This is a genomic window from Pseudomonas sp. NFACC14 (genome assembly GCF_900106885.1).
Lineage (GTDB): Bacteria > Pseudomonadota > Gammaproteobacteria > Pseudomonadales > Pseudomonadaceae > Aquipseudomonas > Aquipseudomonas fluorescens_AA.
Window position 1 is genome coordinate 1 of sequence record NZ_FNOA01000024.1, and the last position, 92,527, is coordinate 92,527.

Genomic DNA, 92,527 nt, shown 5'->3' on the forward strand with positions numbered 1-92,527 from the left:
CCGTGAGCACATCCTGCTGTCCCGTCAGGTAGGCGTTCCGTACATCGTTGTCTTCCTGAACAAGGCTGACATGGTTGACGACGCTGAGCTGCTGGAACTGGTTGAGATGGAAGTGCGCGACCTGCTGAGCACTTACGACTTCCCAGGTGATGACACTCCAATCATCATCGGTTCGGCTCTGATGGCTCTGAACGGCCAAGACGACAACGAAATGGGCACCACTGCCGTCAAGAAGCTGGTGGAAACTCTGGATAGCTACATCCCAGAGCCAGAGCGTGCTATCGATAAGCCGTTCCTGATGCCAATCGAAGACGTATTCTCGATCTCCGGTCGCGGTACTGTTGTGACTGGTCGTGTTGAGCGTGGCATCGTCCGTATCCAGGAAGAAGTTGAGATCGTCGGTTTGCGCGACACTCAGAAAACTACCTGCACCGGCGTTGAAATGTTCCGCAAGCTGCTCGACGAAGGTCGTGCTGGCGAGAACTGCGGCGTACTGCTGCGCGGCACCAAGCGTGACGACGTTGAGCGTGGCCAGGTTCTGGTCAAGCCAGGCACCGTCAAGCCGCACACCAAGTTCACTGCGGAAGTTTACGTTCTGAGCAAGGAAGAAGGCGGCCGTCACACTCCGTTCTTCAAAGGCTACCGTCCACAGTTCTACTTCCGTACAACTGACGTGACTGGTAACTGCGAGCTGCCAGAAGGCGTTGAAATGGTAATGCCAGGTGACAACATTCAGATGACTGTTACCCTGATCAAGACCATCGCGATGGAAGACGGCCTGCGTTTCGCTATCCGTGAAGGCGGTCGTACCGTCGGCGCCGGCGTCGTAGCCAAAGTCATCGAGTAAGTCTCTTTTAGAGTCGGCTTGATGAGTTGAAAAGCCCCCGCTTAGCGGGGGCTTTTTTATTGGGTTGACACCTACCAGGGGCGTCTATAGAATTGCGCCTCCTTTTAACGGGCGTATTGCGCCCGGTGGGAATAGCAGCCGGAGTCTGAAATCCAATGCAAAATCAGCAAATCCGTATCAGGTTGAAGGCTTTTGACCATCGCCTGATCGACCAATCCACCCAGGAAATCGTGGAAACCGCGAAACGTACTGGTGCTCAAGTGCGTGGTCCAATTCCACTGCCTACCCGTAAAGAGCGGTTCACCGTTCTGGTCTCCCCGCACGTCAACAAAGACGCGCGTGACCAGTACGAGATCCGTACTCATAAGCGCGTTCTGGACATCGTCCAGCCAACGGATAAAACCGTTGATGCTCTTATGAAGCTCGATCTTGCGGCCGGTGTGGAAGTGCAGATCAGCCTCGGCTAAGACTCGGTCTTAGTCGTGTAACGCTCTGAAATGGGCGGCCATAGCGGGTGAAAGCCCCGTACACTCATGAGGTTTACAACATGACTATTGGTGTAGTCGGTCGTAAATGCGGTATGACCCGTATTTTCACCGAAGAAGGTGTCTCCATTCCGGTCACGGTCATTGAGATCGAGCCGAATCGCGTCACCCAGTTCAAAACTGAAGAGACCGATGGCTATCGTGCAGTGCAAGTCACTGTCGGCGAGCGTCGTGCTTCGCGTGTAACAGCAGCTCAGGCTGGCCACTTCGCCAAGGCGAACGTTGCCGCTGGTCGTACCGTAATGGAATTCCGCCTTGAAGAAGGCGAGTACCAGGCCGGCGATCTGATCAACGCTGAAATCTTCGCCGCTGGCCAACTGGTTGATGTAACCGGTCAGTCCAAGGGTAAAGGCTTCCAGGGTACGATCAAGCGTTGGAACTTCCGCGGGCAAGATAACACCCACGGTAACTCCGTATCCCACCGCGTTCCAGGCTCTATCGGCCAGTGCCAGACTCCTGGTCGTGTATTCAAGGGCAAAAAAATGTCCGGTCATATGGGCGCTGAGCGCGTGACCGTGCAGTCCCTCGAAGTAGTGCGCGTGGACGCTGAACGCAATCTGTTGTTGGTCAAGGGCGCTGTTCCTGGCGCTACTGGCGGCAACTTGGTTGTACGTCCAGCAGCCAAGGCTCGCGGTTAAGGGGAAGCTGACATGCAATTAAATGTAAATGACGCTCAAGCGATCGAAGTTTCCGAACTGACATTTGGCGGCGAATTCAACGAGACGCTGGTTCACCAAGCAGTCGTGGCCTACATGGCCGGCGGCCGTCAAGGTAGCAAGCAGCAAAAGACCCGTTCCGACGTTTCCGGTGGCGGCAAGCGCCCATGGCGTCAGAAAGGTACTGGCCGTGCTCGTGCCGGTACTATCCGTAGCCCAATCTGGCGTGGCGGCGGTACCACTTTCGCAGCTCGTCCTCAGGATCACTCCCAGAAGCTGAACAAGAAGATGTATCGCGCAGCAATGCGTTCCATCCTTGCTGAGCTGGTGCGTACTGATCGTCTGGTCGTGGTTCAGGACTTCGCTGTTGAAGCACCGAAAACCAAAGATCTGCTGAACAAGCTGAACGGCATGGGCCTGACTGACGTCCTGATCGTGTCTGACGCTGTTGATCAGAACCTGTACCTGGCTGCTCGCAACCTGCCACACGTCGACGTTCGTGACGTGCAGGGTTCCGATCCGGTCAGTCTGATCGCATACGACAAGGTGTTGATCACCGTGTCGGCCGTGAAGAAATTCGAGGAGCTGCTGGGATGAACCAGGAACGCGTATTTAAAGTTCTGCTTGGCCCGCACGTTTCCGAGAAGGCTACGGTTCTGGCAGACAAGAAAGGCCAGTTCGTTTTCAAGGTTGCTACCGACGCAACCAAGCTGGAAATCAAGAAGGCCGTCGAAAGCCTGTTCAGCGTGAAAGTAGAGCGCGTGACTACCCTGAACGTTCTGGGTAAAAGCAAGCGCACTGCTCGCGGTCTGGGCAAGCGTAATGACTGGAAGAAGGCAGTTATCTCCCTTCAGCCAGGCCAAGATCTCGATTTCAGCAGCAGTGCTGAGTAAGGAAGGGGTGCATCATGGCAATCGTTAAATGCAAACCGACTTCCCCTGGCCGCCGTTTTGTGGTCAAGGTGGTCAACCAGGAGCTGCATAAAGGCGCTCCTCACGCACCGCTGCTCGAGAAAAAATCGAAGTCTGGTGGTCGTAACAACAATGGCCGTATTACCACTCGTCACATCGGTGGTGGTCATAAGCAGCATTATCGTCTGGTCGACTTCCGTCGCAACGACAAGGATGGCATCGCTGCCACCGTCGAGCGTATCGAATACGATCCAAACCGTACTGCTCACATCGCTCTGCTGCTGTACGCAGATGGCGAGCGTCGCTACATCATCGCCCCTAAAGGCGTGAGTGCTGGCGACCAGCTGATCGCAGGTGCCCTGGCACCGATCAAGCCGGGCAACGCTCTGCAACTGCGTAACATTCCAGTTGGTAGCACCGTACACGGCATCGAATTGAAGCCAGGTAAAGGCGCACAGATCGCTCGTTCCGCTGGTGCTTCGGCTCAGCTGATCGCTCGTGAAGGTGTCTACGTGACCCTGCGTCTGCGTTCTGGTGAGATGCGTAAAGTACTGGCTGAATGCCGTGCGACCCTGGGCGAAGTCTCGAACTCCGAGCACAGCCTGCGTTCGTTGGGTAAAGCTGGTGCCAAGCGCTGGCGTGGCGTTCGCCCAACCGTTCGTGGTGTTGCCATGAACCCGGTTGACCACCCACATGGTGGTGGTGAAGGTCGTACCTCTGGTGGTCGTCATCCGGTATCGCCATGGGGCTTCCCGACTAAGGGCGCGAAGACTCGTGGTAATAAGCGTACCGACAAAATGATCGTCCGTCGTCGCAAGTAAATAGAGGGATACGACAGTGCCACGTTCTCTGAAAAAAGGTCCTTTTATTGATCTTCACCTACTGAAGAAGATCGAAGTGGCGGCGGAAAAGAACGATCGCAAACCAGTTAAGACCTGGTCGCGTCGTTCGATGATCCTGCCACAAATGGTCGGTCTGACCATCGCAGTACACAACGGTCGCCAACACGTCCCAGTTCTCGTGAACGAAGACATGGTCGGCCACAAACTGGGCGAGTTCGCCGGTACCCGCACATACCGTGGGCACGTGGCTGACAAGAAAGCCAAGCGTTAAGGGGTAAGGAAATGGAAGTAGCCGCTAAGTTGTCGGGCGCTCGAATCTCCGCCCAGAAAGCCCGCTTGGTCGCCGACCAGATCCGCGGGAAGAAGGTGGGCGAAGCGCTCAACCTGTTGGCTTTCAGCAGTAAGAAAGCCGCCGAGATCATGAAGAAAGTGCTGGAGTCGGCCGTAGCCAACGCCGAGCATAACGAAGGCGCAGACGTTGATGACCTGAAGGTCAGCACCGTTTTCGTCAACGAAGGGCGTTCGCTGAAGCGCATCATGCCACGTGCCAAAGGCCGTGCTGATCGCATCGTCAAGCGGTCTTGCCATATCACTGTCAAGGTTGCTGACAAGTAACGGAGTCGAAGAGATGGGTCAGAAAGTACATCCCATTGGCATTCGCCTGGGAATCGTCAAGGAGCACACCTCCGTCTGGTACGCAGACGGTCGGACTTATGCGGACTACTTGTTCGCTGATCTGAAGGTGCGTGAGTATCTCCAAGACAAACTAAAAAGCGCGTCCGTAAGCCGTATCGATATCCATCGTCCGGCGCAGACTGCACGTATCACCATCCACACCGCTCGTCCAGGTATCGTTATCGGGAAGAAAGGTGAAGATGTTGAGAAACTGCGTCAGGACCTGACCAAGCAAATGGGTGTGCCTGTGCACATCAATATCGAAGAGATCCGCAAGCCGGAGCTCGACGGTATGCTGGTTGCGCAGAGCGTAGCTCAGCAGCTGGAGCGTCGCGTAATGTTCCGTCGCGCTATGAAGCGCGCTGTACAGAACGCCATGCGCATTGGTGCCAAAGGCATCAAAATCCAAGTGAGCGGTCGTCTCGGCGGTGCTGAAATCGCACGTACTGAATGGTATCGCGAAGGTCGTGTGCCACTGCACACCCTGCGTGCCGACATCGACTATGCCAACTACGAAGCTCACACCACCTACGGTGTGATCGGTGTAAAGGTTTGGATCTTCAAAGGCGAAGTAATTGGTGGTCGCCAAGAAGAACTGAAGCCACAAGCACCAGCGCCTCGTAAAAAAGCTGCTAAGTAAGGGGTACGCCAAATGTTGCAACCAAAGCGTACGAAGTTCCGCAAGCAAATGACCGGTCACAACCGTGGCCTGGCATTGCGCGGTAGCAAAGTCAGCTTCGGCGAGTTCGCGCTGAAGTCTGTTGCTCGTGGTCGTCTCACCGCTCGTCAGATCGAGTCAGCGCGTCGTGCTCTGACCCGTCACGTAAAACGTGGTGGCAAGATCTGGATCCGTGTATTCCCGGACAAGCCTATTTCCAAGAAGCCACTCGAAGTTCGGATGGGTAAAGGTAAGGGTAACGTCGAATACTGGGTTGCCCAGATTCAGCCAGGCAAAGTCCTGTATGAAATCGAGGGTGTAACTGAAGAGCTGGCGCGTGAGGCTTTTGCCCTGGCTGCTGCAAAGCTGCCGCTCGCCACCGCCTTTGTTAAACGGACGGTGATGTGATGAAAGCGAATGAACTTCGTGAAAAATCAGCACAGCAGCTGAACGAGCAACTGCTCGGCCTGCTGCGCGACCAGTTCAATCTGCGTATGCAGAAAGCAACTGGCCAGTTGGGGCAGTCTCATCTGCTCTCGCAAGTTAAGCGTGATATCGCTCGCGTGAAAACTGTGCTCAACCAGCAGGCAGGTAAGTAATCATGGCTGAAGCCGAAAAAACTGTCCGTACGCTGACTGGCCGTGTTGTCAGCGACAAGATGGACAAAACCATCACCGTTCTGATCGAGCGTCGCGTTAAGCACCCGATCTACGGTAAATACGTTAAGCGTTCGACTAAGCTGCACGCGCACGACGAAACCAATCAGTGCCACATCGGCGACAAAGTCACTATTCGTGAAACTCGTCCGATGGCCAAGACCAAGTCTTGGGCGCTGGTTGATGTTCTCGAACGCGCTGTGGAAGTCTAAGGGCTAGGGGTCGGAGAAATTATATGATTCAGACTCAATCCATGCTCGATGTGGCCGATAACAGCGGCGCTCGCCGTGTTATGTGCATCAAGGTGCTGGGTGGCTCCCATCGTCGTTACGCTGGTATCGGTGACATCATCAAGGTTACCGTCAAGGAAGCAATTCCTCGCGGTAAGGTGAAAAAAGGCCAAGTGATGACTGCTGTCGTAGTCCGCACTCGCCATGGCGTTCGTCGTGCTGACGGCTCCATCATCCGCTTTGATGGCAACGCTGCTGTTCTGTTGAACAACAAGCAAGAGCCGATCGGCACCCGTATCTTTGGGCCAGTGACCCGTGAACTTCGTACTGAGAAGTTCATGAAGATCGTCTCGCTCGCCCCAGAAGTGCTGTAAGGAGATCCGACATGCAAAAGATTCGTCGTGACGACGAGATCATCGTGATCGCCGGCAAAGACAAAGGTAAGCGCGGTAAGGTGCTGAAGGTTCTTGCTGACAACCGTCTGGTTGTTGGTGGTCTGAACCTGGTCAAGCGTCATACCAAGCCTAACCCGATGTCGGGCGTACAGGGCGGTATCGTCGAGAAAGAAGCGCCACTGCACGCTTCCAACGTCGCCATCTTCAACGGCGAAACCAACAAGGCTGACCGCGTTGGTTTCAAAGTAGAAGACGGTAAGAAAATTCGTGTCTTCAAGTCGACCCAAAAAGCGGTTGATGCTTGAACACTGCTAGGTAGAAGACCATGGCACGACTAAAAGAGATTTACCGGAAGGAAATCGCACCGAAACTTAAGGAAGAACTTAAGCTTTCGAACGTGATGGAAGTTCCGCGCGTTACCAAAATCACCCTGAACATGGGTCTGGGCGAAGCGATCGGCGACAAAAAAGTCATCGAGCACGCTGTTGCTGACCTGGAAAAGATCACCGGTCAGAAAGTCGTCGTGACTTACGCTCGGAAATCCATCGCTGGCTTTAAAGTCCGTGAAGGTTGGCCGATCGGCGTCAAAGTGACCCTGCGCCGTGAGCGTATGTACGAGTTCCTGGATCGTCTGCTGTCGATCTCCCTGCCTCGGGTTCGCGACTTCCGCGGCCTGAATGCCAAGTCCTTCGATGGTCGTGGCAACTACAGCATGGGCGTTAAAGAGCAGATCATTTTCCCGGAAATCGATTACGACAAGATCGACGCTCTCCGCGGTCTGGACATTACCCTGACCACCACTGCTCGGACGGATGACGAAGGTCGCGCACTGCTGCGCGCTTTCAAATTCCCGTTCCGCAACTGATTGGAGTAGGAAAATGGCCAAGAAGAGCATGAAGAACCGTGAGCTGAAGCGTCAGCTCACCGTTGCCAAGTACGCCACCAAGCGTGCAGCGCTGAAAGCTATCATCGTTGATCTGAACGCAAGTCCAGAAGCGCGTTGGGAAGCTACCGTAGCCCTGCAGAAGCAGCCACGTGACGCAAGCGCCTCGCGCATGCGTAACCGCTGCCGCCTGACTGGTCGTCCGCACGGCGTGTACCGCAAGTTCGGCCTCGGTCGTAACATGCTGCGTCAAGCTGCAATGCGTGGTGACGTTCCAGGTCTGGTTAAAGCCAGCTGGTAAGCACTGTCAAAGTCTCGGCGTTCGGGGTCGCAAGATCCTGACCGTCGGTGACCTTGAACTTGAATCAAGCCCCTATTGGGGCTTGATTCATTTGTGGGGTGTGTCTAGAATACCCGGCTCGCCTGAGCCCGTGTTTTTATTGCGCGGATGCGCTCGGCGACACGTACTAGCCGAAAGGCTAATTTTTTGTGTATTAGGAGCGTCTAGCCCATGAGTATGCAGGACCCGTTAGCGGACATGCTAACTCGTATCCGTAATGCCCAGATGGCTGAAAAGTCCGTCGTAAGCATGCCATCTTCTACGTTGAAGGTAGCTGTTGCCAAAGTCCTGAAGGACGAAGGTTACATTGCGGGTTATCAGATCAGCAGCGAAATCAAGCCTCTGCTGTCCATCGAGCTGAAGTACTTCGAAGGCCGTCCGGTCATCGAGGAAGTGAAGCGCGTTAGCCGTCCTGGCCTGCGTCAGTACAAGTCCGTCGAGGATCTGCCAAAAGTTCGTGGCGGCCTGGGCGTGTCTATCGTCTCCACCAACAAAGGTGTGATGACGGATCGTGCTGCGCGCGCTGCCGGTGTCGGCGGCGAAGTTCTTTGCACTGTGTTCTAAGGGGGGATAAGCATGTCACGCGTCGCTAAGAACCCCGTTAAGCTGCCAGCCGGTGTCGAAGTCAAATTCGCAGGCCAACAGCTTTCGGTGAAGGGTGCCAAGGGCACTCTGCAACTGAACATCCATTCGTCCGTTGAGATCGTTGAAGAAGCTGGTGAGCTGCGTTTCGCTGCTCGCAATGGCGATCAACAGACTCGCGCAATGGCTGGTACCACTCGTGCGTTGGTAAACAACATGGTCCAAGGCGTAAGCCAAGGCTTCGAGCGCAAGCTCCAGCTGGTCGGTGTTGGTTACAAGGCGCAAGCAAAAGGCACAGTGCTGAACCTGGCTCTTGGCTTCTCGCACCCAGTGGATTATGAACTGCCGGAAGGCATCACCGCTGAGACTCCTAGCCAGACCGATATCCTGATCAAGGGCATCGACAAGCAGCTGGTAGGTCAAGTGGCCGCCGAGATCCGCGACTTCCGTCCACCAGAGCCGTACAAAGGCAAAGGTGTGCGCTACGCGGACGAAGTCGTCCGTCGTAAAGAAGCCAAGAAGAAGTAGGGCATAGCAAATGACCGACAAAAAAGTTACTCGACTGCGTCGCGCTCGCAAAGCACGCCTGAAAATGCACGAACTCGAAGTCGTGCGTCTCTGCGTGTTCCGCTCGTCGCAGCACATCTACGCCCAGGTCATTTCGGCCGACGGCAACAAAGTCCTGGCAAGTGCCTCGACTTTGGATAAAGAACTGCGTGATGGCGCCACTGGCAACATCGACGCGGCCACTAAGGTTGGCCAGCTGGTCGCTACGCGTGCTAAAGCCGCTGGCGTCTCGCAGGTGGCTTTCGACCGCTCTGGCTTCAAGTACCACGGCCGCGTCAAGGCGCTGGCTGATGCTGCTCGTGAAGCTGGGCTGGAGTTCTAAGTTATGTCAAATAACGACCAAAAGCGCGACGAAGGCTACATCGAGAAGCTGGTTCAAGTTAACCGCGTAGCCAAAACCGTTAAAGGCGGCCGTATCTTCACTTTCACTGCGTTGACCGTAGTGGGTGATGGTAAGGGCCGTGTTGGCTTCGGCCGTGGCAAGTCGCGTGAAGTGCCTGCTGCGATCCAGAAGGCCATGGAAGCTGCTCGCCGCAACATGATCCAGGTTGATCTGAACGGCACCACTCTGCAGTACGCAATGAAGTCCGCCCATGGCGCTTCGAAGGTGTACATGCAGCCTGCTTCTGAAGGTACCGGTATCATCGCTGGCGGCGCTATGCGTGCTGTCCTCGAAGTTGCTGGCGTTCAGAACGTTCTGGCCAAGTGCTACGGCTCGACTAACCCGGTAAACGTGGTTCACGCCACTTTCAAGGGTTTGAAAGCAATGCAGTCTCCTGAATCCATTGCCGCCAAGCGTGGCAAAAGCGTCAAGGAGATCTTCTGATCATGGCTACCGTAAAAGTAACGCTGATCAAAAGCATGACCGGCCGCATCCCTAACCACAAACTGTGCGTTAAGGGTCTGGGTCTGCGTCGCATCGGTCACACTGTAGAAGTCCAGGATACTCCCGAGAATCGCGGGATGATCAACAAGGCTTACTACATGCTGCGTGTCGAGGGTTAATCGATGAAACTCAATGATCTGAGTCCAGCGCCGGGTTCCCGTCGCGAAAAGCATCGTCCGGGCCGTGGTATCGGTAGTGGTTTGGGCAAGACCGGTGGCCGTGGCCACAAAGGTCAGACCTCCCGCTCCGGTGGCACCATTGCTCCAGGCTTTGAAGGCGGTCAACAGCCGCTGCATCGTCGCCTGCCGAAGTTCGGTTTCGTTTCCCTGAAAGCCATGGACCGCGCAGAAGTGCGTCTGTCCGAGCTGGCCAAAGTGGACGGCGACATCGTCACCGTGCAGTCCCTGAAGGATGCCAACGTGATCAACCAGAACGTACAGCGTGTGAAAATCATGCTGTCGGGCGAAGTTGCTCGTGCTGTCACCATCGGAAAGGGAATCGGCGCCACCAAAGGTGCGCGTGCGGCTATCGAAGCAGCTGGCGGCAAGTTCGAGGAATAAATGGCTAAGCAAGGTGCTCTCTCTGCGCTCGGCAAAGGCGGTATGTCTGAACTCTGGGCTCGTCTGCGTTTTCTGTTCCTGGCGATTATCGTCTACCGAATAGGCGCACACATCCCGGTTCCAGGTATCAACCCGGACCGACTCGCGGACCTGTTTCGACAGAATGAGGGGACCATTCTTAGCTTGTTCAACATGTTTTCCGGCGGCGCGCTGGAGCGGATGAGCATCTTTGCACTGGGGATCATGCCGTACATTTCGGCATCGATCATCATGCAGCTGATGAGCGCCGTCAGCCCGCAGCTGGAGCAGTTGAAGAAGGAAGGTGAAGCTGGCCGTCGCAAGATCAGCCAGTACACCCGCTACGGCACTGTCGTCCTCGCTCTCGTTCAGGCCATTGGCATGTCCATTGGCCTGGCGGGGCAGGGCGTTTCGTTCACTGCTGACTTCAGCTTTCATTTCGTTGCGGTAACCACGTTTGTGGCGGGCGCGATGTTCATGATGTGGCTGGGTGAGCAGATTACTGAGCGTGGTGTTGGCAACGGTATCTCGATGTTGATCTTCGCAGGTATCGTCGCCGGTCTTCCGAGAGCGATCGGGCAGTCTTTCGAGTCTGCGCGTCAGGGTGATATCAACATTTTCGCCCTGGTTGCCATCGGTCTGCTGGCAGTAGCGATTATCGGTTTCGTGGTGTTCATCGAGCGTGGTCAGCGGCGTATTGCCGTTCACTACGCCAAGCGTCAGCAGGGCCGCAAGGTGTTTGCTGCGCAGACCAGCCACTTGCCGTTGAAGGTGAACATGGCCGGCGTCATTCCGGCTATTTTCGCGAGCAGCATCCTGCTGTTCCCGGCTTCGTTGGGTGCCTGGTTCGGCCAGTCTGAAGGTATGGGCTGGTTGCAGGACATCTCGCAGTCGATCGCTCCTGGTCAGCCGTTGAATATTCTGCTGTTTAGTGCAGGGATTATTTTCTTCTGCTTCTTCTATACGGCGTTGATGTTCAATCCGAAAGACGTAGCGGAAAACCTGAAGAAGTCCGGTGCCTTTATTCCGGGCATCCGTCCAGGTGAGCAGTCTGCGCGCTACATTGATGGCGTTCTGACTCGCTTGACCATGTTCGGTGCTCTTTACATGACGGCCGTCTGTCTGTTGCCCCAGTTCCTGGTGGTTGCGGCAAACGTACCGTTCTACCTTGGCGGGACCTCGTTGCTGATCGTGGTCGTGGTTGTGATGGACTTCATGTCCCAAGTACAATCGCACCTCGTTTCGCACCAGTACGAATCCCTGATGAAGAAAGCCAACCTGAAGGGCTACGGCAGCGGCATGTTGCGCTGAGTAGCGTCCATAAGGTTCGAGGAGTTGGTGATGAAAGTTCGTGCATCGGTGAAAAAGCTGTGCCGCAACTGCAAGATTATTCGCCGCGAAGGTGTTGTTCGGGTAATTTGCAGCGCGGAACCGCGTCACAAACAGCGCCAAGGCTGAGTGTGATTGTGCTTTAAGCCCGGCAGCTAGTGCGCTGCCGGGTTGATTATTTGTTATTACAGCGATATTATCTCGCGCCCTATTTCTTGGCTTCCGGGGCGTAGGTAGCTGTCAATTGGAGTCCCACTGAATGGCCCGTATTGCAGGCGTCAACATTCCAGATAACAAGCATACTGTTATCTCGCTGACCTACATCTATGGTGTTGGTCGCACTACTGCACAGAAAATTTGTGCAGTGACTGGGGTCAACCCAGCGGCAAAGATCAAAGATCTGAGCGACGAGCAGATTGAACAGCTGCGTGGCGAAGTGGCGAAGTTCACCACTGAAGGTGACCTGCGTCGCGAAATCAACATGAAAATCAAGCGCTTGATGGACCTCGGTTGCTATCGCGGTCTGCGTCATCGTCGTGGTCTGCCAGTACGCGGTCAGCGTACCAAGACCAACGCGCGTACCCGTAAAGGTCCGCGTAAGCCGATCCGCAAGTAATCGCCCCAGCGAATCGACAGGAATTTAATCATGGCAAAACCTGCTGCTCGTCCTCGTAAAAAAGTTAAAAAGACAGTGGTTGATGGCATCGCCCACATCCATGCTTCTTTTAACAACACCATCGTGACCATTACCGACCGTCAAGGTAACGCTCTTTCCTGGGCTACCTCCGGTGGTTCGGGTTTCCGCGGTTCCCGCAAGTCCACGCCGTTCGCTGCTCAAGTAGCTGCTGAGCGTGCTGGTCAAGCTGCGCTGGAGTACGGCCTGAAAAACCTCGACGTCAACGTCAAGGGTCCAGGTCCAGGTCGTGAATCCGCAGTCCGCGCTTTGAACGGCTGTGGCTACAAGATCGCCAGCATCACCGACGTGACGCCAATCCCGCACAACGGGTGCCGTCCGCCGAAGAAGCGCCGCGTGTAATCCAGGAGATTGTAAAGAATGGCTCGTTACATTGGTCCAAAATGCAAACTCGCTCGTCGCGAAGGCACCGATCTTTTTCTGAAGAGCGGCGTGCGCGCGATCGAATCGAAGTGCAACATTGAAGCAGCACCTGGTATCCACGGCCAACGCCGCGGTCGCCAGTCCGATTACGGCACCCAACTGCGTGAAAAGCAGAAGGTCCGTCGTATCTACGGCGTTCTCGAGCGTCAATTCAGCGGCTACTACAAAGAAGCAGCTGGCAAGAAAGGCGCAACCGGCGAAAACCTGTTGCAACTGCTCGAATGCCGTCTGGACAACGTTGTATACCGTATGGGTTTCGGTTCTACTCGTGCCGAATCCCGTCAGCTGGTATCGCACAAGTCGATCAGCGTTAACGGTCAGACCGTAAACGTTCCGTCCTACCAGGTTCGTGCTGGTGACGTGGTTGCTGTTCGCGAGAAAGCAAAGAACCAACTTCGCATTGTCCAAGCTCTCGATCTGTGTGCCCAACGTGGCCGCGTAGAATGGGTAGAAGTAGACACTGAGAAGAAGTCGGGCGTTTTCAAGAACGTTCCTGCTCGCAGTGATCTGTCCGCCGACATCAACGAAAGCCTGATTGTCGAGCTCTACTCCAAGTAAGGGCTAGAAAATAGGTGCATCCATGCAGATTTCGGTAAATGAGTTCCTGACACCCCGCCATATTGATGTGCAGGTTGTCAGTCCAACCCGCGCCAAGATCACACTCGAGCCTCTCGAGCGTGGTTTCGGCCACACCCTGGGCAACGCGCTGCGCCGCATCCTGTTGTCCTCAATGCCCGGCTGTGCAGTAGTCGAGGCCGAGATTGACGGTGTGCTCCACGAGTACAGCGCCATCGAAGGTGTACAGGAAGACGTAATTGAAATCCTGTTGAACCTGAAAGGTCTGGCTATCAAGCTGCACGGTCGTGACGAAGTTACGCTGACCTTGTCGAAGAAGGGTTCGGGGGTGGTTACCGCTGCCGATATTCAGCTGGATCATGATGTCGAGATCGTTAACCCCGATCACGTAATCGCTAACCTGGCGTCTAACGGCGCCCTGAACATGAAGCTCACCGTAGCTCGTGGTCGTGGTTATGAACCGGCAGACTCGCGTCAGAGCGATGAAGACGAAAGCCGCAGCATCGGTCGCTTGCAGCTTGACTCTTCGTTCAGCCCAGTTCGCCGTATCGCATACGTGGTGGAAAACGCCCGTGTCGAACAGCGTACCAACCTGGACAAGCTGGTTATTGATCTGGAAACCAACGGTACCCTGGATCCTGAAGAGGCTATCCGCCGTGCTGCAACCATCCTGCAACAGCAGTTGGCTGCGTTCGTCGACCTCAAGGGTGACAGTGAGCCAGTGGTTGTCGAGCAGGAAGACGAGATCGATCCGATCCTGCTTCGCCCGGTTGACGATCTGGAACTGACTGTACGTTCGGCTAACTGCCTTAAGGCGGAAAACATCTACTACATCGGCGACCTGATTCAGCGTACCGAAGTAGAGCTGTTGAAGACTCCGAACCTTGGCAAGAAATCCTTGACTGAAATCAAGGACGTTCTGGCCTCCCGCGGTCTGTCCCTCGGCATGCGCCTCGACAACTGGCCGCCTGCAAGTCTTAAGAAGGACGACAAGGCGACTGCCTGATCGTCGTAATCACCGAACGTTGTGTTTGGTAAGGAATGAACCATGCGTCATCGTAAAAGTGGTCGTCACCTGAGCCGCACCAGCTCGCACCGCAAGGCCATGTTCCAAAACATGGCGGTGTCGCTGTTCGAGCACGAGCTGATCAAAACTACACTGCCGAAAGCCAAAGAACTGCGTCGCGTTGCTGAGCCGCTGATCACTCTGGCCAAGACAGATAGCCTGGCTAACCGCCGTCTGGCTTTCGACCGTACTCGTTCGAAAGCTATCGTTGGTAAGCTCTTCAACGACCTGGGCAAGCGTTACGCTACCCGTGAGGGTGGCTACCTGCGCATCCTCAAGTGCGGTTTCCGCGCTGGCGACAACGCGCCTATGGCGTACGTCGAGTTGGTTGATCGTGCTACCAGCGGTGAAGCTGTATCCGCTGAGTAAGTCGGCAACAAACGAAAAACCGGGCCTTGTGCCCGGTTTTTTGTTGCCCGCTGAAAAGTGCCAGGACCCTTCCGCCTGGTTTGGCTATCGGCAAGTCTTCAGCATTAGATAATGACTATCGATGTCCATGATTTAATGAATTTGGATACTGTCACTAACATGATCAATACTCCTTTCCAGCCGATTAGCCGGCAGTTTGAAGACCGACCTAGGAAGATTGAGCATGAGCCAGATCAAAACGCTTACGACCGCCAGCGGCGCTCCTGTCGCCGATAACCAGAACTCTCGTTCCGCCGGCCCGCGCGGCCCGCTGCTGCTCGACGATTTTCACCTGATCGAAAAGCTTGCTCACTTCAACCGCGAGAACATTCCCGAGCGTCGCGTGCACGCCAAAGGGTCGGGGGCCTACGGCACCTTTACCGTCACCCAGGACATCACCCAGTACACCAGCGCCAAGTTGTTCGAGTCGATCGGCAAGCAGACCCCCACCTTCCTGCGGTTCTCCACCGTGGGTGGCGAGCGTGGTTCGGCCGACACTGAACGCGATCCACGGGGTTTTGCCCTGAAGTTCTACACCGAGGAAGGCAACTGGGACATCGTTGGCAACAACACGCCGGTCTTCTTCATCCGTGATCCGTTGAAGTTTCCGGATTTTATCCACACCCAGAAGCGTCTACCGCAAAGCAACCTGAAAAGTGCCCAGGCAATGTGGGATTTCTGGTCGCATTCGCCTGAGGCGCTGCACCAGGTCACCATCCTGTTTTCCGACCGCGGCATTCCGGATGGCTACCGCCACATGCACGGCTTCGGCAGCCACACCTACAGCCTGATCAACGCGCAGGGTGAGCGGCACTGGGTGAAGTGGCACTACAAGACCCTGCAAGGCATCAAGAACCTCGCGCCGGCAGAAGCGGCACGCCTGGCGGGTACCGACCCGGATTATGCCCAGCGCGACCTGTTCGAGGCCATTGAGCGCGGTGACTTCCCGAAATGGCGTGTCTGCATCCAGATCATGAGCGAGGCCCAGGCCGCGGCCCATTACGAGAATCCGTTCGACGTGACCAAGACCTGGTCGCAGAAAGAGTTTCCGTTGATCGAAGTGGGTGTGCTCGAGCTCAACCGCAACCCGCTGAATTACTTCGCTGAAGTCGAGCAGGCGGCGTTTGGCCCGAGCAACATGGTGCCAGGGGTTGGTCTCTCGCCGGATCGCATGCTGCAGGGTCGTGTCTTCGCCTACGCCGATGCGCACCGCTACCGTGTGGGCACCAATCACCAGCAATTGCCGGTGAATGCGCCACGTAGCCCGGTCAACACTTACCAGCGCGACGGTGCCATGGCATTTGGCAGCAATGGCGGGGCGGCACCGAACTACGAGCCTAACAGCTATGTGGAGGCACCGAAGCAGGCGCCGCGTTATGCGGAGCCGGCCCTGGCCCTCAGTGGCGCGGCGGATCGTTACGATCATCGCGAAGACACGGACTACTACAGCCACGCCGGTGCGTTGTTCCGTTTGATGAGCGATGAGCAGAAAGCGTTGCTGATCAACAATATCGCCGGCGCGATGGCCAGTGTATCGGCGGATGTCGTTGACCGTCAGCTCCAGCATTTCTTCAGGGCGGACGCCGCTTATGGAGAAGGTATCGCAAAGGCGTTGGGCGTACAGCTTAACTAAGTCTAAACGAGAAGCAGAACCGCCCTCATTTGGGCGGTTTTTGCGTTATTTAGCCCGGTTTTCTCGGATTTTCTTCGCTTTTATTGCGATGAACGAGTGACCTCTCGGTCAGGTTGGTTCAAACTAGAGCCTTCAAAGCTTGTGGAGATGTAGGGCGATGCAAGGTCACCCAGATGTAATCGATTACCTCAACACGTTGCTGACAGGCGAACTGGCAGCCCGTGATCAATATTTCATCCACTCGCGGATGTACGAGGACTGGGGTTTCACCGAGCTCTACGAACGTATCAACCATGAGATGGAAGAAGAAGCCCAGCACGCCGATGCACTGATGCGCCGGATCCTGATGCTCGAAGGCACGCCACGGATGCGTCCGGATGACTTGGATGTCGGGACCACCGTGCCCGATATGTTGGCCGCTGACCTGCGCCTGGAATACAAAGTCCGCGCCGCGCTGTGCAAAGGCATCGAGCTCTGCGAGCAGCACAACGACTATGTGACCCGCGAGATCCTGCGTATCCAACTCAACGACACTGAAGAAGACCATACCTACTGGCTCGAGAAGCAGTTGGGTCTGATCAAGTTGATTGGCCTGGAAAACTACCTGCAATCACAGTTCTGATCGCTCCCACAGAAGAAAAGCAAAAAGCCCCTGCCATCGATGAGATGACAGGGGCTTTTTCGTGCCCGGGGTAAAATCAGTCCCGATCACGCTCCAGCAACGGCTTGAGGTAATAACCGGTGTAGGACTGCTTCATTTCGGCCACTTGTTCAGGCGTGCCCACGGCAATGATCTGGCCGCCCTTGGAACCGCCTTCCGGCCCCAGGTCCACCAGCCAGTCAGCCGTCTTGATCACGTCCAGGTTGTGTTCGATCACCACCACGGTGTTGCCGTGATCGCGAAGGCGATGCAGCACGTCGAGCAATTGCTGGATATCGGCGAAGTGCAGGCCGGTGGTCGGCTCGTCGAGGATATACAGGGTCTTGCCGGTGTCGCGCTTGGACAGTTCGCGGGACAACTTGACCCGCTGGGCCTCACCGCCGGACAGGGTCGTGGCCGATTGCCCGAGCTTGATGTACGACAGGCCCACATCCATCAGCGTCTGGAGCTTGCGCGCCAGGGCCGGCACCGCATCGAAGAACGCCCGGGCTTCCTCGATGGTCATCTCGAGGGTTTCGTGGATGTTCTTGCCCTTGTACTTGATCTCCAGGGTTTCGCGGTTGTAGCGCTTGCTCTTGCACACATCGCACGGCACGTAGATGTCGGGCAGGAAGTGCATTTCCACCTTGATCAGGCCATCGCCCTGGCAGGCCTCGCAGCGCCCGCCCTTGACGTTGAACGAGAAGCGCCCCGGGCCGTAGCCTCGGGAGCGGGACTCCGGCACGCCGGCGAACAGCTCGCGGATCGGCGTGAACAACCCGGTGTAGGTCGCCGGGTTGGAACGCGGCGTGCGGCCGATCGGGCTCTGGTCGATGTCGACCACCTTGTCCAGGTGCTCCAGGCCCTTGATGCTGTCGTGGGCGGCCGCTTCCAGGGTGGTGGCGCCGTTCAGGGCCGTGGCGCTGAGGGGGAACAGGGTGTTGTTGATCAGCGTCGACTTGCCGGAGCCGGATACGCCGGTCACGCAGGTCAGCAGGCCGATCGGGATTTCCAGGTCGACGTTGCGCAGGTTGTTGCCACGGGCACCCTTGAGGGTCAGCGACAGCTTCTTGTTGCGCGGCGTGCGTTTGGCCGGAACCTTGATCTTCACCCGGCCCGACAGGTATTTGCCCGTCAGCGAGTCAGGATGCGCCATGACTTCGGCGGCGGTGCCCTGGGCAACGATATGCCCGCCGTGGACCCCCGCGCCCGGGCCGATGTCCACCACGTAGTCCGCCAGGCGGATGGCGTCCTCGTCGTGCTCGACCACGATCACTGTGTTGCCGATGTCCCGCAGGTGCTTCAGGGTCCCGAGCAACCGGTCGTTGTCCCGCTGGTGCAGGCCGATGGACGGTTCGTCGAGGATGTACATCACCCCCACCAGGCCGGCACCGATCTGGCTGGCGAGACGGATACGCTGGGCTTCGCCGCCGGACAAGGTGTCTGCGCTACGATCGAGGGTCAGGTAGTCCAGGCCGACGTTCACCAGGAACTGCAGGCGCTCGCGGATTTCCTTGAGGATCTTGTCGGCGATCTCGCCACGACGACCGGTGAGCTTCAGGCCGCCGAAGTAATCGGTGGCGTCGCCGATCGGCAGGTTGGTCACCGCCGGCAGCGTCTTCTCGCCGACCCACACATGCCGCGCTTCCCGACGCAGACGGGTGCCACGGCAATCGGGGCAGGGCTGGGTGCTGAGGAACTTGGCCAGTTCTTCGCGCACGCTGGCCGATTCGGTCTCGCGGTAGCGTCGCTCCAGGTTCGGCACGATGCCTTCGAACGGGTGGGAGCGCTTGACGATGTCGCCGCGGTCGTTGAGGTATTTGAAGTCGACATTCTGCGAGCCGCTGCCGTGCAGGATAAATTTCTGCTGGTCGGCGGGCAACTCGTTGAACGGCTTGTCCAGGCTGAACTTGTAGTGGGCCGCCAGCGACCCGAGCATCTGGAAATAATAGACGTTGCGCCTGTCCCAGCCGCGAATCGCCCCTTCGGCCAGGGTCAGCTCGCCGTTGACCAGGCGCTTGGTGTCGAAGAACTGCTTGACCCCCAGGCCGTCGCACGTCGGGCAGGCGCCAGCCGGGTTGTTGAAAGAGAACAGCTTGGGTTCCAGCTCGCTGATGGCATGGCCGCAGATCGGGCAGGCGAAACGTGCGGAGAAAATGATCTCTTCGCCAGGCTCGTCGTCCATCGGCGCCACCAGGGCAATGCCGTCGGCCAGCTTCAGCGCGGTCTCGAAGGACTCGGCCAACCGCTGCTGCAAGTCGGCACGGACCTTGAAGCGGTCGACCACCACATCGATCGAGTGCTTCTTCTGTTTATCCAGCTTCGGCAGTTCGTCCAGCTCGCACAGCTTGCCGTTGACCCGGGCTCGCACGAAGCCCTGGGCGCGCAATTCTTCGAACACCATCAGGTGTTCGCCCTTGCGCTCGCGAACCACCGGGGCCAGCAGCATCAGCTTGCTGCCTTCGGGCTGGGCCAGCACCAGGTCGACCATCTGGCTGACGGTCTGGGCTTCCAGGGGAATGTCGTGGTCGGGGCAGCGGGGGATACCGACACGCGCATACAGCAGGCGCAGGTAGTCGTAGATCTCGGTGATGGTGCCGACAGTCGACCGGGGGTTATGGGAGGTCGACTTCTGTTCGATGGAAATGGCCGGCGACAGGCCTTCGATGGTGTCGACGTCGGGTTTTTCCATCATCGACAGGAACTGCCGGGCGTAGGCCGACAGCGATTCGACATAGCGTCGCTGGCCTTCGGCGTACAACGTGTCGAAGGCCAGGGATGATTTGCCGGATCCGGACAGGCCGGTGATGACGATCAGCTTGTCCCGTGGCAGGGTCAGGTCGATATTCTTCAGGTTGTGGGTACGGGCCCCACGAATCAGGATCTTGTCCAAAGTGGCCTCGCTCGGCGGGCGTCGAAAACGTAGGAGTATACGGGCAAATACTGGATGGATGCACACTATTGAAGGCGCGATTGCAGCCATACATGAAGACTGCGCGGCAAACGGTCGCCATATACCCTCTCAATCGATGGGACTGGTAGAATCGCCGCCGGTTCACATGAGGTTTTTCCATGCAAGATCCCCACAGCGAACGCATGAGTCGTGGCGAGACACGCGCAGCAGGCGGTCTGGCCCTGGTGTTCGCCTTCCGTATGCTGGGCATGTTCATGGTGTTGCCGGTGCTGGCGACCTATGGCATGGACCTGGCAGGCGCCACCCCGGCCCTCATCGGCCTGGCGATTGGTGCTTATGGCCTGACCCAGGCGATCTTCCAGATCCCGTTCGGGATCATTTCCGACCGCATCGGCCGGCGTCCGGTCATCTACCTGGGGCTGATCGTCTTCGCCCTCGGCAGCGTGCTGGCGGCCAATGCCGACTCGATCTGGGGCGTGATCGCCGGACGCATCCTGCAGGGTGCCGGGGCCATTTCCGCGGCCGTCATGGCGCTGCTGTCGGACTTGACCCGCGAACAGCACCGGACCAAGGCCATGGCCATGATCGGCATGACCATCGGTCTGTCATTCGCCGTGGCCATGGTGGTCGGTCCCCTGCTGACCCGGGCCTTTGGCTTGTCGGGCCTGTTCCTGGCGACCGGTGCCATGGCGCTGGTGGGGATCCTGATCGTGGCGTTCATGGTGCCGCGCGCCACCGGGCCGTTGCAGCACCGGGAATCCGGGGTGGCGCGCCAGGCATTGATCCCGACGCTCAAGCACCCGGACCTGTTGCGCCTGGACCTGGGCATTTTCGTGCTCCACGCCATGCTGATGTCCAGCTTCGTGGCCTTGCCGCTGGCGCTGGTCGAGAAAGCCGGCCTGCCCAAGGAACAGCACTGGTGGGTCTACCTGACCGCGTTGCTGATCTCGTTCTTCGCCATGATCCCGTTCATCATCTATGGCGAAAAACGACGCAAAATGAAACGAGTTTTGCTCGGCGCCGTCGTGACGCTGATGCTCACTGAGCTATTCTTCTGGCAGTTCGGCGATAGCTTGCGGGCCCTGGTGATCGGCACGGTGGTGTTCTTCACCGCGTTCAATCTGCTGGAAGCCTCGCTACCGTCGCTGATCAGCAAGGTTTCGCCGGCGGGCGGCAAGGGCACGGCGATGGGGGTCTACTCCACCAGCCAGTTCCTGGGTTCGGCGTTGGGCGGGATCCTCGGCGGCTGGCTGTTCCAGCATGGCGGTTTGTCGGTTGTGTTCCTGGGATGCGCCGCGCTGGCTGCACTTTGGTTAGCCTTTGCTGTTACCATGCGCGAACCTCCCTATGTGACGAGCCTGCGCTTGCCCTTATCGCCCGAGGCGATTCGTGAGGCTGGCCTGACCGAGCGTCTGAAGGCCGTCGTTGGAGTAACCGATGCAGTGGTGGTCGCCGACGAGGCGGCCGTGTATATCAAACTCGACACCGAATTATTGGATCGCGCGACGCTCGAGCGCCTGGTGAACAACCCGGCCCCGACCACGTGCGAAGCCTAGGAGAACGTTATGGCCCGTGGGGTTAACAAAGTCATATTGGTCGGTACTTGCGGCCAGGATCCCGAAGTTCGCTACCTGCCGAACGGCAACGCCGTGACCAACCTGAGTCTGGCGACCAGCGAACAGTGGACCGACAAGCAAACCGGCCAGAAGGTCGAGAAGACCGAATGGCACCGCGTGTCGATGTTCGGCAAGGTGGCCGAGATCGCCGGCGAATACCTGCGCAAGGGTTCGCAGGTGTACATCGAAGGCAAGCTGCAGACTCGCGAGTGGGAAAAAGACGGCATCAAGCGCTACACCACCGAAATCGTGGTCGACATGCAAGGCACCATGCAATTGCTGGGTGGCCGTCCACAGGGCGACCAGCAACAAGGTGGCAACAACTACCAGCAGTCGGCCCCACGTCAGCAGGCACCTCGTCCACAGCAGTCGGCTCCACAGCCACAACGTGAGCGCCCGTCGGCTCCGCAACAGGCCGCGCCGCAACCGGCTCCGGATTTCGACAGCTTCGATGACGATATCCCGTTCTGATCCTTGCCTGAGAGCGTTACGCAGGTAGGTCACGAAAGCCCCAAGCGCTCGGCACTTGGGGCTTTTTATTTGTCTGGCGCAAACCGATTTGTCACTTTGGAGACACTGGCAAGCCCGACCTCGCTCACAGATCCAGATCCAATACCTCCTGCATCCTCTCGCCAATTGACTGCCTCAACCACTCGGCATGGAACGCCATGTCCCGCACCGTTACATCCGAAAACCGAAGTTCGATCGGTTTGCCATTGGCCCCGGCGAAGCACACCACAAAGTGACAAAAGTGGGCGGAAGCGGTCGTTATGTAGGGCCTGATGGAGTGGATATCTCTGTACGGCACGCATTCTTCGGTGGTCTGCCGGGCAGGGCGGCGCTGGGTGAAGGTGAGGCGTTGCTGGCGTTCGTCGAAGCAGAAGCCAAGTACCGTAGGCCCGGAGGCGAGCCAGTTGATCACGCAGACGGCCGCGAATGCGCTGATGAACATGAGCGCTAGAATCAGCGGATCTTCGATCATTCTCATGTGAATGGACGACAGGCCTTCGACCTTGAACAGCATCATGGTAAACACTGCCAGCCCGTAGACGGGCAGGGCCAGCAACATCCCCGCAACGTAAATCATGGTGCCCAGGTAACCCGGCCTGGATACGTCGCTTGAGCAATCCCAAGTAGGCGGGTGCCGTGGCGTTGATGTAGCGATCGGGAACGGGGATTCGACCAGGCGCGGCGGGCGTTTGCGTTTCATACGTCTGGCTCTTGGGAAAAATGCCCGGCCATTCTTATCGTTATTCCTCAAGTACACCTAGTAAAAACGGTTCGCCCGAGGTTGGGTTCTTCCTGGCCCCCGCCAATCCAGGTTTTTCTGTCTGACTTGCCGTGCTATCACCCCTCACGGCCGATAGTCCGCCGGTAATTCATGCCGCGTCGGCGCTTTTTCTTCGTGATAGTGCGGTTTGCCCTGGGGAGAGCTCATCAAGGTCGAGTTGGCCAGGATTGTCTCCGTCAGCAAACAGTCCTCACCTTCTCCGAACCAGCAGGCCAGCGCCGAGTTTCGATTGCCATGCAGGTCCACGACGGTCGGCCAGTTTTCGACGCCGTGGGTGTCACTGGGGGCGATGTCGGGGTAGTGCTTGGGTGGCAGGACCAGCGCATCGCCGGGCCGCAGCCACAGGTCGGCCAAATGGATTTCCCTCGACGCAGGCCGCCAGCGGGCGACGCTGATCACCAGCGGCAGGCGGCCATAACGGGAAAAGAACGCATGGGGGAAGTTGTGGTATTCGAGGTCGGTCGGGTTGTAGGTCAGCAGCTCGCGCTGGCGCGCCGGGCCCAGGTAGGGCGACTGGTGGCCGGCCCATTTGCCGTAGGTGTATTGGCCCAGGATCAGTTGGTCGTATTCGAAACGCAGGCATTCGCCGTTGCCGAGCAGGGTCATGCCAAAGGCCTGCGCCGTTTCCTTGGTTGCCCAGATCGGTGCGTAGTGCACTTCGCTGGCATGGAAGTCGAACGTCTTGATCCAGTAGGAACCGCTGTTCGTTGCAACCTCACGGTCCCGCCAACTGATGCCCGAGTAGCGAGTGCCCAGGGACAGGGCCGGGTTCTCGGGGCTGAGCTGGATCAGGTGGCCGCGCTCCTGGACACTCGGTCGGGCCAGGCCATGGTCGTTGAACAGGTAGGGGAACCGGCGGGGATCGAGGGCTGTTTCCACGCCATCGCCGATAAAGGGAACACTGTTGAAGACTTGCATCGTATGGGGACCACGCACGCAAGAAGGCTAGAGGAAGGGCGCTCAATCGCCCAATGAACCTGTGGGAGCGAGCTTGCTCGCGATAGCGGCGGCACATTCAACATTGAAGCAAGCTGAACCAGCGTCATCGCGAGCAAGCTCGCTCCCACAGGGGGGACTATCGGGTGTCAACTGTACGGACGATGCTGCTCACGCAACCAGTCCATGCCGTGAGGCAGGCGCCAAGGCCGGACGGCGGCGCGTTTTTCAATCTGGGTCAGGCACAAGGCGTCCCTCCAGTTGTAGACCATCAACAGGTGAAACACCTCATCGCCGCGCCGGTCCCAGATGACGTCGTCCTGCTGGCGACCCGGTTCGATGGGCTTGAGCCGGCAGTCGCCCTGGTCGTGCATGCCCTGCAGGCAGGTTCCCGTCTCGTAGTTGATCAGCAGCACCGGGTGGTTGATTTCCGGATAAGGTTTTTCCAGCTCGGGCATGTACCAGTACTGCCCCGGGTTGTGCCTGTCCGGCGTCTGCATGGCGATACGGGTCCGGTTCTGCGGATCGACCGCCAGGGCCGGTTTGGCGTCGGTATTGTTGCGCACGATGTACAGCGCGGTGCGAGGGTCTTCCTCGGTCGTTGCGGTTTTGACCAACTTGACCTTGCCGAACGAGTCGTGGGAAAACCGAGCCTTGACCTTCACTGTTGGGTTGAGGTCCTTGCCTGCCTGGCCAAAACCGGCAATGAGTCCATCGACACCGGGCACCTCGAAGTCATTTCCCGCCAGCACATAGGTCAGGCCGGACAACGGGTTGGGCTGCATGTGCTTGGTCAGCGTGTCCCAGCGCATCAGCGACACTTCGCTGGCGCCGTTGGACAGCAGGGCCTCGCGCATGGCATACGTCGGGTAGTAGCGTGCGTCGCGCGGCCAGCGCTCAGTGGCCATCAGCAATTTTTGCCCGCTTTTTTGTCTCAGCAGCAGGGCCAGCGCATCCCAGAACTGTTCGAATTCCGTGGCCGATGCATTCGCGGCGGGTGGGTAGTGGAAACTTTCGCTGGTTTCCTTGCTTTTGTTGTCGACGAACACCATTCGCACGGCCGGGCGGGTCGCTTCGGCCTTGGAGGTGGTTTGCCGCCCGGAGCGGCCGAGGACAACCACCGACTCTTGCCAATTGGCTTCGATTTCCGCCTTGTAGCTGGTGTACCACTGGTAGGCCTGCTCCAGTGCCGTACGGGTCTCGCCTTCCTTGACGAAGCGATAGACCGGCGCGATTGCCAACTCCACGACGGTCGGGTCGTCGGGCAGCGATTCGCGCCATTTGCCGAACTCCGCATTGCAATTGCTCGGTTCCACTGGGTTGAAAGCGATGGCGTGCGTGCCGCCCCGGGTGGTCAGGTTGGCGTTGCGATGGGCGATGTTTTTCTTGACCGTTTCCGAGACCGAGGTGGTCGCGCTGCCGCTGACAAAGGCGCCGTATTCGGCCTTGACCATGGCATCGAGGGTGTTGGTCTGGCTGAGGAAACTCTTGAGTGCGGTCATCGCATAGTTCAGCGAACCACCGACAGTCACTTCGCTGACGATATCGGCACCAAAGTCGACCAGGAAATTGAAGAACGGCGCCGGATTGCTCGGGTCGAAGGCCTTGGGCAACTCATCGACGCGCTTTTTGAACACTTCCGTCGCATTGGCGGGGGTGACGTCGAAGGTCAGTTTCCATAACCGCACCGTATGACTGTAGAGCGCGGCTTCGCGCTCTACGAGCGTCTTGATTTCACTGCCGAAGGTGGCTTTGAAACCGGCGGAAAAGGCGCCGTATTTGCCGGAGGCTTCGACACTCGTCTGGGTATGTCTTTCGAATTCGTCGCGGGAAGCAAACGTCTCGGTCGAGAAATTGTCGTTGGCCACGACCGTGGACAGGGTGACGTTTTTCCCTACGTTGTAAGACGTTTTCCGGTACGGCATCGCACGTTTGCCCGATTCGGTATCGCCGACCTTCAGGCACTCCTTGCTGTCGCCGGCCCAATCGAGCCGGTTCAGTCCGCGCCCCAGTAATTGCGAGCCGCCGATATCCCGCACGTCATCGCCTGCGTTGCCCTTCAGTCCATCGCTCATCGCCTTTCTCCCATCGCTCAGGTTGTATCAACTGGGTGCCAATTGATGGGAGTGAGTATCGGGAGGGCGGTGATACGCGGACAGTCCAGAGCGGTGTCAGTCCGGTATCAGTTTGGTATCAGGCCAAATGCCATCTTTTCGTTAACCCGGGCGAGGCGCAGGAGTACACTCGATCGGCTGCCGTTGTCCCAGGGTAGAAGGGCTATCGACATGGACTCCCGACCAAACACCTTTGCTGCCCTGCCCAGGCGTGATGCCTCCATATCCGATGGCCGTGTGCTGCTGGACGCCGTGTCGTTGAAAGGCCTGCGCAAACAGCATGGCCTGAGCCAGGAAACCCTGGCCGAGGCCTGCCTGAACCAGCATCTGTGCGTCTCGATCGCCTCCATCAAGCGGGCCGAAACCGGCAAGCCGGTGCTTTACCGCACGGCTCGGCACTTGGCGACGGCCTTCGGGGTCGATGTGAGTGAGCTGCTGAGCACTCCCGCCTCGGCGGCTTTGGCGCACATCCAACAGACGATGAGCGCGGTGCACCAGACGGCCTTTGCGCAACAGGCGCTGCAACAGGTCGATGACAGCGTCATCCGCTACGTGCTGGAGCTGTCCTTTCGGATCGATGGGCTGCCCGCGACGACGTTCATGGAAGAAATCGAGCGTCTGGTGCGTCAGTTCGGTGGCGTTCCACTGGGAATGAAGCAGGATGTGGTGATCGCCCAGTTCGGTTCGCCACAGGCCTATCGCAGCGATAGCGAGCGGGGCCTGCTCTGCGCGCTGGCGCTGAGTCGGGAGCAATTCGTCACGGCCGGGCATGCCTTGTTGCTGCGGCTAGTGCGCCTGAGTGCCGACACCACTGAGCCTGTGATCGAACCTGTCCTGCTCGCGCAAAAGCCGCTGTCGGAGCGTCATGGCCACGCCCCGGTATATGTTGCGCAAAACCTGCTGGAGCAGCTCGCTGCACGGTTTGAGTTTTCGTCCAGCGACGATGAGTTCCAGGCCTATCGCAAATGCCTGCGCCCGCGCAGCCTCGACGAAAACGCGCCGCGTCCGTTGGTGGGACGGGCCATCGAGCTCTTGCAGTTCAAGGCGGTGATCGAGGCCACCCAGGAATGCCAGGACGGGCACATCGTCTATGTGCGCGGCGTGGCGGGCATTGGCAAGACCCGCCTGGTCAGCGAATTTTTCGAAATGGCCCGGCAGCGTGGCTTTGCCTGCCATCGCGGCGATGTGCTGGATTTCGGCATGGACAACAGCCTTTGGCCCCTGGGGCGACTGCTGGCCAGCCTGCTCGACCTGGGTGGCGCGGCGTCCGTCAGCGCCCCGCTGTTGGACGCCGCTTTGTCTCGCCTGAACGTGGCCGCCGACCATCGCCTGTTCTTGCAAGTGCTGATGGGTGTGTCGTCTGCCGAGTCTCTGACCCTGTATGGCGCGATGAGCAACCAGGCCCGTACCCAGGGGCTGTTTCAGGCCTTGCTCGACGTGTTGCTGCGCATCGCAGTGCAACAGCCTTTGCTGATCTGCGTCGAGGACCTGCACTGGGGCGATGCCACGCTGTTTATGCTGCTGGGCAGGCTGCTCGATGCCACTGACGAAGCGCCCGTGGTCTGGCTGCTGACGTCCCGTCCCGAAGGCGATCCGCTGGAAAGCGAAATCCGTACGCATTCCTCCAGTCCCATGAGTGTGCTCGATATCGCGCCGATCCGGGCGCGGGAGGCCACGGTCCTGGCGGAGCAATTCACTGAGGTCGATCCGCGCTACCGGGCCGAATGTGTCGCCCGTGCCCAAGGCAACCCGCTGTACCTGACGCAACTGCTGTCGAGCCAGCAAGGGGTTTTCCCTGACAGCCTGCGGCATCTGGTCCAGACCCGCTTTGACAAATTGGCTCCCGAGCAACGTCGCGCCCTGCATTACGCCGCGGTGCTGGGCAATCGCTTCGAGCTGACGCTGTGGCGCGAAGCGCTGGGGCAGCCCGGTTATCTGCCGACCGCGGACATGCGCCAGGGGTTGTTGCGGGAGGTCGAGCCAGGCAGCTATCTGTTTGTCCACGACCTGGTCATGCACTGCCTCTACGATTCAATGCCCACGTTGCTGCGCGAGCAACTGCACGGTGAGGTGGCGAATCTCTATCGCGCGCGCGACCGGGTGCTTTATGCCCAGCATTTGCTCCGGGCCAACGATCCGGCGGCATTCGACGCGCTGTTGGTGACCATGGGCGAAAAACGGCTGGCCTGCCAGTACGACAGTGTCCTTGCACTGGCACGGCAATGCTCGGCGTTTGCCGAACGCGCGCAGGGCAATTTTCCCTTCGCGTTGTTGTGCGGCCAGGCGTGCTCGGGCCTGGGCCAGACCGTGGAGGCCCGGGCGCATTTCCAGCGAGCCTTGGCATTGGCCGAGCAGCCGCAGGATCGGATCGAGGCCGCGTTGGGGCTGGCGGCAGTCCTCAATACCCTCGATTGCCTGGATGACGAGGAGCGCCTGATCGAGGACATGCTGCCCATCGCCCGGTCCATGCAGGCCCATGTGGCGCTTGCCCGGTTGAATCACTTGCGCGGGAATATCTATTTCCCACGGGGTGATTACGCCGAGTGTCGCCGTCTTCATGAAGAAGCGTTGTCCTCTGCGCGCATCGGCCGGGACTTGGAAACCGAGGCCAAGGCCTTGAGTGGCATTGGCGACTCCTACTACGCACAAGGGCGCATGCAGACTGCCTACGAGGTCTTCGATCAATGCGTACGCCTGTGCGAGCGCAATGGTTGGACACACATGGAGGCGGCCAATCGCAGTGCTCGTGGATCGGCGCAATTGTACCTGGGCCAGCCAGAGCCCGCCTTGCGTGACGCCATGGAAGCCATCGAATGCAGCACCCGGCTGGGCAATCATCGAGCGCAGGTTTTCTCGCGACTCACTGCGGCCTGGGTGCTGGTGGCGGGCGGCCAGAATGCCTTGGCGGAACAAGAGCTGAACAGTGCCCTGACGTTGGCGCGCAGCCTTGGCGCCAGCCGTTTCGAAGCGATCCTGCTGGAAGGGTTGGCGCGGGTGGCGTTGCGCCAGGGCGAGCGCGGGCTGGCGCAGACCTTGATCATGGAGGCGGCGAGCCTGGTGGAACGCTTCGAGTTGCAGCGCTACATCGGGCCTTGGGTCTACGGCAGCCTGGCGATGATCAGCGATGACGGACCATTCAGCCAGCAGGCCTTGGCGAAGGGCGAAGCCCAGCTCACCCAAGCCTGCCTGGCCCACAACGCCTTGCGCTTTCGCGTGGCGGCCGCTGAAACCTGCCTGTTGGCGGGCAATACCGAAAAGGCTATCTGGCATGGGCAACAGATGGCGACATTGCCCGAGTCGGCGTCGTGCGCCTGGATCAACCATCATGTGCGGCTGATCGATGTGGCGGGGCAGTGGTTGCGCAACGCCGATCAAGCCAGTGGCGAGAAGCTGAAGGGGATGGCGCGCGAAGCGCAGCAGATGGGGTTCGTGGCGACGATGCCGCGGTTGTTGCTCGTGCTGGAGGCTTGATCGCCTCCAGACACGCCGTGGATGCCTGAGACAAAACCGCACTTGGGTGATGAAGTGCTTTTTTTTGCTGTGTCGTGGGCTTATTGACGGTCAGCCAGGAATTGCTCGGTACTCACCACGCTCGCATAGGCAAACCCCAGCGCTGCCATGAACGCCGCATGCACCTGGGCAGCCGGCACGACGACGCCGTTGAATTCCAGGTCGAGGGTGGCACAGGCATCGTGGATCACCGTGACGCCGTAGCCCAGGTCCGCCGCTGCCCGCACCACGCCATCGACGCACATGTGGCTCATGCTGCCGACCACCACCAGTTGTTCGATGCCGTGCTGGTCGAGAAGGGCTTGCAGTTCGGTTTCGCGAAACGCATTGACGAAGTGCTTGAGGACCACCGGTTCGTCGGCGCGGTTGAGTACCTTGGGGTGCAACTGTGCGCCTTCGGAGCCAGGGGTGAAGAACGGCGCGTCGTCGGAGGTGAATTCATGGCGGATATGCACCACGTTGTCGCCGGCCTGGCGAAAGGCTTCGATCAACCGTGCGGCGTTATCGGCGGCGGCTTGGGCACCGACCAACGGCCATTTTCCCTGGGGGAAGTAGTCGTTCTGGATATCGACTACGATGAGCGCTTGCTTGGACATGAGGGCTTCCTTGATCAGGTGGGGTAGGGCGCCAGTATTGGCCTTTACCACCGGTTCGAGGATTGGCCGCAACGACAATAAGCGAGGGAAAACTGACAATGGCGCAGCAAAGGGCAGTCGCCGAGCTTGGCGTGCTCATCTACCCCGGCGCGCAAATGGCGGCGGTGCATGGCTTGACCGATCTGTTCGCCGTGGCCCAGCGGATCGCGGCCGAGCACGCCAGTGCACAATTGCCACGGTTGCGGATCAGTCACTGGCAGACCGACGACGGCGAGGCGCCGCAGCGGGTGTTCGACAGCGAAACCGGCCCGGCGGGCCATTTGGTGGCGTTGCTGATCCCGCCGTCTCTCGCCGGCTTCGATGACGACCTGGCCTCGCCAACGCTGATGGATTGGCTGCGGGCGCAGCATGCGGGCGGCACCGTGTTGGGCGGTGTGTGTGTCGGCTCGATCCTGTTGGCCGAAAGCGGCCTGCTCGATGGGCGCAGCGCCACCACCCATTGGAGCTCGGCCAAGGATTTCGCCGCCCGTTACCCGAAGATCAAGCTCAACGCCGACAAACCGATTGTCGACGACGGCGACCTAATCACCACCGCCGGGCTGATGGCCTGGTCGGAACTGGGACTGCGCCTGGTGGACCGCCTGCTCGGGCCCAGCATCGCCACGCGCACCGCGCAATTTCTGGTGATCGAACACAGCGACAGCGCGAGTCAGTGCGGCAGTAACTTCGCGCCCATCCTCGGCCATGGCGATGCGGCGATTCTCAAGGTCCAGCATTGGTTGCAAAGCAACGGCGCGGTGGAGGTTTCCCTCGGTGCGATGGCCGAACGGGCCGGGCTGGAAGAGCGCACCTTCCTGCGCCGGTTCCGTGCCGCCACCGGGCTCAAGCCCACCGAATACTGCCAGCACCTGCGGGTCGGCAAGGCCCGGGAAATGCTGGAGTTCACCAATGGCACCATCGATCACATTGCCTGGACCGTCGGCTACCAGGACCCCAGTGCCTTTCGCGCGACGTTCAGGAAAATCACCGGGTTGGCGCCGAGCGATTATCGGGCGAGGTTCGGGGTGAGCCCGCTGGGCATTCCCAAAGGCTGACACTGGACCCTTTGTGGCGAGGGAGCTTGCTCCCGCTGGGTGTAGGAGCTGGCGAAGCCTGCGATCTTTTGATCTTTCGCTTGAGACTCAATGGGTGATGGAAAGATCGCAGCCTCGTTGCACTCGACAGCTCCTACAGGCGCACCCCAGCGGGAGCAAGCTCCCTCGCCACAGGGTGGCATTTGACTTGAGGCATCGTGCAATTTGCGGGATGCCAAGCGCATGTCGTGCAGAATGAAACAGGCCCGGTGCTATCAAGTGCTTGCGATGCGCCCGCTTGGCTGACCCCTCATCATCCGTCACTCCGTTGGCCTGATCTCTGCAACTTTCCTGATTTGCAGGCATATCTAAAGCCATCGAGCGCAGGAGGAAGGGCACCGCATGACATCAGTCAATCGCAACAAACGAGTCGTGGCCTATTCGGTCAATCCACAAGCGCCGCGCCATGAGGTCGAGACCAACCGTGCACTGGCCCAGTGGCTGGCGCAGATCCTGGGTTGGGAGTACGGCGACAGCCATGACCTCAGTGCCGGTCAGGATCTTTATCTGTTGCCCACGCAAACCCTGATCGGCGCCGAAGCCTTGATGCGCCTGGGGGTGAAGGGGCCGGAGGATGTGTGGGGTGGGTATGTCGAGCATGATTTTATCTGCACCAAGGCGATTACCCACGGTCTGTTGAATAAGGACGCGGTGGCGCCCCAAGGCTGGTCGCCGCTGTTTGCCAAGCTCACCCGAGGCGCGGTGCTCGACGGCGTGACGGTCTTTTCACTCAAGGACGCCCGCCCGGCCGCCGAACATTTGCTCTACACCGGGCCGATCCGCATCAAGCCGATCCATGCCTGTGCCGGACGTGGTCAACGGTTGATCAAGAGCCTGGCGCAGTTCGATGAAGTCGCCGCCGGGCCCGACGCCCAGGCGCTGTTTCGCGATGGCGTGGTGCTGGAACAGCACCTCAATGAGGTCAAGACCCAGAGCGTCGGCCAGAGCTTCATCAACGGCCAGGTCCTGAGCTATTGCGGCGTGCAACACCTGACCCATGACAGCGAAGGGCTGGAGGTGTACGGCGGCTCGGACCTGCTGGTGGTGCAGGGCGGCTACATCGAGTTGCTCAGGCTCGAACTGCCCGACGACGTGCGCGAGGCGGTGCGGCTGGCGCAAGTGTTCGATGACGCCGCCAACCAGGCCTACCCGGGCTTTTTTGCGTCGCGGCGCAATTACGACATTGCCCAGGGCCTGGATGCCGCCGGCCAGCCCCGTGGCGGCGTGTTGGAACAGTCGTGGCGCATGGGCGGGGCCAGCAGCGCCGAACTGGCGGCGTTGCAGGTGTTCGTCGAAACGCCTGAGACCAGCGCGGTGCGGGTGTCTTCGGTGGAAACCTACCTCGACCAACCGCTGCCAGCCGGGGCCAGGGAGGTTTATCGCGGCGAGGCCCACAACAGCGACTTTCTTCTCAAATACGTAACGGTTGAATCTTATGACGGCTAGAAGTGAAACCATCCAAATCGAAATCGACGATGAACGCATGGACGGGACGTTCCTGAGTCCCAAATCGAAAGTCCCAGGCGTGTTGTTCGTACACGGCTGGGGTGGCAGCCAGGAGCGCGACCTGGAACGGGCCAAAGGCATCGCCGGCCTCGGTTGCGTGTGCCTGACCTTCGACTTGCGGGGGCACACCGGCGGGGCGGGCATCCCGTTGTCCCGAGTGACCCGCGAGGACAACCTGCGGGATGTGTTGGCGGCATACGACCGCTTGCTCGCCCACCCCGCCTTGGATACTTCGGCGATTGCCGTGGTGGGCACCAGCTATGGCGGTTACCTGGCCTCGATCCTGACGTCGCTGCGCCCGGTGCGCTGGCTGGCCCTGCGGGTGCCGGCGTTGTACCGCGACGAGCAATGGCACACGCCCAAGCGCGACCTGGACAAGACTGACCTGCTGGATTATCGCAGCACCCTGGTGCACGCCAGCACCAATCGCGCCTTGCACGCGTGCTCGCAGTTCACCGGCGATGTGTTGCTGGTGGAGTCCGAGACCGATGCCTACGTGCCCCATGCCACGATCATGAGCTACCGGGCGGCGTGCCAGCAGACCCATTCGCTGACCCACCGCATCATCGACGGCGCCGACCATGCCTTGAGCGACCCCGTGTCACAACAGGCCTACACCTCGATCCTGGTGGACTGGATCACGGAAATGGTGGTGGGAGAGAGGTTGAGCATCATCCAGGAACGCTGATCCGGATTTTGTGTGGTCTGCGCGGGCCTCTTCGCGAGCAAGCTCGCTCCCACAGAGGGTCTGTAGCGATCGAGATAAGCGTATTCACAACAGATCCAATGTGGGAGCGAGCTTGCTCGCGATGGGGCCAGCCCAGGCAACTTATCAATCTGAGACTCAGCGCTTGACCCCAGGCTTGACCCTCAACGCCTTGGCCTTCGCCTCGATCACCAGGTACATCACCACAGTAATCAGCAACGGCAGGATGAAATAGATCGCCCGGTAAGCGATCAACCCCGCCAGCAGGCTGCCTCGCGACACCTCATGTTGCAGCAGGGCAACGAACACCGCCTCCAGCACCCCAAGCCCCGCCGGAATGTGCGTGATGACCCCGGCAATGCTGCTGATCAGCAACACCCCGAGCACCATCGGGTAATCCAGTTTGCTGGGCAGCAAAGTGAAAATCACCGCCGCCATCAACGACCAGTTCAGCGCGCCCAGCGCCAGTTGCAGCACCGCCATGCGCAGCGACGGCAGGTTGATTTCCATGCCACGGACGGTCCAGGCCCGACGCTTGGAAAACCGGCAGGCCGCCAGGTATCCGGCACTCGCCAGCAACAACAGCACGCCCACGCCTTGCAACGCATCGCTGCTGAGTTTCCAGCCCGGCGGCATGGTCACCAGGCCGCTGCTGAACACCACCCCGGCCAGGGTCATGTAGCCGAACCAGTTGGTGGCCAGGCTCAGCCCGAGGATCTTGGCAATGTTCCCGCTGCTGACGCCCAGCCGCGAATACAGTCGATAGCGCATGGCGATACCGCCTACCCAGGCGCTGAGATTGAGATTGAAGGCATAACTGATCACCCCCACCGGCAAAATCTGCCGCCAACCGAGTTTCTGGCGGATGTAGGTGCGTCCGATCAGATCGAAGCAGGCATAGGTGATGAAGCTGGTGATGGTCAGCGCAGCGGCGATGATCAAGGTGCGCACTTTGAAATCAGCCAGGGTGGCGAACACCTCGGACCAATCGATGCGCCGGGCCAGGGCGGTGAAGAGCACGATCAACAGCAGGAAAAACGCCAGGGTTAGCGGTCTTTTCCAACGGCTCCAGCGGGATTTGGGCTTGGCCTGTTCCGGCGCATGGGCATCTCTCGGCGCGGTGTGCGCTTCAGAGTGGTTCATGGGGTTCGCTCCGGACCGCCGTCGGCGGTGAAAAAGGTTTCAGACGCGGTTTATGGGCCGGCAGCCAGCCGGCCCAGGCCGGGAAGTGGCGCAAGAAGTGGAACACCATGAAGCCGATGGTCATGCGCCACAGCAGGCCCCGCGGCGCATGGTTTTCGGGCATGACCGTGCAATGGTTGCGGATCAGGTAGTCGAGGCGCTCGAACAGCTCGCGGTTGAACGTCCGGTCGCGGATCAGCACGTTGGCTTCCAGGTTCAGCGACAGGCTCAGCGGGTCGAGGTTGCTTGACCCCACCGTGCTCCAGTCCTCATCCACCAAGGCGACTTTGCCGTGCAGCGGCCGCTCGCAGTATTCGTAGATCACCACGCCGGCCTTGAGCAGGTAGTCATAGAGCATCCGGGCCGCGAGCTTGGCGATCATCATGTCCGGTTGCCCTTGCAGGATCAGCCGCACCTCCACGCCGCGCCGCGCCGCGTTGCGGATCTCGCGCAGCAACCGGTAACCGGGGAAGAAGTAGGCATTGGCGATCACCACCCGCCGCTGGGCGCTGCGCAGCACTTGCAGGTAGACCTCTTCGATGTCGGTCTGATGTTCGTGGTTATCCCGGTAGACCAGGCGCACCTGGCCGTCATGGTCGCTGAAGGCCAGTTCGTTGCGACGGCTGCGGCGGCGTTGCCACCAATACTTGGCCCGGGACGGACGGCCGCTTTGCAGCAGGGCGAAGTGATGGATGTCCACCACCGCCGGCCCCTTGATCTCCACGGAATAGTCCTGCTTGGCCTCGGGGCCGAAGTCACCCAAGTGGTCGGCGGAAAAGTTGATCCCGCCGATGAAGGCAATCACCCCGTCCACCACCACGATCTTGCGGTGCAGGCGGCGGAACCAGTTGGTGCGGATCCCCAGGTGCCGGGGCGCCGGGTCGAACATCTGCAAGCGCACCCCGGCGTCGCTCAACGAGGCCAGGAAAGCGGTGGTCAACTCACCGCAGCCGAAGCCATCGAGGCTGACGGTGATGCGCACGCCACGCTGGGCGGTTTCCACCAGCAGGTCCCGCAGTTCGTAGCCGACCTTGTCCTCGAACAGAATGAAGGTCTCAAGCAGGATTTCTGTTTCGGCCCGGCGAATGGCCTCGAAGACCCTGGGGAAATATTCCTCGCCGTTTTCCAGCAGTGTGACGCGATTGTTGCCGTGCCAGCCGTATTCGATATCGGCCAGCGCCGGGTTGCGTTCGGTGGGCGTCGTGTCGACCTGTTCCACCGTCGCCTTGTCCATCGTCGCGCTCATAATTCGATCTCCACCGACAGCGGTGCATGGTCGGAAAGGTGCGACCAGGGGCGTACGTTCAACACCTTGGGATGATGGGCCTTGAGGTTGCGCACGTAGATGCGGTCCAGGCGCAGGATCGGCAGGCGCGCCGGAAAGCTGCGGGCCGGCTTGCCCCACTGTTCGGCGAACACTTCCCGCAGGCCGCAGGGTTCGAGCAGTTCACTGGCTTTGCCGCGCCAATCGTTGAAGTCGCCGGCAACGATCACCGGTGCCTCGGGCGGCAGTTCGCTCAAGCGTTGGCAAAGCAGCTTGAGTTGCTCGACACGATGCCCTTCGCGCAGCCCCAGGTGGACGCAGATGGCATGCACATCCTGCCCATCGCCCGGCAGGCGCAGCACGCTGTGGAGCATGCCGCGGTTTTCATGGCCGCTGATGGACACGTCCAGATTGTCGTGGCGGATGATCTGGAATTTCGACAACAACGCATTGCCATGGTCGCCCGCCGGGTACACCGCGTTGCGCCCATAGGCGAATTGAGGCCAGAGGGTATCGGCGAGGAATTCGTATTGCGGCATGCTCGGCCAGTTGCTGTAGCGCTGGGGATGGTGTTCGTGGGTGCCGTGGACTTCCTGCAGGAACACCACGTCGGCGGACACACTGCGCACCGCTTCGCGCAGTTCCGGCAGGATGAAGCGCCGGTTCAGGGCGGTGAAGCCCTTGTGGGTGTTGACGGTCAGCACGGTGAAACGGCTGACCCGGTCGAGATCCTGAGCCCCTTGTCGGGTCGGCTCGCAGGTCGCTTCGCTGGTTTGCGGACGGTTCATGGCAACACCCCTTCGGCCGGTCGCTGGCCGGGCGCGGTGGCGAGGTCCTTGTCCAGATGGAAACGTTCCAGCAAATGGCGTGCGTCGTAGGGCGCGCGGACTTTGATGTCGTTGTCGAAATAGCAGAACACTTCCCGGCTCTTGCGTGCCCGGGGTTTCTTGTCCGGGTCGATCAGGTGCGCGTCGCTCGGCTGCTTGCCGTGGCTCCAGGCCTCGATCCGGTCGCCCCAGCGCTTCAACGCCTCGTCGGTGTAGCCGCTGGCGTACAACTCCTCGGCGCCGTGCAGGCGCAGGTAGACGAAATCGCTGGTGACGTCTTCGCGATAGGGCCATTTGCCGGCCGTGTCGGCGATCACCAGGGCCACGTCGTAGCGCTTGAGCAACGTGATGAAGTGGGGGTCGATAAAACTCTCATGACGGATTTCCACGGCGTGGCGCAGCGGCCGCTTTTTATCGGTCTCGGTGCTGGCATGGCCGTCCAGGCGCGGCTCATGCTCCCGGGCCAGGGCGGCGGCGCCTTCGGTGTCGTGGGGCAATTGCTTGAGGAAGTCTTCGAACAGCTCGGGGTCGAACTTGAAGCTGGGTGGAAACTGCCAGAGGATCGCCCCCAGTTTTTCCTTGAGTTCCAGCACGCCGGAGGCGAAGAAGTTGGCCAAAGGCTTGCGGATGTCCCGCAGGCGCTTGATGTGGGTGATGAAGCGCGGGGCCTTGACGCTGAACACGAAGCCGGGCGGCGTCTCGGCATACCACTGGGCATACCGTTCGGGGCGTTGCAGGGCGTAGAACGATCCATTGATTTCGATACTGTTGACCGCTCGCGAGGCAAATTGCAGTTCCCGTTTCTGGGTCAACCCCTTCGGGTAGAAATCCCCCCGCCAAGGCGTGTAGCGCCAGCCGGAAATGCCAATGTGGATCGCCGTCATGTATCCCTCCCGTGCCAATGACCTCGTACCGCCTGTGTCTTTTGATGACTGTCGCGCGGCCTGGAAAGTTTCGATGGGATGCCCGGTGGCAGTGAATACTGTCGGGGCGAGGGGCTCCCTGCTGGGCTACGCCTGTAGGAGCTGCCGAGTGCAACGAGGCTGCGATCTTGTCCCAGGCAATTGAATCGCGAGTGAAAGCTCAAGATCAAAAGATCGCAGCCTTCGGCAGCTCCTACAGAGATTTATTGGCTCTCGATGCTCACATCCTGCCAAAACCGAACTTGCCGGCCCAATATTGATCAGTTCCTTACCGATCCCGTGTGAAGGAGCCTCGCGTTTTGTCTCGATTGAGCACTGTATTGCTGCTGTTCTTGTTGGCGCTGACCGGCACCAGCGCCTACGGGACCGCCGCTGTCCCTGGCACCACCAAGCCCGATGAACCGCCCGCCGAAGCTGCGCCGCTGGTACAGGGCGGTTTATTGGGGGCCATCAGTTCGAGCATCGACGACGTCCAGGACAAACTCGACCTCAACCAAAGCCTGGTGGATGCCTGGCGCCTGCGGGCAGACCGGGCGGCGGACGAGGTGGACCGGCTGGTGGACCAGACGTCCCGTTCGTCCTGGCGCGTGGCAGGGGATTTCCTGTTGTTGTCCAGTGTCTGGATCGGCGCGTTTGCGGTTATCTGGTCCGCGGCGCGGTTGTTGTTGCGACATCTGGGCCACCGGCGCTGGCTGCGCACCCGCCGGCGCTTGCGCGACCTGCTCGGTTATCTGCTGCCGTACACCGCTGCGGCATTGATCTGCCTGCCGTTGACCCTCTATGTCAGTCACTTTCTGCAAGTCTCGGTCGGTCGCGCCCTGGCGTTGTGCTTCGCCTACGCCACCAGCAGCGGTATTTTTTCTACCTCGGTGTTGCTGTGCGTGATCGTGATGTTCAACGCCGGCCACAAACGCCGAGCGGTGGCGATGATCCGGCGTTTCAGCCCCCGACCGTTGTTCCTGATCGGCTTTCTCGCCGCCCTCAGCGATGCCCTGACCAGTCCGCAGATCGCCCGGCAACTGGGCGGCAACATCACCAGCAGCGTCGCGGTGTTCACCGGGTTGTCGGCGTCGATCATCTTTGGCTGGCTGGTGATCCGCATGCGCCGCCCGGTGGCGCACCTGATCCGCAACCGCCCCCTGGCCCAGCGCTTGAAACAACCGGCCTTGCAGGAGTCGTTGCGGATTTTCTCCGGGCTCTGGTATTGGCCGATCCTGTTGATGGTGCTGGTGTCGGCGGTGAGCCTGATCGGTGTCGGCGAGGACAACCAGAAAGCCCTGCGTTGCGCGTTGTTCACCACGATCCTGCTGATTGCGATGGTGTTCCTCAGCACGGTGTTCCAGCACATCTTCAAGTCGCCCAAGGCCGAGGCCATCCAACGCAACAGCGCCTACAAGGGCCGGCTGTTGAGCTTGCTGCATGCGTTGTTGCGGATCGTCATGGCGGTGGCATTCATTGAAATCCTCGGGCGGATCTGGGGCATTTCCCTGTTCGAGTTCGCCTCGCGCAATGCCGTGGGCCGGGCGATCAGTGATTCCTTGAGCCGTATCGGCCTGATTTTCCTGATGACCTGGCTCACGTGGGTGGTGCTCGACACGGCAATCCAGGAAGCCTTGAAGCCGCCACTGAACAAACGCGGCGCCCGCCAGCCCAGCACCCGGGTCAAGACCATCCTGCCGCTGTTGCGCAACGCGGCGAAAATCATCCTGGTGGTGATTTGCGCGATCACCACCATGGCCAACCTGGGTATCAACGTCGCGCCGTTGCTGGCCGGTGCCGGGGTGGTGGGCTTGGCGATCGGTTTCGGTTCGCAGCAACTGGTGCAGGACGTGATCACCGGGCTGTTCATCATCATTGAAGACACGCTATCCATCGGCGACTGGGTGGTGCTCGACTCCGGCCACGCCGGCACCGTCGAAGGCCTGACCATCCGCACCCTGCGCCTGCGCGACGGCAAGGGTTTCGTGCACTCGGTGCCGTTCGGCCAGATCAAGGCGGTGACCAATCAGTCCCGGCAATTCGCCTTTGCGTTTTTCTCCGTGCAATTCACTTACGACACCGATGTCGACCAGGCCATCGAGCTGATCCGCGAGGCCGGGCGTTCGATCGCCGAAGACCCGTTTCTCAAGTTCAACCTGCAAGGGCCGCTGGATGTGTTCGGCGTGGACAAGATGGACCTCAACGGCGTGGTGCTCACGGCGCAGTTCCGCACCGTGTCGGGTGGGCAATATGCGGTGAGCCGGGCGTTCAACCAGCAGTTGAAGAAGCTTGTGGATAACCACCCGGCGGTGCACTTTGCGCAGACTTATCCACAGCAGGTGATGTTGCCCAAGCGGTTGGTTGAGGAGAACAAAGAGGGGGAGGAGGTGCCTGATCAACCTCGGTAGTGGGTGAGGTGTTTGGTGGGGCTGCCGGCCCCATCGCGAGCAAGCTCGCTCCCACAGGGGTTGTACATTCACCACAAACCTACTGTGGGAGCGAGCTTGCTCGCGATAGGGCCCGCCCAGACACCCTCAACCTTTCTGAACAAGCTTGTTCCGGACCTCAGCCATCCCTTGAGCATCCAACTCGATCCAAAGATGCTGCTTGCCGGCAATCTGCGCCGCCACCGGCAACCCGTCCCGATACACCAGCCGATTGCTCGCCAGCGCCGGCACTTTCGCCCCCGGCAGCAAGGTGCCGGCCAGGTTCAGCGGGTCGACCCCGCACACCACCACCAAGCTGCCGTCGGTGGGGCGGCGGCGGGTTTCGCGCAGCAACGCAATCGCTTCGGGCAGGGCGAACTGTTCCCCCGCCAGGCCGCTGACGAACCGCCCACCACGAATCTCGCCCCGCGCCTCCAAACGATGGAAAGTGCGCAATAGCTCGCGCCAACTCGGCAGCCACTCGGCCTCCCGCTCCAGCAAGCGCCAGAACACCACGCCATAGCGCCGGAGCAAGGTCATGGCGATGTGTTCCAGAGTCTCCGGCGCAGTGGGCGTCGGGCGGTTGCCTTCCACGGGGGCGGGTTGGTTGCGGCGCAACAAGGCCCAGCGCCCGGCGTCGTCCATGCCGCCGACAAACGCGCCGCGCCCGCGCCGGCTGCTGCGGGCCTGGCGTTTGCTGGCCGGGGTGATCAGCGCGCGCAAGCCGGCAAAGCTGTCGGCATTCACCAACCCGGCGCCCACCAGTTCCTGCAAGGCGATTTCCAGTTCGCTGCGCAGCAGGTGGGCTTCATGGGCCAGCTCATCGAAAAACAGCGCGCCATGCTCGCTCAGGGCCTGATGGACTTTCTGCGTCTTGGGCGACAACTCCTCAAGGGCCGTTTGCCCGGCCAGGCTGCTCCACAACGCTACCTGGCTGCGCGGCAGCAACACCACCGGCGTACTGCGCAGGGCACTGGCGGACGGCTTCTGGCGTGCGCTCAGGCGCGTCCATACCCACTTGCCACTGCGGCACAACTCATCGAGCCAACTGGGCGAATAGTCCTTGATCCGCCCGGGCAACAGGTCGCTGTCCCAGGCTGAGGCGGCGGCCGGGTAGCCTTCGAACTGGCCTAGGATCGACGGCAGCACGGCATTGCCCCGGCCCTGGGTGGACGACGACAGGTGCTGCCAGTCGAACAGGAAGCGCATGAAGTCCTGCAACATCACCGGCTCGATTTCCCGGCGCAGGCGCTTGACCGTGTAGCGATGGATCCGCGCCAGCAAATGCCGCTCGCACCATTCCTCCTGGCCGGTGCCCGGCGTGAAGCGCCCACGCAGCACGTAGCCTTGCTGCTCGAGCTGCGCCAGGGCCTGGGTGACCTGCGGGGTCGACAACCCCAGCGGGTAGGCGATGGCCTTCAACGGCAGCGGACCGAAGGCACTGAGCCGGGCGCGGAGCACTTCCACCAGGGCTTCGTCGACGCTCCAGGCTTCATCGAAATCGGCCAGCGGGGTCAGCGCCGGTTCCCAGCGAGCCTGTGGATAAAGGGCTTGCAAGCAGCTCAGGCGTTCCAGCGGCACCCACAGTCCCCGCTCGGCGCTGATCTGTATGTGGCTGGCGCGACCACTCGCGGCCAGTGCCCGCAGCCAATCCCGCCACGATGGGTGGGCGTCGGCTTCGCTGTCGGCGATGCAGGCCAGGCTCATCAAGGCTTCGTGCATCTCATCGAGATTGGCCGGCGTCGGCCAGGCTTCATCCCGCACCGACTGGATGGCTTCGGCGTCCAGCGCGCCAAGGTCGTCGGTGGATTGTGGATCGCTCCAGCGCCGGTTGATCACCGCCTGGGTCCGCCGTTCTTCCAGCGGCGCGTCGTCGAGAAAGGTGTAGGGACGGGCGCTGAGGATTTCTGCCGCCAGCGGCGAGGGCGCCGGCAGGTCGCGGCTGATCAGGCGAATCTGGCCCGCTTCCATGCGCCGCAACAGCGCCAGCCAACCGTCGCTGTCCATGGCTTCGTGCAGGCAATCGTCGAGGGTCTGTTCCACCAGCGGGTGATCGGGGATCTCCCGCTCGCCGGCCAGGTTTTCCAGGCAGGCGATCTGGTCCGGAAACACGCTGGCGATCAGGTCTTCGCTTTTCATCCGCTGGATCTGCGGGGCGACTTTGCGCCCGCCGGTGTAGCGCGGCAGGGCCAGGGCCACGCCAGCGTTCCAGCGCCAGCGCACGCCGAACAGCGGTGCATCCAGCACCGCCTGGACCAGGATCTGTTCGGCGCTGTGGCTGTTCAGGTAGCGCCAGACTTCGTCCAGTTCGAAGCTGTGGCTGGTGGAGAGCGAGAGCACGATGGCGTCTTCACTGGCGGCGGCCTGCAATTCGAAGTTGAAGGTGCGGCAGAAGCGCTTGCGCAAGGCCAGGCCCCAGGCGCGGTTGATGCGGCTGCCGAAGGGCGTGTGGATGATCAGTTGGGTGCCGCCGGATTCGTCGAAAAACCGCTCCATCAGCAGCGTATCCTGGGACGGCAGGGCGCCGAAGGCCAGGCGCGCCGGGGCCAGGTAATCGATCAATTGTTCGGCGCTGGCGAGGTTCAGGCGCAAGGTGCCGGTCAGCCAGTCGAGGGCCGGTTGCAGGTTGCCCGGCGTGGCGCCGAGCAGGTGATCAAGCTGGGCTTGCAGGCGGGCCACGGCCAAAGACAATTCGTCGCTGCGCCCCGGGGCTTCGCCGAGCCAGAACGGAATGGTCGGCGGTTGGCCCTGGGCGTCCTCGACCCGCACACGACCGGCCTCGACGCGGATGATGCGATAGGACGTATTGCCCAGTTGGAACACATCGCCGGCAATGCTCTCCACCGCGAAGTCTTCGTTGACGCTGCCGATGTTCAAGCCCTGGGGTTCGAGCAGCACGCTGTAGTCGGCGTTGTCCGGAATAGTGCCGCCGCTGGTCACCGCCGTCAGTTTGCTGCCCCGGCGCCCGCGCAGGGTCCGGGTCACGGCGTCGCGGTGCAGGTAGGCGCTGCGCACGCCCTGGCGGCCATTGAGGCCTTCGGCGAGCATCTGCAACAGCGCCTGGTAATGCCCTTCGTCCAGCTCGGCGTAGGGCGCGGCGCGGCGGAAGGTTTCCAACAGCGCCTGTTCCGGCCATTCCTGGCAACTGACTTCGGCGACGATCTGCTGGGCCAGCACATCCAGCGGCGCCTTGGGGATGTGCAGGATGTCGAGTTCGCCACGGCGCACGCAATCAAGCAGGGCGGCGCATTCGATCAAGTCGTCGCGGGTGGTGGCGAACAGGCGGCCCTTGGGCGTGCCGCCGACCTGGTGGCCCGAGCGCCCGACTCTTTGCAGGAACGCCGAGATCGAGCGGGGCGAGGCAATCTGGCAGACCAGATCGACATCGCCGATATCGATGCCCAGTTCCAGGGAGGCGGTGGCGATCAGTACCTGCAGTTCGCCGCGCTTGAGGCGTTGTTCGGCGTCGAGGCGAAACTCCTTCGCCAGGCTGCCGTGGTGGGCGGCCACGGCGTCCTTGCCCAGGCGTTCGCTCAGATGGCGACTGAGGCGTTCGGCCAAGCGCCGCGTGTTGACGAACACCAGGGTGGTGCGATGCTCTCGGGCCAGCTCGGCGAGGCGGTTGTAGACCAGCTCCCACACGTCATTGGCCATCACCGCCGACAGCGGCACCGGTGGCACCTCGATGTCCAGGTCCCGGGGACGGGCGTGGCCGATGTCGACGATTTCACAGGCGCGGCCTTCACCGACGAGAAAGCGTGACACCGCTTCGATGGGCTTTTGCGTGGCCGACAGGCCGATGCGCATCAGGGGTTCGGCGCACAGGGCTTGCAGGCGCTCCAGGCTCAAGGCCAGGTGGCTGCCGCGCTTGCTGGCGGCGATGGCGTGGATTTCATCGACGATCACCGTGCGGGTGCTGGCGAGCATCTGCCGGCCGGAGTCGGAACCGAGCAGCACGTAGAGCGATTCGGGCGTGGTCACCAGGATGTGCGGCGCGGTCTTGCGCATCGCCGAGCGGTCTTTTTGCGGCGTGTCGCCGGTGCGTACGGCGGTGGTGATCGGCAAGGGTGGCAAGCCCATTCGCTGCAACTGCTCGGTGATGCCGGCCAGGGGATTCTGCAGGTTGATCTGGATATCGTTGCTCAGGGCCTTGAGCGGCGAGACATACACCACCAGGGTCTGGTCCGGCAGGCCTCCTTGTTCCAGGCCGCGGTGCACCAGGTCATCGAGCACCGCGAGAAACGCGGTCAAGGTCTTGCCCGAGCCGGTGGGCGCCGCGACCAGCACCGAGCGCCGCTGGCCGATCAACGGCCACGCCCGGGCCTGGGCGGCCGTGACCGCCGGGAAGGTCTGGCTGAACCAGGCGCGAACGGCGGGGTGAAAGCCTGCCATGGCGTGGTCGGCTGCAAGGGGCAGATTCATAGGGCAGTTTATGCGGGCGGAGCGGGGGAGATGCAAGTACCGGCTGAGATCTGCATCGCCTGTCAGGGCCTCATCGCGAGCAAGCTCGCTCCCACAGGAGATATCAGTGCCTATGCGATCCCTGTGGGAGCCGAGCTTGCTCGCGATAGCGGCCTCAAGGCGCACACAAATGCTGGATCCACACTTTACGGGTGACGGTTGCGCACTAAACCCGCAAAATGCAACGATTCCGGCAACGCCTGCGGGCGTTGTCGACCCAATTTTTGTGCCAATAGAGTGGGCCTGCTGACTTTATGCGAATGCGCCTTATGTTACTGGGCGGCGGAAATGCCCTTGGGCAGGCGCTGATTCGCCTCGGTGCAGAAGAAGACATCGGTTTTCTTGCCCCCCGCCCGCCCGAAGACGGCTGGGATGCCGCGAGCCTGACGCAGCTGCTCGACGACACCCGGCCGGACGCCTTGATCAACCTGGCGTACTACTTCGACTGGTTCCAGGCCGAGGCCGTCAGCGAGCAGCGCCTGGCCGGCCAGGAGCGCGCTGTCGAGCGTCTGGCCGGGCTGTGCCAGCATCACAACATCATCTTGCTGCAACCGTCGAGCTATCGGGTGTTCGACGGTTCCCGTGCCACGGCCTACAGCGAGAAGGACGAGCCCGTGCCCCTGGGCGTGCGCGGCCAGGCGCTGTGGCGGATCGAGCAAAGCGTGCGCGCCACCTGCCCGCAGCATGTGTTGCTGCGTTTTGGCTGGCTGCTAGACGACAGCGCCGATGGCACCCTCGGCCGTTTCCTGGCCCGGGCCGAGCAACCCGAAGAGCTGTTGCTGGCTGACGACCGCCGGGGCAATCCGACGCCCGTGGACGATGCCGCGCGGGTGATCATTTCGGTGCTCAAGCAACTCGATTGCGCGGCGCCGCTGTGGGGCACCTATCATTACGCCGGGCATGAGGCGACCACGCCACTGGCGCTGGGCCAGGCGATCCTCACCGAAGCCCGCGCCCTGCATCCGCTGGCCATCGAGTCGCCCACGCCCCAGGCCCATGCCGCACGGCCGGACGCCGCGGAAGAACCGCAGCACGCGGTGCTGGCCTGCAAGAAAATTCTGCACACTTTCGGGATCAAGCCCCGCGCCTGGCGCGCAGCACTCCCGGGCTTACTGGATAGGTTTTATCGCCATGGCTGAAGGCCCTGTTTTAATCACCGGCGGCGCGGGTTTCATTGGTTCGCACCTGACCGACGCCTTGCTCGCCAAGGGGCATGCGGTGCGTATCCTCGATGATCTGTCCACCGGCAAGCGCAGCAACCTGCCGCTGGACAACCCGGCGGTCGAACTGATCGAAGGCGACGTCGCCGATGCCGCCCTGGTGGCCCGGGCCATGGCCGGTTGCAGCGCCGTGGCGCACCTGGCTGCGGTGGCCTCGGTGCAAGCCTCGGTGGATGACCCGGTGCGTACGCACCAGAGCAATTTCATCGGCACCCTGAATGTCTGCGAAGCCATGCGCCAGAGCGGGGTGAAGCGGGTGCTGTTCGCTTCCAGCGCAGCGGTCTACGGCAACAACGGCGAAGGCGAGTCCATCGACGAGGAAACCCCCAAGGCCCCGCTCACGCCCTATGCCTCGGACAAGCTCGCCAGCGAGTTCTACTTCGATTTCTATCGTCGCCAGCACAACCTGGAGCCGGTGGTGTTCCGCTTCTTCAACATCTACGGCCCGCGCCAGGATCCGTCCTCGCCGTATTCCGGGGTCATCAGCATCTTCAGCGAACGGGCACAGAAGGGCCTGCCGATCACCGTATTCGGCGACGGCGAGCAGACCCGGGACTTTGTCTATGTCGAAGACTTGGTGGATTTGCTGGTGCAGGCCATCGAGAAGCCCGAGGTGGAAGTGGGCGCGGTGAACGTCGGCTGGAACCAGGCCACGACCCTGAAGCAGATGCTCCAGGCCCTGGCCGCCGTGGTGGGCGACCTGCCACCGATCAGCTATGGCCCGGCGCGTTCCGGCGACATTCGCCATTCCCGGGCCGACAACCACCGGTTGGTGCAGCGCTTCAGCTTCCCACAGCAAACGCCGCTGAGTGTGGGGTTGGCGCGGTTGCTGGGGCGCTAAAACTGTGGGAGCGAGCTTGCTCGCGATAGCGCTGGGTCAGTCAACATCATTGCTGGCTGATCCACCGTCATCGCGAGCAAGCTCGCTCCCACAGGGATGTTCGTACCTTTAAGTTCGGCTTAGAACTTGTAGCCCAACCCCACCATGTAGATGAACGGATCCACATCGACATTCACCTTGGCCCGGGTACCACCGGCCACGGCGTTGTTGTCCACATAGGCGGTAGTGTCGATGTCGATGTAGCGGATCTGGCCGTTGATCATGATGTTGTCGGTCAGCATGTAGTCGGCACCGACCTGCCAGGCCATGCCCCAGCTGTTTTTCGCCCGGAAGTTGCTGAAGCCATTGGCGCTGGCTTCGCTGCCGACGTGTTCGTCGTAGATCCAGGTGTAGTTGATACCGGCACCGACATAGGGCTGGAACGCCGACTTGGCGTCGAGCGGGTAGTAGACCAGGCTCAGTGTGGGCGGCAGGTGCTTGAGGGTGCCGAGCTTGCCATTGGCCGCGCCGAGGGCGGTGCCTTTGATTTTCACGTCGTGCTCGAACGGCGAGGCCGCCAGCAGTTCGATACCCCAATTGTTGGTCAGCATGTAGGCGAAGTTCAGGCCCAGTTGCGTATCGCTGCTCATGGTCGCCTTGCCGCCCAGGTCGGCGCCGGCCAGCGGACCACGTTCGACCTTGACGCTGGAGCTGTCGGCCTCTGGATTGACGGTGATAGCGCCGGCGCGAACGATGATGTCACCGGCCGTATGGGCCTGGGCGAGCGGGGCTGCGAGCGCGAGGGCGACGAGGGAAGCGCTGAGCAAGGACTTGTGCATGGGGGCTCCAGAGGACATTTCAAAATTGATGTCCCATGGTACGGAGCCGCCTGGGCCGGTCTTTTGACTCAGCTCAATGAGTCTTGGTCGATTAATTGACCCAGCTCAATGAAATGATGATGAGCAAGCTTTGACGGCCCCATCGCGAGCAAGCTCGCTCCCACACAGGTCGCATAGGCACTGAGATCTCCTGTGGGAGCGAGCTTGCTCGCGATAGCTATCTGACGGACTGCCCATCACCACCCGATTCACTCCGGCAACTCATACACATAAATCTTCTGCGCCTCCATCTGATATCCCGCATCGGCCAGTTCGCTGGTGGACGGCTTGACCTGCATCGGCCCTTCGACCCAGTACGGCTGGTACAGCTCGTCGAGCTTCACGCCGACCTCGCTTTTCACATGCACGATCTGGTTCGACGGCGGTGGCGGCACGTGGATGCAGGCGCCGAAATACGGCACCAGCAGGAAGTCCGTGGTGCGACCTTCCTCGCTGACTTCCAGCGGCACGATGTAGCCTGGCAAGCGAATCTGCTGGCCATCGAGGGCCTTGACCACCGGCGCGTTGGGCAAATCCTGCTTGGCGGCTGGAGCGGACTCGGCGGCCAGGGCGTCGCTCATCTTCGACAGGTCGTGCAGGGGCGTCATGTTCGGCACTTCCGGCGGTGCATCCGGCGGGATCATTTCCGACCAGGCCAGGTCCCTCGGCTCGGCCGCCCACAGCGGCAGGGCGACCATCATCAACAGTGCAAGCAGGGCGCGGGGCATCTTCAAGGTCCTCATAGACGGATCGACAGGCCGTCGGCCAACGATTGGCGATAGGCGCGCCAGGCCGGCACGCTGCCCATCAGCAGGGCGGCGACCAGGATGCCCGCCAGCAGCGTCCATTCATATTCGCTCGGCCAGCCCAGGGGCAAGTACAAACCGTAGGCCGACTGCACGTAGCCCTGGGCGGCGGCGATGCCGATGTACAGCAACGCCAGCCCGGCGATGACCCCGGCCAGCGCCAGGGCAAAGGCTTCGAACACCAGCAGCGTCGCGATGTGCCACGGCCTCGCGCCCACCGAACGCAGGATCGCCATTTCCCGGCGGCGCTCGTTGAGGCTGGTGAGGATCGCCGTGAGCATGCCGATCAACCCGGTCAGGACCACGAACAGCGAAATCACGAACAAGGCCTTTTCCGCCGTGCCCATCAGGCTCCACAACTCCTGCAGTGCTACGCCGGGGAGGATGGCCAGCAGCGGTTCGCCACGGAACTCATTGATCTCGCGCTGCAAGGCGAAGGTCGAAATCTTGCTGTTGAGGCCGAGCATGAACGCGGTGATCGCTTGGGGCGTGAGGTCCATGTTGCGGGCCTGGTCGGCGCTGATGCGCCCATTGCCCTGGGCCGGCACGCCGTTCTTCCAGTCGATGTGGATCGCCTCCATGCCGCCGAGGCTGATGTGCAGCGTACGATCCACCGGGGTGCCGGTGCGCTTGAGAATCCCGACCACGGTGAAGGGCTTGTCGTCATGCTTGACCAGGCTGATCGCCGCCACGCCATGGGCCAGCACCAGTTTGTCACCAAGCTTATAGTGCAGCGCCTCGGCCACTTCGGCACCGAGCACCACTTCGAACGGATCGCTGGCGAAGGCCCGGCCATCGGCCAGTTCCAGGTGTTGCTGGCGGCCGTACTGGTAATGCTCGAAGTAGGCTTCGGTGGTGCCCATCACCCGGTAGCCGCGATGGGAATCGCCCAGGGACATGGGGATCGCCCACTTCACTTTCGGGTTCTTGGCGAACTGTTCGAAGCTATCCCAGCGGATGTTGTTGGTGGCGTTGCCGATGCGAAACACCGAATACAGCAGCAGGTTCACCGATCCGGAGCGGGCACCGACGATCAGGTCGGTGCCGCTGATGGTGCTGGCGAAACTGGCTCGCGCCTCGGTGCGCACTCGCTCCACCGCCAGTAACAGACAGACCGAGAGGGCGATGGCAAACGCGGTGAGGATCGCGGTGAAGCGGCGGTTCGCCAGGCTGGCCATGGCTAGACGGAACAAATACATCTCAGACCTCGAGTGGCGTGGCGGCGCGATTGAGATCGGCCAGCGAGAGGTGGCGGTCGAACAGCGACGCCAGGCTCTGGTCATGGCTGACGAACAACAGGCTCGACCCGGCCTCGCGGCATTCGGCGAACAACAGCCGAAGGAAGTTTTCCCGGGCGTCGTAGTCCAGGGCTGAAGTCGGTTCGTCGGCGATCACCAGTTCCGGTTGACCGATCAAGGCCCGGGCGGCGGCGACCCGTTGTTGCTGGCCGATGGACAACGAGTCGGCGCGACGCTCCAACAGGTTCGGATCGGTCAAGCCCAGGTGGGCCAGCAGCGTGGCGGCCGCTTGATCGACACTGCCATGGCGCTGGCTGGCCCGTTGCGCGCGCAGTTTCGAGAAGTGGCAGGGCAGTTCGACGTTCTCCCGTACCGAGAGAAACGGCAGCAGGTTGAACTGCTGGAAAATATAACCGGTATGGTCCACGCGAAAGCGGTCGCGGCGGCCGGCGGCCAGTTCGCTGAGTTCCTGGCCGAGCAGGCGGATGCTGCCGCGATCCGGCGTTTGCACCCCGCCCAACAGCCCCAGCAGCGTGGTCTTGCCGCTGCCACTCGGACCCTTGAGGAACAAGGTTTCACCCGCTTCCAGGCGAAACGCCGGAATATCCAGCAAGGGCGGATGCCCGGGCCAACTGAAGCCCAGGTCGGACAGTTCGATGAGTGCTTGGGTCATATGAAACCGGTCAGATCAAGGTGAACCCCTGTGGGAGCGAGCTTGCTCGCGATAGCGCTGGGTCAGGCTACATCTGTATTGGATGTGCCGGCCTCATCGCGAGCAAGCTCGCTCCCACATCGGGTTTTGCGGTGAATCAAAATTTCAGGGTTGGCGCCTTGGCCGTCACTTCCACGCCTTGTTGGCCACTCGGGCTGATCAGTTGTACCTGAATTTTCTGGGTGGCCGGGAAGGTTTTGAACAGTGTCGCCAGGTCCAGGTCCTTCAATGCACCAGCGGCGGCGCAGGTGAACTGATAGTGGGCATGGATCTCACTGTGCTCGTGGTGTTCGTCGCCATCGGCGTCTTCGTCATGGTCTTCGTGGTCCGGTTCATCGCCGAACAACGGGCTTTCCAGTTCCTGTTGGGCCACGCTGCACTTGGCGGCGACCGGCAGGTTGAACAACGCCAGCGGCTTGTCCAACAGCGCCCGTACCGCGGCGACCTTGGCCTTGTCGGCATCGCTGGTGGCGGCATGTTCGAAGCCCACCAGGTTCATCGCCGGGCTTTCCAGCTCCAGCTCCAGGGTCTGGCCATCCAGGGCAGCGTTCAGTCGAGCAACGCCGTGTTCATGGGCGCCGAGGCTGCCATGTTCGTGATCATGGTCGTGGTCATGCTCCACCGCCGCATGAGCGACAGCCAATGGCAGCAGGGCGAACGGCAAAGCGAGAAGCAGACGACGCATGACGAGTCTCCGAAAAGGTTATGTAATCTTATAACGAAAGTGCGGAGAGTTTGACCGTCTGCTTGGCGTCGCGCAAGGGCCATGGGAGCATGCGTACATGAAATATTCAGGAGCACGGTGATGTTGCGGATACGCGGAACCGTCGGCGAATGGCCGGTGGACTTGACGATCGAAATGGATGAGGGCGACTGGGCGCAGCTCGGCGCGCAGTTGCAAGTGGCCAAATCCGAAGGCGCGGCTGCACCGGCGGCCAAACCGACGAACCAGGACGATGCCCAATGGCAGATCGCCAAGGAACTGCTGCGCAAGGCCGGCCAACTGAGCGGTCCGGACCTGCTGGAGCAGCTCGAAGGCCTGACCGGCAGCGCCTCGGCAGGCAAGCGCCTGTTGGTGCGCCTGCGCCATAGCCCGGATGTAAAAGTCATCAGTGGCGGCGACACACCACTCTATAGCTGGCACGAAACCGCGTAGGAGCTGACGAGCGAAGCGAGGCTGCGAGCTTTCCCCAGACGCTTGAGTCTCAAGCGAAAGATCAAAAGATCGCAGCCTTCGGCAGCTCCTACAGGGGAGTCAATACAACGCCGCGAACAGTTTGCGGCGATAGGTCGTCACCAGCGGATGATCGTTGCCCAGCAGTTCGAATACCTGCAACAAGGTCTTGTGGGGCAAGCCTTCGCTGTAGCCGCGGTTACGCACGAACAGCTTGAGCAGCGCATCGAGGGCCGCTTCGTACTGTTGGCGCGCCAGTTGCTGGATCGCCAGTTGGTACACCGCTTCATCGTCTTGCGGGTCTTTCGCCAGGCGCGCCTTGAGGTCGGCGGCGTCCGGCAGGTGCTTGGCCAGGCCGAGGAACTGGATCTGCGCCTTGGCACCGGCGAGGGCGGCCTTGTGCTCATCGCTTTTCACCGCGTCGAGCACGGTCTGCGCTTCGTCCATCTCGCCGCGCTCGGTCAGGCAGCGGGCATACAGGATCAGCGCCTTGGCGTTGGTGTTGTCTTCACCCAGCAACACGGTGAGCACGGCTTCGGCGTCGGCGAAACGACCGTCGTCGAACAGCGCCTGGGCCTGTTCGAACGGGTCGGCGGCGGCCGGCGGTGGCATCTGCACATGGGGTTCGAGCATCGTGCGTACCGCCGATTCCGGCTGGGCACCGGCAAAGCCGTCGACGGGCTGACCGTCCTTGAACAACACCACCGTCGGCAGGCTGCGAATGCCGAAGCGGGCCACAATGTCCTGCTCGATGTCGCAGTTGACCTTGGCCAGCAGCAATTCGCCTTGATAGCTCTCGGCAATGGTTTGCAGCATTGGCATCAGAGCCTTGCACGGCGCACACCACTCGGCCCAGAAATCCACCAGTACCGGTTTGTGGAAAGAATTCGCGATCACCGATTGGTCGAAATCGGCGGTGGTGGCGTCGAAGATGTAGGGCGTTTCCTGAGTCATGGGCAATCTCGTAGAGCGCTTGAATGGGGCAACTATACGGCGTGGTGGGGGGTGGCTGAAAGCGGGGTGGCGGTGAGAGGTGTGTAGATTGGCAGGGCCCCATCGCGAGCAAGCTCGCTCCCACAAGGGATCTCGAGTGTTCATGCGTCCCCTGTGGGAGCGAGCCTGCTCGCGATGCTTTTTAGGGTCAGCGCCGCGCGTGGTACAGGCTCACATGGCGAAACTCTTCCGGCTCGGCCAGGTCCGGCAGGGTCATGGCCTGGAGCATTTCGATGCGCCGGTACAGCGGATGCTGGAAATCCCGCACCCGGGAATCGGCCACCAACGCCTCGCGACCACGACTGAGGAACTGGTCGAGCAGCGGCAGGTTGGCCCGGTCGTAGAGTACGTCGGCGACCAGGATCAGGTCGAAACGATCGGCCTCGGCGAAAAAGTCCGTCGAATAACCCAGCTCCACGCCATTGAGCGCGGCATTGGCCTGGCAGGCGGCAATCGCCAGTGGGTCGAGGTCGCAGGCCACCACTTCCAGGGCTCCGGCCTTGACCGCCGCGATGCCCGCCACGCCGGAACCGGCACCAAAATCCAGCACCCGCTTGCCTTCCACCCACTGCGGCTGCTCGGCGAGGTAGCGGGCCATCGCCAGGCCGCTGGCCCAGCAGAAACTCCAATAGGGCGGCTCGTGGAGAATGCGCCGGGTTTCTTCCGGGCTGAAGGCGCGGTCCATGTTGTCGCCGTCGATCAGCCACAACGTCAAGTCAGCGCCGGGGAGCGGACAAGCCACCAGACGCGCGTCGCCAAGCAATTCACTCAACGCCCGTTGCAGGTCTTGCGGTGCACTCATGGCGCTTTGACGAATTGCAGGGTGCCCAATGCCTGGGTGGTCGGTTGGCTGATGCGTTGTTCCGGCAAGTGCAGGATCAACTGGCCGGACTGGCTGGCGCGGCCACGCAGTTCCACGCGGGCGCCCACCGGGAAGGCTTCCGGGTTGAAGCGCAAACGGAAGGGCAGGGCCTGGTTGGTGCCGATCAGGCTGGAACTGGCGAGCAATTGTTGTGGACGGTCCTTGTCGTCGATCACCAGCAGCGCCAGTTCCACTTCGGCTCCGGCCGGCACGCCTTGCAGGGTGCCGCTGATTTCACGCTGGTACGCCGGTAATGGCCCCAGCTCGGCCGCCTGGCGGGCTTTTTCCTGGGCCTGTTTCGGCGCGGGGGCCGGAGCGGGAGCGGCGGGCTTGGGGGCATCGCTGCTGCACGCCATCAGCAGGCTGAAAAAACTGAGCAAAACGAGCGATCGTAGCGGCATGTGTGGCTCCAGCAAGGTGAATTCCATGGATCTGACGGTAAGCCCGTCTGTATACCGTAAACCCTATGGCTTGTCTTGCCAGTGGGATGCGCTACCATGGCCCTCCCTTTTTTTGTTGCCTGCCACCATGCACTGTCCCTTCTGCGGTGCCAACGACACCAAGGTCATCGACTCGCGACTGGTCGCCGAGGGCGAACAAGTCCGCCGCCGCCGCGAATGCCTGGCTTGCGGCGAGCGTTTCACGACGTTCGAGACTGCTGAACTGGTGTTGCCGCGCCTGATCAAAACCGACGGCAGCCGCCAGCCGTTCGACGAAGAAAAACTGCGCGCCGGCATGCAGCGCGCCTTGGAAAAGCGCCCGGTGAGCGTCGAGCGCCTGGAAGCGGCGCTGGTGCACATCAAGCACAAGCTGCGGGCCACCGGCGAGCGCGAGGTCAAGTCCCTGGTGGTCGGAGAGTTGGTGATGGCCGAGCTGCAGAAGCTCGACGAAGTCGCCTACATCCGTTTCGCCTCGGTATACCGGCGCTTCCAGGACCTGAACGAGTTCCGTGAAGAAATCGACCGCCTGGCCCGCGAACCGGTGAAAGAATGACCGGCCCGGCGCAGCAGGCTGTCCTCGACGCCCACTACATGGCCCGTGCCCTGGAGTTGGCGCGACGTGGTCACTACACCACCGACCCCAACCCCCGGGTCGGTTGCGTGATCGTGCGTGACGGGCAGATTGTCGGCGAAGGCTGGCACATCCGCGCTGGCGAGCCCCATGCCGAAGTCCATGCCCTGCGGGCCGCCGGTGACAACGCCCGGGGCGCCACGGCCTACGTGACCCTCGAGCCTTGCAGTCATCACGGGCGTACCCCGCCTTGTGCCGATGCGCTGGTCAACGCCGGCGTGGCGCGGGTGGTGGCAGCGATGCAGGACCCTAACCCGGCAGTCGCCGGGCGCGGCCTGCAACGCCTGGCCCAGGCCGGCATCGCCACTGAAAGCGGCGTGCTGGAAGGTGAGGCGCGCAAGCTCAATGAAGGTTTTCTCAAGCGCATGGAACAGGGCCTGCCGTTCGTGCGGGTCAAGCTCGCCATGAGCCTGGATGGCCGCACCGCCATGGAAAGCGGCGAAAGCCAGTGGATCACCGGCCCGGCCGCACGTTCGGCGGTCCAACGCTTGCGCGCCCAGGCCAGTGTGGTGCTGACCGGTGCCGATACGGTGCTGGCGGACAACGCCCGGCTGACCGTACGCGCCGATGAACTTGGGCTGGATGCCGAGCAGACTGCGTTGGTCATGAGCCGTCCGCCGTTGCGGGTACTGGTGGACGGGCGCCTGCGGGTGCCCCTGGATGCGGCGTTTTTCAAGGCCGGCCCGGCGCTGGTCGCTACCTGCATGGCGGTGGAAGAACAGTACGCCAACGGTCCTGAATGCATGATCGTGGCGGGCGATGACGGCCAGGTCGATCTGCGTCGGCTGCTGGTGGCGCTGGCTGCCCGGGATGTCAATGAAGTGCTGGTGGAGGCCGGTCCGCGCCTGGCGGGGGCTTTCGCCCGACTGGGGCTGGTGGACGAGTTCCAGATCTTCATCGCCGGCAAATTCCTCGGTTCTTCGGCGCGGCCACTGCTGGACTGGCCGCTGGCGCAGATGAAGGACGCTCCCCAGCTGAAAATCACCGAAATCCGCGCCGTGGGCGATGACTGGCGAGTCATCGCCATTCCCGTTCCACCGGCCAGCGTATAATTCCTGGCTTTCGCTCACGCGGCGGCCCGTTCTCGAGGAGGACTCCATGTTTACCGGCATCATCGAATCCATCGGCAGCATCCGTGCACTCACCCCCAAGGGCGGCGATGTGCGGGTCCATGTCGAAACCGGCAAGCTCGACCTGAGCGACGTCAAGCTGGGCGACAGCATCGCGGTAAACGGCGTCTGCCTGACCGCCGTTGAACTGCCAGGCAACGGCTTCCTGGCGGACGTCAGCCGCGAAACCCTCGACTGCACGGCCATGAACGACCTCAAGAGCGGCAGCCCGGTCAACCTGGAAAAAGCCCTGACCCCCACCACTCGCCTGGGCGGGCACCTGGTCAGCGGCCACGTGGACGGCGTCGGCGAAGTGGTCTCGCGCACGGATAACGCCCGGGCCGTGGAGTTTCGCATCCGCGCCCCGAAGGAACTGGCCAAGTACATTGCCCATAAAGGCTCGATCACCGTCGACGGCACCAGCCTGACGGTCAACGCGGTGGATGGCGCCGAATTCCTGCTGACGATCATTCCCCACACGCTGAGCGAAACCATCATGGCTTCGTACCGGCCAGGTCGCCGGGTCAACCTGGAAGTCGACTTGTTGGCCCGTTACCTGGAGCGCCTGCTGTTGGGTGACAAGGCCGCAGAGCCTGCTGCGGGTAACATCACCGAAAGTTTTCTGGCCGCCAACGGCTACCTCAAATCCTGACCCAAGGGGGTGCCGCGTGGCGCTCAATAGCATCGAAGAACTGGTTGAAGACATCCGCCAAGGCAAGATGGTCATCCTCATGGATGACGAAGACCGCGAGAACGAAGGCGACCTGATCATGGCCGCCGAGTGCTGCAAGGCCGAACACATCAACTTCATGGCCAAGCACGCCCGTGGCCTGATCTGCATGCCGATGACCCGCGAGCGCTGCGAACTGCTCAAGCTGCCGCTGATGGCGCCACGCAACGGCTCGGGCTTCGGCACCAAGTTCACCGTGTCCATCGAGGCCGCCGAAGGCGTGACCACCGGGATCTCCGCCGCTGATCGCGCGCGCACCGTACAGGCTGCCGCCGCCCGGGACGCCAAGGCCGAAGACATCGTCAGCCCCGGCCACATCTTCCCGCTGATGGCCCAGGCCGGTGGCACCCTGGCCCGCGCCGGCCACACCGAAGCGGCGTGCGACCTGGCGCGCATGGCCGGCTTCGAACCCAGCGGCGTGATCTGCGAAGTGATGAACGACGACGGCACCATGTCCCGTCGCGCGGAGCTGGAAACCTTCGCCGCCGAACACAACATCAAGATCGGCACCATCGCCGACCTGATCCACTACCGGATGATCCACGAACGTACCGTTCAGCGGATTGCCGAGCAGCCGCTGGACAGCGAACTGGGCCAGTTCAACCTGGTGACCTACCGCGACTCGGTGGAAGGCGACGTGCACATGGCGCTGACCCTGGGCACCGTATGCGCCGAAGAGCCGACCCTGGTGCGCGTGCACAACATGGACCCGCTGCGCGATTTGCTGATGGTCAAGCAACCCGGTCGCTGGAGCCTGCGGGCCGCCATGGCCGCAGTGGCCGAGGCCGGCAGCGGCGTGGTGTTGCTGCTCGGCCACCCGCTCGATGGCGACGTGCTACTGGCGCACATTCGCGAAACCGCGGATCAAACCGCAGTGAAAAAACCGACCACCTACAGCATCGTCGGTGCCGGTTCGCAGATCCTTCGTGACCTGGGCGTGCGTAAAATGCGCCTGATGAGCGCACCGATGAAATTTAATGCGATATCCGGTTTCGATCTGGAAGTTGTAGAATACGTGCCCTCCGAATAATGGCCTGCGGATTCCGGCATTATTGTTCAGGCTTGTTAGATTATTGTGGCGAGGGGATTTATCCCCGCTGGACTGCACAGCAGTCCCAAAAAAGGGGCCGCTTCGCAGCCCAGCGGGGATAAATCCCCTCGCCACAAAGGTACGCAAGTGAGCGGCAATGCGGGATCCGCGAGTGCTGTAATTCGTGGCTAATATCACTGAAGGAGCGCGTATAGAACGCGCTCTGGCTCTTTAAGAGATCTGACGAATGACCCTGAAGACCATCGAAGGTACCTTCATCGCCCCTAAAGGCCGCTACGCTCTGGTAGTGGGCCGTTTCAACAGTTTCGTGGTCGAGAGCCTGGTTGGCGGTGCGGTCGATGCCCTGGTTCGCCATGGCGTGAGCGAAAGCGACATCACCATCATCCGTGCCCCTGGCGCCTTCGAAATTCCGCTGGTTGCGCAGAAAGTCGCTCAAAAGGGCGAATATGCGGCGATCATCGCCTTGGGCGCGGTCATTCGTGGCGGTACTCCGCACTTCGAATACGTGGCTGGCGAATGCACCAAGGGCCTGGCCCAGGTGTCCATGGAGTTCGGCGTGCCGGTCGCTTTTGGCGTGCTGACCGTTGATTCCATCGAACAAGCCATCGAACGTTCCGGCACCAAGGCCGGTAACAAAGGTGCCGAAGCTGCCCTGTCCGCCCTGGAAATGGTCAGCCTGCTGGCGCAGTTGGAGGCCAAGTGATTAGCGACGAAAGCGATCGTTTCAACCCGCGCGATCCAAAGCCTGCGGACGCCGGCAAGCCCTCGAAAAGCGTCAAGCGTCGCGAAGCCCGTCAGCTCGCGACCCAGGCGCTGTATCAATGGCACATGGCCAAGCAGTCGCTGAACGAGATCGAAGCGCAGTTTCGGGTCGATAACGATTTCAGTGATGTCGACGGTGCTTATTTCCGCGAGATCCTGCACGGGGTCCCGCAGTTCAAGACCGAAATCGACACCGCCCTCACGCCTTGCCTGGACTTGACCATCGAAGAGCTGGATCCGGTTGAGCTGGCGGTTCTGCGCCTGTCCACCTGGGAACTGCTCAAGCGCGTCGACGTACCGTACCGCGTGGTGATCAACGAAGGGATCGAACTGGCGAAAGTCTTCGGTTCCACCGATGGCCACAAGTTCGTCAACGGTGTGCTCGACAAGCTCGCCCCGCGCCTGCGTGAAGCTGAAGTGAAGGCGTTCAAGCGCTGATTGGCGCTTGTTATCCCAATGGGTGAGTTTGAGCTGATCCGTAACTACTTCGCCGCCGCGCCTTGTGCGCAGGGCGGCGAGGGCGTTGCGCTGGGGATCGGCGACGACTGCGCCTTGCTGGCAGCTCCTTCCGGGGAACAGCTGGCGGTCTCCACCGACACGCTTGTGGTCGGTGTGCATTTTCCAGACCCTTGCGACCCATTCCTGCTCGGCCAGCGCTCGCTGGCCGTGGCGGTCAGCGACCTGGCTGCCATGGGCGCCAAGCCCTTGGCCTTTACCCTGGCCCTGACCTTGCCGACGGTGACCGCCGATTGGCTGCAAGCCTATGCCCGCGGTTTGAACCAGATGGCCCAGGCCTGTGGCGTGGCGCTGGTGGGAGGGGACACCACGCGTGGGCCGTTGAGCCTGACCATGACCGTGTTCGGCCACGTGCCGTCCGACCAGGCCCTGACCCGCAGCGGCGCGCAGCCCGGCGACCTGCTGTGTGTTGGCGGTGAACTGGGCAATGCCGCCGGCGCCTTGCCGTTGGTGCTCGGCCAGCGTCGCGCCGAGCCTGGGATTGCCGAGCCACTGTTGGCACATTATTGGTCGCCCCGGCCGCAGATCGACTTGGGCCTGGCGTTGCGGGGAAAGGCCAGCGCGGCGATGGATATTTCCGATGGCCTGCTGGCCGATTGTGGGCATATCGCCCTGGCGTCCGGGGTAGCCTTGCAGGTTGAACGGGACCGACTGCCGCTGTCCAGCGCTCTGGTCGCGTTTCTTGGTGGGGCCGATGCCGCGCAGGCCGCCCTGAGTGGCGGTGACGATTACGTGCTGCTGTTCGCCCTGCCGCCGAGCCGGTTGTCGGCGTTGCAGGCCGAAGGCTGGCCGATCCATGTGATCGGCAGCGTGCTGGCCGGGCAAGGCGTCACGCTGGTCGACAGCGACGGGCACGACATCACCCCGCACGTACGGGGCTATCAACATTTTCGGGAGACACCGTGACAGATCATCCCAACCAGGTCCCGGCAGAGTTCGTTCCGCCTTCGGTCTGGCGCAATCCCTGGCATTTCCTGGCATTTGGCTTTGGTTCGGGCACTTTACCTAAAGCGCCGGGCACCTGGGGCTCGCTGGTTGCGCTACCCTTCATTCCGTTGTGGCAGATGTTGCCGGACTGGGGCTACTGGTTGATGCTCGGCATCACCATGCTGTTTGGCTTCTGGCTGTGTGGCAAAGTGGCGGACGACCTGCGGGTGCACGATCATGAAGGCATCGTCTGGGACGAAATGGTCGGCATGTGGATCACCTTGTGGTTGGTGCCGGAAGGCTGGTATTGGTTGCTGACGGGATTTCTGGTGTTCCGTTTCTTCGATATCCTCAAGCCGTGGCCGATCCGCTGGATCGACCGACATGTGCACGGAGGTGTCGGGATCATGCTCGACGATGTATTGGCCGGGGTTTTCGCCTGGCTGGCAATGCAAGGATTGGTGTGGTGTTTCACCTGAAGGAGCCAGGCATGGGCGTAAGCCGCGCACTATTGCTGTTGCTGTGTCTAGGAGCCTGTGCGGGTGTGAGGGTGGCCGAGTCGGCGCCGCTGCCTGACAAGGTCCGCGCGGCCAGCGAGGAGTGGGCCGATTACACCCAGGCCGATGGCCAGGGCATGGGCTGGGACATCTTGCGCGCGGTGTTCGAGCCTGAAGGCGTCAAGCTGGAAATCCGCAGCGTGCCCTACACCCGTTCGATCGGGCTGGTGCAGCGCGGCGAGGTCGACGTGCAGGTCGGCGCCTATCGGGATGAATCCGAAGGCGTGCTTTACCCGAAGTGGCACTACGACGTCGATCACATCTATGCCTTGGGGTTGGCCTCCAAGCCGACGCCCACCCTGGCGACGATTGGCAACTATCGGCTGGTATGGATGCGCGGGTACGAATACAACAACTACCTGCCCAATGTCCGGCGTTTCAATGAGATCCACCGGGCGGTGGGTATCTTGCCGATGCTGATCCATGAGCGAGCGGATTTTTACATCGATGCGTCGATGGAAATCGAAGAAGTGCTCGCCAAGGCCGATAACCCGAAGCAATTCAAACTCTCGCCCCTGATCAACTTGCCCCTCTACCTGGGCTTTGCCAACACCGCCAACGGACGGGCACTGAGCGAACTGTTCGACCGGCGGATGGAAGTGCTGGTGAAAACCGGCCAGCTCAAGCCGATTTTCGAACATTGGAAGCAACCCTATCCTTTCGACGAGAATGGCAAGCCACCGAAGCCGTAATCAAACTTTTCGATGGTTATGGCCGACAATTCAGCCTAAGCGTCGGTCGGGACGTGCTGTTACAATGCCCGCCTCTGCGAAACTCCAGTACTAGATCAGGAGCACACCGGTGCCTGTCGTTTTTGTTGCCGCTTCCAAGCTGCCAACGCCCTTTGCGCAATTCACCATGCATGGTTTTCTCGATGAAGCCACCGGCCGCGAGCATGTCGTGCTCAGCCTGGGTGATTTCGCCGACGGTTCGGCGGTGCTGGGCCGCCTGCATTCCGAATGCCTGACTGGCGATGCCTTGTTCAGCCAGCGCTGCGATTGCGGTTCGCAACTCGAGGCCGCGCTGCAGGCCATCGCCCGCGAAGGTCGTGGCGTGTTGCTGTACCTGCGCCAGGAAGGCCGTGGCATCGGCTTGTTGAACAAGATCCGCGCCTATGAACTGCAAGATGGCGGTGCCGATACCGTGGAAGCCAACGAGCGCCTTGGCTTTGCCGCCGACCTGCGCGACTACAGCATCTGCCTGCCGATGCTGGAGCATCTGGGCGTGAAGTCGCTGCGCTTGATGACCAACAACCCACGCAAGGTCAAGGCGTTGACCGACATGGGCATCGTGGTGGCCGAGCGTGTGCCGCTGCACACCGGCCACAACCCCCACAACAAACTCTATTTGGCGACCAAGGCCAGCAAGCTCGACCACATGATGGGCAACGAGCACCAAGGCGAGGTTGACCGGGCGTGACGCGCGGTCAGGTTCGGCGGCGGCTGTCGGTCAGTTGGTGGAAATACCTGGCCCTGGCCTTGCTGCCACTGTTCGTGATCAATGCGGTGTTCGGCCAGGGCGAAGCGATTCTGCCGGTGCTGGCGATGCCGTTGTTCATTGCCGGCCTGGCGTCGATGTTTGTCAGCCTGCGATTCTTCGGGCCGTATAAACAGGCCCTGGTCACCACCCAGAAAGCCCTCGACACACCCGAAGAGCCCCAGGCCTGGATCGACCTGGCGGCCCGTCGCCGTGCCGCCTTCCTGGTGGCCGGGCTGCCGGCCTGGATCGGTGCCCTGGCGGTGTTCGTGGGCCTGGAAGCCGTGCCGTTGATGCTGCTGGCCTTGTCGACCGCCGTGTTGTTCTACCTGTACCGCATCCCGCGTCAACTCGGCTGATGAGCCGCTGGCTGGCGGTCTTGCTGCTGGCCGTCAGTGCCTCGACGATGGCCGCCTCGCGGGTCGTCAGCCTGGCGCCGTCGCTGTCGGAAATCGTCGTTGAACTGGGCTCCGCCGACCTGTTGGTGGGTGTGCTGGATGGCGGGGATCGCCCGCCGGCGCTCAGGGACGTGCCCTCGGTAGGCCGTTACGGGCAACTGGACATGGAGCGCCTACTCAGCCTCAAGCCCGATCTGCTCCTGCTCTGGCCTGGCAGTGTCGGCCCGGCCCAGCGCGAGCAGCTCAAGGGCCTGGGCATCCCCATCCATGTCGCCGAGCCCCGCAGCCTCGACCAACTCATCACGCAAATCGAAGCCATCGCCCAGCAGCTCGGCCGCCCGGAGCGGGGCGTGCAACGGGCGGCGCAGCTGCGCGTGCGTCTCGAGGCGCTACGCCAGCGCTATCGACGAGACCCGCCGTTGCCGGTGTTCTACCAGGTCTGGGACCGGCCGCTGTACACCGTTGGTGGTGGGCAGATCATCAGTGATGCGCTGAGCGTGTGCGGTGCCCACAACGTTTTTGCCGACCTGAGCGTGCCGGCGCCGCAGGTGAGTGTGGAAGCGGTGCTGCAACGTAATCCGCACGTCATCCTGGCCACGGAACAGAGGCAGCTCGATGCCTGGAAAACCTGGCCGGTGGCGCAGGGGCGGTTGTTGTTGGTCAATGACAAAGGCCTGGAGCGGCCCAGTGGGCAGATGATCGAGGCGACGGCGCGGCTATGTGAGCTGATTGCGCCAGACCGATAGACCGCGGCGCCTGCAATCGCGAGCAAGCTCACTTCCACAGGGATTCACCACAGGTTAACTGTGGGAGCGAAGCTTGCTCGCGATGACGCCAGCCCAGACACCACAGTTCCTGGATCAGAATTCCGGTGTCCAAGTCACCCCAAACAACCAAGCCCGACCTTCCTCCCGATACCCATACTGCCCTCCATCATGGCTATACAGCGCCCGGCTGTAGCCCTTGTCCAGCAGGTTATCCACCTTCATCTCCAGCTTCACCTCCCGGGTCAGCGTCCAACTGCCACGCAACCCGAGCAGGGCATAGCCGCCCAGGGCGTTGCGGTTGTCTTCATCGTCGTAGCTGCCGCTCACCGCTTGCCAGGTGGCGCCCAGGCCGAGGCGGTCGAATTGCCGGTCCAGGTCCAGGCTCAAGGTTCGTCGGGCGCGGCGGGCCAGGGTGTGACCGCTGTCACGGTCGCGCGGGTCGATAATGGCCAGGGCCAGATTGCCCTGCCAGCCGAAGACATCCTGCAGATAGGCCATTTCAAAGCCGTTGATCCGCGCCGAGGCGACGTTCTGCGGGCGTGAGTCGCGGCCAAAAATGATCGCGTCTTCCAGGTCGGTGCGGTACAGCGAGGTTTCCAGGCGGGCGCTGTCGCCCAGTTGGCTGCGCCATTGCAGCTCGTAGCTCTTGGCCGTCTCGGGCTTGAGGTCGGGGTTGCTGAAGTCCGGGTAGTACAGGTCGTTGAAAGTCGGTGCGCGGAAGCTCTCGCTGTAGGTCAGCAACAGGTCGTTGGCCGGATTGACTGGCACGGTGAGGGTGCCGCTCCAGCTGTTCTGGCCGCCAAACTGTTGGTTCTGGTCGCGACGCAGGCCCAGTTCCGTCGAGAACGTTTCGGTCTGGAAGCGGTGCTGGATGAACGCTGCGCGGTTCCAGCGGCTGTCTTCGTCGAACGGCGTGCTGCTGTTGACCCGGTCCTGATACCCGTCGCCGCCGACGATCAGGCTGTTGCGCTCGTCCAGCGTCACATCGTTCTGCCAGGTCACCGAATCGCGGTAGGTGTTGAAGACTTCGCGGACAGCGCTGAGCTTGTCGAAGGTCTTTTCACGGTTCTCGCTGTGGCCCAGTTCCAGGCGGGACTTCCAGGTGTCGTTGATGCGCCCGTCCACATAGGTGCTGAAGCTGCTCACCGCGAACTCGCTGTAGGGCTGCTGGGGCAGGGACTCGAACGTGCTCGGGTCGAAGCGGCCGAACGGGTTGTCGTATTCGCTTTTGCCGCGGTTATCCAGCAGGTTCAGGCCAACTTCCAGGTCATCGCTGGCCGCGTGGCTCAGGCTCAGGCTGAAGGACTGGTTGCGGTTGGCATCGTCGTCGCGGTCGCTGGCGTAGGACTCGTGGGTCCGGTTGCTGCCGGCGCTGTCGTCGAGGCTGGCGCCGAGGTTGAAACGGGTCTGCTCGTCGCCGCCGGACAGGCCCAGGCTGCGCTCCCGGGCCTGGTGGCTGCCGACCCCCATATGCAGGCGCGGTTGCAGGCCCTGGGTGTTGCCGCGACGGGTGAAAATCTGGATCACCCCGCCCACCGCGTCGGCGCCGTAGATCACCGAGCGCGAACCGCGCAGCACTTCCACGCGCTCGATCTGGTTGATGTTCAGGCGTTGCAGGTTGCTGTCACCGGAGGTGGCGTTGCCGATACGCTGGCCGTCCACCAGCACCAGGCTCTGGGCCGATTTGCTCCCGCGAATGTAAATCCCCGGCAGGCTGCCGCGCCCACCCAGCGGCGCCACTTGCACACCCGGCACGCGGCTGAGCAAGTCCGTGACACTGGCCGGTTGCAGGCGCTCGATGTCGTCGCGGGTGAACACGGTGTTGGCGGCACTGCTGTCGTTGCGGGCCTCGACTTGGCGGTTGGCGCTGATCACGATGTCGGGCAGCTTCAAGGCCTGGTCGCGTTCGAAGGGCTCGGCTAGCAGGTCTGGGGTTGGCAGTAGGGAAAGTGTGAGGGCGAGGCGCAGTTTCATGGGTGTTCCGGACATTTCTGATCTGCACAAACCCCTGTGGGAGCGAGCTTGCTCGCGATGGCGGAGGATCAGTCAAGTCATTCATTGCTGACACACCGCTATCGCGAGCAAGCTCGCTCCCACAGGGAGTTTGTGTTGGCTGAACTTACAGGCCCAACAGCTGCAACCGCTGACGCACCGCCGCTTCGATCCCCGCCTCGTCCAGCCCGCATTCGGCGAGCATCTGCGCCGGCTTGGCGTGTTCGACGTAGCTGTCCGGCAGGCCCAGGTGCAGCACCGACTTGAGGATGTTCTCCCGGGCCAGGAACTCGCTGACCGCCGCGCCGGCACCGCCCATGATGGCGTTTTCCTCGATGGTCACCAGCAGCTCGTGGCTGCCGGCCATCTCGCGCACCAGGGCTTCGTCCAGGGGTTTGACGAAACGCATGTCCACCACGGTGGCGTCCAAGGTATCGGCGACTTTCAAGGCCTCGGCCAGTTGCACGCCGAACACCAGCAGGGCGGTTTGCTTGCCCTGGCGGCGGACCACGCCCTTGCCGATCTCGATGGGTTCGAGGTCGGTCGAGAGGGTCGCGTTCGGGCCGGTGCCACGAGGGTAGCGCACCGCCGCCGGGCCGTTGAACAGATGGCCGGTGGTGAGCATCTTGCGCAGCTCGTTTTCATCGCTCGGGGTCATCACCAGCATGCCGGGGATGCAACGCAGGAACGACAGGTCGAAGCTGCCGGCGTGGGTCGGGCCGTCTTCGCCCACCAGGCCGGCGCGGTCGATGGCGAACAGCACGTCGAGGTTCTGCACCGCCACGTCATGGATCAACTGGTCGTAGGCCCGTTGCAGGAAGGTCGAATAGATCGCCACCACCGGCTTGGCGCCTTCGCAGGCCATGCCGGCGGCGAGGGTCACGGCGTGCTGCTCGGCAATCGCCACGTCGAAATAGCGCTGCGGGTAGCGTTCGCTGAACGCCACCAGGTCCGAGCCTTCCTTCATCGCCGGGGTAATGCCCACCAGACGTGGATCGGCGGCGGCCATGTCGCACAGCCATTGGCCGAAAACGCTGGAGTACTTCGGTCCGCTGGCCTTTTTCGGCGCGGCGGCCGGGGCGTCCAGGGGTTCGAGCTTGGTGATGGCGTGGTAGCCGATCGGGTCGACTTCCGCCGGGGCGAAGCCTTTGCCTTTCTTGGTGACCACGTGCAGGAACTGCGGGCCCTTGAGGTCGCGCATGTTGCGCAGGGTGGCGATCAGGGTAGGCAGGTCGTGGCCGTCGATGGGGCCGATGTAGTTCCAGCCCAGTTCCTCGAACAGCGTGCCGGGCACCAGCATGCCCTTGGCGTACTCTTCGGTGCGGCGGGCGATTTCCCAGGCACCGGGCAGGCGCGACAACACCTTCTTGCTGCCTTCGCGCATGCTGGCGTAGGTGCGGCTGGAGAGGATCTTCGCCAGGTAGTTGGACAGCCCGCCGACATTGCGCGAGATCGACATGTCGTTGTCGTTGAGGATCACCAGCATGTTGGCGTTGACTTCCGGCGCATGGTTCAGCGCCTCGAAGGCCATGCCCGCGGTCAGTGCGCCGTCGCCGATCACGGCGATGGCCTTGCGCTCGCTGTTTTGCAGGCGGGCGGCAATCGCCATGCCCAGGGCGGCGCTGATGGACGTGCTGGAATGGCCGACGCCAAAGGTGTCGTACTCACTCTCGGAGCGACGTGGGAAGGCGGCGATGCCATCCTTCTGGCGCAGCGTGCCCATGCGCTCGCGACGATCGGTGAGGATCTTGTGCGGATAGGCCTGGTGCCCGACGTCCCACACCAGCCGGTCGTCCGGGGTGTCGAACACGTAGTGCAGCGCGATCGTCAGCTCGATGACGCCCAGGCCGGCACCGAAGTGCCCACCGGTCTGGCCGACTGTATAGAGCAGTTCCAGGCGCAACTCATCGGCCAGGGTTTCCAGCTCGGCTTCACCCAGGCGACGCAGGCCGTCCGGCGTGTTGGCGCGGTCCAGCAGGGGCGTGGTCGGGCGCTTGCGGGGAATCTCTTGAAACGTCGTGGGCATCAGGCGAATCGTTATAGGTATAGAAAGAGGCGGCAGTTTACCTTATGCATCGCAAGCTGCCCACGCGTAGGCCGGAACTTGGCCGATACGCACTTATGAATGGGTTGACCCTGTATCAGCTGCGTCGTTCGACGATATAGCGCGCCAGGTCGCGCAACGGCTCGGCCGCCGCGTCAAACGGTCGCAGCGCGGCCAAGGCCTGGTCGCGCAACTCCAGGGCGTAGGCCTTGGCCGCATCGAGGCCGAGCAAGGCCGGGTAGGTCGGCTTGTCCCGGGCGATATCGGCGCCCTGGCGTTTGCCGAGGGTCTGGGTATCGCTTTCAACGTCGAGGATGTCGTCCTGCACCTGGAACGCCAGGCCGATGGCCCGGGCGTAGACCTGCAAGGCCTGCAACTGCTCGGGGGTGGACCGGCCGCTGGCCAGCGCGCCGAGGCGCACGCTCGCCTCGATCAGCGCGCCGGTCTTGTGCCGGTGCATGTATTCCAGGGCGTCCTGGTCCAGCTTCAGGCCCACCGAACCGAGGTCGATGGCTTGGCCGCCGACCATTCCAGCGGGGCCCGCCGCCAACGCCAGGGCGCTGACCATGTCCAGGCGAATCTGCGCCGGGCAGTCGCTCAGGGCCGGGTCCAGCAGGGCGCTGAAGGCCAGGCTTTGCAAGCCGTCGCCGGCCAGGATCGCGCAGGCTTCGTCGAATTGCTTGTGGGTGGTCGGTTGGCCGCGGCGCAGGTCATCATCGTCCATGGCTGGCAAGTCGTCGTGCACCAGCGAATACGCGTGGATCAGCTCCACCGCGCAGGCCGCGCCGTTGGCCTGTTCGGCCTGGCCGCCCAAGGCTTCGCACGCGGCATAGGCCAACAGCGGCCGCACACGCTTGCCGCCGTTCATCACGCTGTAGCGCATCGCTTCGTACAGGCGCGCCAGTTCCGGGCTCGGGGCGCTGAACAAGGTATCCAGTGCAGCATTGACCCGGGCCTGGCTGCTGGCCTGATAGGCACCGATCATTCAGGTTGTTCCGCGTCGAAAGGCTCTTCGGTCAGCTCACCGTCGCGCTCGAGCAGCAATTGCACTTTCTGCTCGGCCTGGGCCAGCGCCGCCTGGCAGTCGCGAGTCAAGCCGATGCCCTGCTCGAAGGCGGTCAGCGAGTCTTCCAGCGACAATTCGCCGTTCTCCAGCCGTTCCACCAGCGTTTGCAGGTCGGCCAGAGATTGTTCGAAATCCAGTGCAGCTTTTTTGCGGGCCATGGCGGCTATTCCGGTTGACTGTTAAACCGGCGCGACACTAGCAGACATGGGGTTTTGGGGCAAATCAGGGCAGGGGGATCGAAGCGGGACAACGGGCTTGCACCGACCTGCTTTGGTGGCGAGGGAGCTTGCTCCCGCTCGACTGCGCAGCAGTCGCAATCCGGTTCAAGCCCGGCAGGTAGGGGCCGCTTCGCAGCCCAGCGGGAGCAAGCTCCCTCGCCACGGGTTTGCCTCCGAAATAAACGTCAGTTTCCGTATTCGGCTCATTTGGTGAGCCGAATAACGGCTCTATTCGGCTCACGCACCTCTCAGTACGTGATTTCCCACACAGAATCGCGCGTTCCCCGATTGTGGAAAATCCGCCGAATAGCTACTCTTCGCGCCATCTACGGCCCCTTGTAGCGGGGCCTCCAGACGAAACCCGAATAATGACAAACAGCGCCCGGGGAAGGGCGCCGGGTTGCGTCGTGCATGGCAGGAGGCATACGTGCGTTTTCTTTCTTTATTGATCGTGTTGCTCGGTGCGCCGTTGGCGTGGGCCGAGCCTTCGGCCGAGCTGTCGGAGCCGGTCGGGGGCTGGCGCTACAGTGGCCTGCTCGATCGCACGGAAAACCCCCAGGTCGCCTATCCCACACCGCCCATCGACCGGGGCGTGCAGCGCAACCGCACGATGATCGAGGGCCGGATCAAGGACATGGGCACGGCGCGCCAGCCCCATAGCCTGGCGGTCAACGGCAATCCACTGAATCTCTATACCGACGACGAGGGGCGTTTCGCCCGGCCGTATGCGTTCGGCGCCGGTTCCAACAGCGTCGAGGTGCGCAGTTCCGAAGGCCGCTCCCTCAAGCGCGTGCAATTCTATGAAGCCAACAACCTGCGCACCCCGGCACAGATCCGCGTGGTGCTGGGCTGGGACGATCCCCAGGCCGAACTCGATCTGCATATCGTCACACCCGACGGCCAACATGCGTTCTTCGGCCAGCCGGCGCTGAGCAACGGCGGCGGTCTCGACCCGGATGGCGTCGACGGCCCCGGCCCTGAAATGTTCACCATGACCGCGCCGATGCACGGCACCTACCTGGTCTACGTGAACTATTGGGGCAACTACGGCAGCGAAGGCTACAACTTTGATGAGGCCAGCAACCAGAACGAGGTGATCACCTCGCAGATCAACCTGGTGCTCAACGAAAACACCGTCAATGAAAAACGCGAGACCTTTGTCGTGCCCCTGCGCGCCATTGGCGATCTGTTGCTGGTCAAGACTTTCAACTACTAAGTATCCGCTCCACGGATGAACAGGCCCTTGTGAATATGAGCGACAACACTGCTTCCCCGACCACGCCGACCCCTGTCGCCAAACCTGTGCGCCGCTGGCCGGCGATACTGATCGGGCTGTGCCTGGTAGCGGGTGTGGCCGCCGGGTTGGGCTGGTTCATGACCAAGCCCAAGGCGCCGCCCATGGAGTTGGCGTTGGAAAAACTCGGCCTGAGCCGCCCCGACGGCTTGCTCGAGGCGCATTCCCTGAGCCAGTTGCCCAAGGACCTGTTGGCGGTGCCGTTCCTCAAGGCCACGCTCACCGAGGACTTCGTCTTCTATTACGAGGCCCACGCCGACCGCCTCGGGCTGATCGGAAGCCTGCGCCGGATCATCTACGAGCACGACCTCAAGCTGCAGGACAGCCTGATCGAAGAGCTTTTCGACCAACCGGCCGATGTCGCGTTGTGGCGCGGTGCGGACGGTCGCCTCAAGGATTTCCTGCTGGTGATGGATCGCGGCGGCCTGGCGAAGGTGCTGGAGCCGTTGGCGAAAGTCGCACTGGATGACGCGCAACTGAGCAAGCTCAGCGACCTGAAGGTCGGCGGTGACGACGTTGCGCTCTACCAGCTCAGCTATAACGCCAGCAAATCCCTGCTCTTCGCCTCCCATGGCGACAAGCTGGTCGTGCTGTCCAACCCGACCAAGCTGTACGATCCGGCCAGCGGCACCGCGGTTGAACCGGGCAGCGTTTCGACGACCGCCCTGGCCGCCTTGCTCAACGGCGACAAACTGTTCCCCGAAGCCTTCGGCCTGCCGCCCAAGGCGCCGGAGGTCAAGCAACGCATCTCGGTCAACGCCAGCGTGCTCGCCATGGGCTACCAGCGTTTCATCCCGAACTTCGCCGGTTTGCGTTTCGACATGGACGACAAGGGCTGGCACAGCTTCCTGGCCATGGACGAGCTGGAAAACCAGCCGGACTTCGACTTCAAGCCGATCTGGCAAGCCATGCCCATGGGCGCCAGCGCCTGCGTGGCCTTGCCCCTGGCGGCCGAGCAACAGAAACCGTTGCTGGTCAAACTCGGCGCCGACGAAAAAGCCGCCCAGGCCATGGTCGACCATGTGGCCGGCGCCGCAGGCCTGTGCTGGTACGCCGATTCACGCCTGTACACGCCGCTGTTGGTGGCGAGCCTGAATGAAGACGATGGCAAGCTCGATGCCGACCTGGGCAACCTGTTCGGTTCGATGGTCGGCGCCTACGAAAACAATGTCGCCGAACATGCCTTCCCGGTCGTCGAGAAACAACAAGGCTCGACGCACCAATGGCTGCGTCAGGTCAGCTCCAATTTCGGCCCTTACCTGGCCAAGGAAGCGGAGCAGCCCGAGGCGATTACCGGCAAGGCGTTCCTGCGGGTCAGCCTGGCACGCCACGGTTCGACCTTGCTGTTCTCCCTCGATGACAAACTCGTGGACAAGGCCCTGGGCACCCTCGACAAACGCTTCCCGCCCATGGCCGACGTCGTGCCCAAGGACCTGCTGATGCCGGTCTACTTCGGCCCGGATTCCATGGCGCAACTGATGCAGCGTGAAACCCTCGACAGCTTGCCCCAGGACATGGAGCCGGTGTTCTACAACGCCGCGCAAACCTACCTGATCCCGAAACTGCGCACCCTAGGCGGCTATGGCAAATACGCGCTGACCTTGCCTGCGGGCAGCGAACCGGATGGTCACTGGCAGTGGCTGCCGCTGGAATGGAAAGCGCTGTGACAGCACTGATCCGCAACCCCGCGTTGACGTTGCTGCTGGCGTTGCTGCTCGGCGGGCCGGCGCTTGCCGTCGAGGCGCCGGCGCTGGATGTGCAGCAATCCCAGGTCTTTCGCGCCTGGTTCGTGCGCATCGCCCAGGAGCAGCTGAGCCGAGGCCCGAGCCCGCGCTGGTATCAGCAGGACTGCGCCGGGCTGGTGCGTTTCGCCGCCAACGAAGCGCTCAAGGTCCACGATGAAAAATGGCTGCGCAGCAATGGCCTGTCCAATCGCTACCTGCCGCCGGAACTGCCGCTCAGCGATGCGCAACGGCGCCTCGCCCAGCAATGGCAGCAGGGCGGCGGCAAGGTCGGGCCCTACGTCAACGCCATCAAGCTGATCCAGTTCAACAGTCGCCTGGTGGGCCGCGATGTCGCCCAGGCCCGGCCCGGCGACCTGATGTTCTTCGACCAGGGCGACGACCAGCACCTGATGATCTGGATGGGCCGCTACATCGCCTATCACACCGGCACCACAACCCCTACCGACAACGGCATGCGCTCCGCAAGCCTGCAACAACTCATGAACTGGAAGGACACCCGATGGATACCCGACGCAGCCAACCCCAACTTCATCGGCGTCTATCGACTCAACTTTCTCTCCCAATGACCGGTGCCCGCATGCTGCGCTTGTGTTCAAAATTGCCCCTGCTGTTCGCCCTGTTGCTGGCACCTGTCGTGAATGCCGAAGACACGGTGGAGCCCAGCGGCTACACGCCGGTGGCCGGTGAAAGTTTCTTCCTGCTGGCCGACAGCAGCTTCGCCAGCGACGAACAGGCCATGGTTCGCCTCGAAGCGCCGGGCCGCGACTACCGTCGGTTCCGCATGGAGCCCTACGGCGGCGCCGACATCCGCGTCTATCGCATCGACAAGCCGCTGGACTTCCTCAAGCGCCAGAAGAACCTGCACCGCGTGGTCAGCGACGGCCAGTTCAAGGGTGAAGGCCTGTCGAACACCCTCGCGTACCTGTGGGACAACTGGTACCGCAAGTCCCGTCGGGTGATGCAGCGGGCGTTCTCCTACGAGTCCCGCCAGCAAGTCACCGAAGAAGTGCCGGAATTGAAGATTGGCGACGCCCTGGTCGCGCCGACGCCGTATGAAGCGCCGGCACAATTCGCCTTGATCCCGGGCTTGCCGGTGGTCAGCCAGTTCCGTTATCCACTGTGGCAGGCCAAGCCGATCCAGCCGCCAGCCGGGGTCAACCTGGCCGGTTCGTCCAGTGAGTTCGTCAGCGTCGCGCCGGGCAACGTCTATGTGCCGCTGGGCCAGTTGAAGCCAGGCCTGTACCTGGTGGAAGCGCTGATCGGCAAATACCGCGCGACCACCATGGTCTTCGTCTCCAACACCGTGGCCGTGAGCAAGATTGCTGGCGACGAATTGCTGGTCTGGGCCGCACGCAAGCATGAAGGGCGTTCGGTGCCCAAGGTCAATGTGCTGTGGACCGACGGCCTGGGCGTGATGAGCAGCGGTGCCACCGATGAAGACGGCCTGCTGCGCCTCAAGCACGTCAGCCCGGAACGTTCGTTCGTCATCGGTGAAGACGAGGAGGGCGGGGTATTCGTCTCGGAAAACTTCTACTACGACAGCGAAATCTACGACACCAAGCTCTATGCCTTCACCGACCGGCCGCTGTACCGGCCGGGGGATTGGGTGTCGCTGAAAATCGTTGGCCGTGAGTTCAAGAACGCCCGTGATTCGGTACAGCCGACCGCCGCCGACGTGAATGTCAGCGTGCTGGACGCCACCGGCACCGCGTTGCAAACCCTGGCCCTGAAGCTGGACGCCAAGGCCGGCACCCAAGGCCGTTTCCAACTGCCGGAAAACGCCGTGGCCGGCGGTTATGAACTGCGCTTCAGCTACAAGGACCAGCTCTACAGCAGCGCCTTTCGCGTGGCCGAATACATCAAGCCGCACTTCGAGATCGCCCTGAACCTGGCCAAGCAGGATTACCGGACCGGCGAGCCGGTCAAGGGCAATCTGGTGCTGCTGTACCCGGACGGCAAACCCGTGGTGAATGCCAAGGTGAGCCTGAGCCTGCGGGCCCAGCAACTGTCGATGGTGGATAACGAGCTGCAATACCTGGGGCAATTCCCGGTGGAGCTGACCAGCAGCGAAGTGACCACCGATGGCAAGGGTAACGCGACCCTCGACCTGCCGGCCGCCGACAAGCCGAGCCGCTACACCCTCACGGTGTTCGCCAGCGATGGGGCGGCGTATCGGGTCAAGACCACCAAGGAAATCCTCATCGACCGTGGCGCGGCGAACTTCCGCCTGAGTGCTCCCCAGCGGTTCAGCGCCGTCGGCCAGAAAGTGGCGTTCAGCTACGCCAACGAAGGCGGCAACGAGCAAGCCAAGGCCGTGACACCCGGCAGCTACGCCTGGGTGCGCCTGGAAGACCAGAGCACCGGCGAAGGCAAGCTGGCGGCCAAGGACAAGGGCTTCAGCCTGACCTTCGAACGCCCGGGCACCTACAACCTGACGCTCAAGGACGACCATGGCCGGGTCATCGGCGCCGCCGCCCATGCGGTGACCGGTGAAGGCGTCAAGGCCGTGCCGGGCACGGTCGAGATCGTCTTCGACAAACCTGAATACAAGACCGGTGACGAAGCGCTGGCGCTGATCACCTTCCCGGAGCCGGTCAGCGATGCGTTGCTGTCGCTGGAGCGGGACAAGGTCGAGGCCACGGCGCTGCTGTCCAAGGGCGGCGACTGGCTGAAGATGGAAAAACTCAGCGACACCCAATACCGCGCGCGCATTGCCGTGAAGGATCACTTTGCGCCCAACCTGACCTTCTCGGTGCTGTACACCAAGGGCGGCCAGTACAGCTTCCAGAACGCCGGCATCAAGGTGGTCACGCCGCAGATCGACGTTGCCGTCGTCACCGACAAGGCGACTTACCGCCCCGGCGACACGGTGACCGTGGACCTGAGCACCCAGTTCGCCGGCAAGGCGATTCCGGCGCACCTGACGGTCAGCGTGGTGGACGAAATGGTCTACGCCCTGCAACCGGAAGTCGCGCCCACCATCGACCAGTTCTTCTATCACCCGCGCCGTAACAACGTGCGCACCAGTGCCAGCCTGTCGTTCATCAGCTACGACGTGGCACTGCCAGGCAGCCCCGGTGCGCCGGGCAAGGCCAACCGCAGCGAACGTGGGGTCAAGGTGCTGGAGCGGCCGCGGCGTGAAGACGTCGACACCGCCGCGTGGCAACCGGAGCTGGTCACCGACGCCAACGGCAAGGCGCGCTTCACCTTCAAGATGCCGGACTCCCTGACCCGCTGGCGCATCACGGCCAAGGCGATCGCGGACGACGGCCAGGTGGGGCAGAAGAAGCAGTTCATCGCCTCGGAAAAACCGCTGTACCTGAAGTGGAGCGGCCCGACCCGTTTCCGCACGGGCGACAAGCCGCAACTGGGCCTGTTCGCGTTCAGCCAAGCGGAAAAACCGCTGAAGGCCGAACTGCTGATCCGTTACGCCGGCGCTGAACAGCGTGTGGCGGCGGAGCTGAAAAACGGCATCAACTACGTGGCGCTGCCGGCCATGGAGCTGAGCAGTGGTGACCTGAGCGTGCAGTTGCAGTTGAACGGCGAAACCCAGGACGCCCTGGCCATGCACTTGAACGCCATTGGCAACGGCTGGCAAGTCACCCAGAGCCAGCGCGTTGACGTGTTGGGCGCCGACACCCCGCTGACCCTGCCGGCCGACGCCAGCGATATTCGCCTGCGCCTGGATGACAGCCCGCAAGCGTTGTTCCGTTCGGCCCTGGACGACCTGCTGAGCTACCCGTACGGAGGCGTCGAGCAGACCGCCAGCCGTCTGTTGCCGTTGAGCATCGCCTATCCGACCCTGGCGTCGAACCCGCAGATCCGCGACCGCTTGCGGTTGATCATGCAAAACAGTCGCTTGCGCCTGGTGCAGATGGCCGGACCGTCGGCGAGCTTCACCTGGTGGGGCCAGGACGGCGAGCCGGATGCCTTCCTCACCGCCTATGCCTATTACGCCGACTGGCACGCCAGCCAGGCCCTGGCCCTGAGCCTGCCGCCGGAACACTGGCAGCGGGTGCTGGAGGTCTATGCCAAGCAGGCCGGTGATACGCCGCTGCTGCAACGGGCATTGATCCTGTCGTTCGCCAAGCAGATGCAACTGCCGGTGAATACCTTGCTCAGCGGCCTGATGGACGATCTGGCGAAGGCCAGTGAAGACAGTACCGAGAGCGTACTGGACAGCGGTGAAGACAGCCTGGTCATGTACGCGCCGGACTCGGCCCTTGGCCTGGCCAGCGCCCGTGTCCTGACCGCGTCCCTGGCGAAACAGGCCAAGGTGCCGTTGCCGGCGGCCTTCAGCCGTCAAGCCGATGCGGCGCAACAGCAGCTGGAACTGAGCTCCCAGCCGTTCGTCGAGGCCTTGGTGTTGTCGTTGCAGACCTTCGACCAGGCCCGCGCCAGTGCGTTGCTGCAACGGGTGCTGCCGCAGCAGTCCACCCTGGAACGGGCCCTGACCCTGACCTGGTTGCAGCGCAGCATCGAACAGGCAGCGCCGGACCCGGCCCTGGCACCGAGCGAAGGCTGGGCAGCCAAGCAGGGTGCGAGCGGTGAAACCTACTGGCAGTGGCAGGGCACGCAGCCTCCAACGATGCTGACCCTGACCAGCACCCAGGCGCGTCCGGTGCAAGCGGCACTGAGCTTCCAGAGCCAGCAACCGCCGGTAGCGCCAATGGCGGTGTCCATCACCCGGCGTCTGTCGCGCCTGGTACCGGGGGATGAGGCCTTCACCTTCAAGCTCGAAGCCATGGGCAACAAACCGTTGTCCAGCGACAGCCTCTACCTGGATGAAGTGATCATCAACAGCAAGGCCTCGACGCCACTGCGCTACGGCATGCTCGAAGTGCCGCTGCCGCCGGGTGCCGATGTGGAGCGCACCACGTGGGGCATCCAGTTGATGGGCAAGGCCGACAGCGAACCGACGTCCCTGGAAAAGGCCCGCTTCGAGCCTGGCCAGATGGCGTACGCGGTACCGGTGGACGCCCTCAGTGGCGAGCTGCGCCTGCGGCACTTGGTGCGTTTCTCCCAGAAGGGCCAGTTCACCTTGCCACCGGTGCGCTTCACCCAGGTCTACGCGCCGCAGAATCAGGCTCGTGAACAGAAACCGGCGCTTGGTCAGGTCACGGTCAACTGACATGCGCAGGCGGTGGGTTGGGTGGTTGTTGTGCTTGATCCCTGCGCTGGCAACGGCGCAGGACGAGCCGTTGCGCCTGGCCTTCGACGGTCAATTGCTGCGAGTGAGCCAAGCCCAGGTGCTGGATCGCCAGCCGCTGCCCGCTTCCTTGCAGGCACCACTGGGCAGTCTGTGGAAACTGTTTGTCTACGCCTGGTTGGTGGACACCGACGCTCGCGAGCCGGTCTATGAGTGCCGCGGCGAGTCGAAGGAAGAGGTTTATTGCTGCAATGCCGGGCAGAGCATCGGTCGCGATCAGGCGCTGGTGAAGTCCTGTGGTTTGTATTTCGAGCCGCAGCGGCTCGGGCTGTCGGCTTCGAACTGGCGCGATTACTGGCAGGCTCGCCAGGCGCCGGCCTGGTTGTCGGACCTGCCGGCCTTGCAGCCCCAGACGCAGGTGCCGGTCGCGGAACTGCTCAAGGCCCTGGCCATGCTGCCGGCCCAGGACCAGGCCCGTCGGGTGCTGCTGGATGTGGTGCTCGGCGCGGCGGACGGGCGGCTGGTCGGCGAGTTGGGCAGTCGCCTGCGGGTCAAGACCTGGAGTTGGCTGGGGGAGCAGGGGCCATCCTCCCGACAAGGCGGTTTCGCCGGTTGGCTGGCCGACGGCACCCCGGTGTGGGCCGGGGGCCGTGGCACCAGCCAGCAAGTCCTGAAGGTCTACGGCGAAGGTTTGGCGGCGGCATTGCCGTCCCGCTGGCCGGCGGAAACCGGGCGTTGCGTGGAAGTCGGCCTGTTCGCCCGCTATCCCTGGCAGCGGGTGATGGCCGGTGACCGGCCTGCCGCGCCGGGTCAATTGCGCGGGGATTACCGCGTCGAATTCACCAACGGCAACCAATTGGACATCCACAGCGATGGCGAGCTGTTCCTGATGCCCGGCAAGCTGGTGGCGCGCCTGGACCGGGAGGAATACGTCGCCCGGGTGCTGCAGCGCGAAGCCAAGGCCGAGCCCGCCGAAGCCGCCAAGGCACTGGCCGTGGCGATCCGCACCTATCTGCTGCAGAACGCCCAACGCAACGGTGATTGCTTGAGCATCGACGACAGCAGCCATCGCCAGCGCGTCGCGCCACGCCCGGCGGCGCCTGAAGCCCGCGCCATTGCCGCCTGGACCAGCGACCTGGTCCTGGCCGGCACCGACGTTACCTACCACTCCGACCAGCCCGGCCCGGACAAACTGTCCTGGGCGCAAGCCGTGGAACAAGCCAACGCCGGCCAACGCTACGACGCCATCCTGCTGCACGCCTACCCGCGTGCCAGCCTCAGTCGCTGGGACAATCCGGTGGCGTCCTGCGAGGCGCTGCCCGCCGCCCAGGACTGGCTGCTCAAGCAGCGCCGGGGCTGGCGTGAGCGGCTGGAAGGTGAAGTGGGCTACAACGAAATCAGCGCTTTCGCCGTCTGCCGCGTTGCCTTTGGCCGGCCTTATGTCGACCGCGAGCGCCAGCGTATCTATGTGCGCGGCGTGCTGTCGCTGCAAGACCGTCTCGACCTGACCCATGAATATCTGCACCTGGCCTTCGAAGCTCACCCCAACGGCCAGGACGAAACCTATATCGAAGGGCTCGCCCGTCACCTCTTGCTGGAATAGACCATGACACTCCGTTATCCACAGGTCTTGCTGTTGCTCTGCGCCCTGACCGCGTTGCCACCGGCCATGGCCGCTGACGCTATCAAGCTAGACACCCCCATTGGCGGCTGGCGCAGCGGGGCGCCGGGCGGTGAAGGCGAAAGCTTCAGCCAGACCGTCAACTACCCGGCCTCGTCGGTCAACACCCCCCCAGGCCAGGCCAATACCGCCCGCATTACCGGGCAGATCAAAAGCGCGCCCAAGGACAGCAATGCGCCGGGCCAGTTGATCGTCAACGGCGTCAGCCTGCCGCTGAAGCTGGATGAGGAGGGGCGCTTCGACCGGCCGTTCTCGTTCCCCAACGGCAGCAACAGCGTGGAAGTGCGCAGCGCCGATGGCCAGCAGCGCCACCGCACGCAGTTTCTCAACACCAGCGGCGGTGCCACGCCGGCCAAGCTGCGGGTGTTGCTGACCTGGGACAGTGACGGCACCGACCTGGACCTGCACCTGGTCACCCCCGACGGTGCCCACATCTGGTACGGCGACCGCGTCGCTGCCAACGGCGCCGCCCTCGACGTCGACGTCACCACCGGCTATGGCCCGGAAATCTTCGCCATGCCCGCGCCGATCAAAGGCCAGTACCTGGTGTATGTGAACTACTACGGCGGGGGGTATCGCAGTGAGGAGGACGGCGAAGAGGGTGAGGGCGGTGGGGCGCAAGCGCAACAAGCCCTGACCACCGCACAAGTCACCGTGATCACGGAGGAAGGCACGCCGAACGAGAAGATGGAAACCTTCGTCGTGCCGATGCGGGCGGTGGGCGAGCTGACGCTGGTCAAGAGCTTCAGCTATCCGTAAGCCGCCATCAGCTCCCACAGAGGATCGATGGTGGACGCCTGATCTGTGAACGCTCAAAAAACTGTGGGAGCCGAGCTTGCTCGCGATGGCGTCGGTAAATCCAGCCTCTCTGCAAACTGATATACCGCTATCGCGAGCAAGCTCGCTCCCACAGGGTTCATCCGTCGTTTGTGACAAATAAAAATCTCACGCGTGAGCTATTGTGGGCTTTTGAAACTACCTGTAGTGTTTCTCACGCGTGAGTTTTTCACAGTGGGGTCAGTACCATGCCAACCAGCGCTCAATCAGATCCGCCTGACGGGTCTGTGACCGATTCAGCGAGCCGCACGGAAGAGCGCGCCAAACCCTCCGCGAAAAAACCGTCGAGCTTCTACATGAAGCAGATGCGTGCGGGCCTGAGTGCCGCCGGGTATGTGAAACACGAGACTTGGGTGCTTCCCGAAAACCGAAGCCTGCTCAAGCAGATGGAGAAACAGCTACGCCAACCGATTCTGGCTGGCTCATTCATGTCGGAGGATTACATGAGCGCAGGTAATAACTGGAACATCGATCGCCTCTACAGCGCCCTTCAGGCCCTGGACGAAGTGGTCGCGAACGACATCACTCTCTCCCTCGTCCAAGGCTCCGAGTCCAGCATCAAGCTGGAAATGAATGACTTCGGTGGCTTGCCGATCTACATCGCAGTCGTGGGCGACCAGATCATCGTCGATACCGTCCTGGTGGATGTCGAGTCGATCAGCGACGTGGCGGCCTTCAACGACGCCGTGTTGCGCAGCCGGGAAATGTTCCCGCTGTCGTCCATCGGCATCGAGACCATGCCCAACGGACAGGTCGTCTACAACATGTTCGGCGCGCTGAGCTCCGACTCCAGCCTGACCAACGTCGTCACCGAGGTCAAAACCCTCGTCGACAACGTCCAGCGCGCCAGCGAAGCGTTCGAACGCTTCTTCATCTAACTCGCCGAACAGGAATTATCCAATGACTCAGTCCATCTGGAGCAAGTTGTTCACCGCACTGCGTGGCGGTGCCAACGAAGTCGGCGAATCGATCGTCGACCAACAGGCCCTGCGCATCCTCGACCAGGAAATCCGCGATGCCGACAGCGCGCTGGCCAATGCCAAGCGTGAGCTGGTCACCATCATGGCCAAGCACAAGCTGGCGACCGATCGCGTCGGCGAATACAACGCCAAGATCAAGGACCTGGAAGCCAAGGCCCTGGCCGCGATCCAGGCCAACCGCGAAGACCTGGCGCTGGAAGTGGCCGAAGCCATTTCGACCCTGACCAACGAGCTGGACGCCGAGCAAAAGCACGCCACCGAGTTCGGTGGCTACGCGGACAACATGCGCAAGGACATCACCAAGGCCGAAAGCCGCATCAAGAGCCTGCGTCAGCAAGTGGACATGGCCAAGGCCCGCGAAAGCGTGCAGAAGGCCCAGGTCAGTGCTTCGATCGCCAGCGGCGGCGCCAATGGCAAGCTGGAAACCGCCGTCGGTACGCTCAACCGCCTGCAGGCCAAGCAACAGCAACGTGCCGCTGAACTGCAAGCCCAGGACGAACTGGCCGAAGCTTCGACCGGCTCCGACCTGGAACGCAAGCTGCGCGATGCTGGCATCACGCCGAACGAAGGCAGCGCCAATGCGATTCTGGAACGCCTGAAGAAAAAATCGGCTGAATAATCCGTTCGGGCTGATCAATTCAGGCAGGCTGAGCACAAAACCTGTGGCGAGGGAGCTTGCTCCCGCTGGACTGCGCAGCAGTCCCATTCCTTGGGGCCGCTTCGCGCCCCAGCGGGAGCAAGCGCCCTCGCCACAATAGTGTCCGGCGCTCCTGGATTTAATTGTGACGCAGGTACTTTTATCCAAGCGCCGCAACAGGTTTAATGCTGTCCGGTCACTCCGCTCGGGCATTCACACGCAGAGCGATGATCCCGCCAGGAACGAAGCCCCACGGAGTCAGGGACGAAATGTCGATTTTCCTTTTGTTGCGCTCGTACGCATCGTCCTTCTTCCATCGGTTCGGCTGGGCGGGCCTGGCCATTGCGTTGGGCGTGCACCTGTCCACGGCCTGGATCGGCCTGGTGCTGCTGGGCGAGCAACACCTCATCGCCGCCGCTACGTTTATCTACTTCTATCTCACCACCACGCTTACCGTCGGCTATGGCGACCTGTTGCCACAGACATCCGCCGGGCGAATTTTCGTGGCTATCTGGATCATGCTCGGGGGCATCGCGCTGCTGACGGCAGCCATCGGCAAAACCACCAGCAGTGTCATCGATGTTTGGAGAAAAGGCATGAAGGGCAAAGGCGATTTCACCGGCAAGGTCGGCCACACGGTTCTCATCGGCTGGGAGGGCGCGTCCAGCGAACGGGTCATCGAACTGCTGCTGCAGGACGAAACCTCCAATGACAACCTGATCGTCATCTGCGATTGCGATCTCGAAGAAAACCCCATGCCCGGCAAGACATCCTTCATCAAGGGCGACAGCCTGTCCTCCGTCGCTCTGCTGCAGCGTGCTGGCGTGCCGGGCGCCGAACGCGTGCTGGTGCGCACCCATTCCGACGACCTGACCCTGGCCACCGTACTGGCGGTCAATCAACTGGGGCCTGCCGGGCATGTGGTCGCCCATTTCAATGACAGCGAAATCGCCGCCCTCGCCAGCGCCTATGCCCCGAGCCTGGAATGCACCTCCAGCATGGCCATCGAAATGCTGGTGCGGGCCTCCCAGGACCCGGGCTCGTCAGTGGTCATCAACGAATTGCTCTGTGTGGGCGAAGGCGCCACCCAGTACCTGATGAAACTGCCCGAGGCGTTTGAAGCGACGTTCGGCGAGCTCTACACCCGGATGAAAGAGCAGCATAACGCTACGCTGATCGGCTACCGCGCCCAGGGCGCCCGACACCCAGCGATCAACCCGCCCGGCACCACGCGCGTCGTGGGCGGAGAACTCTTCTACATCGCCTCCACGCGTCTCAAGGAAATTTCCCATGGGGTGGTTTAAACAGTTGATGGGGCTCGAGGCCCCGAATGCGAACACGACAGCCAGCCATGGCGCGCCCGTCACCGGGCCGTTGGGCCTGGCCTCCGGCAAGCAGGTCATGTTCGATGCCACGCTCAAGTTGTTGCTCGACGGCAACAGCACCGTGGTCATCCCCGGTTCCCAGCAGATCTGGAGCCTGGGCATCGTCGACCTCGGGCAATCGAACTGGCTGTCGCGCTGCTACATGAACGACGAAGACTACTGGCTGCAAGTGCACACCAGCGGCGACATCGCCGGGCAGGTCGAGTCGGTGATCCTGTTCAACTACCTCAGCTACGTCACGATCAACAGCGAAGCGGAGTTGCGTCGCCTGGCCGGCCCTGAAAGCCTGATCGGCCTGCCGACCTACACCCACGACGGCGTCGAGTACAGCCGTGAATGGGGCACCGAGGCGGGGCAGACAGAGTTGGTGACGTTGAGCGAGCGCGTGAGCAATCCGGATGAGTCCTACAGTGTCGAGCACCGTTCGATGCTGTACGCCCGCGACACCGGCCTGACCGATCGCCGGGAGTTCCTGCTGTTCTCCGTCGAAGAGGACGCCGAAGGCACCGTCAGCCTGAGCACTTCGCTGGGTATTTCGCTGTACACCACTGACTTGAACACTCTTTGAATAAGGAAGAAGTCCATGCTTGAAGCGCTCTCCATTTCCCTGAACAAGGCCGCCGTGTTCGGCTTCGCCCTGTACATTCTCGGCGCCGCCGTGCTGTTCGCGCTGTTTCAGTTCATCTACATCCATGTCACGCCGCACAAAGAGTTCGAACTGATCCGCTCGGGCAACGTGGCGGCGGCGATCGCCCTGAGCGGTGCCCTCATTGGTTTCGCCATCCCGGCCAGCAACGTGATTGCCTACTCGATCAGCATGCTGGATTTCGTCGTCTGGACGGTGATCGCCGCGGTCGTTCAGTTGTTGGCGTTCCTGGTGACCAGCCTGGTGCTCAAGGGCGCCTCCGAGCGCATCAAGAAGGGTGAAATCGCCGCCGGTATCTACATCGCCGCCGTGGCCATCAGCGTCGGCCTGTTGAACGCCGCGTGCATGACGCCTTCCACGAACTGATTGCGCCACGGAGAACCCGATGAAACGAAGCAAGTACGTCCAGCTTTCGCTGGCCGCGTCGGTCGCCCTGGCGATCTCCGGCTGCGGGCCAACGGAAAAAACCTACAAGCTGCAGAAGAAGTACAATTTCCAGTCCGTCCAGCAATGTGTCGATGAAAAGCTGCCGGTGGACATTTGCGCCGACGCCTACATGACCGCCATGAGCGAGCACCGTCGCATCGCGCCGACGTACGCCAGCCAGGCCGATTGCGATGCCGACTTCGTGCCCGATTGGTGCCAGCAGGACTCGACCGGCCAGTTCATTCCCAAGTTGGGTGGTTTCGAACTGAGCGCCGATGGCGAAGTCACGCAATCCCAGGTCGACGCCGCCCGGGCCCAATTGCCGGCTTCGGAAGCGAACAGCGGTGGTTCGGGCTTCAGCAACCTGCTGACCGGGCTGCTGATCGGCAACATGCTCAGCGGCAACCGCAACAGCTATTACTCCGAGCCGGTTTACCGTTACCGCGATGATCGCGGCGACTACGGCTCCTCGACGCTCAGCCAGCGGGTTTCCAGTGGTTCGACCTTTACCAAGTCCAACCAGGCGCGCTACGGCAGCTACACCGACACCATCAAGAGCAGCAAGGCGATGTCGGTCGCTTCGTCCACGTCTCGCGGCGGCTTCGGCAGCAAGTCCAGTGCCCGCAGCGGTTGGGGCGGTTCGAGCAGCTCCGGCGGTTGAGGAACCAGCGCCATGAAGAAGATCCATTGCGCAGAGCGTCCTGACTGGAAGCAGACCGCCGAGCGGCTCGGCTTTCTGTTCCACACCATCGACGACGAACCCTATTGGGACGAAAGCGCGTACTACCAGTTCACCCTCAAGCAGATCGAGGACGACCTGGAAGACCCGACCACCGAGATCCATGACATGTGCATGGACCTCGTGGCACGCGTGGTCCAGAGCGAAGAGTTGCTGGAGCGCCTGAGCATTCCCGCGCCGTTCTTCGACCTGGTGCGCACTTCATGGCTTGAAGGCCACCCGCACCTGTATGGGCGCATGGATTTCTCCTACAACGGCAGCGGCCCGGCCAAGCTGTTGGAGCTCAACTACGACACACCGACCAGCCTCTACGAAGCGGCGGCGTTCCAGTGGGGCTGGTTGGAGCAATGCATCGAGCGCGGCACGCTGCCGGCCCATGCCGACCAGTTCAACAGCATCGACACCAAGCTGCACCAGGCCTTCGCTCAGTTGCAGCTCACCCAGCCGTTCTATTTCGCCTCGATGAAAGGCTCGGTGGAAGACAAGGGCACCACGGATTACTTGCGCCTGATCGCGGAAAAAGTCGGCATTGAATCGCGGCACATCGATATCGAAGACATCGGCCTCAACAGTGACGGGCGTTTTGTCGACCTGGAAGAGCGCTGGATCCCGCACCTGTTCAAGCTGCATGCCTGGGAGTTCATCTTCCACGAGCCTTTTGGTGCGGCGATTGCCCAGTGTGATACGCAGTTTTTCGAGCCGGCCTGGAAGTCGATCATCTCGAACAAAGGCATCCTGCCGCTGCTGTGGGAATTCAACAAAGGCCACCCGAACCTGCTCGCGGCTCACCTGGATACCGACACCAGCAAAGCCGTGCCCAAGGGCTGGGTGCGCAAGCCGTTCTTTTCCCGGGAAGGCGCCAACATCGAGTTGCAGACCGCTGATGGCTTGATTGTAAAAGAAGACGGCCCCTACACCGACGCGCCGTTCATCCTCCAGGAATTCGCGCCGCTGCCGAAGTTTGACGACAGCTACACCCTGATCGGCTCCTGGGTCATTGGCGACCAGGCGGCCGGCATTGGCGTGCGGGAAGACAACAGCCTGATCACCAAGGATTCCAGCCGGTTCCTGCCGCACCTGATCCTCGACTGATAGCCCTGCACACCAACCCCCTGTGGGAGCGAGCTTGCTCGCGATGGCGGTGGATCAGCCGACATGGATGTTGACTGACCTGACGCTATCGCGAGCAAGCTCGCTCCCACAGGTTCAGGTGTTTGCCGCGGGCTTTTTCAGGTCCACCAGTACCGCACCAGGTGGAAGAAGATCGGCGCGGCGAAGCAGACCGAGTCCAGGCGGTCGAGCATGCCGCCGTGGCCTTCGATCATGTGACCCCAGTCCTTGACGCCGCGGTCGCGTTTGATCGCCGACATGACGATGCCGCCGGCAAAGCCCAGCAGGTTGATCAGCAAGGCGATGAGGAATGACTGCCACGGGTTGAACGGCGTGATCCACCACAGCGCGCCACCGATCAGCGAGGCCAGGAAAATGCCGCCGGCAAACCCCTCCACGGTTTTCGAGGGCGACAGGTTCGGCGCGATCTTGTGTTTGCCGAACAGCTTGCCGCACACGTACTGCAACACGTCCGAGAGCTGCACCACGATCACCAGGTAGGCGATCAGCAACAGGTTGCGCCCTTCGAAACCAGCGATGTCCAGCGTCAGCAGGGCCGGGACGAAGGAGATGCAGAACACCGCGATCATCAAGCCCCACTGGACCTTCGACGCGCGTTCGAGGAAGTGTGTGCTATCGCCGCCCAGGGACGCCAGGATCGGCAGCAGCAGGAACACATACACCGGGATGAAGATCGAAAACAGCCCGTACCAGTCGTAGTAGATCAACAGGTATTGCAGCGGCAGCGCCAGGTAGAACGCCGCCACCAGGGCCGGGTAGTCACTGCGCCGGGTCGGTGTCAGGGTCAGGAATTCCCGCAGGGCGTAGAACGACACCGCGTAGAACAACAGGATCACTGCGGCGTTGCCGAGCCAGAACGCGATACCGATCACCAGCACCATGATCCACCAGGCATTGATCCGGGCGTTGAGGTTATCGATCACCGAGTTCGGCGCGCCGCGGGTTTTCAGCCTGAGAATGAAACCGATCAACGAAGCCAGCACCAGGATGGCGCCGATCCCGCCAAACAACATCAGGGTATATCGATCCATGTCAGACGTGCTCCGGGGCCAGTGCCAGCAGCGCGGCGCGGCTGCGTTCAAGGAATTGCTCTTTGCTTTCGCCTTCTTCGATGCACAGCGGCGCGCCGAAACTGGTGGTGCACAACAGCGGCAGCGGCAGCACACGGCCCTTGGGCATGACGCGGTTGAGGTTGGCGATCCACACCGGGATCACCTCCACCTCGGGGTGATTTTTCATCAAGTGATAGATCCCGCTCTTGAAGGGCAACAGGCCTTCCTCCGGATTACGCGTGCCTTCCGGGAAGATGATCAGCGAATCGCCGTTTTCCAGCGCATCGAGCATCGGCTGCAATGGGCTGTAGGAGGGATCCTTGCGCTCGCGGTCCACCAGCACGCCGTTGAATACCCGGTTGATGATGTAGCGACGCACCGGGCTGGTTTGCCAATAGTCGGCCCCGGCCACCGGGCGGGTGAGCTTGCGCAGCGCCGGCGGCAGCGAGGCCCAGAGCAACACGAAGTCACCGTGGCTGCTGTGGTTGGCGAAGTAGATCCGTTGCACCGACGTCGGCGCGCAGCCGAGCCACAGGCTGCGCGCGCCCGTGACCATGCGGGCGGCGGAGGTGATGAGGTTGGCGACCACGGGTTCGAACATGAAGATTCCTTGTCCTGAGAAGTTCGGGTAGTGACGCAATCTTTAACAGCTGACCATTAACTGTGGCGAGGGAGCTTGTTCCCTCGCCACAAAAACTATCTAGATACTTGAAGCCAACCAGGGACTGGCCAGGATGAAGCCCAGCACCAGGACGACTTGTACGGCCAATAAGCGTGACTGTCGACGCAGCAACAACAATGCGCCATGCCGGCGTTCGGTCCAGAGGCGACCGGCACGTGCGGCCGGTTGCAGGCCCAGGGAGATGAGGGCTTGATCCAAGGTATAGGTGCGCTCGGCCAGGGACTGGGTGCTGTCAGCCATGCGCTGGAACAGATCGGCGTCAAACGCCACGCGCAGCGCCCAGTATTTTTCCAGCACGCCGAGCACCAGTAGCGCCACACTCAACAGCAGCAACCACGGATCGATGACGCCCACCAGCCACTGCCCCAACCCCAGCAGCGCCCCAAGCAGCGTCAGCCCGGTGGACAGCTGGTCCAGCGAATGACCCCGGCGCAACAGGCTCGCCACGGTGTGGAGCTCCATGTCACTGATCATGGACGTGCCCCCGTGCTATGGATAATTGCTCCAGCGCCCGACGGTGCGCCGCCTGTAACACAATACGCGGTCGGGCGCGCTGGATTTGCACGATCGCCGCATCGACGTTCGCCGCCCGGCCGCTGTGCAGCAGCCAGGCCACCACCGCCGTGGCGCTGCGCGAATAACCCAAGGCGCAGCAGACCAGCACCGGCCCGTGCTGGCGCAGGCTTTCGATGGCTTCTGCCGCGTTCAGGCATTGTTCGGCGGTCGGCGCTGTCAGGTCGAGCACCGGCAATGAGCGATAGGCGACGCCCGTGCTGTCCATGGACAGTTCCGCGCAGAGGTCGAGCACGCCGGTAAACGCACTGTCCTTCAATTCCATCGGCGTGGGGATTCGCCCGAGCCAGACGTTATCCGCCACTTGGTTCGGTTGCGGATGCTTGCGCGTCCAGCCGCGAGAATTGATCCACGCCGCCGCCAGATAAGGCGCCAGCAACCAGCGCGCTGCCGGACTCAAGCGACCATCGGCACGCTTCTGGAAACCGTCGGCACCGAATACCAGGTAATTCAGCGCCACCATGAGCACCGCGACCGCCGGCCAGATCAGCCAGAGCCACGCGCCGCCCAAGGCAAACGCCGGAATAAACAACACCGCCGCGCCCAGGCCATAACGCAAGGCCAGGCGTCGGCAAGCAGGATCCGCCGCCAGCCGCGCACTCAGCAGCGGGCTGGGTCGATCCAGCGGCCACAACCACACGCACAGCCAACCGGCCAACGCGCCCGTAGGCAGGTCAATGAAGTGATGTTGATACGTGGTCAGCACCGACACGCCGATCAACGCGAACCAACCGTGCATCACCCAACGCCAGACCCCCTGCAAATGCCGCTGATAGCAGACCCAAAGGATGACCAGCAACGCAATATGCAGCGACGGCGCCTGGTTGAACGGCTTGTCGAAACCCGCCAGCACCTCGAACAACCAACCGAACACGCCATCCATCGCTGGCCGGGGGAAGGTGAAGCGCAACGGCCAGAGCAGGAAACAACTGACCGCAATCACCTGGGCCGTGAGCAGGCGCAAGGCATGGCGCTTGAGTTCGTCGCGGCTGCTGGGCAGCAACAGGGACAGGCCGTACAACAGATCGATCGACCAGTAAGGCACGATGGTCCAGGCCATGAACGGCATGTGGCTTTCCCAGGCGAACACCAGCGTGCCGACGTCGTCACGCTGGGAGGTGACCCAGGTGGCGAAGCCGTAGGTGGTGAAGAACAGCGGCGCCAACAACAGCAGCCACAGCACCGCCGGTTTCAGCAGTGCGGGTTCGCGGGCCGGAGCGATGACGGCGCTCATTACTGCACTCGCTGCGCCAGCGAAACGCTGAAAATGCCCCATTCATCGACACGCAGGGTGATCTTGCGGAAGCCCGCCGCCTCAACCAATTGGTCCATTTCCGCCTGGGTGCGTCGACGCATCACCCAGGCCTGACCGGCACGGTGGCTGGTGAGGGCGCGGGCGATCAGTTCCAGTTGCGGGTGCCACGGCTGGCCGGTGTAGACCAGGAAACCGCCAGGCTCCACGGCTTCGGCCAGGCCCGCGAGGGAGCCGCCGACCAGTTGGTTGTCGGCGAACAGCTCGTACAGGCCCGACACCACGGCGAGGGTCGGCTTGGGCTCCAGCGCCGCCAGGTCCTGGCGGTCGAAGGCATCGCCTTTGACGAATCGAGCGATATCGCCCAGGCCTTTTTCAACGATCAGCGCACTGCCATCGCGCACGTTGATGTCGCTGTAGTCGCGCAGCAGGATCGACTCGGGCAACGGGCTGACGCCTTGCAGGGCTTCGAGAATGTAGCGGCCATGGCCGGCGGCGATGTCGACGATGCGCACCTCGCGGTCCTGGGCGCGCAACTCGGCCATCGCCAGGCGCAGCAGTTCCTCGACGTTCAGCTTGCGCTGGCGGATGCCGCGCCAGCCGATGGAGTTCAGGTAGTTCTGGTCGATCATCTTGCCCAGCGCCGAGGTACCGGTGGGGCGGTTGCGGTAGACGTAATCCAGGGTACTGCCGGAGTCGAACCCGGTGTCGAAGCCCAGCTTGACCCCGGCCGACAACTTGCTGCCAAAGCGCATGCTGGCACGGGTCATGCGCCAGTAGAGGTCGCGTAGCGAGTTGTGGGGCAGCGGCGTGGCCAGGGTTTCGGCTTCGGCGCAGGTCGCGCCCAGGCGATCGGCGTCCAGCAGGCAAGGGCGGTCCAGCGGTCGGGCGAAGTTTTGCAGGATGAAGCGGCGTGCACTGGCAACGGCGGGCGCACGGTTCTTCTCGCCGAGGGTGTCGTGGAAGAAGCCCGGCAGGATGTGCTTTTCCTTGTGCAGGCTGCCCAGGCGCTCGAAGAATTGCTCCTGGGGTTTGCGGTGTACCACGAAGTCCGAGCCGGAGATCAACAACTGTGTCGGCACCTGGATCGCCTGGGCATCGGCCACCACGCGGTCGGCGGCTTCGTACAGGCCCAGCAGCACGTTCACCGAAATGGCCTTGGTGATCAACGGATCGCTGTCGTAGGACGCCACCCGCTCCGGGTCATGGCTGAGGAATTTCGCCTTGACGTAGCTGTTGACGAAGAAGTTGCCACGGAACTTGCGCATCAGCGCCAGGCCCGGACGGGCGAACGGCACGTAGAGCTTGACCTTGAACGCCGGCGACGCCAGCACCAGCGAGCGAATGCGCGGCGCGTAGTCGTGGACCCAGGTGGACACGATCACCGCGCCGACGCTTTGTGCGACCACGGCGATGTTCGCTTCGTCGATCTGATGCGCCGTGCCGATGTGATCGCAGAACGTCTGCACGTCCCGCGCACTGGTGGCGAAGCTCGGGCTGTCGCCCCGTTCGCCCGGCGACTGGCCATGGCCACGGGCGTCCCAGGCAAAGAAGTCGAACCCGGGCAGGTCCAGCTCATCCACCAGGTGCGCGATGCGCCCGGAGTGTTCATGACCACGATGAAACAACAACACGGCCTGGCGGGGTTCACCCGCTGCCGCGTCGACAGCCGGCCAGTGTTGGTAGAACAGGTCCACGCCATCGTGGGTGGTGAATGTCCGGTGTTGGGCTTCGCGCATTGCAAGTTCCTTTATGCTGAGGGAGCGTTTTCCTTCACCTGGTCCAGGCCATGACGCACCCGATTGACCAAGGTATAAACCAGCAGGGCGGCAACCACCGCCATCACACCATTTATCCACAGCGCCCCGAGCCAACCCAGGGCAATACCGGTGGCCAACACGCCAAACACAAAGGCGCGGTCACTCTTGCCCATCGGCCCGTCATACCGCCGCGAAGCCCCCACCATTGCCCCCAGCACGCCGGCGTATTCGCTGAACAGCGCCAACAGCGTGACCAACAATACGAGCAGGAGACTGGTATCGGCAAACAGGGCAAAAGGCAGGATCAGGGCAACGTCGGCGATGATATCGCATAGCTCGTTGAGGTAGGCGCCCAGATGGGATTGTTGGCCAAATTCCCGCGCCAGCATGCCATCCACCGCATTCAATGCCATGCGCAGGAACATCCAGACCGGAACCAGGACGAAAATCCACGGATGGCTGGCGAACCAGGCAATGACCGCCCCCACCAACACCGAGACGATACCCGCGAGCAGGGTGACCTGGTTGGCGGTGACACCGTTGTTGTAGAGGCGTTGAACCATGGGGCGCAGCAGGTTTTGAAAGGCAGGCTTGAGTTGGTAGATGGAGGGCATCGGGGGAAGATCTCGGCCGGTTGCGGGGCGGGGCTTATACAGATGCGAGATTACGATAGGTTGAGGGGTTGCTGGCGGGTATTTCTCGAGAATGCGCGCGGGTAGGCATCTGTTTGCGCATTTATCTGCGTTAGACACTCCGGGAAATTGAAAAAACACAGACCCGTGGCGAGGGAGCTTGCTCCCGCTGGGCTGCGGTAGGAGCTGCCGAAGGCTGCGATCTTTGATCTGATCTTTCGCTTGATACTCAATTGGTTTTGGAAAGATCGCAGCCTCGTTTCACTCGGCAGCTCCTACGGCGCAGCCGAGCGGGAGCAAGCTCCCTCGCCACAATGATTCATACAGTCTTAAGTTAACCAGCGCCTGTGAGAACAGCAGTCCACGCATTCCCGCCCCCACCACAAGTCCCCTGTGGGAGCGAGCTTGCTCGCGATGGCGGTACATCAGACAAAAAGATCTTCAGTCGGCTGGCTATCTGCATGTTCATATCGTGGCATCTATGGTCATCGGCGGGGTTCGCACGCCAAGCGTTCAAATTTAGCGAATCGCCCTACATCCTTTGTCCCCTCCCACTGACTTAATTCCCCTGTCATCCCCGGCAGAGTCTCGCGTTCGTCCCCGCATCGCGAGATTCCTGCATGTTTGCCCCCGACAAGCTCCTGGCCCTGAACAACACCATCGGTTCTTTGGTGGTGGCGGCCATGGACCCCGAGCAGCCGGATGTCGAGGCGGTTTTCCAGGACTTTCGAAACTGCCTGAACGACTACGACGCCTGGGCTGAAAGCTTCTGGGCCGGTTGGGCGCTGGATCTTGAGCAAGTGTTCAAGGTCGGCAACGAGGTGTCCCTGGCGGCGCCGAAGAATCTTGATCAACCCATCAGTGCCACGGTGGCCGCGTGTCCGGCGAGTGGTCCGCTGACGTTGGTGCACATGTTCCAGGCGGCGCGTTTCGTGCCGATTGGCGACACACCGGTGATGCTGGAGCCGGTCATCGATGGCACGCCGGGGAAGGAAATTTTCGGCGAGCCGATCCATCACGTGATCGGCCCCAGCGGCATCCTGGAAGTGCCTGAGTGTTGGCGCGGCCAGCGTTATCGCATCACCTTTTTCCCCCATGTCACGGCCGATCACGTCAAGGCGTTGTACGCGTCTTACCAAGGCGTGATCGACGAACTTGAGGGCTGGCTGAAAGCCGAGTGGGAGCAGTTTCAGTCGCTGTGGGCGGAGTTTTCCGACGCCGGGTTTCTTCAACGCTACGACGTGTTGCAGCAGGCTGATTGGCGCGGTCTCAAAAGCGCCCTGCATCAACTCTGGGACGACGTTAAGCAGGTTTTCGGGCTGCTGGCCGATCTGCAGGCCAACAGCGAAAAACTCTTGGAGTACCTGACTCAAGCCGAGCTTGAACAGCTACTGAAGGCGTCCTCCGAGGCAATTGCCAAAGGGTTGATGGTGTTGAGCGACGAGCCGTTGCTCTTCGTTCACATGGCCGCGTTCACCAGTTGGCTGCGGATGTTGCCGCCTCAGTACGCGGCCGAAGTCGTCGGAGAACTGCGCGCCTCGGTACTGATCAATTTCCTGCTGATGCGTTTGACCGGGGCACTGGGCCTGGGTCTGCGCATGAGCGGTAACGTATTGGGCCGGGTCCGCTCGGAGCGGGCCCGGGAATGGTTGCTGGCGTCGAGCCTGAGGCTGGGCCAACTCACCCCCGACCGGCTCAATCAGCATGCCGATGTGCTCAAACCGTTGGTGGTCAGCCAACGCGCACCTTTAAAACCGACGCCTGTCGGACCCTTGCACATCACCCCGGAACACTCGGCGCCATTGTCTGTGAGCAATCCGGCCGCCGTGGCGCGGGAAAAATCCCAGCCGTCTACCCGCCTGAGCGAACACGAACCCCACGACGACGCCCCGGCCCAATCGAAAAACCCCAACGGCGACAGCGCCGACACCGCGGCCCAGACCCAGACCAGCGGCTGCCCGGTGTCGATGGTCACCGGCGAAGAACTGCTGACCCTGGACGACGGCACCCTCGACGGGCGCTTGCCGTTCGTCTTCACCCGGCTGTACCGCACCAGCGCCGTCGCCCTGGACGTCGGCCTCGGGCGCGGCTGGAGTCATGGCCTGGCCCATCGCCTGGAGCTCAAGGGCGAGCAG

Annotated in this window: 95 protein-coding genes; 67 read left to right on the forward strand and 28 right to left on the reverse strand. The window is 61.9% G+C overall.

Annotation, left to right across the window (positions count from 1 at the left end; genetic code table 11):
- The 31 genes from BLU85_RS25370 to bfr all read left to right on the forward strand — a co-directional run.
- Positions 1 to 847 (forward strand): elongation factor Tu (locus BLU85_RS25370; protein ID WP_092290061.1); only part of this gene is annotated, 847 nt, incomplete at its 5' end.
- Positions 848 to 1,002: 155 nt separating this feature from the next.
- On the forward strand, positions 1,003 to 1,314 hold the full coding sequence (gene rpsJ, locus BLU85_RS25375) for a 30S ribosomal protein S10 (RefSeq protein WP_003186070.1): 312 nt from the start codon (positions 1,003 to 1,005) through the stop codon (positions 1,312 to 1,314).
- A gap of 80 nt (positions 1,315 to 1,394) precedes the next feature.
- Entirely contained in the window at positions 1,395 to 2,030 is a 636-nt protein-coding gene (gene rplC / locus BLU85_RS25380) for a 50S ribosomal protein L3 (protein ID WP_003186059.1), read from the forward strand.
- A 12-nt stretch (positions 2,031 to 2,042) separates the two neighbouring features.
- On the forward strand, positions 2,043 to 2,645 hold the full coding sequence (gene rplD, locus BLU85_RS25385; RefSeq protein ID WP_003186057.1) for a 50S ribosomal protein L4: 603 nt from the start codon (positions 2,043 to 2,045) through the stop codon (positions 2,643 to 2,645).
- Complete coding sequence (gene rplW / locus BLU85_RS25390) at positions 2,642 to 2,941, forward strand: 50S ribosomal protein L23 (RefSeq protein ID WP_002555488.1); 300 nt, start codon at positions 2,642 to 2,644, stop codon at positions 2,939 to 2,941. The genes rplD and rplW overlap by 4 nt, the downstream gene beginning before the upstream one ends.
- A 14-nt stretch (positions 2,942 to 2,955) precedes the next feature.
- Positions 2,956 to 3,780, forward strand: coding sequence for a 50S ribosomal protein L2 (rplB, locus tag BLU85_RS25395; RefSeq protein WP_003186055.1), 825 nt, complete (start codon positions 2,956 to 2,958; stop codon positions 3,778 to 3,780).
- Between the two features lie 16 nt (positions 3,781 to 3,796).
- The gene (gene rpsS, locus BLU85_RS25400; protein WP_002555486.1) at positions 3,797 to 4,072 is read left to right on the forward strand and encodes a 30S ribosomal protein S19; all 276 of its coding nucleotides are present in this window, start codon (positions 3,797 to 3,799) and stop codon (positions 4,070 to 4,072) included.
- Between the two features lie 11 nt (positions 4,073 to 4,083).
- Complete coding sequence (gene rplV, locus BLU85_RS25405) at positions 4,084 to 4,416, forward strand: 50S ribosomal protein L22 (protein WP_003103908.1); 333 nt, start codon at positions 4,084 to 4,086, stop codon at positions 4,414 to 4,416.
- Positions 4,417 to 4,429: 13 nt separating this feature from the next.
- Positions 4,430 to 5,116, forward strand: a complete 687-nt coding sequence (gene rpsC, locus BLU85_RS25410) for a 30S ribosomal protein S3 (RefSeq protein ID WP_003176422.1) — start codon at positions 4,430 to 4,432, stop codon at positions 5,114 to 5,116.
- A gap of 12 nt (positions 5,117 to 5,128) precedes the next feature.
- Entirely contained in the window at positions 5,129 to 5,542 is a 414-nt protein-coding gene (gene rplP, locus BLU85_RS25415; protein ID WP_025215754.1) for a 50S ribosomal protein L16, read from the forward strand.
- On the forward strand, positions 5,542 to 5,733 hold the full coding sequence (gene rpmC / locus BLU85_RS25420; RefSeq protein WP_002555481.1) for a 50S ribosomal protein L29: 192 nt from the start codon (positions 5,542 to 5,544) through the stop codon (positions 5,731 to 5,733). The genes rplP and rpmC overlap by 1 nt, the downstream gene beginning before the upstream one ends.
- A gap of 2 nt (positions 5,734 to 5,735) precedes the next feature.
- The gene (rpsQ, locus tag BLU85_RS25425; protein WP_003194644.1) at positions 5,736 to 6,002 is read left to right on the forward strand and encodes a 30S ribosomal protein S17; all 267 of its coding nucleotides are present in this window, start codon (positions 5,736 to 5,738) and stop codon (positions 6,000 to 6,002) included.
- 23 nt (positions 6,003 to 6,025) lie between these two features.
- Positions 6,026 to 6,394: a 50S ribosomal protein L14 gene (gene rplN / locus BLU85_RS25430; protein WP_002555479.1), complete on the forward strand. Its 369-nt coding sequence runs from the start codon at positions 6,026 to 6,028 to the stop codon at positions 6,392 to 6,394.
- An 11-nt stretch (positions 6,395 to 6,405) separates the two neighbouring features.
- Positions 6,406 to 6,720, forward strand: a complete 315-nt coding sequence (rplX, locus tag BLU85_RS25435) for a 50S ribosomal protein L24 (protein ID WP_003186046.1) — start codon at positions 6,406 to 6,408, stop codon at positions 6,718 to 6,720.
- 20 nt (positions 6,721 to 6,740) lie between these two features.
- Complete coding sequence (gene rplE, locus BLU85_RS25440) at positions 6,741 to 7,280, forward strand: 50S ribosomal protein L5 (RefSeq protein ID WP_003186044.1); 540 nt, start codon at positions 6,741 to 6,743, stop codon at positions 7,278 to 7,280.
- Positions 7,281 to 7,293: 13 nt separating this feature from the next.
- Complete coding sequence (rpsN, locus tag BLU85_RS25445; protein WP_003186042.1) at positions 7,294 to 7,599, forward strand: 30S ribosomal protein S14; 306 nt, start codon at positions 7,294 to 7,296, stop codon at positions 7,597 to 7,599.
- A gap of 210 nt (positions 7,600 to 7,809) precedes the next feature.
- Entirely contained in the window at positions 7,810 to 8,202 is a 393-nt protein-coding gene (rpsH, locus tag BLU85_RS25450) for a 30S ribosomal protein S8 (RefSeq protein ID WP_017848802.1), read from the forward strand.
- A gap of 12 nt (positions 8,203 to 8,214) precedes the next feature.
- A complete protein-coding gene (rplF, locus tag BLU85_RS25455; protein ID WP_003186039.1) occupies positions 8,215 to 8,748 on the forward strand; it encodes a 50S ribosomal protein L6 in 534 nt (177 codons plus the stop codon).
- 10 nt (positions 8,749 to 8,758) lie between these two features.
- The gene (gene rplR / locus BLU85_RS25460) at positions 8,759 to 9,109 is read left to right on the forward strand and encodes a 50S ribosomal protein L18 (RefSeq protein WP_003186037.1); all 351 of its coding nucleotides are present in this window, start codon (positions 8,759 to 8,761) and stop codon (positions 9,107 to 9,109) included.
- Positions 9,110 to 9,112: 3 nt separating this feature from the next.
- Complete coding sequence (gene rpsE, locus BLU85_RS25465; protein WP_003186035.1) at positions 9,113 to 9,613, forward strand: 30S ribosomal protein S5; 501 nt, start codon at positions 9,113 to 9,115, stop codon at positions 9,611 to 9,613.
- Between the two features lie 2 nt (positions 9,614 to 9,615).
- On the forward strand, positions 9,616 to 9,792 hold the full coding sequence (rpmD, locus tag BLU85_RS25470; protein ID WP_003176408.1) for a 50S ribosomal protein L30: 177 nt from the start codon (positions 9,616 to 9,618) through the stop codon (positions 9,790 to 9,792).
- A 3-nt stretch (positions 9,793 to 9,795) separates the two neighbouring features.
- Positions 9,796 to 10,233, forward strand: coding sequence for a 50S ribosomal protein L15 (gene rplO / locus BLU85_RS25475; protein WP_003186032.1), 438 nt, complete (start codon positions 9,796 to 9,798; stop codon positions 10,231 to 10,233).
- A complete protein-coding gene (gene secY / locus BLU85_RS25480) occupies positions 10,234 to 11,562 on the forward strand; it encodes a preprotein translocase subunit SecY (RefSeq protein WP_003186029.1) in 1,329 nt (442 codons plus the stop codon). It begins immediately after the preceding gene.
- 30 nt (positions 11,563 to 11,592) lie between these two features.
- Entirely contained in the window at positions 11,593 to 11,709 is a 117-nt protein-coding gene (gene rpmJ, locus BLU85_RS25485; RefSeq protein ID WP_002555468.1) for a 50S ribosomal protein L36, read from the forward strand.
- A gap of 130 nt (positions 11,710 to 11,839) precedes the next feature.
- Positions 11,840 to 12,196, forward strand: a complete 357-nt coding sequence (gene rpsM / locus BLU85_RS25490) for a 30S ribosomal protein S13 (protein ID WP_003186020.1) — start codon at positions 11,840 to 11,842, stop codon at positions 12,194 to 12,196.
- A gap of 30 nt (positions 12,197 to 12,226) precedes the next feature.
- On the forward strand, positions 12,227 to 12,616 hold the full coding sequence (gene rpsK, locus BLU85_RS25495) for a 30S ribosomal protein S11 (RefSeq protein ID WP_002555466.1): 390 nt from the start codon (positions 12,227 to 12,229) through the stop codon (positions 12,614 to 12,616).
- Positions 12,617 to 12,634: 18 nt separating this feature from the next.
- The gene (gene rpsD / locus BLU85_RS25500; RefSeq protein WP_003176404.1) at positions 12,635 to 13,255 is read left to right on the forward strand and encodes a 30S ribosomal protein S4; all 621 of its coding nucleotides are present in this window, start codon (positions 12,635 to 12,637) and stop codon (positions 13,253 to 13,255) included.
- A 22-nt stretch (positions 13,256 to 13,277) separates the two neighbouring features.
- On the forward strand, positions 13,278 to 14,279 hold the full coding sequence (gene rpoA / locus BLU85_RS25505) for a DNA-directed RNA polymerase subunit alpha (protein WP_003186012.1): 1,002 nt from the start codon (positions 13,278 to 13,280) through the stop codon (positions 14,277 to 14,279).
- 42 nt (positions 14,280 to 14,321) lie between these two features.
- Entirely contained in the window at positions 14,322 to 14,708 is a 387-nt protein-coding gene (gene rplQ / locus BLU85_RS25510) for a 50S ribosomal protein L17 (RefSeq protein WP_003186009.1), read from the forward strand.
- A gap of 223 nt (positions 14,709 to 14,931) precedes the next feature.
- Entirely contained in the window at positions 14,932 to 16,380 is a 1,449-nt protein-coding gene (locus BLU85_RS25515) for a catalase (protein ID WP_092204458.1), read from the forward strand.
- A 157-nt stretch (positions 16,381 to 16,537) separates the two neighbouring features.
- The gene (gene bfr / locus BLU85_RS25520; protein ID WP_003186005.1) at positions 16,538 to 17,002 is read left to right on the forward strand and encodes a bacterioferritin; all 465 of its coding nucleotides are present in this window, start codon (positions 16,538 to 16,540) and stop codon (positions 17,000 to 17,002) included.
- Positions 17,003 to 17,078: 76 nt separating this feature from the next.
- Here bfr and uvrA read toward each other — a convergent pair whose 3' ends face one another.
- Positions 17,079 to 19,913, reverse strand: a complete 2,835-nt coding sequence (gene uvrA / locus BLU85_RS25525; protein WP_092204459.1) for an excinuclease ABC subunit UvrA — start codon at positions 19,911 to 19,913, stop codon at positions 17,079 to 17,081.
- 179 nt (positions 19,914 to 20,092) lie between these two features.
- Here uvrA and BLU85_RS25530 point away from each other — a divergent pair, with 179 nt between their 5' ends.
- Complete coding sequence (locus BLU85_RS25530) at positions 20,093 to 21,490, forward strand: MFS transporter (RefSeq protein WP_092204460.1); 1,398 nt, start codon at positions 20,093 to 20,095, stop codon at positions 21,488 to 21,490.
- Between the two features lie 9 nt (positions 21,491 to 21,499).
- Positions 21,500 to 22,021, forward strand: a complete 522-nt coding sequence (locus BLU85_RS25535) for a single-stranded DNA-binding protein (protein ID WP_092204461.1) — start codon at positions 21,500 to 21,502, stop codon at positions 22,019 to 22,021.
- A gap of 124 nt (positions 22,022 to 22,145) precedes the next feature.
- On the opposite strand, the gene BLU85_RS25540 is transcribed toward BLU85_RS25535, so the two are convergent.
- The 3 genes from BLU85_RS25540 to BLU85_RS25550 all read right to left on the reverse strand — a co-directional run bounded on the left by BLU85_RS25540 (position 22,146) and on the right by BLU85_RS25550 (position 25,852).
- Positions 22,146 to 22,760 (reverse strand): hypothetical protein, encoded by a 615-nt coding sequence (locus BLU85_RS25540; protein WP_170847650.1) that lies wholly within the window; start codon positions 22,758 to 22,760, stop codon positions 22,146 to 22,148.
- A 144-nt stretch (positions 22,761 to 22,904) separates the two neighbouring features.
- Positions 22,905 to 23,759 carry a hypothetical protein gene (locus BLU85_RS25545; RefSeq protein WP_092204463.1) on the reverse strand — a complete coding sequence of 285 codons (855 nt, stop codon included), beginning with the start codon at positions 23,757 to 23,759 and terminating at the stop codon, positions 22,905 to 22,907.
- A gap of 167 nt (positions 23,760 to 23,926) precedes the next feature.
- Positions 23,927 to 25,852 carry an MAC/perforin domain-containing protein gene (locus BLU85_RS25550; RefSeq protein ID WP_092204464.1) on the reverse strand — a complete coding sequence of 642 codons (1,926 nt, stop codon included), beginning with the start codon at positions 25,850 to 25,852 and terminating at the stop codon, positions 23,927 to 23,929.
- A gap of 210 nt (positions 25,853 to 26,062) precedes the next feature.
- Here BLU85_RS25550 and BLU85_RS25555 point away from each other — a divergent pair, with 210 nt between their 5' ends.
- Positions 26,063 to 29,362: an ATP-binding protein gene (locus tag BLU85_RS25555; RefSeq protein ID WP_092204465.1), complete on the forward strand. Its 3,300-nt coding sequence runs from the start codon at positions 26,063 to 26,065 to the stop codon at positions 29,360 to 29,362.
- An 80-nt stretch (positions 29,363 to 29,442) separates the two neighbouring features.
- Here BLU85_RS25555 and BLU85_RS25560 read toward each other — a convergent pair whose 3' ends face one another.
- Positions 29,443 to 29,997 (reverse strand): cysteine hydrolase family protein, encoded by a 555-nt coding sequence (locus tag BLU85_RS25560; RefSeq protein WP_092204466.1) that lies wholly within the window; start codon positions 29,995 to 29,997, stop codon positions 29,443 to 29,445.
- Positions 29,998 to 30,095: 98 nt separating this feature from the next.
- On the opposite strand from BLU85_RS25560, the gene BLU85_RS25565 reads away from it, so the two are divergent.
- From BLU85_RS25565 to BLU85_RS25575, 3 genes are all read left to right on the forward strand, one after another.
- Positions 30,096 to 31,091 (forward strand): GlxA family transcriptional regulator, encoded by a 996-nt coding sequence (locus BLU85_RS25565; protein ID WP_092204467.1) that lies wholly within the window; start codon positions 30,096 to 30,098, stop codon positions 31,089 to 31,091.
- Between the two features lie 381 nt (positions 31,092 to 31,472).
- Complete coding sequence (locus BLU85_RS25570; RefSeq protein WP_092204468.1) at positions 31,473 to 32,576, forward strand: DUF3182 family protein; 1,104 nt, start codon at positions 31,473 to 31,475, stop codon at positions 32,574 to 32,576.
- Positions 32,566 to 33,324 carry an alpha/beta hydrolase family protein gene (locus BLU85_RS25575; RefSeq protein ID WP_092204469.1) on the forward strand — a complete coding sequence of 253 codons (759 nt, stop codon included), beginning with the start codon at positions 32,566 to 32,568 and terminating at the stop codon, positions 33,322 to 33,324. Before BLU85_RS25570 ends, BLU85_RS25575 begins: the two co-directional genes overlap by 11 nt.
- 156 nt (positions 33,325 to 33,480) lie before the next feature.
- Here BLU85_RS25575 and BLU85_RS25580 read toward each other — a convergent pair whose 3' ends face one another.
- The 4 genes from BLU85_RS25580 to BLU85_RS25595 are packed head-to-tail and all read right to left on the reverse strand — an operon-like array spanning position 33,481 to position 37,499.
- Positions 33,481 to 34,485: a lysylphosphatidylglycerol synthase domain-containing protein gene (locus BLU85_RS25580; RefSeq protein WP_092204470.1), complete on the reverse strand. Its 1,005-nt coding sequence runs from the start codon at positions 34,483 to 34,485 to the stop codon at positions 33,481 to 33,483.
- A complete protein-coding gene (clsB, locus tag BLU85_RS25585; protein ID WP_092204471.1) occupies positions 34,472 to 35,770 on the reverse strand; it encodes a cardiolipin synthase ClsB in 1,299 nt (432 codons plus the stop codon). The genes BLU85_RS25580 and clsB overlap by 14 nt, the downstream gene beginning before the upstream one ends.
- Positions 35,767 to 36,576 carry an endonuclease/exonuclease/phosphatase family protein gene (locus BLU85_RS25590; RefSeq protein ID WP_092204472.1) on the reverse strand — a complete coding sequence of 270 codons (810 nt, stop codon included), beginning with the start codon at positions 36,574 to 36,576 and terminating at the stop codon, positions 35,767 to 35,769. The genes clsB and BLU85_RS25590 overlap by 4 nt, the downstream gene beginning before the upstream one ends.
- Positions 36,573 to 37,499, reverse strand: a complete 927-nt coding sequence (locus BLU85_RS25595) for a DUF72 domain-containing protein (protein WP_092204473.1) — start codon at positions 37,497 to 37,499, stop codon at positions 36,573 to 36,575. The genes BLU85_RS25590 and BLU85_RS25595 overlap by 4 nt, the downstream gene beginning before the upstream one ends.
- Positions 37,500 to 37,837: 338 nt before the next feature.
- Here BLU85_RS25595 and BLU85_RS25600 point away from each other — a divergent pair, with 338 nt between their 5' ends.
- Positions 37,838 to 39,925, forward strand: coding sequence for a mechanosensitive ion channel family protein (locus BLU85_RS25600; protein WP_092204474.1), 2,088 nt, complete (start codon positions 37,838 to 37,840; stop codon positions 39,923 to 39,925).
- A gap of 126 nt (positions 39,926 to 40,051) precedes the next feature.
- On the opposite strand, the gene BLU85_RS25605 is transcribed toward BLU85_RS25600, so the two are convergent.
- The gene (locus BLU85_RS25605; RefSeq protein ID WP_092204475.1) at positions 40,052 to 44,365 is read right to left on the reverse strand and encodes a DEAD/DEAH box helicase; all 4,314 of its coding nucleotides are present in this window, start codon (positions 44,363 to 44,365) and stop codon (positions 40,052 to 40,054) included.
- 293 nt (positions 44,366 to 44,658) lie between these two features.
- Between BLU85_RS25605 and BLU85_RS25610 the strand changes: the two genes are divergently transcribed.
- Positions 44,659 to 45,543 carry a sugar nucleotide-binding protein gene (locus BLU85_RS25610; protein ID WP_092204476.1) on the forward strand — a complete coding sequence of 295 codons (885 nt, stop codon included), beginning with the start codon at positions 44,659 to 44,661 and terminating at the stop codon, positions 45,541 to 45,543.
- Positions 45,536 to 46,465, forward strand: coding sequence for an NAD-dependent epimerase/dehydratase family protein (locus BLU85_RS25615; protein WP_092204477.1), 930 nt, complete (start codon positions 45,536 to 45,538; stop codon positions 46,463 to 46,465). The genes BLU85_RS25610 and BLU85_RS25615 overlap by 8 nt, the downstream gene beginning before the upstream one ends.
- Positions 46,466 to 46,584: 119 nt before the next feature.
- Here the strand turns inward: BLU85_RS25615 and BLU85_RS25620 are convergent, their stop codons facing one another.
- The 5 genes from BLU85_RS25620 to BLU85_RS25640 all read right to left on the reverse strand — a co-directional run bounded on the left by BLU85_RS25620 (position 46,585) and on the right by BLU85_RS25640 (position 50,763).
- The gene (locus tag BLU85_RS25620; protein ID WP_092204478.1) at positions 46,585 to 47,283 is read right to left on the reverse strand and encodes an OmpW/AlkL family protein; all 699 of its coding nucleotides are present in this window, start codon (positions 47,281 to 47,283) and stop codon (positions 46,585 to 46,587) included.
- Positions 47,284 to 47,531: 248 nt separating this feature from the next.
- Entirely contained in the window at positions 47,532 to 48,050 is a 519-nt protein-coding gene (locus tag BLU85_RS25625) for a DUF3299 domain-containing protein (RefSeq protein WP_025215734.1), read from the reverse strand.
- 11 nt (positions 48,051 to 48,061) lie between these two features.
- A complete protein-coding gene (locus tag BLU85_RS25630) occupies positions 48,062 to 49,327 on the reverse strand; it encodes an ABC transporter permease (RefSeq protein ID WP_092204479.1) in 1,266 nt (421 codons plus the stop codon).
- Between the two features lies 1 nt (position 49,328).
- The gene (locus BLU85_RS25635) at positions 49,329 to 50,039 is read right to left on the reverse strand and encodes an ABC transporter ATP-binding protein (RefSeq protein WP_092204480.1); all 711 of its coding nucleotides are present in this window, start codon (positions 50,037 to 50,039) and stop codon (positions 49,329 to 49,331) included.
- A 136-nt stretch (positions 50,040 to 50,175) separates the two neighbouring features.
- A complete protein-coding gene (locus BLU85_RS25640) occupies positions 50,176 to 50,763 on the reverse strand; it encodes a DUF2796 domain-containing protein (protein WP_092204481.1) in 588 nt (195 codons plus the stop codon).
- A 120-nt stretch (positions 50,764 to 50,883) separates the two neighbouring features.
- On the opposite strand from BLU85_RS25640, the gene BLU85_RS25645 reads away from it, so the two are divergent.
- Entirely contained in the window at positions 50,884 to 51,234 is a 351-nt protein-coding gene (locus BLU85_RS25645) for a hypothetical protein (RefSeq protein ID WP_092204482.1), read from the forward strand.
- Positions 51,235 to 51,333: 99 nt separating this feature from the next.
- Here BLU85_RS25645 and trxA read toward each other — a convergent pair whose 3' ends face one another.
- The 3 genes from trxA to BLU85_RS25660 all read right to left on the reverse strand — a co-directional run bounded on the left by trxA (position 51,334) and on the right by BLU85_RS25660 (position 53,508).
- On the reverse strand, positions 51,334 to 52,206 hold the full coding sequence (gene trxA / locus BLU85_RS25650; RefSeq protein WP_092204483.1) for a thioredoxin: 873 nt from the start codon (positions 52,204 to 52,206) through the stop codon (positions 51,334 to 51,336).
- Positions 52,207 to 52,393: 187 nt separating this feature from the next.
- Positions 52,394 to 53,047, reverse strand: coding sequence for a class I SAM-dependent methyltransferase (locus tag BLU85_RS25655; RefSeq protein ID WP_092204484.1), 654 nt, complete (start codon positions 53,045 to 53,047; stop codon positions 52,394 to 52,396).
- Complete coding sequence (locus BLU85_RS25660; RefSeq protein WP_092204485.1) at positions 53,044 to 53,508, reverse strand: YbaY family lipoprotein; 465 nt, start codon at positions 53,506 to 53,508, stop codon at positions 53,044 to 53,046. Before BLU85_RS25660 ends, BLU85_RS25655 begins: the two co-directional genes overlap by 4 nt.
- Positions 53,509 to 53,635: 127 nt before the next feature.
- Here BLU85_RS25660 and nrdR point away from each other — a divergent pair, with 127 nt between their 5' ends.
- The 12 genes from nrdR (at position 53,636) to BLU85_RS25720 (ending at position 62,450) form a co-directional block, all read left to right on the forward strand.
- A complete protein-coding gene (gene nrdR / locus BLU85_RS25665; protein WP_013694316.1) occupies positions 53,636 to 54,100 on the forward strand; it encodes a transcriptional regulator NrdR in 465 nt (154 codons plus the stop codon).
- The gene (gene ribD, locus BLU85_RS25670) at positions 54,097 to 55,230 is read left to right on the forward strand and encodes a bifunctional diaminohydroxyphosphoribosylaminopyrimidine deaminase/5-amino-6-(5-phosphoribosylamino)uracil reductase RibD (RefSeq protein WP_092204486.1); all 1,134 of its coding nucleotides are present in this window, start codon (positions 54,097 to 54,099) and stop codon (positions 55,228 to 55,230) included. Before nrdR ends, ribD begins: the two co-directional genes overlap by 4 nt.
- A gap of 46 nt (positions 55,231 to 55,276) precedes the next feature.
- On the forward strand, positions 55,277 to 55,939 hold the full coding sequence (locus BLU85_RS25675) for a riboflavin synthase (protein WP_092204487.1): 663 nt from the start codon (positions 55,277 to 55,279) through the stop codon (positions 55,937 to 55,939).
- A 16-nt stretch (positions 55,940 to 55,955) separates the two neighbouring features.
- Positions 55,956 to 57,047 (forward strand): bifunctional 3,4-dihydroxy-2-butanone-4-phosphate synthase/GTP cyclohydrolase II, encoded by a 1,092-nt coding sequence (ribBA, locus tag BLU85_RS25680; protein ID WP_072410441.1) that lies wholly within the window; start codon positions 55,956 to 55,958, stop codon positions 57,045 to 57,047.
- Between the two features lie 247 nt (positions 57,048 to 57,294).
- Entirely contained in the window at positions 57,295 to 57,771 is a 477-nt protein-coding gene (ribE, locus tag BLU85_RS25685; protein ID WP_003206025.1) for a 6,7-dimethyl-8-ribityllumazine synthase, read from the forward strand.
- Positions 57,768 to 58,268 carry a transcription antitermination factor NusB gene (gene nusB, locus BLU85_RS25690; protein WP_003185935.1) on the forward strand — a complete coding sequence of 167 codons (501 nt, stop codon included), beginning with the start codon at positions 57,768 to 57,770 and terminating at the stop codon, positions 58,266 to 58,268. Before ribE ends, nusB begins: the two co-directional genes overlap by 4 nt.
- Positions 58,269 to 58,286: 18 nt before the next feature.
- Positions 58,287 to 59,252 carry a thiamine-phosphate kinase gene (thiL, locus tag BLU85_RS25695; RefSeq protein WP_092204488.1) on the forward strand — a complete coding sequence of 322 codons (966 nt, stop codon included), beginning with the start codon at positions 58,287 to 58,289 and terminating at the stop codon, positions 59,250 to 59,252.
- Positions 59,249 to 59,752, forward strand: coding sequence for a phosphatidylglycerophosphatase A family protein (locus tag BLU85_RS25700; RefSeq protein ID WP_053125805.1), 504 nt, complete (start codon positions 59,249 to 59,251; stop codon positions 59,750 to 59,752). The genes thiL and BLU85_RS25700 overlap by 4 nt, the downstream gene beginning before the upstream one ends.
- A gap of 11 nt (positions 59,753 to 59,763) precedes the next feature.
- Complete coding sequence (locus BLU85_RS25705) at positions 59,764 to 60,522, forward strand: substrate-binding periplasmic protein (RefSeq protein ID WP_092204489.1); 759 nt, start codon at positions 59,764 to 59,766, stop codon at positions 60,520 to 60,522.
- A 109-nt stretch (positions 60,523 to 60,631) separates the two neighbouring features.
- Positions 60,632 to 61,249, forward strand: coding sequence for a GTP cyclohydrolase II (gene ribA / locus BLU85_RS25710; RefSeq protein ID WP_092204490.1), 618 nt, complete (start codon positions 60,632 to 60,634; stop codon positions 61,247 to 61,249).
- Complete coding sequence (locus BLU85_RS25715) at positions 61,246 to 61,665, forward strand: MFS transporter (protein ID WP_092204491.1); 420 nt, start codon at positions 61,246 to 61,248, stop codon at positions 61,663 to 61,665. The genes ribA and BLU85_RS25715 overlap by 4 nt, the downstream gene beginning before the upstream one ends.
- A complete protein-coding gene (locus tag BLU85_RS25720; RefSeq protein ID WP_092204492.1) occupies positions 61,665 to 62,450 on the forward strand; it encodes a cobalamin-binding protein in 786 nt (261 codons plus the stop codon). The genes BLU85_RS25715 and BLU85_RS25720 overlap by 1 nt, the downstream gene beginning before the upstream one ends.
- A 114-nt stretch (positions 62,451 to 62,564) precedes the next feature.
- Here BLU85_RS25720 and BLU85_RS25725 read toward each other — a convergent pair whose 3' ends face one another.
- The 4 genes from BLU85_RS25725 to BLU85_RS25740 all read right to left on the reverse strand — a co-directional run bounded on the left by BLU85_RS25725 (position 62,565) and on the right by BLU85_RS25740 (position 67,731).
- Positions 62,565 to 64,445 (reverse strand): TonB-dependent receptor domain-containing protein, encoded by a 1,881-nt coding sequence (locus BLU85_RS25725; protein WP_092204493.1) that lies wholly within the window; start codon positions 64,443 to 64,445, stop codon positions 62,565 to 62,567.
- Between the two features lie 145 nt (positions 64,446 to 64,590).
- Complete coding sequence (dxs, locus tag BLU85_RS25730) at positions 64,591 to 66,489, reverse strand: 1-deoxy-D-xylulose-5-phosphate synthase (RefSeq protein WP_092204494.1); 1,899 nt, start codon at positions 66,487 to 66,489, stop codon at positions 64,591 to 64,593.
- 115 nt (positions 66,490 to 66,604) lie between these two features.
- Positions 66,605 to 67,492: a (2E,6E)-farnesyl diphosphate synthase gene (gene ispA / locus BLU85_RS25735; protein ID WP_092204495.1), complete on the reverse strand. Its 888-nt coding sequence runs from the start codon at positions 67,490 to 67,492 to the stop codon at positions 66,605 to 66,607.
- Positions 67,489 to 67,731 carry an exodeoxyribonuclease VII small subunit gene (locus tag BLU85_RS25740; RefSeq protein ID WP_003185917.1) on the reverse strand — a complete coding sequence of 81 codons (243 nt, stop codon included), beginning with the start codon at positions 67,729 to 67,731 and terminating at the stop codon, positions 67,489 to 67,491. The genes ispA and BLU85_RS25740 overlap by 4 nt, the downstream gene beginning before the upstream one ends.
- A gap of 487 nt (positions 67,732 to 68,218) precedes the next feature.
- Here BLU85_RS25740 and BLU85_RS25745 point away from each other — a divergent pair, with 487 nt between their 5' ends.
- The 13 genes from BLU85_RS25745 to BLU85_RS25805 all read left to right on the forward strand — a co-directional run bounded on the left by BLU85_RS25745 (position 68,219) and on the right by BLU85_RS25805 (position 84,402).
- On the forward strand, positions 68,219 to 69,007 hold the full coding sequence (locus tag BLU85_RS25745) for a YfaP family protein (RefSeq protein ID WP_092204496.1): 789 nt from the start codon (positions 68,219 to 68,221) through the stop codon (positions 69,005 to 69,007).
- A 35-nt stretch (positions 69,008 to 69,042) separates the two neighbouring features.
- Positions 69,043 to 70,752 (forward strand): DUF2138 domain-containing protein, encoded by a 1,710-nt coding sequence (locus BLU85_RS25750; RefSeq protein ID WP_092204497.1) that lies wholly within the window; start codon positions 69,043 to 69,045, stop codon positions 70,750 to 70,752.
- A complete protein-coding gene (locus BLU85_RS25755; RefSeq protein ID WP_060740429.1) occupies positions 70,737 to 71,396 on the forward strand; it encodes a DUF1175 domain-containing protein in 660 nt (219 codons plus the stop codon). Before BLU85_RS25750 ends, BLU85_RS25755 begins: the two co-directional genes overlap by 16 nt.
- Positions 71,393 to 75,961: an alpha-2-macroglobulin family protein gene (locus BLU85_RS25760; RefSeq protein ID WP_092204498.1), complete on the forward strand. Its 4,569-nt coding sequence runs from the start codon at positions 71,393 to 71,395 to the stop codon at positions 75,959 to 75,961. The genes BLU85_RS25755 and BLU85_RS25760 overlap by 4 nt, the downstream gene beginning before the upstream one ends.
- A 1-nt stretch (position 75,962) precedes the next feature.
- Positions 75,963 to 77,582 (forward strand): DUF2300 domain-containing protein, encoded by a 1,620-nt coding sequence (locus BLU85_RS25765; protein WP_092204499.1) that lies wholly within the window; start codon positions 75,963 to 75,965, stop codon positions 77,580 to 77,582.
- Positions 77,583 to 77,585: 3 nt separating this feature from the next.
- Positions 77,586 to 78,419, forward strand: coding sequence for a YfaP family protein (locus BLU85_RS25770; RefSeq protein ID WP_092204500.1), 834 nt, complete (start codon positions 77,586 to 77,588; stop codon positions 78,417 to 78,419).
- A gap of 374 nt (positions 78,420 to 78,793) precedes the next feature.
- Positions 78,794 to 79,375: a YjfI family protein gene (locus BLU85_RS25775; RefSeq protein WP_003205989.1), complete on the forward strand. Its 582-nt coding sequence runs from the start codon at positions 78,794 to 78,796 to the stop codon at positions 79,373 to 79,375.
- Between the two features lie 22 nt (positions 79,376 to 79,397).
- Positions 79,398 to 80,096: a PspA/IM30 family protein gene (locus tag BLU85_RS25780; protein WP_003185899.1), complete on the forward strand. Its 699-nt coding sequence runs from the start codon at positions 79,398 to 79,400 to the stop codon at positions 80,094 to 80,096.
- 287 nt (positions 80,097 to 80,383) lie between these two features.
- Entirely contained in the window at positions 80,384 to 81,418 is a 1,035-nt protein-coding gene (locus tag BLU85_RS25785; RefSeq protein WP_092204501.1) for an ion channel, read from the forward strand.
- Complete coding sequence (locus BLU85_RS25790; RefSeq protein WP_092204502.1) at positions 81,405 to 82,067, forward strand: DUF2491 family protein; 663 nt, start codon at positions 81,405 to 81,407, stop codon at positions 82,065 to 82,067. The genes BLU85_RS25785 and BLU85_RS25790 overlap by 14 nt, the downstream gene beginning before the upstream one ends.
- Before the next feature lie 15 nt (positions 82,068 to 82,082).
- Positions 82,083 to 82,511 carry a DUF350 domain-containing protein gene (locus BLU85_RS25795; RefSeq protein WP_025215702.1) on the forward strand — a complete coding sequence of 143 codons (429 nt, stop codon included), beginning with the start codon at positions 82,083 to 82,085 and terminating at the stop codon, positions 82,509 to 82,511.
- 19 nt (positions 82,512 to 82,530) lie between these two features.
- The gene (locus BLU85_RS25800) at positions 82,531 to 83,232 is read left to right on the forward strand and encodes a DUF1190 domain-containing protein (protein WP_092204503.1); all 702 of its coding nucleotides are present in this window, start codon (positions 82,531 to 82,533) and stop codon (positions 83,230 to 83,232) included.
- 12 nt (positions 83,233 to 83,244) lie between these two features.
- The gene (locus BLU85_RS25805) at positions 83,245 to 84,402 is read left to right on the forward strand and encodes a glutathionylspermidine synthase family protein (RefSeq protein ID WP_092204504.1); all 1,158 of its coding nucleotides are present in this window, start codon (positions 83,245 to 83,247) and stop codon (positions 84,400 to 84,402) included.
- Positions 84,403 to 84,539: 137 nt separating this feature from the next.
- Here BLU85_RS25805 and BLU85_RS25810 read toward each other — a convergent pair whose 3' ends face one another.
- The 6 genes from BLU85_RS25810 to BLU85_RS25835 all read right to left on the reverse strand — a co-directional run bounded on the left by BLU85_RS25810 (position 84,540) and on the right by BLU85_RS25835 (position 90,374).
- A complete protein-coding gene (locus BLU85_RS25810) occupies positions 84,540 to 85,472 on the reverse strand; it encodes a phosphatidate cytidylyltransferase (RefSeq protein ID WP_092204505.1) in 933 nt (310 codons plus the stop codon).
- 1 nt (position 85,473) lies between these two features.
- The gene (locus BLU85_RS25815; protein WP_092204506.1) at positions 85,474 to 86,094 is read right to left on the reverse strand and encodes a lysophospholipid acyltransferase family protein; all 621 of its coding nucleotides are present in this window, start codon (positions 86,092 to 86,094) and stop codon (positions 85,474 to 85,476) included.
- Positions 86,095 to 86,193: 99 nt separating this feature from the next.
- The gene (locus BLU85_RS25820; protein WP_092204507.1) at positions 86,194 to 86,649 is read right to left on the reverse strand and encodes a hypothetical protein; all 456 of its coding nucleotides are present in this window, start codon (positions 86,647 to 86,649) and stop codon (positions 86,194 to 86,196) included.
- Positions 86,639 to 87,982: a phosphatase PAP2/dual specificity phosphatase family protein gene (locus BLU85_RS25825; RefSeq protein ID WP_092204508.1), complete on the reverse strand. Its 1,344-nt coding sequence runs from the start codon at positions 87,980 to 87,982 to the stop codon at positions 86,639 to 86,641. Before BLU85_RS25825 ends, BLU85_RS25820 begins: the two co-directional genes overlap by 11 nt.
- Positions 87,982 to 89,739, reverse strand: a complete 1,758-nt coding sequence (locus BLU85_RS25830; protein ID WP_092204509.1) for a bifunctional alpha/beta hydrolase/class I SAM-dependent methyltransferase — start codon at positions 89,737 to 89,739, stop codon at positions 87,982 to 87,984. Before BLU85_RS25830 ends, BLU85_RS25825 begins: the two co-directional genes overlap by 1 nt.
- Before the next feature lie 11 nt (positions 89,740 to 89,750).
- Positions 89,751 to 90,374, reverse strand: a complete 624-nt coding sequence (locus BLU85_RS25835) for a CDP-alcohol phosphatidyltransferase family protein (RefSeq protein WP_092204510.1) — start codon at positions 90,372 to 90,374, stop codon at positions 89,751 to 89,753.
- Positions 90,375 to 91,012: 638 nt separating this feature from the next.
- Between BLU85_RS25835 and BLU85_RS25840 the strand changes: the two genes are divergently transcribed.
- On the forward strand, positions 91,013 to 92,527 hold a 1,515-nt coding region (locus BLU85_RS25840), incomplete at its 3' end, for a DUF6531 domain-containing protein (RefSeq protein ID WP_256573227.1).

Excerpts from the sequence above, each read along its gene's own strand:
- rpsJ (WP_003186070.1), top strand. The coding sequence starts at position 1,003 with ATGCAAAATCAGCAAATCCGTATCAGGTTGAAGGCTTTTGACCATCGC.
- rplC (WP_003186059.1), top strand. The coding sequence starts at position 1,395 with ATGACTATTGGTGTAGTCGGTCGTAAATGCGGTATGACCCGTATTTTC.
- rplD (WP_003186057.1), top strand. The coding sequence starts at position 2,043 with ATGCAATTAAATGTAAATGACGCTCAAGCGATCGAAGTTTCCGAACTG.
- rplW (WP_002555488.1), top strand. The coding sequence starts at position 2,642 with ATGAACCAGGAACGCGTATTTAAAGTTCTGCTTGGCCCGCACGTTTCC.
- rplB (WP_003186055.1), top strand. The coding sequence starts at position 2,956 with ATGGCAATCGTTAAATGCAAACCGACTTCCCCTGGCCGCCGTTTTGTG.
- rplV (WP_003103908.1), top strand. The coding sequence starts at position 4,084 with ATGGAAGTAGCCGCTAAGTTGTCGGGCGCTCGAATCTCCGCCCAGAAA.
- rpsC (WP_003176422.1), top strand. The coding sequence starts at position 4,430 with ATGGGTCAGAAAGTACATCCCATTGGCATTCGCCTGGGAATCGTCAAG.
- rplP (WP_025215754.1), top strand. The coding sequence starts at position 5,129 with ATGTTGCAACCAAAGCGTACGAAGTTCCGCAAGCAAATGACCGGTCAC.
- rpmC (WP_002555481.1), top strand. The coding sequence starts at position 5,542 with ATGAAAGCGAATGAACTTCGTGAAAAATCAGCACAGCAGCTGAACGAG.
- rpsQ (WP_003194644.1), top strand. The coding sequence starts at position 5,736 with ATGGCTGAAGCCGAAAAAACTGTCCGTACGCTGACTGGCCGTGTTGTC.
- rplN (WP_002555479.1), top strand. The coding sequence starts at position 6,026 with ATGATTCAGACTCAATCCATGCTCGATGTGGCCGATAACAGCGGCGCT.
- rplX (WP_003186046.1), top strand. The coding sequence starts at position 6,406 with ATGCAAAAGATTCGTCGTGACGACGAGATCATCGTGATCGCCGGCAAA.
- rplE (WP_003186044.1), top strand. The coding sequence starts at position 6,741 with ATGGCACGACTAAAAGAGATTTACCGGAAGGAAATCGCACCGAAACTT.
- rpsN (WP_003186042.1), top strand. The coding sequence starts at position 7,294 with ATGGCCAAGAAGAGCATGAAGAACCGTGAGCTGAAGCGTCAGCTCACC.
- rpsH (WP_017848802.1), top strand. The coding sequence starts at position 7,810 with ATGAGTATGCAGGACCCGTTAGCGGACATGCTAACTCGTATCCGTAAT.
- rplF (WP_003186039.1), top strand. The coding sequence starts at position 8,215 with ATGTCACGCGTCGCTAAGAACCCCGTTAAGCTGCCAGCCGGTGTCGAA.
- rplR (WP_003186037.1), top strand. The coding sequence starts at position 8,759 with ATGACCGACAAAAAAGTTACTCGACTGCGTCGCGCTCGCAAAGCACGC.
- rpsE (WP_003186035.1), top strand. The coding sequence starts at position 9,113 with ATGTCAAATAACGACCAAAAGCGCGACGAAGGCTACATCGAGAAGCTG.
- rpmD (WP_003176408.1), top strand. The coding sequence starts at position 9,616 with ATGGCTACCGTAAAAGTAACGCTGATCAAAAGCATGACCGGCCGCATC.
- rplO (WP_003186032.1), top strand. The coding sequence starts at position 9,796 with ATGAAACTCAATGATCTGAGTCCAGCGCCGGGTTCCCGTCGCGAAAAG.
- secY (WP_003186029.1), top strand. The coding sequence starts at position 10,234 with ATGGCTAAGCAAGGTGCTCTCTCTGCGCTCGGCAAAGGCGGTATGTCT.
- rpmJ (WP_002555468.1), top strand. The coding sequence starts at position 11,593 with ATGAAAGTTCGTGCATCGGTGAAAAAGCTGTGCCGCAACTGCAAGATT.
- rpsM (WP_003186020.1), top strand. The coding sequence starts at position 11,840 with ATGGCCCGTATTGCAGGCGTCAACATTCCAGATAACAAGCATACTGTT.
- rpsK (WP_002555466.1), top strand. The coding sequence starts at position 12,227 with ATGGCAAAACCTGCTGCTCGTCCTCGTAAAAAAGTTAAAAAGACAGTG.
- rpsD (WP_003176404.1), top strand. The coding sequence starts at position 12,635 with ATGGCTCGTTACATTGGTCCAAAATGCAAACTCGCTCGTCGCGAAGGC.
- rpoA (WP_003186012.1), top strand. The coding sequence starts at position 13,278 with ATGCAGATTTCGGTAAATGAGTTCCTGACACCCCGCCATATTGATGTG.
- rplQ (WP_003186009.1), top strand. The coding sequence starts at position 14,322 with ATGCGTCATCGTAAAAGTGGTCGTCACCTGAGCCGCACCAGCTCGCAC.
- BLU85_RS25515 (WP_092204458.1), top strand. The coding sequence starts at position 14,932 with ATGAGCCAGATCAAAACGCTTACGACCGCCAGCGGCGCTCCTGTCGCC.
- bfr (WP_003186005.1), top strand. The coding sequence starts at position 16,538 with ATGCAAGGTCACCCAGATGTAATCGATTACCTCAACACGTTGCTGACA.
- BLU85_RS25530 (WP_092204460.1), top strand. The coding sequence starts at position 20,093 with ATGCAAGATCCCCACAGCGAACGCATGAGTCGTGGCGAGACACGCGCA.
- BLU85_RS25535 (WP_092204461.1), top strand. The coding sequence starts at position 21,500 with ATGGCCCGTGGGGTTAACAAAGTCATATTGGTCGGTACTTGCGGCCAG.
- BLU85_RS25540 (WP_170847650.1), bottom strand. The coding sequence starts at position 22,760 with ATGAAACGCAAACGCCCGCCGCGCCTGGTCGAATCCCCGTTCCCGATC.
- BLU85_RS25545 (WP_092204463.1), bottom strand. The coding sequence starts at position 23,759 with ATGCAAGTCTTCAACAGTGTTCCCTTTATCGGCGATGGCGTGGAAACA.
- BLU85_RS25550 (WP_092204464.1), bottom strand. The coding sequence starts at position 25,852 with ATGAGCGATGGACTGAAGGGCAACGCAGGCGATGACGTGCGGGATATC.
- BLU85_RS25555 (WP_092204465.1), top strand. The coding sequence starts at position 26,063 with ATGGACTCCCGACCAAACACCTTTGCTGCCCTGCCCAGGCGTGATGCC.
- BLU85_RS25560 (WP_092204466.1), bottom strand. The coding sequence starts at position 29,997 with ATGTCCAAGCAAGCGCTCATCGTAGTCGATATCCAGAACGACTACTTC.
- BLU85_RS25565 (WP_092204467.1), top strand. The coding sequence starts at position 30,096 with ATGGCGCAGCAAAGGGCAGTCGCCGAGCTTGGCGTGCTCATCTACCCC.
- BLU85_RS25570 (WP_092204468.1), top strand. The coding sequence starts at position 31,473 with ATGACATCAGTCAATCGCAACAAACGAGTCGTGGCCTATTCGGTCAAT.
- BLU85_RS25575 (WP_092204469.1), top strand. The coding sequence starts at position 32,566 with ATGACGGCTAGAAGTGAAACCATCCAAATCGAAATCGACGATGAACGC.
- BLU85_RS25580 (WP_092204470.1), bottom strand. The coding sequence starts at position 34,485 with ATGAACCACTCTGAAGCGCACACCGCGCCGAGAGATGCCCATGCGCCG.
- clsB (WP_092204471.1), bottom strand. The coding sequence starts at position 35,770 with ATGAGCGCGACGATGGACAAGGCGACGGTGGAACAGGTCGACACGACG.
- BLU85_RS25590 (WP_092204472.1), bottom strand. The coding sequence starts at position 36,576 with ATGAACCGTCCGCAAACCAGCGAAGCGACCTGCGAGCCGACCCGACAA.
- BLU85_RS25595 (WP_092204473.1), bottom strand. The coding sequence starts at position 37,499 with ATGACGGCGATCCACATTGGCATTTCCGGCTGGCGCTACACGCCTTGG.
- BLU85_RS25605 (WP_092204475.1), bottom strand. The coding sequence starts at position 44,365 with ATGAATCTGCCCCTTGCAGCCGACCACGCCATGGCAGGCTTTCACCCC.
- BLU85_RS25610 (WP_092204476.1), top strand. The coding sequence starts at position 44,659 with ATGCGAATGCGCCTTATGTTACTGGGCGGCGGAAATGCCCTTGGGCAG.
- BLU85_RS25615 (WP_092204477.1), top strand. The coding sequence starts at position 45,536 with ATGGCTGAAGGCCCTGTTTTAATCACCGGCGGCGCGGGTTTCATTGGT.
- BLU85_RS25620 (WP_092204478.1), bottom strand. The coding sequence starts at position 47,283 with ATGCACAAGTCCTTGCTCAGCGCTTCCCTCGTCGCCCTCGCGCTCGCA.
- BLU85_RS25625 (WP_025215734.1), bottom strand. The coding sequence starts at position 48,050 with ATGCCCCGCGCCCTGCTTGCACTGTTGATGATGGTCGCCCTGCCGCTG.
- BLU85_RS25630 (WP_092204479.1), bottom strand. The coding sequence starts at position 49,327 with ATGTATTTGTTCCGTCTAGCCATGGCCAGCCTGGCGAACCGCCGCTTC.
- BLU85_RS25635 (WP_092204480.1), bottom strand. The coding sequence starts at position 50,039 with ATGACCCAAGCACTCATCGAACTGTCCGACCTGGGCTTCAGTTGGCCC.
- BLU85_RS25640 (WP_092204481.1), bottom strand. The coding sequence starts at position 50,763 with ATGCGTCGTCTGCTTCTCGCTTTGCCGTTCGCCCTGCTGCCATTGGCT.
- BLU85_RS25645 (WP_092204482.1), top strand. The coding sequence starts at position 50,884 with ATGTTGCGGATACGCGGAACCGTCGGCGAATGGCCGGTGGACTTGACG.
- trxA (WP_092204483.1), bottom strand. The coding sequence starts at position 52,206 with ATGACTCAGGAAACGCCCTACATCTTCGACGCCACCACCGCCGATTTC.
- BLU85_RS25655 (WP_092204484.1), bottom strand. The coding sequence starts at position 53,047 with ATGAGTGCACCGCAAGACCTGCAACGGGCGTTGAGTGAATTGCTTGGC.
- BLU85_RS25660 (WP_092204485.1), bottom strand. The coding sequence starts at position 53,508 with ATGCCGCTACGATCGCTCGTTTTGCTCAGTTTTTTCAGCCTGCTGATG.
- nrdR (WP_013694316.1), top strand. The coding sequence starts at position 53,636 with ATGCACTGTCCCTTCTGCGGTGCCAACGACACCAAGGTCATCGACTCG.
- ribD (WP_092204486.1), top strand. The coding sequence starts at position 54,097 with ATGACCGGCCCGGCGCAGCAGGCTGTCCTCGACGCCCACTACATGGCC.
- BLU85_RS25675 (WP_092204487.1), top strand. The coding sequence starts at position 55,277 with ATGTTTACCGGCATCATCGAATCCATCGGCAGCATCCGTGCACTCACC.
- ribE (WP_003206025.1), top strand. The coding sequence starts at position 57,295 with ATGACCCTGAAGACCATCGAAGGTACCTTCATCGCCCCTAAAGGCCGC.
- thiL (WP_092204488.1), top strand. The coding sequence starts at position 58,287 with ATGGGTGAGTTTGAGCTGATCCGTAACTACTTCGCCGCCGCGCCTTGT.
- BLU85_RS25705 (WP_092204489.1), top strand. The coding sequence starts at position 59,764 with ATGGGCGTAAGCCGCGCACTATTGCTGTTGCTGTGTCTAGGAGCCTGT.
- BLU85_RS25720 (WP_092204492.1), top strand. The coding sequence starts at position 61,665 with ATGAGCCGCTGGCTGGCGGTCTTGCTGCTGGCCGTCAGTGCCTCGACG.
- BLU85_RS25725 (WP_092204493.1), bottom strand. The coding sequence starts at position 64,445 with ATGAAACTGCGCCTCGCCCTCACACTTTCCCTACTGCCAACCCCAGAC.
- dxs (WP_092204494.1), bottom strand. The coding sequence starts at position 66,489 with ATGCCCACGACGTTTCAAGAGATTCCCCGCAAGCGCCCGACCACGCCC.
- ispA (WP_092204495.1), bottom strand. The coding sequence starts at position 67,492 with ATGATCGGTGCCTATCAGGCCAGCAGCCAGGCCCGGGTCAATGCTGCA.
- BLU85_RS25740 (WP_003185917.1), bottom strand. The coding sequence starts at position 67,731 with ATGGCCCGCAAAAAAGCTGCACTGGATTTCGAACAATCTCTGGCCGAC.
- BLU85_RS25750 (WP_092204497.1), top strand. The coding sequence starts at position 69,043 with ATGAGCGACAACACTGCTTCCCCGACCACGCCGACCCCTGTCGCCAAA.
- BLU85_RS25755 (WP_060740429.1), top strand. The coding sequence starts at position 70,737 with ATGGAAAGCGCTGTGACAGCACTGATCCGCAACCCCGCGTTGACGTTG.
- BLU85_RS25760 (WP_092204498.1), top strand. The coding sequence starts at position 71,393 with ATGACCGGTGCCCGCATGCTGCGCTTGTGTTCAAAATTGCCCCTGCTG.
- BLU85_RS25765 (WP_092204499.1), top strand. The coding sequence starts at position 75,963 with ATGCGCAGGCGGTGGGTTGGGTGGTTGTTGTGCTTGATCCCTGCGCTG.
- BLU85_RS25770 (WP_092204500.1), top strand. The coding sequence starts at position 77,586 with ATGACACTCCGTTATCCACAGGTCTTGCTGTTGCTCTGCGCCCTGACC.
- BLU85_RS25775 (WP_003205989.1), top strand. The coding sequence starts at position 78,794 with ATGAAGCAGATGCGTGCGGGCCTGAGTGCCGCCGGGTATGTGAAACAC.
- BLU85_RS25780 (WP_003185899.1), top strand. The coding sequence starts at position 79,398 with ATGACTCAGTCCATCTGGAGCAAGTTGTTCACCGCACTGCGTGGCGGT.
- BLU85_RS25785 (WP_092204501.1), top strand. The coding sequence starts at position 80,384 with ATGTCGATTTTCCTTTTGTTGCGCTCGTACGCATCGTCCTTCTTCCAT.
- BLU85_RS25790 (WP_092204502.1), top strand. The coding sequence starts at position 81,405 with ATGGGGTGGTTTAAACAGTTGATGGGGCTCGAGGCCCCGAATGCGAAC.
- BLU85_RS25795 (WP_025215702.1), top strand. The coding sequence starts at position 82,083 with ATGCTTGAAGCGCTCTCCATTTCCCTGAACAAGGCCGCCGTGTTCGGC.
- BLU85_RS25800 (WP_092204503.1), top strand. The coding sequence starts at position 82,531 with ATGAAACGAAGCAAGTACGTCCAGCTTTCGCTGGCCGCGTCGGTCGCC.
- BLU85_RS25805 (WP_092204504.1), top strand. The coding sequence starts at position 83,245 with ATGAAGAAGATCCATTGCGCAGAGCGTCCTGACTGGAAGCAGACCGCC.
- BLU85_RS25810 (WP_092204505.1), bottom strand. The coding sequence starts at position 85,472 with ATGGATCGATATACCCTGATGTTGTTTGGCGGGATCGGCGCCATCCTG.
- BLU85_RS25815 (WP_092204506.1), bottom strand. The coding sequence starts at position 86,094 with ATGTTCGAACCCGTGGTCGCCAACCTCATCACCTCCGCCGCCCGCATG.
- BLU85_RS25820 (WP_092204507.1), bottom strand. The coding sequence starts at position 86,649 with ATGATCAGTGACATGGAGCTCCACACCGTGGCGAGCCTGTTGCGCCGG.
- BLU85_RS25825 (WP_092204508.1), bottom strand. The coding sequence starts at position 87,982 with ATGAGCGCCGTCATCGCTCCGGCCCGCGAACCCGCACTGCTGAAACCG.
- BLU85_RS25830 (WP_092204509.1), bottom strand. The coding sequence starts at position 89,739 with ATGCGCGAAGCCCAACACCGGACATTCACCACCCACGATGGCGTGGAC.
- BLU85_RS25835 (WP_092204510.1), bottom strand. The coding sequence starts at position 90,374 with ATGCCCTCCATCTACCAACTCAAGCCTGCCTTTCAAAACCTGCTGCGC.